Annotated in this window: 117 protein-coding genes, 4 tRNA genes, 1 other RNA gene and 2 pseudogenes (2 of these 124 only partly in view); 55 read left to right on the forward strand and 69 right to left on the reverse strand. The window is 56.3% G+C overall.

Features of this window, described 5'->3' with window-relative positions; translation table 11 throughout:
* From DXY31_RS11975 to DXY31_RS11985, 3 genes are all read right to left on the reverse strand, one after another.
* Window positions 1-985, reverse strand: partial view of an urea ABC transporter substrate-binding protein gene (locus tag DXY31_RS11975; protein WP_114993991.1) — the 5' portion only. The gene continues 266 nt to the left of window position 1, outside the view; 985 of the gene's 1,251 nt are visible here — the first part of the coding sequence; the start codon lies at window positions 983-985; its stop codon lies off the left edge, out of view.
* Complete coding sequence (locus tag DXY31_RS11980; RefSeq protein WP_244279745.1) at window positions 982-2,118, reverse strand: hypothetical protein; 1,137 nt, start codon at window positions 2,116-2,118, stop codon at window positions 982-984. The genes DXY31_RS11975 and DXY31_RS11980 overlap by 4 nt, the downstream gene beginning before the upstream one ends.
* A gap of 83 nt (window positions 2,119-2,201) precedes the next feature.
* Entirely contained in the window at window positions 2,202-2,447 is a 246-nt protein-coding gene (locus DXY31_RS11985) for a NifU family protein (protein ID WP_114993993.1), read from the reverse strand.
* Window positions 2,448-2,537: 90 nt separating this feature from the next.
* Here DXY31_RS11985 and DXY31_RS11990 point away from each other — a divergent pair, with 90 nt between their 5' ends.
* Window positions 2,538-4,019, forward strand: coding sequence for a malate:quinone oxidoreductase (locus DXY31_RS11990; RefSeq protein WP_114993994.1), 1,482 nt, complete (start codon window positions 2,538-2,540; stop codon window positions 4,017-4,019).
* Here DXY31_RS11990 and DXY31_RS11995 read toward each other — a convergent pair.
* From DXY31_RS11995 to DXY31_RS12005, 3 genes are all read right to left on the reverse strand, one after another.
* Window positions 4,008-4,661: a TVP38/TMEM64 family protein gene (locus DXY31_RS11995; protein WP_114993995.1), complete on the reverse strand. Its 654-nt coding sequence runs from the start codon at window positions 4,659-4,661 to the stop codon at window positions 4,008-4,010. The two genes, DXY31_RS11990 and DXY31_RS11995, sit on opposite strands and share 12 nt — an antisense overlap.
* Before the next feature lie 65 nt (window positions 4,662-4,726).
* Window positions 4,727-5,866, reverse strand: coding sequence for a glycerol dehydrogenase (locus DXY31_RS12000; protein WP_114993996.1), 1,140 nt, complete (start codon window positions 5,864-5,866; stop codon window positions 4,727-4,729).
* A gap of 73 nt (window positions 5,867-5,939) precedes the next feature.
* Complete coding sequence (locus DXY31_RS12005) at window positions 5,940-6,269, reverse strand: multidrug efflux SMR transporter (protein WP_114993997.1); 330 nt, start codon at window positions 6,267-6,269, stop codon at window positions 5,940-5,942.
* Window positions 6,270-6,674: 405 nt separating this feature from the next.
* On the opposite strand from DXY31_RS12005, the gene DXY31_RS12010 reads away from it, so the two are divergent.
* Together DXY31_RS12010 and DXY31_RS12015 are read left to right on the forward strand one after the other, a co-directional pair.
* Complete coding sequence (locus DXY31_RS12010) at window positions 6,675-8,882, forward strand: sulfatase-like hydrolase/transferase (protein ID WP_114993998.1); 2,208 nt, start codon at window positions 6,675-6,677, stop codon at window positions 8,880-8,882.
* Window positions 8,879-9,211, forward strand: a complete 333-nt coding sequence (locus DXY31_RS12015; protein ID WP_170953681.1) for a Nif11-like leader peptide family natural product precursor — start codon at window positions 8,879-8,881, stop codon at window positions 9,209-9,211. The genes DXY31_RS12010 and DXY31_RS12015 overlap by 4 nt, the downstream gene beginning before the upstream one ends.
* A 90-nt stretch (window positions 9,212-9,301) precedes the next feature.
* Here the strand turns inward: DXY31_RS12015 and DXY31_RS12020 are convergent, their stop codons facing one another.
* The 6 genes from DXY31_RS12020 to DXY31_RS12045 all read right to left on the reverse strand — a co-directional run bounded on the left by DXY31_RS12020 (window position 9,302) and on the right by DXY31_RS12045 (window position 14,833).
* The gene (locus DXY31_RS12020; RefSeq protein ID WP_244279746.1) at window positions 9,302-10,846 is read right to left on the reverse strand and encodes a vWA domain-containing protein; all 1,545 of its coding nucleotides are present in this window, start codon (window positions 10,844-10,846) and stop codon (window positions 9,302-9,304) included.
* Window positions 10,847-10,927: 81 nt separating this feature from the next.
* On the reverse strand, window positions 10,928-11,536 hold the full coding sequence (locus tag DXY31_RS12025; protein WP_170953682.1) for a type IV pilin protein: 609 nt from the start codon (window positions 11,534-11,536) through the stop codon (window positions 10,928-10,930).
* Complete coding sequence (locus DXY31_RS12030) at window positions 11,533-12,054, reverse strand: prepilin-type N-terminal cleavage/methylation domain-containing protein (protein WP_114994001.1); 522 nt, start codon at window positions 12,052-12,054, stop codon at window positions 11,533-11,535. Before DXY31_RS12030 ends, DXY31_RS12025 begins: the two co-directional genes overlap by 4 nt.
* 2 nt (window positions 12,055-12,056) lie before the next feature.
* The gene (locus DXY31_RS12035; protein ID WP_137024975.1) at window positions 12,057-13,574 is read right to left on the reverse strand and encodes a hypothetical protein; all 1,518 of its coding nucleotides are present in this window, start codon (window positions 13,572-13,574) and stop codon (window positions 12,057-12,059) included.
* Window positions 13,575-13,789: 215 nt separating this feature from the next.
* Complete coding sequence (locus DXY31_RS12040) at window positions 13,790-14,326, reverse strand: type IV pilin protein (protein ID WP_114994003.1); 537 nt, start codon at window positions 14,324-14,326, stop codon at window positions 13,790-13,792.
* A 42-nt stretch (window positions 14,327-14,368) separates the two neighbouring features.
* A complete protein-coding gene (locus DXY31_RS12045; RefSeq protein ID WP_114994004.1) occupies window positions 14,369-14,833 on the reverse strand; it encodes a type IV pilin protein in 465 nt (154 codons plus the stop codon).
* A 657-nt stretch (window positions 14,834-15,490) separates the two neighbouring features.
* Here DXY31_RS12045 and lepA point away from each other — a divergent pair.
* A complete protein-coding gene (lepA, locus tag DXY31_RS12050; protein WP_114994005.1) occupies window positions 15,491-17,305 on the forward strand; it encodes a translation elongation factor 4 in 1,815 nt (604 codons plus the stop codon).
* A 28-nt stretch (window positions 17,306-17,333) separates the two neighbouring features.
* Here the strand turns inward: lepA and DXY31_RS12055 are convergent, their stop codons facing one another.
* The 11 genes from DXY31_RS12055 to DXY31_RS17785 all read right to left on the reverse strand — a co-directional run bounded on the left by DXY31_RS12055 (window position 17,334) and on the right by DXY31_RS17785 (window position 28,514).
* Window positions 17,334-17,816, reverse strand: coding sequence for a type II secretion system protein (locus tag DXY31_RS12055; protein ID WP_170953684.1), 483 nt, complete (start codon window positions 17,814-17,816; stop codon window positions 17,334-17,336).
* 17 nt (window positions 17,817-17,833) lie between these two features.
* Complete coding sequence (locus tag DXY31_RS12060) at window positions 17,834-19,162, reverse strand: type II secretion system protein J (RefSeq protein WP_170953685.1); 1,329 nt, start codon at window positions 19,160-19,162, stop codon at window positions 17,834-17,836.
* A 10-nt stretch (window positions 19,163-19,172) separates the two neighbouring features.
* A complete protein-coding gene (locus tag DXY31_RS12065) occupies window positions 19,173-19,787 on the reverse strand; it encodes a Tfp pilus assembly protein FimT/FimU (protein WP_114994008.1) in 615 nt (204 codons plus the stop codon).
* Between the two features lie 4 nt (window positions 19,788-19,791).
* Complete coding sequence (locus DXY31_RS12070; RefSeq protein ID WP_137024976.1) at window positions 19,792-21,315, reverse strand: hypothetical protein; 1,524 nt, start codon at window positions 21,313-21,315, stop codon at window positions 19,792-19,794.
* 192 nt (window positions 21,316-21,507) lie between these two features.
* Window positions 21,508-21,888 carry a type IV pilin protein gene (locus DXY31_RS17850; RefSeq protein WP_371639402.1) on the reverse strand — a complete coding sequence of 127 codons (381 nt, stop codon included), beginning with the start codon at window positions 21,886-21,888 and terminating at the stop codon, window positions 21,508-21,510.
* A 636-nt stretch (window positions 21,889-22,524) separates the two neighbouring features.
* Complete coding sequence (locus DXY31_RS12080) at window positions 22,525-24,147, reverse strand: VWA domain-containing protein (protein WP_244279747.1); 1,623 nt, start codon at window positions 24,145-24,147, stop codon at window positions 22,525-22,527.
* Window positions 24,148-24,252: 105 nt separating this feature from the next.
* A complete protein-coding gene (locus DXY31_RS12085; RefSeq protein ID WP_114994011.1) occupies window positions 24,253-24,942 on the reverse strand; it encodes a Tfp pilus assembly protein FimT/FimU in 690 nt (229 codons plus the stop codon).
* Window positions 24,929-25,438 (reverse strand): hypothetical protein, encoded by a 510-nt coding sequence (locus DXY31_RS12090; protein ID WP_137024977.1) that lies wholly within the window; start codon window positions 25,436-25,438, stop codon window positions 24,929-24,931. Before DXY31_RS12090 ends, DXY31_RS12085 begins: the two co-directional genes overlap by 14 nt.
* 189 nt (window positions 25,439-25,627) lie before the next feature.
* A complete protein-coding gene (locus DXY31_RS12095; protein ID WP_137024978.1) occupies window positions 25,628-26,857 on the reverse strand; it encodes a hypothetical protein in 1,230 nt (409 codons plus the stop codon).
* Window positions 26,858-27,412: 555 nt separating this feature from the next.
* Complete coding sequence (locus tag DXY31_RS12100) at window positions 27,413-27,901, reverse strand: type IV pilin protein (RefSeq protein ID WP_114994014.1); 489 nt, start codon at window positions 27,899-27,901, stop codon at window positions 27,413-27,415.
* 175 nt (window positions 27,902-28,076) lie between these two features.
* Complete coding sequence (locus DXY31_RS17785; RefSeq protein ID WP_114994015.1) at window positions 28,077-28,514, reverse strand: type II secretion system protein; 438 nt, start codon at window positions 28,512-28,514, stop codon at window positions 28,077-28,079.
* Window positions 28,515-28,646: 132 nt separating this feature from the next.
* Here DXY31_RS17785 and DXY31_RS12110 point away from each other — a divergent pair, with 132 nt between their 5' ends.
* Window positions 28,647-29,933, forward strand: coding sequence for a sensor histidine kinase KdpD (locus DXY31_RS12110; RefSeq protein ID WP_244279748.1), 1,287 nt, complete (start codon window positions 28,647-28,649; stop codon window positions 29,931-29,933).
* Here DXY31_RS12110 and DXY31_RS12115 read toward each other — a convergent pair.
* Window positions 29,908-30,633 carry a response regulator transcription factor gene (locus DXY31_RS12115; protein ID WP_170953688.1) on the reverse strand — a complete coding sequence of 242 codons (726 nt, stop codon included), beginning with the start codon at window positions 30,631-30,633 and terminating at the stop codon, window positions 29,908-29,910. The two genes, DXY31_RS12110 and DXY31_RS12115, sit on opposite strands and share 26 nt — an antisense overlap.
* A gap of 106 nt (window positions 30,634-30,739) precedes the next feature.
* Between DXY31_RS12115 and DXY31_RS12120 the strand changes: the two genes are divergently transcribed.
* The 5 genes from DXY31_RS12120 to DXY31_RS12140 are packed head-to-tail and all read left to right on the forward strand — an operon-like array spanning window position 30,740 to window position 34,269.
* The gene (locus DXY31_RS12120) at window positions 30,740-31,246 is read left to right on the forward strand and encodes a hypothetical protein (protein WP_244279749.1); all 507 of its coding nucleotides are present in this window, start codon (window positions 30,740-30,742) and stop codon (window positions 31,244-31,246) included.
* Complete coding sequence (locus DXY31_RS12125; protein WP_114994016.1) at window positions 31,243-31,656, forward strand: hypothetical protein; 414 nt, start codon at window positions 31,243-31,245, stop codon at window positions 31,654-31,656. The genes DXY31_RS12120 and DXY31_RS12125 overlap by 4 nt, the downstream gene beginning before the upstream one ends.
* Window positions 31,653-32,192 carry a Tfp pilus assembly protein FimT/FimU gene (locus tag DXY31_RS12130; protein WP_114994017.1) on the forward strand — a complete coding sequence of 180 codons (540 nt, stop codon included), beginning with the start codon at window positions 31,653-31,655 and terminating at the stop codon, window positions 32,190-32,192. The genes DXY31_RS12125 and DXY31_RS12130 overlap by 4 nt, the downstream gene beginning before the upstream one ends.
* 1 nt (window position 32,193) lies before the next feature.
* Entirely contained in the window at window positions 32,194-32,796 is a 603-nt protein-coding gene (locus DXY31_RS12135; protein ID WP_114994018.1) for a prepilin-type cleavage/methylation domain-containing protein, read from the forward strand.
* A gap of 48 nt (window positions 32,797-32,844) precedes the next feature.
* Window positions 32,845-34,269 (forward strand): HAMP domain-containing sensor histidine kinase, encoded by a 1,425-nt coding sequence (locus tag DXY31_RS12140; RefSeq protein WP_114994019.1) that lies wholly within the window; start codon window positions 32,845-32,847, stop codon window positions 34,267-34,269.
* On the opposite strand, the gene DXY31_RS12145 is transcribed toward DXY31_RS12140, so the two are convergent.
* Together DXY31_RS12145 and DXY31_RS12150 are read right to left on the reverse strand one after the other, a co-directional pair.
* Window positions 34,220-34,588: a hypothetical protein gene (locus DXY31_RS12145; RefSeq protein WP_114994020.1), complete on the reverse strand. Its 369-nt coding sequence runs from the start codon at window positions 34,586-34,588 to the stop codon at window positions 34,220-34,222. The two genes, DXY31_RS12140 and DXY31_RS12145, sit on opposite strands and share 50 nt — an antisense overlap.
* A complete protein-coding gene (locus DXY31_RS12150; RefSeq protein WP_114994209.1) occupies window positions 34,585-35,997 on the reverse strand; it encodes a HAMP domain-containing sensor histidine kinase in 1,413 nt (470 codons plus the stop codon). Before DXY31_RS12150 ends, DXY31_RS12145 begins: the two co-directional genes overlap by 4 nt.
* A gap of 119 nt (window positions 35,998-36,116) precedes the next feature.
* Here DXY31_RS12150 and DXY31_RS12155 point away from each other — a divergent pair, with 119 nt between their 5' ends.
* Window positions 36,117-36,935, forward strand: coding sequence for an ABC transporter permease (locus DXY31_RS12155; RefSeq protein WP_244279786.1), 819 nt, complete (start codon window positions 36,117-36,119; stop codon window positions 36,933-36,935).
* 19 nt (window positions 36,936-36,954) lie between these two features.
* A complete protein-coding gene (locus DXY31_RS12160; RefSeq protein ID WP_114994022.1) occupies window positions 36,955-37,215 on the forward strand; it encodes a hypothetical protein in 261 nt (86 codons plus the stop codon).
* 40 nt (window positions 37,216-37,255) lie between these two features.
* On the opposite strand, the gene trmH is transcribed toward DXY31_RS12160, so the two are convergent.
* Window positions 37,256-37,945, reverse strand: a complete 690-nt coding sequence (gene trmH, locus DXY31_RS12165) for a tRNA (guanosine(18)-2'-O)-methyltransferase TrmH (RefSeq protein ID WP_114994210.1) — start codon at window positions 37,943-37,945, stop codon at window positions 37,256-37,258.
* A gap of 182 nt (window positions 37,946-38,127) precedes the next feature.
* On the opposite strand from trmH, the gene DXY31_RS12170 reads away from it, so the two are divergent.
* A complete protein-coding gene (locus DXY31_RS12170) occupies window positions 38,128-38,451 on the forward strand; it encodes an AIR synthase (protein WP_114994023.1) in 324 nt (107 codons plus the stop codon).
* Between the two features lie 75 nt (window positions 38,452-38,526).
* Here the strand turns inward: DXY31_RS12170 and DXY31_RS12175 are convergent, their stop codons facing one another.
* Complete coding sequence (locus tag DXY31_RS12175) at window positions 38,527-38,721, reverse strand: hypothetical protein (RefSeq protein ID WP_114994024.1); 195 nt, start codon at window positions 38,719-38,721, stop codon at window positions 38,527-38,529.
* 27 nt (window positions 38,722-38,748) lie between these two features.
* Window positions 38,749-39,330 carry a hypothetical protein gene (locus DXY31_RS12180; RefSeq protein WP_114994025.1) on the reverse strand — a complete coding sequence of 194 codons (582 nt, stop codon included), beginning with the start codon at window positions 39,328-39,330 and terminating at the stop codon, window positions 38,749-38,751.
* 417 nt (window positions 39,331-39,747) lie between these two features.
* Between DXY31_RS12180 and DXY31_RS12185 the strand changes: the two are divergent.
* Window positions 39,748-39,900 (forward strand): annotated as a pseudogene (locus tag DXY31_RS12185) (glycine zipper 2TM domain-containing protein); the annotation flags it as partial.
* 64 nt (window positions 39,901-39,964) lie between these two features.
* Here DXY31_RS12185 and DXY31_RS16495 read toward each other — a convergent pair.
* Window positions 39,965-40,984: a hypothetical protein gene (locus DXY31_RS16495; protein WP_137024979.1), complete on the reverse strand. Its 1,020-nt coding sequence runs from the start codon at window positions 40,982-40,984 to the stop codon at window positions 39,965-39,967.
* Between the two features lie 129 nt (window positions 40,985-41,113).
* On the opposite strand from DXY31_RS16495, the gene DXY31_RS12205 reads away from it, so the two are divergent.
* Window positions 41,114-41,476 (forward strand): MGMT family protein, encoded by a 363-nt coding sequence (locus tag DXY31_RS12205; protein ID WP_114994029.1) that lies wholly within the window; start codon window positions 41,114-41,116, stop codon window positions 41,474-41,476.
* Here the strand turns inward: DXY31_RS12205 and DXY31_RS12210 are convergent.
* Window positions 41,455-42,234: a phycobilisome rod-core linker polypeptide gene (locus tag DXY31_RS12210; protein ID WP_114994030.1), complete on the reverse strand. Its 780-nt coding sequence runs from the start codon at window positions 42,232-42,234 to the stop codon at window positions 41,455-41,457. The genes DXY31_RS12205 and DXY31_RS12210 overlap by 22 nt on opposite strands.
* A 305-nt stretch (window positions 42,235-42,539) precedes the next feature.
* Here DXY31_RS12210 and DXY31_RS12215 point away from each other — a divergent pair, with 305 nt between their 5' ends.
* Window positions 42,540-43,883 carry a 16S rRNA (cytosine(967)-C(5))-methyltransferase gene (locus tag DXY31_RS12215; RefSeq protein ID WP_114994031.1) on the forward strand — a complete coding sequence of 448 codons (1,344 nt, stop codon included), beginning with the start codon at window positions 42,540-42,542 and terminating at the stop codon, window positions 43,881-43,883.
* Here DXY31_RS12215 and DXY31_RS12220 read toward each other — a convergent pair.
* The 3 genes from DXY31_RS12220 to DXY31_RS12230 are packed head-to-tail and all read right to left on the reverse strand — an operon-like array spanning window position 43,861 to window position 47,071.
* Window positions 43,861-45,870 carry a transglycosylase domain-containing protein gene (locus DXY31_RS12220; protein ID WP_114994032.1) on the reverse strand — a complete coding sequence of 670 codons (2,010 nt, stop codon included), beginning with the start codon at window positions 45,868-45,870 and terminating at the stop codon, window positions 43,861-43,863. The two genes, DXY31_RS12215 and DXY31_RS12220, sit on opposite strands and share 23 nt — an antisense overlap.
* On the reverse strand, window positions 45,867-46,820 hold the full coding sequence (chlG, locus tag DXY31_RS12225; protein ID WP_114994033.1) for a chlorophyll synthase ChlG: 954 nt from the start codon (window positions 46,818-46,820) through the stop codon (window positions 45,867-45,869). Before chlG ends, DXY31_RS12220 begins: the two co-directional genes overlap by 4 nt.
* A gap of 11 nt (window positions 46,821-46,831) precedes the next feature.
* Window positions 46,832-47,071, reverse strand: a complete 240-nt coding sequence (locus tag DXY31_RS12230; protein WP_244279788.1) for a DUF2862 domain-containing protein — start codon at window positions 47,069-47,071, stop codon at window positions 46,832-46,834.
* A gap of 86 nt (window positions 47,072-47,157) precedes the next feature.
* Between DXY31_RS12230 and hisF the strand changes: the two genes are divergently transcribed.
* From hisF to DXY31_RS12265, 7 genes are all read left to right on the forward strand, one after another.
* Window positions 47,158-47,937 carry an imidazole glycerol phosphate synthase subunit HisF gene (gene hisF / locus DXY31_RS12235; protein WP_114994035.1) on the forward strand — a complete coding sequence of 260 codons (780 nt, stop codon included), beginning with the start codon at window positions 47,158-47,160 and terminating at the stop codon, window positions 47,935-47,937.
* Window positions 47,938-47,984: 47 nt separating this feature from the next.
* A complete protein-coding gene (locus tag DXY31_RS12240) occupies window positions 47,985-48,242 on the forward strand; it encodes a hypothetical protein (protein WP_244279750.1) in 258 nt (85 codons plus the stop codon).
* Complete coding sequence (gene ubiE / locus DXY31_RS12245; protein WP_114994036.1) at window positions 48,239-48,940, forward strand: bifunctional demethylmenaquinone methyltransferase/2-methoxy-6-polyprenyl-1,4-benzoquinol methylase UbiE; 702 nt, start codon at window positions 48,239-48,241, stop codon at window positions 48,938-48,940. Before DXY31_RS12240 ends, ubiE begins: the two co-directional genes overlap by 4 nt.
* Window positions 48,941-49,024: 84 nt before the next feature.
* Complete coding sequence (locus DXY31_RS12250; protein ID WP_067094159.1) at window positions 49,025-49,372, forward strand: hypothetical protein; 348 nt, start codon at window positions 49,025-49,027, stop codon at window positions 49,370-49,372.
* A 53-nt stretch (window positions 49,373-49,425) separates the two neighbouring features.
* Window positions 49,426-50,319: a glycine--tRNA ligase subunit alpha gene (gene glyQ, locus DXY31_RS12255; protein ID WP_114994212.1), complete on the forward strand. Its 894-nt coding sequence runs from the start codon at window positions 49,426-49,428 to the stop codon at window positions 50,317-50,319.
* 38 nt (window positions 50,320-50,357) lie between these two features.
* Entirely contained in the window at window positions 50,358-52,295 is a 1,938-nt protein-coding gene (locus DXY31_RS12260; RefSeq protein ID WP_114994037.1) for a ComEC/Rec2 family competence protein, read from the forward strand.
* Between the two features lie 39 nt (window positions 52,296-52,334).
* Window positions 52,335-52,421, forward strand: a tRNA-Ser gene (locus DXY31_RS12265).
* Window positions 52,422-52,716: 295 nt separating this feature from the next.
* On the opposite strand, the gene DXY31_RS12270 is transcribed toward DXY31_RS12265, so the two are convergent.
* Entirely contained in the window at window positions 52,717-52,974 is a 258-nt protein-coding gene (locus DXY31_RS12270) for a hypothetical protein (protein ID WP_114994038.1), read from the reverse strand.
* 196 nt (window positions 52,975-53,170) lie between these two features.
* On the opposite strand from DXY31_RS12270, the gene DXY31_RS12275 reads away from it, so the two are divergent.
* Window positions 53,171-53,929 carry a sugar transferase gene (locus DXY31_RS12275; protein WP_244279790.1) on the forward strand — a complete coding sequence of 253 codons (759 nt, stop codon included), beginning with the start codon at window positions 53,171-53,173 and terminating at the stop codon, window positions 53,927-53,929.
* 8 nt (window positions 53,930-53,937) lie between these two features.
* On the opposite strand, the gene cbiB is transcribed toward DXY31_RS12275, so the two are convergent.
* The 8 genes and pseudogenes from cbiB to DXY31_RS12315 all read right to left on the reverse strand — a co-directional run bounded on the left by cbiB (window position 53,938) and on the right by DXY31_RS12315 (window position 61,283).
* A complete protein-coding gene (gene cbiB, locus DXY31_RS12280) occupies window positions 53,938-54,975 on the reverse strand; it encodes an adenosylcobinamide-phosphate synthase CbiB (RefSeq protein ID WP_114994040.1) in 1,038 nt (345 codons plus the stop codon).
* Complete coding sequence (locus DXY31_RS12285; protein ID WP_170953689.1) at window positions 54,972-56,027, reverse strand: hypothetical protein; 1,056 nt, start codon at window positions 56,025-56,027, stop codon at window positions 54,972-54,974. Before DXY31_RS12285 ends, cbiB begins: the two co-directional genes overlap by 4 nt.
* A 153-nt stretch (window positions 56,028-56,180) precedes the next feature.
* Window positions 56,181-56,390 (reverse strand): annotated as a pseudogene (locus DXY31_RS17235) (ketol-acid reductoisomerase); the annotation flags it as partial.
* A 172-nt stretch (window positions 56,391-56,562) separates the two neighbouring features.
* Window positions 56,563-57,597, reverse strand: a complete 1,035-nt coding sequence (locus DXY31_RS12295) for a hypothetical protein (RefSeq protein ID WP_137024980.1) — start codon at window positions 57,595-57,597, stop codon at window positions 56,563-56,565.
* Window positions 57,598-57,718: 121 nt separating this feature from the next.
* Complete coding sequence (gene ilvC / locus DXY31_RS12300) at window positions 57,719-58,714, reverse strand: ketol-acid reductoisomerase (RefSeq protein WP_114994042.1); 996 nt, start codon at window positions 58,712-58,714, stop codon at window positions 57,719-57,721.
* A 56-nt stretch (window positions 58,715-58,770) separates the two neighbouring features.
* Window positions 58,771-59,373: an ATP-dependent Clp protease proteolytic subunit gene (locus DXY31_RS12305; protein ID WP_066906823.1), complete on the reverse strand. Its 603-nt coding sequence runs from the start codon at window positions 59,371-59,373 to the stop codon at window positions 58,771-58,773.
* Between the two features lie 54 nt (window positions 59,374-59,427).
* The gene (locus tag DXY31_RS12310) at window positions 59,428-60,099 is read right to left on the reverse strand and encodes an ATP-dependent Clp protease proteolytic subunit (RefSeq protein WP_067094175.1); all 672 of its coding nucleotides are present in this window, start codon (window positions 60,097-60,099) and stop codon (window positions 59,428-59,430) included.
* Between the two features lie 29 nt (window positions 60,100-60,128).
* Window positions 60,129-61,283, reverse strand: coding sequence for a PIN/TRAM domain-containing protein (locus DXY31_RS12315; RefSeq protein ID WP_114994043.1), 1,155 nt, complete (start codon window positions 61,281-61,283; stop codon window positions 60,129-60,131).
* A 71-nt stretch (window positions 61,284-61,354) separates the two neighbouring features.
* On the opposite strand from DXY31_RS12315, the gene hemW reads away from it, so the two are divergent.
* The gene (gene hemW / locus DXY31_RS12320) at window positions 61,355-62,617 is read left to right on the forward strand and encodes a radical SAM family heme chaperone HemW (protein ID WP_114994044.1); all 1,263 of its coding nucleotides are present in this window, start codon (window positions 61,355-61,357) and stop codon (window positions 62,615-62,617) included.
* On the opposite strand, the gene panB is transcribed toward hemW, so the two are convergent.
* Window positions 62,529-63,347: a 3-methyl-2-oxobutanoate hydroxymethyltransferase gene (panB, locus tag DXY31_RS12325; protein WP_114994045.1), complete on the reverse strand. Its 819-nt coding sequence runs from the start codon at window positions 63,345-63,347 to the stop codon at window positions 62,529-62,531. The two genes, hemW and panB, sit on opposite strands and share 89 nt — an antisense overlap.
* A 44-nt stretch (window positions 63,348-63,391) precedes the next feature.
* On the opposite strand from panB, the gene ffs reads away from it, so the two are divergent.
* Window positions 63,392-63,488, forward strand: an RNA gene (ffs, locus tag DXY31_RS12330) — signal recognition particle sRNA small type.
* 65 nt (window positions 63,489-63,553) lie between these two features.
* On the opposite strand, the gene ftsZ is transcribed toward ffs, so the two are convergent.
* The 5 genes from ftsZ to miaB all read right to left on the reverse strand — a co-directional run bounded on the left by ftsZ (window position 63,554) and on the right by miaB (window position 68,578).
* The gene (gene ftsZ, locus DXY31_RS12335; protein WP_114994046.1) at window positions 63,554-64,714 is read right to left on the reverse strand and encodes a cell division protein FtsZ; all 1,161 of its coding nucleotides are present in this window, start codon (window positions 64,712-64,714) and stop codon (window positions 63,554-63,556) included.
* Between the two features lie 72 nt (window positions 64,715-64,786).
* Window positions 64,787-65,629, reverse strand: a complete 843-nt coding sequence (locus DXY31_RS12340; protein ID WP_114994047.1) for a cell division protein FtsQ/DivIB — start codon at window positions 65,627-65,629, stop codon at window positions 64,787-64,789.
* Window positions 65,629-66,039: a hypothetical protein gene (locus DXY31_RS12345; protein WP_066906837.1), complete on the reverse strand. Its 411-nt coding sequence runs from the start codon at window positions 66,037-66,039 to the stop codon at window positions 65,629-65,631. Before DXY31_RS12345 ends, DXY31_RS12340 begins: the two co-directional genes overlap by 1 nt.
* Window positions 66,040-66,064: 25 nt before the next feature.
* Window positions 66,065-67,126, reverse strand: coding sequence for a D-alanine--D-alanine ligase family protein (locus tag DXY31_RS12350; RefSeq protein ID WP_114994048.1), 1,062 nt, complete (start codon window positions 67,124-67,126; stop codon window positions 66,065-66,067).
* A gap of 39 nt (window positions 67,127-67,165) precedes the next feature.
* The gene (gene miaB, locus DXY31_RS12355) at window positions 67,166-68,578 is read right to left on the reverse strand and encodes a tRNA (N6-isopentenyl adenosine(37)-C2)-methylthiotransferase MiaB (RefSeq protein ID WP_371639444.1); all 1,413 of its coding nucleotides are present in this window, start codon (window positions 68,576-68,578) and stop codon (window positions 67,166-67,168) included.
* Between miaB and DXY31_RS17855 the strand changes: the two genes are divergently transcribed.
* Both DXY31_RS17855 and DXY31_RS17860 read left to right on the forward strand, forming a co-directional pair.
* On the forward strand, window positions 68,577-68,885 hold the full coding sequence (locus DXY31_RS17855; RefSeq protein ID WP_371639448.1) for a hypothetical protein: 309 nt from the start codon (window positions 68,577-68,579) through the stop codon (window positions 68,883-68,885). The two genes, miaB and DXY31_RS17855, sit on opposite strands and share 2 nt — an antisense overlap.
* The gene (locus tag DXY31_RS17860) at window positions 68,825-69,136 is read left to right on the forward strand and encodes a hypothetical protein (RefSeq protein ID WP_371639449.1); all 312 of its coding nucleotides are present in this window, start codon (window positions 68,825-68,827) and stop codon (window positions 69,134-69,136) included. The genes DXY31_RS17855 and DXY31_RS17860 overlap by 61 nt, the downstream gene beginning before the upstream one ends.
* 115 nt (window positions 69,137-69,251) lie before the next feature.
* Here DXY31_RS17860 and DXY31_RS17060 read toward each other — a convergent pair whose 3' ends face one another.
* Complete coding sequence (locus tag DXY31_RS17060) at window positions 69,252-69,398, reverse strand: hypothetical protein (RefSeq protein ID WP_170953690.1); 147 nt, start codon at window positions 69,396-69,398, stop codon at window positions 69,252-69,254.
* Window positions 69,399-70,277: 879 nt separating this feature from the next.
* Complete coding sequence (locus DXY31_RS16500) at window positions 70,278-70,496, reverse strand: hypothetical protein (RefSeq protein WP_137024981.1); 219 nt, start codon at window positions 70,494-70,496, stop codon at window positions 70,278-70,280.
* On the opposite strand from DXY31_RS16500, the gene DXY31_RS17580 reads away from it, so the two are divergent.
* The 3 genes from DXY31_RS17580 to DXY31_RS17725 are packed head-to-tail and all read left to right on the forward strand — an operon-like array spanning window position 70,467 to window position 70,810.
* A complete protein-coding gene (locus DXY31_RS17580) occupies window positions 70,467-70,544 on the forward strand; it encodes a hypothetical protein (protein ID WP_244279794.1) in 78 nt (25 codons plus the stop codon). The two genes, DXY31_RS16500 and DXY31_RS17580, sit on opposite strands and share 30 nt — an antisense overlap.
* Window positions 70,545-70,553: 9 nt before the next feature.
* Window positions 70,554-70,685: a hypothetical protein gene (locus tag DXY31_RS17720; protein WP_256359632.1), complete on the forward strand. Its 132-nt coding sequence runs from the start codon at window positions 70,554-70,556 to the stop codon at window positions 70,683-70,685.
* Window positions 70,682-70,810 (forward strand): DUF1611 domain-containing protein, encoded by a 129-nt coding sequence (locus DXY31_RS17725; protein ID WP_137024982.1) that lies wholly within the window; start codon window positions 70,682-70,684, stop codon window positions 70,808-70,810. The genes DXY31_RS17720 and DXY31_RS17725 overlap by 4 nt, the downstream gene beginning before the upstream one ends.
* 26 nt (window positions 70,811-70,836) lie before the next feature.
* Here DXY31_RS17725 and DXY31_RS12365 read toward each other — a convergent pair.
* Window positions 70,837-70,909, reverse strand: a tRNA-His gene (locus DXY31_RS12365).
* A gap of 44 nt (window positions 70,910-70,953) precedes the next feature.
* Here DXY31_RS12365 and DXY31_RS12370 point away from each other — a divergent pair.
* From DXY31_RS12370 to DXY31_RS12380, 3 genes are read left to right on the forward strand one after another with little or no spacing between them, the layout of a single operon-like run.
* Window positions 70,954-71,382, forward strand: coding sequence for a DUF4359 domain-containing protein (locus DXY31_RS12370; protein ID WP_114994050.1), 429 nt, complete (start codon window positions 70,954-70,956; stop codon window positions 71,380-71,382).
* Window positions 71,379-72,626 (forward strand): amidohydrolase family protein, encoded by a 1,248-nt coding sequence (locus DXY31_RS12375; RefSeq protein WP_114994051.1) that lies wholly within the window; start codon window positions 71,379-71,381, stop codon window positions 72,624-72,626. The genes DXY31_RS12370 and DXY31_RS12375 overlap by 4 nt, the downstream gene beginning before the upstream one ends.
* An 18-nt stretch (window positions 72,627-72,644) precedes the next feature.
* Window positions 72,645-73,976 (forward strand): FAD-binding oxidoreductase, encoded by a 1,332-nt coding sequence (locus tag DXY31_RS12380; RefSeq protein WP_114994052.1) that lies wholly within the window; start codon window positions 72,645-72,647, stop codon window positions 73,974-73,976.
* On the opposite strand, the gene DXY31_RS12385 is transcribed toward DXY31_RS12380, so the two are convergent.
* From DXY31_RS12385 to murA, 5 genes are all read right to left on the reverse strand, one after another.
* Complete coding sequence (locus DXY31_RS12385; RefSeq protein ID WP_244279795.1) at window positions 73,966-74,451, reverse strand: pentapeptide repeat-containing protein; 486 nt, start codon at window positions 74,449-74,451, stop codon at window positions 73,966-73,968. The genes DXY31_RS12380 and DXY31_RS12385 overlap by 11 nt on opposite strands.
* A 65-nt stretch (window positions 74,452-74,516) precedes the next feature.
* Window positions 74,517-75,686, reverse strand: coding sequence for a folylpolyglutamate synthase/dihydrofolate synthase family protein (locus DXY31_RS12390; RefSeq protein ID WP_114994216.1), 1,170 nt, complete (start codon window positions 75,684-75,686; stop codon window positions 74,517-74,519).
* Between the two features lie 69 nt (window positions 75,687-75,755).
* The gene (locus DXY31_RS12395; RefSeq protein ID WP_114994053.1) at window positions 75,756-76,976 is read right to left on the reverse strand and encodes an aspartate aminotransferase family protein; all 1,221 of its coding nucleotides are present in this window, start codon (window positions 76,974-76,976) and stop codon (window positions 75,756-75,758) included.
* Window positions 76,977-77,086: 110 nt separating this feature from the next.
* A tRNA-Leu gene (locus DXY31_RS12400) sits at window positions 77,087-77,168 on the reverse strand.
* Window positions 77,169-77,206: 38 nt separating this feature from the next.
* Window positions 77,207-78,505, reverse strand: coding sequence for a UDP-N-acetylglucosamine 1-carboxyvinyltransferase (gene murA, locus DXY31_RS12405; RefSeq protein WP_114994054.1), 1,299 nt, complete (start codon window positions 78,503-78,505; stop codon window positions 77,207-77,209).
* A gap of 144 nt (window positions 78,506-78,649) precedes the next feature.
* On the opposite strand from murA, the gene DXY31_RS12410 reads away from it, so the two are divergent.
* Window positions 78,650-78,733 (forward strand) — tRNA-Leu (locus DXY31_RS12410).
* Window positions 78,734-79,512: 779 nt separating this feature from the next.
* On the opposite strand, the gene DXY31_RS12415 is transcribed toward DXY31_RS12410, so the two are convergent.
* A complete protein-coding gene (locus DXY31_RS12415; protein WP_114994055.1) occupies window positions 79,513-79,662 on the reverse strand; it encodes a Nif11-like leader peptide family natural product precursor in 150 nt (49 codons plus the stop codon).
* A gap of 135 nt (window positions 79,663-79,797) precedes the next feature.
* Window positions 79,798-80,064, reverse strand: a complete 267-nt coding sequence (locus tag DXY31_RS12420) for a Nif11-like leader peptide family natural product precursor (RefSeq protein ID WP_114994056.1) — start codon at window positions 80,062-80,064, stop codon at window positions 79,798-79,800.
* 1,045 nt (window positions 80,065-81,109) lie between these two features.
* On the opposite strand from DXY31_RS12420, the gene DXY31_RS12430 reads away from it, so the two are divergent.
* From DXY31_RS12430 to trpC, 4 genes are read left to right on the forward strand one after another with little or no spacing between them, the layout of a single operon-like run.
* Window positions 81,110-81,358 (forward strand): hypothetical protein, encoded by a 249-nt coding sequence (locus DXY31_RS12430; protein WP_114994058.1) that lies wholly within the window; start codon window positions 81,110-81,112, stop codon window positions 81,356-81,358.
* 1 nt (window position 81,359) lies between these two features.
* Complete coding sequence (locus DXY31_RS12435) at window positions 81,360-82,235, forward strand: RNA methyltransferase (RefSeq protein ID WP_244279751.1); 876 nt, start codon at window positions 81,360-81,362, stop codon at window positions 82,233-82,235.
* Window positions 82,232-83,680 (forward strand): dihydrolipoyl dehydrogenase, encoded by a 1,449-nt coding sequence (gene lpdA / locus DXY31_RS12440; protein WP_114994059.1) that lies wholly within the window; start codon window positions 82,232-82,234, stop codon window positions 83,678-83,680. The genes DXY31_RS12435 and lpdA overlap by 4 nt, the downstream gene beginning before the upstream one ends.
* Window positions 83,681-83,701: 21 nt before the next feature.
* Window positions 83,702-84,586 (forward strand): indole-3-glycerol phosphate synthase TrpC, encoded by an 885-nt coding sequence (gene trpC, locus DXY31_RS12445; RefSeq protein ID WP_114994060.1) that lies wholly within the window; start codon window positions 83,702-83,704, stop codon window positions 84,584-84,586.
* A gap of 3 nt (window positions 84,587-84,589) precedes the next feature.
* Here the strand turns inward: trpC and sodX are convergent, their stop codons facing one another.
* The 4 genes from sodX to DXY31_RS12465 all read right to left on the reverse strand — a co-directional run bounded on the left by sodX (window position 84,590) and on the right by DXY31_RS12465 (window position 86,478).
* Complete coding sequence (gene sodX, locus DXY31_RS12450) at window positions 84,590-84,931, reverse strand: nickel-type superoxide dismutase maturation protease (protein ID WP_256359636.1); 342 nt, start codon at window positions 84,929-84,931, stop codon at window positions 84,590-84,592.
* Between the two features lie 62 nt (window positions 84,932-84,993).
* Window positions 84,994-85,467 (reverse strand): superoxide dismutase, Ni, encoded by a 474-nt coding sequence (gene sodN / locus DXY31_RS12455; protein WP_114994061.1) that lies wholly within the window; start codon window positions 85,465-85,467, stop codon window positions 84,994-84,996.
* A gap of 43 nt (window positions 85,468-85,510) precedes the next feature.
* The gene (locus DXY31_RS12460) at window positions 85,511-86,113 is read right to left on the reverse strand and encodes an FKBP-type peptidyl-prolyl cis-trans isomerase (RefSeq protein WP_114994219.1); all 603 of its coding nucleotides are present in this window, start codon (window positions 86,111-86,113) and stop codon (window positions 85,511-85,513) included.
* 35 nt (window positions 86,114-86,148) lie between these two features.
* The gene (locus DXY31_RS12465; protein WP_066906872.1) at window positions 86,149-86,478 is read right to left on the reverse strand and encodes a phasin family protein; all 330 of its coding nucleotides are present in this window, start codon (window positions 86,476-86,478) and stop codon (window positions 86,149-86,151) included.
* 54 nt (window positions 86,479-86,532) lie between these two features.
* Here DXY31_RS12465 and DXY31_RS12470 point away from each other — a divergent pair, with 54 nt between their 5' ends.
* Window positions 86,533-88,050, forward strand: a complete 1,518-nt coding sequence (locus tag DXY31_RS12470) for an apolipoprotein N-acyltransferase (RefSeq protein ID WP_114994220.1) — start codon at window positions 86,533-86,535, stop codon at window positions 88,048-88,050.
* Here the strand turns inward: DXY31_RS12470 and mnmA are convergent.
* Window positions 87,974-89,143 carry a tRNA 2-thiouridine(34) synthase MnmA gene (gene mnmA / locus DXY31_RS12475; protein ID WP_114994062.1) on the reverse strand — a complete coding sequence of 390 codons (1,170 nt, stop codon included), beginning with the start codon at window positions 89,141-89,143 and terminating at the stop codon, window positions 87,974-87,976. The genes DXY31_RS12470 and mnmA overlap by 77 nt on opposite strands.
* 40 nt (window positions 89,144-89,183) lie before the next feature.
* On the opposite strand from mnmA, the gene DXY31_RS12480 reads away from it, so the two are divergent.
* The 3 genes from DXY31_RS12480 to DXY31_RS12490 all read left to right on the forward strand — a co-directional run bounded on the left by DXY31_RS12480 (window position 89,184) and on the right by DXY31_RS12490 (window position 92,796).
* Window positions 89,184-90,755 carry an NAD(P)H-hydrate dehydratase gene (locus DXY31_RS12480; protein ID WP_371639415.1) on the forward strand — a complete coding sequence of 524 codons (1,572 nt, stop codon included), beginning with the start codon at window positions 89,184-89,186 and terminating at the stop codon, window positions 90,753-90,755.
* Window positions 90,756-90,909: 154 nt separating this feature from the next.
* Window positions 90,910-91,851, forward strand: coding sequence for an RpoD/SigA family RNA polymerase sigma factor (locus tag DXY31_RS12485; protein WP_114994063.1), 942 nt, complete (start codon window positions 90,910-90,912; stop codon window positions 91,849-91,851).
* Window positions 91,852-91,881: 30 nt separating this feature from the next.
* A complete protein-coding gene (locus tag DXY31_RS12490; protein WP_114994064.1) occupies window positions 91,882-92,796 on the forward strand; it encodes a histone deacetylase in 915 nt (304 codons plus the stop codon).
* Between the two features lie 45 nt (window positions 92,797-92,841).
* Here DXY31_RS12490 and pdhA read toward each other — a convergent pair whose 3' ends face one another.
* On the reverse strand, window positions 92,842-93,945 hold the full coding sequence (gene pdhA, locus DXY31_RS12495; RefSeq protein ID WP_114994065.1) for a pyruvate dehydrogenase (acetyl-transferring) E1 component subunit alpha: 1,104 nt from the start codon (window positions 93,943-93,945) through the stop codon (window positions 92,842-92,844).
* 85 nt (window positions 93,946-94,030) lie between these two features.
* On the opposite strand from pdhA, the gene DXY31_RS12500 reads away from it, so the two are divergent.
* The 7 genes from DXY31_RS12500 to DXY31_RS12530 all read left to right on the forward strand — a co-directional run bounded on the left by DXY31_RS12500 (window position 94,031) and on the right by DXY31_RS12530 (window position 102,906).
* On the forward strand, window positions 94,031-96,133 hold the full coding sequence (locus DXY31_RS12500; protein ID WP_244279754.1) for an ARC6/PARC6 family protein: 2,103 nt from the start codon (window positions 94,031-94,033) through the stop codon (window positions 96,131-96,133).
* An 81-nt stretch (window positions 96,134-96,214) separates the two neighbouring features.
* The gene (ffh, locus tag DXY31_RS12505) at window positions 96,215-97,687 is read left to right on the forward strand and encodes a signal recognition particle protein (RefSeq protein ID WP_114994067.1); all 1,473 of its coding nucleotides are present in this window, start codon (window positions 96,215-96,217) and stop codon (window positions 97,685-97,687) included.
* A 77-nt stretch (window positions 97,688-97,764) separates the two neighbouring features.
* Window positions 97,765-98,157 carry a 30S ribosomal protein S16 gene (rpsP, locus tag DXY31_RS12510; RefSeq protein WP_114994222.1) on the forward strand — a complete coding sequence of 131 codons (393 nt, stop codon included), beginning with the start codon at window positions 97,765-97,767 and terminating at the stop codon, window positions 98,155-98,157.
* Window positions 98,158-98,165: 8 nt separating this feature from the next.
* Window positions 98,166-99,197: a PhoH family protein gene (locus DXY31_RS12515; protein WP_114994068.1), complete on the forward strand. Its 1,032-nt coding sequence runs from the start codon at window positions 98,166-98,168 to the stop codon at window positions 99,195-99,197.
* A 52-nt stretch (window positions 99,198-99,249) separates the two neighbouring features.
* Entirely contained in the window at window positions 99,250-100,005 is a 756-nt protein-coding gene (locus DXY31_RS12520; protein ID WP_114994069.1) for a Bax inhibitor-1 family protein, read from the forward strand.
* 140 nt (window positions 100,006-100,145) lie between these two features.
* Window positions 100,146-101,549, forward strand: a complete 1,404-nt coding sequence (locus DXY31_RS12525; protein ID WP_114994070.1) for a sugar porter family MFS transporter — start codon at window positions 100,146-100,148, stop codon at window positions 101,547-101,549.
* A gap of 4 nt (window positions 101,550-101,553) precedes the next feature.
* Window positions 101,554-102,906: a carbohydrate porin gene (locus DXY31_RS12530; protein ID WP_114994071.1), complete on the forward strand. Its 1,353-nt coding sequence runs from the start codon at window positions 101,554-101,556 to the stop codon at window positions 102,904-102,906.
* A gap of 263 nt (window positions 102,907-103,169) precedes the next feature.
* On the opposite strand, the gene DXY31_RS12535 is transcribed toward DXY31_RS12530, so the two are convergent.
* Window positions 103,170-103,688: a hypothetical protein gene (locus tag DXY31_RS12535; protein ID WP_114994072.1), complete on the reverse strand. Its 519-nt coding sequence runs from the start codon at window positions 103,686-103,688 to the stop codon at window positions 103,170-103,172.
* A 65-nt stretch (window positions 103,689-103,753) separates the two neighbouring features.
* Between DXY31_RS12535 and era the strand changes: the two genes are divergently transcribed.
* Window positions 103,754-104,698 (forward strand): GTPase Era, encoded by a 945-nt coding sequence (gene era, locus DXY31_RS12540; protein ID WP_114994223.1) that lies wholly within the window; start codon window positions 103,754-103,756, stop codon window positions 104,696-104,698.
* A 227-nt stretch (window positions 104,699-104,925) separates the two neighbouring features.
* Here the strand turns inward: era and DXY31_RS12545 are convergent, their stop codons facing one another.
* From DXY31_RS12545 to DXY31_RS17430, 3 genes are all read right to left on the reverse strand, one after another.
* On the reverse strand, window positions 104,926-105,414 hold the full coding sequence (locus DXY31_RS12545; RefSeq protein ID WP_137024983.1) for a Csp1 family four helix bundle copper storage protein: 489 nt from the start codon (window positions 105,412-105,414) through the stop codon (window positions 104,926-104,928).
* Between the two features lie 319 nt (window positions 105,415-105,733).
* Window positions 105,734-106,285 (reverse strand): hypothetical protein, encoded by a 552-nt coding sequence (locus DXY31_RS12550; protein ID WP_137024984.1) that lies wholly within the window; start codon window positions 106,283-106,285, stop codon window positions 105,734-105,736.
* Window positions 106,286-106,567: 282 nt separating this feature from the next.
* Complete coding sequence (locus tag DXY31_RS17430) at window positions 106,568-106,771, reverse strand: hypothetical protein (RefSeq protein WP_137024985.1); 204 nt, start codon at window positions 106,769-106,771, stop codon at window positions 106,568-106,570.
* Window positions 106,772-106,815: 44 nt separating this feature from the next.
* Here DXY31_RS17430 and DXY31_RS12560 point away from each other — a divergent pair, with 44 nt between their 5' ends.
* The 4 genes in view from DXY31_RS12560 to DXY31_RS12575 are tightly spaced (at most 12 nt apart) and all read left to right on the forward strand, a layout consistent with a single transcriptional unit that may run on beyond the window.
* Complete coding sequence (locus tag DXY31_RS12560; protein WP_114994224.1) at window positions 106,816-107,286, forward strand: phycobiliprotein lyase; 471 nt, start codon at window positions 106,816-106,818, stop codon at window positions 107,284-107,286.
* Window positions 107,287-107,289: 3 nt separating this feature from the next.
* Window positions 107,290-108,018, forward strand: coding sequence for a tRNA (guanosine(37)-N1)-methyltransferase TrmD (trmD, locus tag DXY31_RS12565; protein ID WP_114994076.1), 729 nt, complete (start codon window positions 107,290-107,292; stop codon window positions 108,016-108,018).
* 12 nt (window positions 108,019-108,030) lie between these two features.
* The gene (ispF, locus tag DXY31_RS12570) at window positions 108,031-108,516 is read left to right on the forward strand and encodes a 2-C-methyl-D-erythritol 2,4-cyclodiphosphate synthase (RefSeq protein ID WP_066906902.1); all 486 of its coding nucleotides are present in this window, start codon (window positions 108,031-108,033) and stop codon (window positions 108,514-108,516) included.
* Window positions 108,513-108,926, forward strand: partial view of a TIGR03792 family protein gene (locus tag DXY31_RS12575; protein WP_114994077.1) — the 5' portion only. It continues 33 nt past the right edge of the window; 414 of the gene's 447 nt are visible here — the first part of the coding sequence; the start codon lies at window positions 108,513-108,515; its stop codon lies beyond the right edge, outside the window. The genes ispF and DXY31_RS12575 overlap by 4 nt, the downstream gene beginning before the upstream one ends.

A 108,926-nucleotide genomic window follows, 5' to 3' on the forward strand; every position in this document is an offset into this window, starting at 1 on the left:
CCCAGAGATTGACCAGGCTGTAGGCGGCTTCCGCGGGGTCGTTGATCACGCGGTGATAGCCATAGCGACGACGAAAGCGCTGCGCGAATGTTTTGGAGGCGTCTCCAGCTAACGATTGGAAATAGCTCCAGCTGGCGTAAGTCCCGGAGATTTTGTTCGCACCGATCGCCAGGGCTTCTTCCTCCGAGACAGAAAGACTCAACACGGTCACTCCGCGATCCACGGCTTGTGAGCCAATAAGGCCCTCGCGGTAGAGCTGTTCAAAGAAGGCGAGGTTGCTATCGCCGTTCAGGGTGTTGATCACCACAACCGGTCCGCTTGTACTGGCTTGCCGAATGCTTTCAACCAGCGGGTGCACCTCTGCACTGCCGAGTGGGAGGTAGCGCTCAGCAAGCACTGTTCCTCCTTCCCGTTGCACCTGGGCACGCATGATGCGATTGGCGGTGCGCGGATAGATGTAGTCCGAGCCGATCAGCAGGATGCGTTTGCTGCGGTTAGCCAGCATCCAGTTCAAGGCGGGTTCTGACTGCTGATTGGGAACCGAACCGCCATACACCACATAAGGGGAGCACTCCTGGCCTTCGTATTGCACCGGATAAAACAGCAGTGCGTCCCGTGTTTCCAGGGCTGGCAGCATCGCTTTGCGACTGGCCGAGGTCCAGCCTCCGAAGATGGCTACCACTTGCTCGTCACCCAGCAACTGTTCGGTCTGCCTCGCAAAGGTGACCGGATCGGACATGCCGTCTTCCTCGATGGGCTGAATCAAGACGCGCTTGCCTTTCAGCATCAGCCCGCCGCTCGCGTTGATTTCTTCGATCGCCAGTCGTTCGGCTTCGGCCACGGTGTTTTCAGACAACGCCATCGTCCCGCTGCGGGAATGGAGCAGACCCACGCGCACCACATTGACGTCGGTTGTGGAAGCGCCAGTACTGCAACTGCTCACCAGCAGGCTGGCCAGCAGGCTGAACAGCATCTTGTCTTTCATCGACTTCCCCAGCTGATCAACGCGGTCAGCACCAGGGCCAAGGCCGAGATGATCTGAAAGCGCTGGTCAGCTCGGTTGATCTGGCGCATGGTCTTCAGCTTCTGGTCGTCGGCAGCGCTGGTGTAGGCGTTGTAACCCCAGGTGAACAGACCGAAGAGGGCCATGGCGATCAGGTAGCTGGCAGTGAACAGATCATCGAGAAAGGTGGTGTAGGGCAGTTTTGGCAGCGAGGAGTGATATGACTGCTGCAAAAAGATCAGTGTGAGCAGTGCCGTGGATGGGATGGCCAGTCGTACATCAGAGAGTGTTCCCTCAACGGAAGGAGCCATCAACACAATCGAGTTGATGATCATCAGCGGGATGACCCAGTTGACGATTCCAGGCCAGAGATTCGACTGGTAGACCACTTCCAGACGAACTTGGCTCAGGTGCGGTCGATACCAGGTGCCTCGACGGTTGCTTGTGCGTCGGAGATAAGGCGTGAAGCTGGCACTCTCGAGCTGATAGCCGCTGAGGGTGCCCAGCTCACCCACCAGGTTGCCTTCATTCGGTTCGGGTAGCAACCGCAGATCGGCGTATTTCTGCGACGTCCACAGTGGTTTGAGCTCCACGATCACCGGCAGCCGCAAAATATCGAACGGATCACGGCGGAAGTCGACTTCATCGTCGTAAAAGCGGCTCGAGAAGTGAAAAAGCTGCTGGCGCCTTCCACCAGAAAGCTCCCGTGGTGCATCCGTGGAGGGTTCGAAGGTGGAGTCCCACATTTCGATGCGGTTGGCAAGTGCAATCAGGTCGGCAGGTTTGTGGCCATGTTTCTGCAGCAGTGCTTCCACTTCAGGCAGCCACTCCAGCCAGATCTCACCATCAGCTGTGAATGTGCGTGAGTTCAGATTCAGCTCATAGATCTTGTCGAGATGGATTCCGGCGTAGATGAACGGATGCTTGCGCACCAGATCTTCCGAGAGCTGCACCTCTTCCAGGCCTGAGGGACCCTCCATCACCGCCGTAACAGCGTCGCGGTCGAGCACGTTGGGGGGGGCCTGGCCGATCAGCGCGCGTCCGCTCAGCATCAGAACGAAAACGATCGTGAGTGCCGCTGTTAGCACCAACACGATCAGGCGTGGACGTGGCATCCTCGGCATCGACAGCTGCTCGTGCCTGCACTGATGTCTTCAGGATGGCTTTTCGCTCTGAGCCTGTCAGTGGCTGGACTGGATCAGAGAACTTGAACCACTTCACTCACTTCAGGAATGGATTCGCGCATTTTGCGCTCGATTCCCATTTTCAGGGTCATGGTGCTGCTGGGGCAGCTGCCGCAGGCGCCCTGCAAGCGCACTTTGACCACGGGTCCATCGATTTCCACCACTTCCACGTTGCCACCATCGGCCATCAGGAACGGGCGCAGCTCATCGAGCACCTTTTCCACGTTTTCTTGGTTGAGCGGCAGCGTTTCGGTGCTCATGGCCGGATGGGGGTTAATGCTTTCACTCAGGGTAGGCAGGCACGTGTCCGGATGGATTCATACCCTTGAGAAGCAGGAACAGCTCACGCGATGGATCGTTACGACGCCGTGCTGGTGGGTGCGGGAATGATGAGTTCCACCCTGGCTTCGTTGCTGCATGCCCTCGACCCTGAGATGCGCCTTTTGCTGGTTGAGCGTCTCGAGGCGTCGGCTCTGGAGAGCAGTGCAGCGGTCAATAACGCCGGCACTGGTCATGCTGCCAACTGTGAGCTCAACTACACCCCCCAGCAGGCCGATGGGACGGTGTCCACTGAGAAAGCCCTGGCGATCAATGCGGCCTTCGAGCGAAGCCTGGAGTTCTGGGCCTCTCTCACAGAACGGGGAGTTCTAGATCCAGGCAGCTTTCTTCATCAGGTGCCGCATCTCAGTTTTGTCTGGGGACAGGAGGATGTGGCGTTCCTGCAGCAGCGGCATCGTCAGTTGAGCGCCCTACCGGCCTTCGCAGCGATGCACTGGAGCACGGATGCCGAGCAGATCGGCGATTGGATGCCTTTGGTGATGCAAGGGCGTCGGCCTGGTCAACAGATTGCAGCCACCCGTATCGAGCGTGGACTCGATCTCGACTTCGGGGCTCTGACCAGGGCACTGCTGCTGCCGCTGCAGACAGCGGGCGCTCTTCAGGTGGTATATGGCTCGTCAGTTCAGGGACTCAAGCGACCGCTGACGGAGTCGATGACCTGCTGTGACTGGCAGCTTGATTTGCGCGGTCCTTCGGGCCGTCGCAAGGTGCAGGCTCCGTTTGTGTTCCTTGGCGCTGGCGGTGGAGCTCTGCCACTGCTGCAGAGCAGTGGCATCCCGGAGGCAGCCGACTATGCCGGCTTTCCCGTGAGCGGCCAATGGCTAGTGTGCGGCGAGCCAGCTCTGGTGGGGCGTCACCACGCCAAGGTGTATGGCAAGGCGAAGGTGGGTGCGCCGCCGATGTCGGTGCCCCATCTCGATACCCGCTGGATTGACGGCAAGCGATCCCTGCTGTTCGGTCCCTACGCCGGGTTTAGCAGCAAATTTCTCAAGACCGGTTCGCTGTTGGATCTGCCGCTGTCGGTGCGTCCCGCCAACCTGCTGCCGATGCTGCAGGTGGGAGTGAACAACCTGCCTCTGGTGAAGTATCTGATCAATCAGTTGCGCCAGAGCGAAGCTGATCGGATGGAGGCATTGCATGCCTTCCTGCCTGAGGCCAATGCGGATGACTGGAGCCTTTCGGTGGCTGGTCAACGGGTGCAGATCATCAAACGCACGCCTGATGGTGGTCGCCTGCAGATGGGCACGGAAGTGGTCAGTGCAGCAGATGGATCCCTGGCCGCTCTGCTTGGTGCATCTCCTGGGGCCAGCACCTCTGTGCAGATCATGGTGGAGGTGCTGGAGCGTTGCTTTGCTGCAAAGCTGGCCACGCAGGCCTGGCAAGAGCGCCTCAATCAGCTGATTCCCAGCTACGGCCAGGATCTCAACAGCGATGCGGAGCTGTTGACTCGCACCCGAGAGCGTAGTGATGCGCTGCTGGGCCTACGTGTCTGAACCCGCCTGCTTGCGCATGCGCTGCTGGATCACTCCTGCCACAATCGCCAGGGCGAACATGCCGAATACAGCTCCGATCAGCAAGAATTTGCCGCCGCTGAAAATTCCAGCGCCCAGGGCCACGATCGGCCCACTGCTCAGCAGCACACTCACCAATAACGGCAGTACGAACGCCCGCCAGGGGACGCCACCTAGGCCTGCGCCATAGCTCACGAAATCGAACAGTCCGGTCATTAAAAGACCAGTGAGCAGAAACGGATTGCCTTCAAGCTGGTTGCGACTGAAGCGTTCGATGGTGGTCATCGCTTTTTCTCCCACCAGCTGCTGGATCGGTCCGCGTCCGTAGTTGCTGGCCAGCAGGAAGGCGGCCTGGCAAAAGATCAGATCGCAGATCACGATCGTGATGAAGCCCGTCTGGAACCCCAGCAATGCTCCGGCCAGCAGGGAGTAAGCCGTGCTGGGCAGTGCCGGCAGGATGATGCTCACGCCGCGTAGGAACAGGATCCCCAAGGGAGCCCAGACCCCAAGGCGTTCAACTTGCGCTCGGATCGGCTCCAGCCCGTGCACGTTGATGAGATGGAACAGCACGGCCAGCCCGGCAATCACAGCTGCAATCAGCAGGAATCGGCGAAAGCGCAGCACAGGAAGGGAGGTTCAGCGTGTTGATGACCTTCCCATATCGATGTGATCTCCTGTGACGACCGGTATCAGTTGATATAGGCACGCCCTTGTTGATCAGCGGCCCGCATGGCAGCCGCCACCGCTGCGGCGGTGACTTCGAAGGGCTCGTTGTGGCTGCTTTCTCCTGGGATGACCGTCCGTTGCGCAATCTGCTGGATGGCCTCGTCGTCGTCTGGGTTGATCCCGATCTGCTGCAGCGTGGTGGGGAGACCTACAGATCGGCAGTAGCTGAAGATCTCTTGGATCTCCGACTGCGGCTGCCCTTCCATGACTAGTTGGGTGTGTAGTCCGAAGGCGACCTTCTCCCCATGAAGCATCGCGTGGCTTGCGGGGATCTCGCTGATGCCGTTGTGAACGGCATGGGCAAGTGCCAGGCCTCCGCTTTCAAAGCCAAGCCCTGATAGCAGATTATTCGCTTCCACAATCCGCTCGAGAGCGGGGGTGGTGACCTGCGAATCCACCGCTGAGCAGGCGGCAGGGCCATCGGCCATGAGAATGTCGCAGCACAGCTTCGCCAGGGCTGTGGACGTGGTGGTCGGGTAGCCCCCAACCACATTGCAACTGTGGCTTTGCCGGCAGCTTCGGGCTTCAAACCAGGTGGCTAGGGCATCACCGAGGCCAGCGACCAGTTGCCGCTTCGGCGCCCTAGCCACAACCTCCGTGTCAACAAGCAGCAGCAGCGGATGGCGGTTGTAAAAGCGGAAACCCTGCACCCCTCCGCCATTGGTGTAAATCACCGATAGGGCACTGCATGGCGAATCAGTGCTCGCGAGGGTGGGCGTGATCACTACCGGCAGATCCAGCTCATCGGCTACGGCTCTTGCTGTGTCGGAGGTTTTGCCACCACCAGCGCCAACAACGGCGCAGAAGGGCTGCGTTGCCGCCAGGCCGACCAAACGGCTGATCTCCTGGTCGCAGCATTCGCCACCGAAGGCTTCAACCACAGGTGTGATCCCGACAGGGGGGAGGGTTTCCTTCCAGATCGAAGCCAGAGTTCTGCGGGCTGTGCCACCAGCGATGAACAGCACCGGCCCACTCAGGCCAAGGCGTTTCAGCTCTGTGCCTAGTTCCCAAGTAGCACCGGGACCTTGGACGTAGCGTCCCGGTGAGGCGAACACTGCCAGCGGGCGTTCGTGATCCCGACCGAAATCTGTGCGATAGCCCATAGCCCATCAAGGCAATGATCTTTCCCTAGCCAGGCCTTGGGAGTCCGTCAGTGCTTCGGCTGTTGAGGCGCGTTCAACCAGGATGACCGCTGAGGTTCACCGTGATCACTCCGGCTGTGATCAGGGCCATACCCATCAGTTGCCCCTGGGTCGGCACCTGGTGATAGAGGAGCAGGCCAATCATCACGATCGCCACGATGCCGATTCCACTCCAGAGGGCGTAGGTGAGGCCCATGGGGAGCACTTGCACCACCCGTGACATCAACGTCATCGAAATGGCATAAGCCGATAGCACAACCAGGGTGGGAACCGGTCGACTGAAGCCTTGCGAGAGCTTGAGGCAAGAGGTGCCGATCACCTCAGCTGTGATGGCCAGAAGCAGTAACAACCAGGGAGAGCCCATGCCTGTCCGAGTTAGGGACACTTTCTATTCAACGCAATGATGTTTGGCTTTGCCCTTGGGCTTCATCGAGATGTTGTCGATGGAGTCGTGCTTTGAATCAACCAGGCGGATTGTTCTGCGATCAGCCCTGGCTTCGACATCGCGCTTGACTAAGGCTATCTACAAATCCTTGTCTGCAGATCGCCGATCGATATGGAGAAGATTTTAAAGTCGTTGGGCGGATGATGACGACCGAGCATGCGCCGTCTCTGACCTCAAACCCGTGTTGTTTAGTCGATCTGCAACTAACGACTCGAAGTTTTTGCAAAGCCTTTAAATCCTGCAAGAATCGCTGAATAAGAGGTTTCATAGAGGGTTCCTGAGCTGGATAATTCCTCGTCATCAAGTCTTGATCAACTGGGGTTGATGCCCAGTGAGGACGAGCGGCTTGTCGCTGAATTGGCGGGATTCAATCCAGATCAGCTCAGCGACCAACAGCTGTTGCTCTGCAGGGATTATTTGAGTGTTGCTGAGCAGATTGGATTGTCCGGCCTGCAAAGCACTGCTGATTTGAATCAGGTCCGTCAGTTTCTTGCTGATGCTGAGTCGTCAACGGCACGACCACCCAATCTGGTTGTGTTCATCCGAGATCAGGTCAAACCAGAGGACCTTTGGCTTCCTCGCGATTGGGCGAAGGAGAAACTTCCCACTCGTCAGTGGTTGCTGGATAACGGACTTTCATTTGAGAACTCCTTCACCAACACGGCGATGTGCTCTTCTGCACGCGCCACGTTTTTCACGGGTAAGTTCCCAGCTCAACATGAAGTCGACCTGCTTCTCAGCGACATTGAGAATCCAATCCTCGATTCTCAGGTTCAGCTCAATCCTGATCTGCCCACTCTCGGCAATGTGCTGCTGGATCAGGGATACGACGTGTCGTATTTCGGCAAGACCCACCTGAGCAAGACCATCACCCTCGAAGACGGCGAGGTGGTGTATCAGGACATGCAGCCCTATGAGTTCAGTAACTGGCAGGGGCCGGATGCCGGGCAGGATATGGATCCTGCCAACGCAGGTGGTGGTTACGCCGACAACGACTCCCGTTTTGTTGATGAGGCCACCAGCTGGCTGAATCAACGCGTGAAGTCGGGGAATGATCGCCCGTTCGCCATGGTTGTGTCGTTGGTCAACCCCCATGATGTGTTGTCTTACCCAGAGACCTGGGGCAAGGGCGACCCTCAGACGAAGTTCGGCTACAGCCGGGAGATGATCGAAGGCAGCATCGACATCCTGCCGAAGACGGTGAAGGAACCGATCGCATCACCGACGGCGGTTCAGCAAGGGCTTGATTTAGCAGGCAATTACAAACCTCAGATTCAGCGTGAGTGGCTGCTTGCGCAGGCCGGCGCTCAACCGCTGCCGACCGATGAGATGAAGCTCAACTATCTCAACTTCTACGGCAATCTCATGGAGATCGCCGACACTCAGATGGGCAACGTGATCCTGGCGTTGCGCCGTCATGGCATGGTCGACGACACCATGTTTGTGAGCACCAGTGATCACGGCGAGATGGGCATGACCCATGGCGGCATGGTTCAGAAGATGTTCAACGCCTATGAAGAGTCGATTCGGGTTCCGATGATCTGGTCGAATCCCCAATACTTCAAAGGCGGCCAGACCTCCGATGCCCTGGTCTCGCTCGTGGACTTCCTGCCCACAGTGGCTGGGCTCTATGGCTCCAGTGAACAGGAACTGGAGGGTTACGACCTTAGCGGCGTTGACTACTCCCCGATCATTCGCAGAGCGGCGACCGGTTCGCCGCTCTCCATTGATGATCTCGATGTGCAGTCGTCGTTGCTTTACACCTATGACGACATCTATGCAGGCCAAGATCCTGCAAATTCAATCCCAGAGGGAGCTTGGGATCACGGATTACTTCCAGGCCCCAACCGTTTGCAGGCGTTACGCACCAAGGATTACAAATACGTTCGCTACTTTTCAGGTGATGAGCCGTATGACCCGGCCAATTGGCAAGGCGAGTTTTATGACCTCCGGCCCGGAGGCGGTGACTACTACCCCAACATTGATCCCATCACTGGTCAGTTGAATCCGTTCAAGGCTGCTCCTCTTGAATTGCGCAATCTGGATCCCAAGGCGGAGGCTTTGAGAGTGCTCAATGGAGAAGAATCCATAGCGACGAATGAGCAACGGCTTGCCTACATGCAGATGTCGCAGTTGCTGGATGAGCAGATTGATCTTCGGCTCACGCCGCTGGAGCCTTTCCCATCACAGCAACCCACGGTGACCATCTATCGAGGCGGTTCCGCTGGAGAGTCATCCGCCTATGACGATGGCGATCCGATTGTGAGGCTGCTGCCGACCGGGGAAGGGACCAATGCACTTGAAGTGGCCTTCAACACCAGAGCAGGCCAGAGCTACAACATCGTGACGCTGCAAAGCCAGATCGAAGATGGGGAGCTCGTCTTCAGCAGGGACGACGTTCTGGTTTCGAATATCAGTGGTACCAATGGACCCACCTATCAGTACATCACCGGTCTTTCGAGTGGCCTGGAGCTCTCGGATCTGGCTGTGGAATGGATCGGTGGCTTTGTGCCTCTTGGCTTGTGGGGATGAACGGAGCCGAGCAGCTCACTGCCTTTCTTACAAAGGTGCGCTCCGATGCCGAGTTGCAACAGCAACTCGCGGCATTTCATGTGGAGCTTTGGGGAGATGCCCATCTGCCTCTCGATATTGACCTGGATGCTGTGATCGCTCTGGCCTCAGAGATCGGATTTCACTTTGATCGTGCTGATGTGGTGGCCAGTCAGTGTCGGCATCTGGAGCGTTTTGCCTCGTTTGAGATGGAAAACGCTGTTGTGGCACGCCGCTACATGGCCAGGATCCAGTTGCAGGTTGATCGAGGGGGGAAGCCTGAGGAGCCGATTCATTACTACAAGCCTTAAGCAACTTCACCCCCTTCCCACTGATTTTTAAGGTGGGTCAAAAACAAGCGGTATTGAAATGTTTGGTTCGAGTCTTGAGGAGGCTTTGTGTCAGTTTTGTGTCGAGCTCAGCACATATTTTTTGTCAATGTGTAGGTAGTCACCGGTTGTTTTTCCTGCAAGGGATTGCATCCAGTTGGATTGCAAGCCCAGTGCAATTGTGTTCACTTTGAGTGCTATCTCCCTGTTGTTGTTCAGACCTGCATAGTGACCAGAGGTTGATGCATGATCATCTGTCGTCCATCGCCCGCGATTGCGGTCGTAATTGGGTTCGCCATCGGAGAGGAAGTAAAGCGTGTCGGTGTTGCTATCGGCGAAGGCTTCATTCAGACCCTCCCAGGGATCGGTTCCACCCCAGCGGTAGGGGTAACCGTCATCCAAGGTGTTAACAAAGGCAATCGCTGAATCGCGCGTTCCTTCAGCTCCGATGTTGACGAGTGATTTGGCTGAGTTTTGCCAAATGCGGTGGTTTTGATAACCAGGTGAGCTGAAAGAGCGCAGGCTGATCTGTGTGTCGTTGGGAAGCTCTTGGAGCAGTGAAATCAACTCGTGCTGGAGCGACTCCATGCGCGTGAGTGCACAACTTCTCCGGCTCCAGAAGTAATTACTACCACTCCAGAAGATCTTCCAGTTCCCGAACCCACTTCCCCACAAGATGCATGCACTCATCGACCCAGAGCCATCCACAAGAAAACGCATGCGCTTGCTGCTGACATTTCGGAAGAAGAGACCATCCAGCACTTCGCCGTCTTCCGGCCCTTTGTCAAGGCGCTTATCGGCACGGGAGTAGGCAACGAAATAGAACGGGTGTGTTGTGATCTCTTTGTTGACGGCTTCAATTTTGAGGAAGCTAGTTTGAATGTTGTCTTTGTCTGTGGTCGGGTCGATGAAACGGATCAGCTTTCTGTTTTCGTCTGTTATCAGGCGAATGGCTGGTTCTCGTGAAGACCGCTCAGGGGTCTTGTCTTCGTTAAAGACGAAATCAGTGTTGGCTGCCAGCTCACTGAGGGGGGTTGTTTCCTTGCGGGGATCAATGATGCACTCGGGCTGATCTGAATCGCATCGAATCACACCAATATCATCAATCACCATGGCGAGCGATTGTTGCTCAGTTTCGTTGTATCGGCCATCGAGTTGCATTGAGGCCCCACAACGCTTTAACGCATAACCCTTGCCAGCGCTGCTGAGCGATAAGCCGTAATACACAGGATTGTTCAGTTCAGCCATCTTGACGCCAAACACTGGATTGAATACCTGTCCTGTTTGTTGTGCCAATGATTGGCATTGGCTGAGGGAGGCTTGATAGTCGTCGTGATTGAGATCTGTATGAGCAAGTTGATCGTTTGGCTTTTGTTTGGTTTTGATCAACAGGTGTAAACCCCGCTCGATTTCTGAACGCATCATGCGTTTTCCGCTGATGGTGTTTTGTTGTAAACCTGCCTTGAGATCCATCTTGTCGATCAGGCTTCCAGTGCTTCGTAGGGCCAATGTTGATGCCCCGATCAGTGCAACTCCTGCACTGGCCGCAATTAATGTTTCCGGAATACCAAAGCCACGCTGCTCACGGGAGGCCATGCGTTGTTTGATTTGGGTCATGGACTTGATGGTTAGGGGATTCATTGATAAAAAGGCGGCTGATCGGTGAGTGTTAGGGAGTGAATTGGCTTCTCATTGATTTCATCGGCGTCGACATCGCGTGTCCTCCCATGTTCCGCTGTGCAGGTGACCGGAAGTTGAGAACTTGATGCAGCGAATCGGAAGAGGTCGTTGTGGATCTTGGTCCCAGCTGGTTGAGCGAACTAGCATGACCAAAGCATTCCCATCCGTGCTTGTGCCCGGAGGAGAGAGGGAGTATGTCGATTGGGAAACTTTGATCTCTACATTTTTTGAAATTGCTGTTTGTTCCAAGTCGATTAAACGATACGGAGGATTCCATTCGCATTGCTTCGTATCGCAGCATTGAAGCCTTTGAGCACGATCTTCTTTTGATAGATGGCCAAGTTCAACAATATTTTCAACTGAACCAAAGTCGCCGTTGATATTGTCAGTGCCAACATAATTGGCTGCAAATTTTATTTCGCAGCTTGTCCCTTCTGTAGACTGGCGAGCTCGCAAGCTGAATAATCCGGATTCGATTTTTTGTGTGTATTGATCCAGTTGATTCAGTGCCAGTTGACGTCGATATTGAGGGATTGCCCATGATGCAGCCAACGTCACGATCACTGCTGCGATGAGCACTTCCAGAAGGCTGAATCCTTGTGTCGGTGGGAATTGATTCTTCTTCATTCTTCTAAAATGCATCGCGTTTGGAAATTTGGATTGAGTTCGATTGTTCTTCGTTCGTTCTCGATCGAATACTCTGGTGCTGAAAATTGATAGCTGATAACGGTGATGCCTGGATGTTCTCCGACGGTGATTGATCGTTCGATCAGGTTGTTCTTGCTCACCCCTGATATCTCTGGTTCAGGAACAGCGATTGACCCACCTTTTTTTGATAGCTGCTGTTTAAGGTAAGCAGCTGGATTGAGGCAGGCTGCTCTTTGGTCTTGGCTGGGCATGGATTCCAGAGTGAGCTTTGAATCAGCCTGTTGAATTAATTGAATATTGTTGTGTATGGCGGCTTCGATTTTGTCTCGTTCGATGCGATGTCTGCCACTGGTGATCGATTGGATTGAGATCCGCGCTGTTCCAACCATCACAATCAGCATAATCACTCCAGCGATCAGCACCTCCACCATCGTGAAACCATCACGGGCACTGACAGGGAGTCGAGATAACTGTTGCATCAGCGAGTTCTTGGCCATGATCAGAACCGCTGGAATTGATCAAGGCCCGTTCCTCTGATTCCACGGGTGATTCGGCGCCCATATCCCGAGAACCCCTTTTTGGCCCAGTCCCAAACAGTGGATGCCTGCTTCACCAGCGATGCGGATCCGGCTCCATTCGTTTGTGCATTTAGGCTGAGACGATGACCATTGGAGCAGTAGCTGTGGCTCCAGATCACTCCCTGAAGCTGTGCATCTTCTTGCAATGCCACGGTTCCTTGTCGCATCAGAATCCATGCTGCTGGGAGACTGCTGCCGGCCAGATTGATTCTGTTGTTTTGATCTGCACATTGCGCAGGATCTTGGGGTGCGTCCGTCATGATCACCAGTCGTTCAGGTTGCTGATTGCAGGTGTTGGAGTTGGTGTTGACCCCGCAGATCAGTGCCCGCCGCCCCAGAGTGATGGAAGCATTCTCGCTGTTGGTGCCACTGAACTGTCCTTGCTGAGGTCCAAGCAGATGAAGAACCACAGGCCTCGTGCTGTTTTCAATCAGTAGTCGTGAACGACTGAGATTGATTCGATCAAAGTAGACATGACAATCACCGCTCTTTCCTGTACAGATGTCTTTTTCTCGCAATCGAATTGTTGCGGTTGTCTGCCATTGGCCGTTTACACGACGCCAGCGTCGTCTGCTGTCAATGTTGACGGGTGTGCTGTAGGCCCCCGACTGACTTTTACGCTGGCAAAGTACACGCCACCAGCAGCGTCCAGAAGGATTGTACTGATCATCATCAACTCTCCAGACACGAGTGGTGGATGGCTCTCCCGGGTAGTTATCTTTTGATCCGTTTATTTTGAAAAGGCCGGCAGCGGGTTGCTTTTGATTCATCACCGGCCAGACACGAGATGCCAAATTTGCGGTGTAGCTATCGATGCCTTTCATCTGTTTGACAATTGCTGATTGATTGCATTGGCTCGCAATTGCTCTAGCTTTGTCCTCTGATATATGCCAGAGAATTTGCCCAGGGCTGTCCAGCTCAATTGGGCCCAGTTCCATATGATGGGCAGCCAAAATGGCCCAATCATTTGATCGGTTCACATCAACCCAGGATTGAATATAGAGCGATCGTTCCAGGCGACTCCGTGCGAGATAGGAACCAGGAGGTGCATCTTTGCGACGCACAATCCCTTCGATGATGAATTTCGCTTCACCATTGTCTGTGCTTCCTGATGTGCCCGGACTGCTATATCCTCTCAGTCGATAAAACGTTTCTATTTTGGAAATTCCATCCTCACGCAGTGATGGATCATCTGCGCCTTCGAGTGCAACTTCCGTTGTTGGCCAGGATTCACCGGATTGACCCTGACCCTGTTTGGGTAGACCGATGGATGTATCCAGGCAGACTTCTGAAAAGTGGGGTGATTGATTGCTATTCAAGCGCTCCCAGTGGAATCCGTTATTGGCTTCGTTGAGGTTTTCGCGGTTATCAAGCGTGAACAGAAATCCTCTGTTTTGATCTGGATTTGGATTGTTGAGTTCGCCAAGAATACGATTCAATCCATTGTTAGCGGCTGCTTCAGCCAGTTGCTGATAGCTTTCTTTGGCGCTTAGTCGGCGTGACATTAACTGCCTGGCTAGCAGACTGCTGACTCCTGCCGTAATGATCACCCCCAGCATTAATGTTGAGATTAAGGCGAGTCCGTCTTCGCAGCTTCTTCTCTCGATCCTTGATCGATCATGGTGCCTTGTTCTGATGCTGGGCAATGATCGTGTCATTGATCATTCCTCATGCATCGCAAGTTGTCGATGGAGGCAACTGCGTTGTGGGTTCCTTTTCTTAAATCGCTAGATCCATTGCGTAGATCAAGACAGGCCACAACGTTGTAGGTCCCGGCATCTGGATTCTTCGAACGTGCTTCTAGGGTGTAGAGCTGATCATTTTCTTTGATGTTCGCCTCATAGCAATTTGTCTCGTCGTTGGACTCGCTTTTTGCTTTTTTGCCGCAGCTAGCGCTCGCCAGGGTGATCCATTCAAAATCTTCTTGGCTTGCGGGCCCACTTGGGGTCATTAGCGGGGTGATTTTGTTGAGATCTGCCCAGCTTTCAGGGAGTAAGCCCATCTCATCAACAAATGCCGCAATTGTGACCTGCAGTTGCGACAAGCTTGCGGCCGTTTCGTTCTGGCGTGTTTTCTGAACTTGAGAAAAATACTGGGGCAAAGCCACGGCTCCTAAGATTCCAATAATCGAGACAGTTGCCAGCAACTCAACCATTGAAAAGCCATTTAAGTTTTTATTCTTGAGTGACATCACTAGTCAGGTTGGGAAGAACTGATGGCCATTGTTCTCGGCTTAAATGCCTGAAACGATCGGCTTTTTGACCGTTCCGTCGGTAAGATCTGCAGCCATTTTGACTACGACCCCATCTGTCTTGTTATGGCCAGACTTGCCTTTGGCGATCACAACAAAAGTGTCCTTTGTTCCGTCGCATTCGTATGTGAAGTTTGTGTTAGCAGTGTTAATTAATCCTGCGTAGTCTTTGCAGTTTGAGTGATCAGTGCCACTTGAAATTGTGCCATTCTCCAGGTAGTAAATGCTGGCTTGCTTGACAATTGCTGATGCTTGCTGTGTTCCTTCAGTGGCCGCTGCTTTTTTGGTTTGATTCATGAATTGGGGCAGCGCAACGACGCTGAGAATCCCGGCAATCATCACCACCGTCAGAAGTTCAGTCAGGGTGAAGCCATCGTTGATGACGGATTTGGACCTGCTTGAGCGTGCAGCCAGTGTGCGGAGGAGCTGAACTTGGATCGTTGTCATGGCTCTCGGGATGTGAGTGGAATGCCTTGCTGGTGATGGTTGGCGGTTTGCAGCTACGACAACCAATCGTTGACATGTCTCCTGCCAAGCCTTGATGCGTTATCACAAATTTTAATTTCTGCAGACTATTTGGCTGAAAACTGAATGAGATCTTCTTAAGAGCTTTGTGACCAGATGTGACTGAGTCTTCTGTTTCAAGCAAATCTTGAGGTTTCGCCGCTTAGCCAAGGTGTTGGTTCGAGAGCTATGTAATTCAGCTCTGGCAATCGGATTTCTGCCATCCTCCAAATGGAGGGTTTTGAGACTGCTTTGTTTCTGAAGCTGGTTTTTGGGCTCAGCCCCTGCTCTCTGCAGCATCACCAAGAAGCTTCATGGCTGTGGTTAGTCGGTGCGATGCGACACTGCTTCGATTCACCAATGTGCTCCAGTTGTTGATGAGATGCCGTCTTGGACGGCTTAGCTGATGCTCAGCTGTTGACCACCGTTTGATCGTCTGGCCAGTGAGTGTATGGATGAGTTAGTGGCGCTGCTTGTGAATTGAAGACCGCTGACCAGGCGCCAGCTTCAAATCGCCATTGAGAGGCTCTTGGGGCTGATGGCTGCTCCCTAGGATTAAAAAACGCATTGATCAGCCCTAGACGGGAGACCGCCAACCGCATGACCGACGCCCCCGTCTCACGGATCCGCAATTTCTGCATCATTGCCCATATCGACCACGGCAAGTCGACGCTGGCTGACCGTTTGCTGCAGGACACGGGCACGGTGGCCAACCGGGACATGCAGGAGCAGTTCCTGGACAACATGGATCTCGAGCGTGAGCGTGGCATCACGATCAAGCTTCAGGCGGCGCGCATGAACTACACCGCCGCTGATGGTGAGACCTATACCCTCAACCTGATCGATACTCCAGGCCATGTGGACTTCTCCTATGAGGTGAGCCGCAGCCTGCAGGCCTGTGAGGGAGCTCTGCTGGTGGTGGATGCCAGCCAGGGCGTGGAAGCCCAGACGCTGGCCAACGTGTATCTGGCCCTGGAAAACGATCTGGAGATCATTCCGGTGCTGAACAAGATCGATCTGCCGGGGGCGGATCCGGATCGCATCAAGGAAGAGATTGAAGCGATCATCGGCCTGGATTGCAGCAATGCGATCCCCTGTTCAGCCAAGACCGGCCTTGGTGTGCCTGAGATTCTTCAGGAAGTGGTGGATAAGGTTCCGCCGCCTGCTGATGCGGTGGCTGAGCCCACCAAGGCGCTGATCTTTGACTCCTATTACGACCCCTATCGGGGGGTGATTGTGTATTTCCGGGTGATGAGCGGCCGGATCAATTGCAAGGACAAGGTCTTGCTGATGGAAAGCAAGAAGATCTATGAGCTCGATGAAGTGGGCGTGATGGCCCCTGACCAGCGCAAGGTTGATGAGCTGCATGCCGGTGAAGTTGGCTATCTGGCTGCATCGATCAAGGCTGTGGCCGATGCCCGTGTGGGTGACACCATTACCTTGCTCAATGCTCCGGCTGATGAGCCGCTTCCCGGTTACACCGAGGCCAAGCCGATGGTGTTCTGTGGCCTGTTCCCTACGGAAGCGGATCAGTATCCCGATCTACGCGAAGCGCTCGATAAGTTGCAGCTCTCTGATGCTGCACTCAAGTTTGAGCCTGAAACCAGCAGCGCCATGGGTTTCGGTTTCCGCTGCGGCTTCCTTGGTTTGCTGCACATGGAAATTGTGCAGGAACGCCTGGAGCGCGAATACGACCTTGATCTGATCGTTACTGCACCGTCGGTGATCTATCAGGTGAACATGATTGATGGCAGTGAAGAGATGGTGGATAACCCCGCCACACTGCCCGACCCGCAGAAGCGCGAATCCATCGAAGAGCCCTACGTGCGCATGGAGATCTATGCGCCCAACGACTACAACGGTGCGTTGATGGGCCTCTGCCAGGAGCGCCGAGGTGAGTACATCGATATGAAGTACATCACCACCGACCGGGTAACGCTGATCTATGAACTACCGCTGGCCGAAGTGGTGACCGACTTCTTCGATCAGATGAAGACGCGCACCCAGGGCTATGCCTCGATGGAATATCACCTGATCGGTTATCGCAAAAACGAACTGGTGCGACTGGATGTGTTGATCAATGGTGAACGGGCTGATCCACTCACCACGATCGTGCACCGTGATAAGGCTTACAACGTGGGTAAAGGTTTGGTGGAAAAGCTCAAGGAGCTGATTCCCCGTCAGCAGTTCAAGATTCCCCTGCAGGCCTCGATCGGTAGTCGCATCATTGCTTCCACCAGCATCAGTGCCATGCGCAAAGACGTGCTGGCCAAGTGCTACGGCGGTGACATCTCACGCAAAAAGAAACTGCTGAAGAAACAGGCCAAAGGTAAGAAGCGGATGAAAGCCATGGGCAAGGTGGATGTGCCCCAGGAGGCGTTTATGGCGGTTTTGAAGCTGAATCAGGCCAATTAAATTCAATGAACGCAGCGTGCGGCATGGGTCATGAGCACCAGTTCATTGCCTGAGGAATAATTGAAGCGCTTGAGCTAACAGTCTTGTTGTCAACAGTGCTGGTGTAGTTGATGTTCAGTTTTTTCTCATTGATACTGACATTGCGCATGATCTGAATAGTATCTTGGGTGCTGTCGAGTGCACCACTTTTAACTGGAAAATCGTCCAACGGATTAGCTTTTGAACAATGAGATGTGCTGTAGCGAGATGGCTCGTAAAGGTTGTTGACTCCCCCTAAGCATTCACCCTGTGTACATTTCCAAGAGAGTGCTTGTTCACGGATCCGAGCCAGATCTGCTCGAATACCATCTTGAATCTGGTTTAATTTTCCAGTTTTTTCAGAAAGACGTACGCTATCCAATCGTGATTGGAGCACGCTCATCAGCACGATGATTAAGATTGAAAAAGCAACTAAAATTTCTACCAGAGTGAATCCTGAATCTGTCAGGGGCTTTCGTTGCTGTTTCGACATGAGATGCAATGTCATCACTACAGGTTGCGGTTGCTTGCTTTGAAGACCAACTGCTCCACATTGTTGAGAATCAGTTCACCACCCCTACTTGTGGTGACTGTGCAACTAGAGCTGTTGCAGGCTGTACTGAGGATATAAGTTGATTGGTAATCCTTAAGATAAACACGATCAAAACCTCCGCCGCCGTAAATCTTGACGGTACTGGTTTCTTGATCGACATCAGACCAGGGAAGGAAGCTGTCGTACCCACCTTCTGGATCTTCTGAGTAGTTGTTGTCCCTCAGGGCGGGACATACTCCAGCAGGTGTGCAATCACCGATAAGTGTGTCATCGCCGCCACGTCCGATTAACCCATCATGTATTGGACCTCCATAGAGCTCGTCAGCTGCTGGGGTGCCAAGAAGAATGTTTCTGCTCTGGCCCCCGAACAATTGAACTCCTGTGGAGGATTGTCGATCTGGTGTTGGGTTTCCATCCATCACATAGTTTGCTGTAACTCCTTCCATACCATCTCCAATTTTTAAGGAGCGGTTGGTGCAAATGGTCTGCGTGATGTATTTGGGCCCTGTGATCTCGGGTGTAATGTAAAAACGAGGGTCTGAAAATAGAAGAGTCTTGGCATTGCCGCCACAATCATTATCCTTTGATACACAAATTGACTTGCAGACCGACTGATCGCTGGGTGGATGCGGGACGCGTTCAATTCGTGCTGACGCACCGCTGCTGATTGTTTGAGTATTGCTTGTGATTGTTTGATTGCTATTTTGAATCCCCGCCATCGCTAATTCAAATTCCACAGCCTTGCTGGCATTCGTGTTTTGCTGGATGCTTAGGCCACCGTTTTGCGATAGGTCCAGATTGTCTAAAACTATAGTTTCCTGATAACTGCCTTGTAAGTAAACTTCATTGCGAGTGCCAGCGATCCTCATCTTTGGGCCGCACCTGATTAATACTCCGCTATCGGAGTTGCCAACCCACTGATCTTTATTGGACAACATGTTTTTCTTTCGGACTCCATAGAGAACTTTTGGCAATGTATGTCGTAGTTGTAGTCGCAGCTTGATCTGCGCATCAGGTTGCTGTAAGAGTGGACATTGATTGGGAACGCTGGTGGCTGATAAATTATTTCCTTCAACGGACTCACTGTTGGAGATTTCGGATTGTAGTAGAGCACTTGTTTGCTTCCAGGCTTCATGTTGACGCCGCCTAAATTCAAATCGAGCATCCCCTTGGGATATTCTAATTAAAATATTCCAAGTCACCGTTGAAACCAATGCCGCAATTGCAGAAGCAATTAATAATTCTATGAGAGTGAAACCATTGCTTTGCTTGGCTTTGGAATTCATGCTTAGTAGCCTAGTAAGCTGTGTCATATCTGCATTCCGAGCTGGAATCTTGGGATTTGCCGTCGCGAATCATTCCAATTGGTGAAACAATTCGAATGCATCTTGCCTCATTGGTATCACTGTGAGCTAGCTTAATTTCCAGCATTCCGTTTGAATTCTGGGTTTGATTATCGGCACATTCGCCAATGAATTCTTCACTAAACCCCCTGAATGAGAAGCAAATGCCGGCATCGGTTTCTGGTTGGCCTGAGAGATTCGTTGTTAAGGTCAGGCTCTGATTGTCTGCACCAAAATTGGTATTGAGATCAAATACAGTTTCACTGGTTTGTGTTGTATCTACTGAGCAGGGGTCTGTGCCTCGGCTTGAACTGATTGTGCTGACAAGGCGTTTGTTGTCCTGGTCGATTAAAACTTGGCATGAGAGATTATGAGTCATCGCGTAACGGCGCTGCCCGCTGATCCAATTTTCGAGATCTCTCGTTGTTGCTAATAATCGGTTTTTTGTCCAAGAGGAGGATAGGTTGACCAGAGCGATAGAACTCAGGATTCCAAAAATCGTTAGGGTAATCAAAAGCTCCGCCAAGCTGAAACCGGTCTGATTCTGGGTAATAACTAATCTCTTCATTATTTTACTCAATTAGCCTGACTTCGTAACTGCCTAATCCTGAGTATTCATCGGGTCTCGTCATGCTCGAGCAGACATTGTAGATGCTGCAAATTTTCAAGCCTGCCTCGGCGGGAACATTCAGACGCGCATAGTCTCCTGTTGCATTCCATTGCTTTGCGATCGCTGACCCAGTGATCTGCAGAGGCTGAGCTTGCGTACCACCACTGAGATTAATATTAAAGCAGGGCATGTGCAGAAAGGCATAAATCGTGCCTTCTCCTGAAATGTTCATGGATTTGCCATTGCATCCGTATGCTTTCCACGCAGTTGTTGAAACACCACCATACATCGCAAATTGGTCGAATTTTCCACTCGCATTGATGATGGAATTGCCGGATAAATTAACCTGAAGTCCTTCAATATAAAATCTTATATCCCCAGTTCCGGGCTGTATCTTAATCGCTGAGTTGCCAGATAAATTAATATTGTCAATTCGGCAATGAGTTATATTTCTTCCGTTATTGTTAGTGGTAATACACCCTCTGATAGGGTGTTGCCCGCCTACGGTCCCATGCGTAAACACTGGATTGTTGCCTGGGCCGATGTTAATTGGTGTGGGGTCACCCCAACTAGAAATATTCCACTGAGGGGCAGTTGGTAGTGCCATGCTGCCACTGGAGCGCTTTCCATCGATAATTCCACTTCCCACATCGCTACATTGATTTGAGTTGCGGATGATTTGTCCTGAGCCAGACCATTCTGTGCATTTCTTTTTTGGTGGTTGGCCACAAGTTGAACAGTGTACGTCGGCTTTATCACCAATCACATCACCCAGCTGCAGCTGCACTCTGTCTGTTGCCAGACCAAAATTCCAAATGCCTGTATAAGGCGGATAAGAACACCATTTAGGGATAATTGTAATTTCCTGCTCGACAACAGCTGATGCTGAGATTTGCGAAGGGTCATTTGGTTTTTGAAAACGCTGCCCTTGAACCTGAATTGTGGCGTAGCCCCCTTGGCTAGGGTCACTGAAAAATTTATAACGTTGTAAACGATAAGCCCCCTTCCCTGTTTGAATATTCTGGTTTAGGGAACTCAGTATTGTCGAGGGATCTGTCTCTCTCCCTACACAGGCAGAACTAGGTCCCCCAGTTACTGAGACTGTTTGAGTGTTCCACTCTGAACAGTTATTGTTTTCTAAATCGCAATCTTCAACCAGCAAGTAGGGGTAGTCGTTATTGAGTTTGTTGAGAATAATGGCGACACCTGCTTCTGCTATTTCTACGGCTTCTTCCCGGTGTTTTTGTTGACCCCAACGAATCATGCCACTAAAACTTCTTGCAGAGATCATTGCTGCACCCACAACAAGAATCATCCCGGTAATAATCACCAATGGCAATACATAGCCATTTTGATAATCTTTTTGATTCTTCGTATTTGAATTGGAAGCTAATTTCTTCATGGCTTGGGACGATCCTCGGTTGCGGATTCGGGCTTTTCCTTTGCCTTTACTTCTTAAGCCCAAATTTGTCTGAGCTTCCGCCATGTGCATCGTGATGGTTTGAGCTACGTCGATCTTTAATCTCGAAATTCTTCCGACCCCACAAGGAGTTAGCAATCGCTGAGTATCTACGAGCGCGACTGCTACTTCTTAGTCTGGAAATCATCTAGTTGTTTGTGTGGCATGAATCAAAGGCGGCCTTGGGTGACCGCCTTCAACCATCCGATGGCTAGTTAATTATGTGCAAGTTGGTGCTGTAGGAGCTGTGCCAGTATTTGTTGTGGCCTGACCTTTTTTGCCTGTTTTGTAATTCACACAGAAAGCACCGTTATATTCACCTGACAGATCTCCTTTCCCTTCAGCTGTCAATGAATAAACATTGCCACTAAGGCCTCCAGAAGTGAATTTACATAAATCTGAGTTCGTATTTTCTTCTGTAACTAGAGCCGTGAGGGTGGCAGTGCCTGTTGCCGTGCTGTCCAAAGCATCCGCAGCAACCAATCCCATTATGGTTCCACCTTTTGAGGTGCATTCGGTTCCTTTCGCCTTGGATGTTTGATTGAGGAAATTGGGAAGTGCAACAGCCGACAAGATGCCAACGATCACGATCACGATCATCAGCTCCACCAGGGTGAAACCCTTTTCAAGAGCGTTAAGGCCTTTCTTGCGGTTGAGCGTGGCCAGCTGAAGCCGGCTGTTGAGAGTGGTCATGGCTGGTCTGAAGGTAAACGTTTGTATCGCACGGATGGCGCTTACCTACTAACCATCTCTGTTTCAGCTGCTTTTGGTTGAAAGAAAGGCTTAAGTTTTTAGATCGCTATGAGCAGGGCTTTCAAGGCCTGTTTTGAGCTTGCGTGTGCAAGCACTGCAATTATGTTTTACAGCTGCCTTCCTGCCTTTGCTTTGATGCTTTTTGGTGTTTGATCACCACCAGTTTTGAGTGCTGGTTGCAATTCATGGTTTGGATTGATGTGATAGTCCTTCAATGCTGTTGAAGGGACAGCTCTTTTGGCTTGTGCTGTTAAGAGGCATAACCTAGGCCAGTGATCCGACGATTATCAGAAGCTGATTCCGTGTCAGGTGCTTAGCGTCGTTCCCAAGTCCCTATTGCCTCATGTCATTTGCTTCTCTGTATCCATGCCTTGAATAGGCTTGATATTCATTGTCAGGTATGTATTTCATTTTTGCATTGACATCAGAACACCTTGATCGTTCGAATTGCGTGAAATCTCTATGTCGTATAGTGCGTATTGTCTAAATATCATCGACTTTGATGTACTCGCCTGAGGTTTTGCTTGAGAGTAATTGCATCCATTCGGAGTTAAGGCCAACACTCGTTGAGTTGATTTTGATCGAGCGGTTGCCATTGGTCACCCGTGAAGCATTAAGGCCGGCGTAGTAATCGGCAACTATTTCGTAATCACTGCTAGTCCAATAGCCTGAGTTCTGGTCATAATTGGGTTTGCCGTCAGAGAGGAAGTAAACGGTGTCGGTAACGCCGTCTCCAAAAGCTTGATCAAGACTTTCCCATGGCATGGTGCCACCCCATGAGCCGGGATTGCCGCTGCTGAGGCTGAGAACAAAATCAATTGCAGATTGGCGTGTCTCTGAATCAGGTGGTCCAAGTTCCACAAGGTTGTTTTCACTTGGTGCCCACGTTTTGTTGTTCCGCTTCCCTTCTGTGCTGAATGCAGCAAGGCCCATTTTGGTGGCGTCAGGCAAGTTTTGAATGATGTCAATCATCTCGTGTTGTAATGCCTCCATCCTGGTGAAACTGCAGATTTCGCTGGTTTTGAACCAACCCCTGTTAGGGTCATAAAAGCGTCTCCGCGAATTGCCATATTCGCCGCTCCAGGCCACACAGGCACTCATTGAGCCTGATCCATCCAGGATGAAGCGAACATTGCGGCTGGTAATGTTTTGGAAAAAAGCACCACCGCTATATCCATCGCCTTGATTGCCGTTGGTGTCGTTAAACCCATAGCGCACTCTCTTGTCGGCTCTTGCAAAAGCTGCAAAGTGAAGGTCTTGTTTGGTGCTGGATTTAACATCTGAAGTCTTTTCTAAATAACTTGCCGAAATTTGATAAGGGTCCTCTGTGTTGGAATCGTCCAGGGTGTACGGGTCAATAAACTTAACAAGCTTGGTGTTGATGTCAGTTTGGACTCGAACGGCTGGCTGCTGAAATGTTCTTGCTGGTGTTTTGCCCTGTGTGAAGCTGAACTCTGATTGTTCGAGAACATCGGCTAGCGGTTGCCCAGCTGGACAGCCTTCGTTTTCTGCCAAGTCGTCAACTCTGCAAGGGATTGTTCCAATATCATCAATAACCCGACTGATAAACATCGGTGATTCAAAGGTCTCCTCAGAACTGGTGGCCTCACTGGAGGCTGATTTGCTTCCCTGATAGGTTCCATCCATATTCAGTGAAGCGCCGCATCTCAAAATCGAATAGCCGCGTTGGTTACTACTCAGGCTGACGCCATAGATCACAGGCTCTTCAAGTTCGACCATATTGATGCCAAATATCGGCTGAAACCCTTGGCTGCCTGCATTGGTCTTGCAGAGCCTGACCACATCTGCATGATTGCTCATCAGATCCATCCCTGGATCGTCTCCTTCAGCGGCATCAGTTCGCGTAACCAAGAGATTCATGCTGCGCTCAACCTCTGAGCGCATTAACCGAAGGCCATTGGTCGTATTTTGGCGCAGCGTTGCTTTCCCTTGTCCTTCAGAGATCAGTGTTTGTGTTGAGCGTAAGGCCATGGAGGAAGCACCCATAATCAGTGTTCCTGAGACAACGCCTACCATCAATTCCGGGATAGTGAACCCCTTTGATTTCTTGTGTGAACGCTTGTTTTTTGGTGATATTAAAAGCATGTTCTTTTTACCAGCTTTTTGATCTTCCCTTCAATCTGTCACCATGTTGGGGCTCATGAATTTGTTGTCGCTGAATTTGTTCTGAGAGATCGCTGATAGTCAAGCTTATGTTGCTTGGCAACGACCATTGCTCGTACTTGTACTGCTTGTGTCGTTGACCCAGGTGCCACGCTCAATAGCGCCAGTTCCATCAATCTGTACACAGCGAATGCTGAGTCTCTCTTGATCAGGGATGCAGTTTGTGGGATCAGCTTTGGATAGAGCCTTTTGATGGCAGATCAAAAAGGTTAACGTTCCAGCGTTTGCAGTTGTTCCAGGTGGGGTAAAGCCAAAGTTTCTTGTGCTGACTGCAACTCTGACATGTTGCGATTCTGGCGCAGATTCTTTTTGCACCAGCCTTAAGTTGTCGAGAGGCCTTCCCGTGATCTCACTGATCTTGTTGCCGGCGTGTCCCTCTATACAGCCCTGGTCGTCGATTAACTGGCTGATTTCGGAGTCGCAACACTTAAAATCTGTTGTGTTTTTATCTTGGCTAAATTCAGTGATGGTCTCTGGTGTTCTAAAGCTGTCTGCAGCAGGAAAAACCATGGAACAGCTTGTTTTGCGTGAACCCAGTTTTGCCCGTAAGCCATAAATGCCTGATTCAAGTTGTGAAGCATAACGGTCTACGTCAACTTGCCAACGGTTTCGAGCAACGATCGGAACTGTGACTGCTGTTGCAGTGCTTAGAATCGCGAGAGCAACAATCATTTCAACGAGGCTAAATCCTTGGTGTTTGCTGTTATTGCAGGTCATAGCATTGTGATGAAAAATTTGGATTGAGTTCCGTGATGCGTTTTTCCAAGCCGATGGATGTTTCAGGCGCTTCGAAGCTGTGGGTGATCACTAACAGATATGGATTGTCGAAATTCCATTCGAGTTCTACGGCTGGATGCTCAACGACTCCCGCGACTTCAGGCTTTTGCAGATGATCTTTTAAGAAGGTGCTTGGAGAGGTGCAAGCAGACTCCATTGAGCTATTGAGCCCCGCAGTGCTCGTAATCGCTTCCTGTGTCAGATATGAATCCTGCATTTGCAGGAGTTGAATGTGATCATTAATTGCAGCTTCAATGCTATTTCTCGACGACTGATTTTGGCTGGCGGCCATGCCTGCAACGCTTAGACGGCCGACAGCTGTCATCACGGCTGCGATCACAAGACCAGCGACGAGAGTCTCGATCACCGTGAATCCAGCCGCTGAAGAATCTCTTTTGAGAGACCTGCATGTTTTTAAGGTTGATGGCTGCTTCATGGTGTCTGAATGAGCCTTCTCTGAATCATTCGACAGGGTGTGTGCCGAAAAGTAACCGCTGCTTGAAAACCCCCTTCTCTATTTTCGTCTGTCGAGACGCTTCACGGATGACAGTTGATTTAAGCGATCAAGTGAGTTTGGTGTGGTGCATCTGAGCTTTTTATGAGAATATTTTTCTTGTTATTTTGTTTACCAGCGTTCAAAGACGTCAAGACTGGTGCCACGAATCGCGCGGGTGACCATGCGCCCATAGCCTGGATAATTAAAACGCTCTGTCCAGCCCCAGTGATTGTTGGCGCTCTGAACCACTGAAATCCCATTCTGCTCTGTTTTTAAATTAAAGCTTGGTGGATTGCTTTCATTGGCTAACGCGTCCTCATCCTTGACGACGCAGATGCTGCTAGCCCAAACCAGCCCTGTGAGTGTGGCGTTATTCGGTCGTACGATTCCTGTTGGTAAGTAGAGCAATGCATACGGTAAGGTTTCTCCTGTGAAGACCACTGATTGTCTAGTGCGGTAGCAGGCATCTGTTGCGGGTGCTTCTCCGCTTGCCGCCATAATCACGAGTTGTTCTGGCTTGGTGCTGCAATCATTGCCTGTGGCAGCACACAGCTCTGCTGATCCAGATAAGTGAATGGCTTGAGTTAGATTTAGGTTGTTGGGATAGCTCACGGGTTGATCCAGATGCAGAACGATTGCGCCCGACTCTGATGGTTCAAAATGCAACTTTGTACTACTCAGCCTGACGTGATCAAGATGGACATGGCAGTCAAAGTTGTTCGAATTATTGCATAGAATGTTTTTGGTTAATTTTATCTTTCCGCCGGTCTGGGCCAGATTAATTCCTTCTTCTGAAAGCGTTCGAAAGTCGCTTGCATTCGTTTGATCTGCATCACGAACGCAGATCACTTCACCGCATGGGAGTGGTGGATACAGGATCGCTTCGCCGGTTAATGGATCGATGTCGTTGAGATCATCGCCATCGCGATCGCCTGGGGCTGGCGGGCTGTCGTCAAAACTCCAGATTCGAATCGTGTCACCATCGGAATCTGATGTTGTATCGTTGATGCGATCTTTTTCAAATAGATTCGCAGGCGGAAGACCGCTGATGCCACGCTTGGTTTCATCAATATTGATTGGCCAAATCTGATTGTCGCTGTCTGGTCCGCCGAGGTCTGCGTTAGTGGCTCCGACATCTTCAAGAAGTGAGCTAAAACAACTCGCTGAGTATTGACCAGCAGAATAATTATCAGGTGATTTGGTTAAGTAAAAGACATACCCAGGTCCGTCAATGTTGGTGTTGTTGAGTCGTAGGTTATGTCCACTGATAACGGCCCAGTCCCCAGCCCCTGCTACCCGCGAATTGACGTAGAGCGCACGTTTAAGCAAAGCTCGTGACAGGAGTGTGTCTCCACGCATGACAATGCCTTCGACGTAGAAACTGCCTTCACCATTCCCGCCTGTTGCTGTGGTGTTGTAGCTGCGTAGCCGGTATCCAGCTTCGATGTCCCCATCAACACCATCGGCTCGGATGTTGCTTGTGTTGATTGGAATGATGTCCGGTTCTCCACCTGTGCCTCGGGGGTAGGCATTGATGAATCTCTCCACTGGGGTGCAGAGTTCAACCAGTTGAGTGCTTGGTGATGTCTCTGTGGCTGGGGCATTCGGGTTCGCCCAACCCCATTGCTGTGTGTCGTTGCGAAGCGTGAGTAGGAAGCCTGTGTAGTTATCGCGATCATCTTTGTTCAGGTCACTGATGATGCGATTGAGGCCGTTCAATGCTGCAGATTCGGCTAACTGGTTGTAACTCTCTGCTGCTCCTAGCTTTCTGGCCATCATCTGGCGAATCATGAGACCGCTTGTCCCGGCGAGTAACACGGTTCCCATCAATAAGGCCATCACCATGGCCATTCCTTGCTCTTGAATGGGTGGTGGTGATGAATGTCGGATTTTAATAATTAGGCTTTTCATGATCTAGGTGCAAACGACATCTACTGCATTCGTTTCCCCATCTCCGGTGTTTAATGCGCTTGCCCCTGTACTGATGTTTAAACAGGATTTAATGTCTCTGTTCGGGCAGCCGTCGATTCGAGTTCCATTGATGTTGTAAACAGCATCTGTTGGGCCATTTATCGAAATATTGTAAATCCCACTTGGAAGGGTGATTTGATTATTGGAAAAATCGCCGCTGGCTACACCGTTGTTGGTCATTATCGCGCTGATGCTGACCAAATCGTCCCAGTTGGATGCAAAGCTTCCGGTCTCGTCGGTGTAGCCTGAGATGATGGATTGAAGTGAAGTGATTGTTGTTATCGCTTCATTGGTCTCTGCTCTGCAAAGCTGCTGTATCTGAGATGGAATCGCGATGGAAGCAAGTATTCCGATGGTGGCTACGGCGACCATCATTTCCGTTAGTGAAAAACCTGAAGCTGCGAAATTTGCGCTGTTTCGTGTGTGATTCATTGATTTTTTTGGCCTTCTATGGTGACTGGGGAGATGTTTTAAGCCTCTGAAATCTTGCTTTGATGACTTCTTGTTCCGCCTAAAAGTTTTGAATCTTTTAGGCGGAAGTTTGTTTTGCTCGTTGTTCTTTCTGGTTTATTGCTTTTGGCCGCTGCCGTTGCTAGAGCTTTTGTTGCTATACGGGTTGGTTATTATTATTGTTGTTGCCGCCAGTAGGCACGGATGGTGTTATTAGGCTTGCAACTCCTTCTGTTGATACTTCCGCTACAGCTGCGCTCGCTCTTCCGTCATCATCTGTAGCTGTGAATGTGGATGCTGTCCCGACTGCATTGCAGGTTCCCGTAACGTTCCCTACTGGTGTAACGGTGCCTTCGTCTCCAGTGATTGATGCGGCTAGGCATGCTTTCGCTGTAGACATCGCCTCGGAATCGAGTGTTGAAGCAACAGCTCTTTTTTGATTATTCAGCAGTGCTGGTAGGGCAACAGATGAAAGGATGCCGAGAATGACCACGACAATCAGAAGTTCAACAAGGGTAAATCCCTTCTGTAGTGCATTTTTCGTCTTTTTACGATTCAGCATCGCCAGTTGGAGCCGGCTGTTGAGAGTAGTCATGGCTGGATCAGTGTTTGTAAAAGGTTTTGGCACGTTTCGTGCTCACGAATTCAGCATCTCTCGTTTGTTTGGCCTGCAGAGGAAAGAACAGCTAGAGCTCTCTAAGAACGTTCTTAGGGTTGTTCTGAGCTTTTGAACCATCAGCCTCTGCCCTCGCTGCGCACCTGGCTGCAGTCCACTGCGGTGCTCACGGTTGTGGCCGGCTACTCCGTGTTGCTGGTGCTCAACGGCGCTTTGTCTGATCTGCAGCGTCGCCAGCATCATGAGCAGCTGGTGCAGTCGTTGGCGCGGCAGGCTGCAGTGGCGCAGTTGGATCCAGTGCCCTTGCGTAACTTCGGGCTGGAGGCATCGTTGCTGGCGGAGGGTTCAGCTCAGAAGCCCAGGCTTCAGCGGGATGTTTCTGGCCAGCAATGGCTTGTCAGCCGCCAACTCATGCAGTTGCCCAGTGGTGAACAACGCTGGCTGCAGCTTCGCCAGAACGTAACCAGTTCCCTTGAGCAACAGCGCTTGGCGCAGTCGATTTTGCTTTCGGCCGCAGGATTGTCGATCCTGTTCACAGCCCTGTTGCTCAGGCCTGTGATTCGGCGTGGGTTGTTGGTGCCACTGGATGATTTCGATCAGCAGCTGCAGACCCTGGAAGCCGACAATCTCGGCGAGCACCTCTTGGATCCCCAGCTGCAGCCTCAGGAATTGCGTGCCATCGCTGTCGCCTTCAACAACCTGCAGCAACGCCTTGCCGCCGCCTGGCGTCGAGAGCGCGCGTTTGTGGATGGGGTAGCCCATGAACTGCGGACTCCGATCACCGTGATCTCTGGCCACAGTCAGCGGCTTCAGCGCGAAGCGCTCCCGGCCTCTGCTCAGCGTTCCGCCGATTTGATCAATGCGGAAGCAGCGCGAATTGCTGATCTGCTACGGGTGTTGCGCGATCTAGCTCTGATCGACTCCGGTCGTCTCCAGCTTGATTACCAATCACTCGATCCTGATGATCAGTTGCTGTTGGCTTACGAGTCGCTTTCCGCCGATTCCAACGGTCGGCTTCAGTTGCCTCAACCCGCTGGCGAACTAAGGCCAGCTCTATGGGCTGATTCAGCGCGGGTGCAGCAGTGTTTGCAAGCACTGATTCGTAATGCTCTTCTCTACAGCTCGGGGATTGTGCGATTGCAAACAGAGCAGAGCTGTGATGGCTTGATCTTGCACGTAATCGACCAGGGTGATGGCATCGCAGAAGTCGATCGTTCCGTTCTGCTTCAGCGCTTCAAGCGCGGCGTTAATTCTGCTGGCACCCGGGGGATGGGTATTGGTTTGGCCCTGGTGCACGAGTTGATGCAGGTCATGCAGGGTGAGTTGCTGATCAACGATGCTGAAGGTGGTGGTGCTGATGTTCAGCTGCGTTTCAGGCTTGCGGCAGCCGGGCAATAAAGCCCACGCCGCGCACGGTGTGCAGCAGCTGCGGTTCACCTTTGGCTTCCACTTTTTTGCGCAAATAGCCCATGTACACATCCAGTGAGTTGGGATCGCCCACAAAGGGTTTGCCCCATACGCCTTCCAGGATCTGTTGCCGCGTCTGCACTTCGTTGTTGTACTTCACCAGGTAGGCGAGCAGATCGAATTCACGCTGAGAGAGAGCCAATTCACGATCCCCTCGTGTGACCCGATGTTCGATCAGGTCAATCTGTAGATCTTCAAGGCTGAGGCTGTCTTTGGCGCGTTCAGAACTCGCGAACTGGCCCCGGCGCAAGCGGGCGCGCACTCGGGCGTGCAATTCCTTCAGCTCGAAGGGTTTGGTGAGGTAATCGTCGACGCCAAGATCCAGGGCCTGCACCCGGTCATCCAGATCGTCGTGAGCGGTGAGCATCAGCACGGGCGTAGTGTCGCCACTGCTGCGCAGTCGCAGGCAGATCTCCGTGCCATCGAAATCCGGCAGGGTCCAGTCGAGCACCACCAGATCAAAGCTCTCCTGCCTCAGCTTCAGCAGGGCATCGCCACCGCAACTGGCGCTGCTGCAGTCCAGCCCCTGCTGGCTGAACTCGTCCTGCAGAAACTGCAGCAGTTCCGGATCGTCATCAACAACCAGCACCCTGCTGACGCTGCTGCCGACATCCACTGCGGAACTGGCCATGCCTGTTGCACCTCTTTTCAATATCTGCATCATTTCTTTAGTGGTAGCAATCCGCATCACCCATCTGGGGGAACTCTTTGCGCAGCCGTGAAGCACTGCTGTGTTGTTGCTGGGATCTCGCCAGTCGATCTTTGCCACGCCGAAGCCGCGAGCTTCGGGGTTTGTTCTCCCTCTGGCACTGACTGCTTCCGCGGTGTTGTTACTAAGCAGCGCCTCCATTCATACGCTCAGCCTGCAGGGTCGCCTGCGTTTGCAGGCTGCAATCGAGCGTGATCAGTCGGCCGATCAGCTGCGTTCAGCGGCCCAGGCTTTCACGACCATGGCCAGTGGCGCGCAGGCCTGTCTGCTGCAATGGCCTTCTGTTGACTGGGGCTTGCTTCAGAACAGCTGCTCCGGCTCTGAGCCCATTTCCTTGCAGGAAGGCAGCGTTGCTGATCAGACCTGGAGGTTGCTGTCTTGGCAACCCGCCGCCGGCTCGGGGGATTTGCGTTTGGCCTTGGCCGATGGTCGTCGTGCCAGCTTCAGGCTTGAGCTTGCTGCCGATGGGGCTCAGATCCTGGGTATCGGCGCTGTGCAGCTGATCGGTCGTGATCGATCGGAGCCCTTCTCATGAGCCTGCCGGAGGTGCTGATCTCATTCATTCTTTTGGCCAGCAGCAGCAGTGCGGCCCTTGGGGTGTGGAGCCAGGCGACAGCGACCTGGCAGCAGAGCCGCACGCTGCAGCACACCGCTGATCAGCTGGAGCTGATGCAGCTGGCCAGCCATCGCTGGCTGAGGCTGCACGGCGCTGAGCGCAATCTGCTGATCCCTGGTTTGGATCCATGCCTGCTGGATGCCAGTGCTGTGGCTGTTGCGCTGGATCAAGCTGTGCCGTTGCCACAGGGCATGACTCGCCAATGGGTTGTGGATGCTGATCAGCTCGGCATCTGGCAGGAGCTGTCTGCGCTGAACGTCGATGGTGAGGTGCAGTTGCAGCGCCGCCAGTTGGTTAGCCCCGCAGCCTATGGGCTCTGCCGCTCATGAATCGTGTCAACGCAGGGTTCAGCCTCGTGGAGCTGATCGTCACGGTTGCACTTCTGGGGATCATCGCCTCATTGGTCGTGCCCGATGCTGCTTCTGATCGTGATCGGCTGCAGCTGGATGCGGCGGCTCGGCGCTTGCAGCTGGGCCTGGAACGGGCCCGCCTGGCGGCGAGACGTGCGCAGCAGGCCTGTGGCATCAGCCTTGCTCGTGATTCCTGGGAGCAGCCTGAGCAACAGCAGTTGCCGGCTGCTTTGGCTCCCTGCTCAAAGGTTGGCCTGGCCTTGCAGGAGGCCTTTGAGCAGGGGCCGATTCTGGTGCACACCAACCTGCCGGAGCTGATTCGCGTGTCGGCCAACGGTTTGCTGCTCGATGGCGGCACCACCGTGCTCAGCCATGAGCGGCTGGATCAGAGTCGCTGCCTGGTGGTGAGTTTGCCGTTGGGTGTGAGCAGGGTTGGCACCTATCAGGGAGACCTTCCCGCACTCGGAGAGGCTCCCCGCAGCACGCTTTGCAAACCCAGGGTTCAGGAGGGTTGAGATGAAACGAGCGCGATGCAAACCAGAAGGCTCTTGGGGGTTCACGCTGGTGGAGCTGCTGCTGGCTCTGAGCCTGGGCACCCTTCTATTTGGGCTGCTGCTGCGCTTGATCGGCGCCGATCTTCAGCTGGGTAGGGCAATGGCCGTGCGTTTGAGTGAAAGCTCGCGACAACGCCGCAGTCTGGAGCTGATCCGCGAGGAACTGGGACGGGCCCATGGCTGGATGGTCGATCCACCGCTCTCCAAGCGTTGGCCTTGCCGCATGAGTGGTCGCCGTCCGGTGCTGGCCATTGCAACTCTCGCCGACGATGCTCAGGCACGCGGCGAAAGCGCGATCGTGTATTCGGTGGGTTCTGCTCCAGCTGCGATCTGGCGCGGGCAGGTGTTGATGCGCTGTGGCCCGGCCTACGGCCTCGATGGCGTGCCTAACCTCCGGGGTGCTTTCCAGAATCGGGTGCTGCTGGATGCGCTTCCCCACGACATCGGCTCAGGGTTCACGGCACGTCCGCACCCGCAATGGCCTGTGCTGGAGTTGGAGATCGAACAGCAGTTGCCGTCTCGTTCTGGGGATCCGCAAGTCCTGCGCAGCCGGCTGGCCGCCTGATGGCTTGAGACCGCTGCCGCTCTCTGTTGCTGCTGCAGAGAGGCCACTGTGAGCGCCAGGGTTGAACCAACGTCGATCCGGCGACGGTTGGAGCGCACCGCTTTGCTAGCGGTGTTACTGGGCTATGGCTTGTTGGTGCTGGCGACTGCTCAACTGTTTCAGCAGCAGCGCAACCAGCGACAGCTGACCACGATGCAGCGGGCCGAACGCTTGCTGCTCGGCAATGTTGCCGTTGCTGAGCAACCTCAGCAGCTGCAACGCTTGTTCGGCATGTTCTCCAGTTCCGGTCTGGCGTTGTGGGGGCACTTCGCCAATCAGACGTCTGTGGAGGCTGCATTGATGGATCCCTCTGCGGATCTGCGCCAACGGGCTGAGCAGCTGGCTCAAAACCAATCCAGGCCTCAGCTGTTCCGCAACCGCAGCAGCAGTTACATGATCACCGGCAGGGTCTTGGAGATGAACGGCAACCCCTTGCACTTGTATCTGCTGGAGGATGTCTCGGCCGAGGTGGCGTTTCAGCATCAACTCAATGCACTGTTGCTGCTTGCTGCTGTTCTGGCAGCGCTGGTGTCTGTTCTGCTCAATCGCCGTGGTATTCACCGTGCCTTGCAGCCTTTAACGCGCCTTGGCGACACGTTGGAGACGTTTCGCTCCAATCCTCTACAGCATCAACCGCTCGCGCCCGACCAGCTACCACTGGAGTTGAAGCCTCTGGCGGTTGCTGTCAACGATCTGGGCGAGCGTCTTGCGAAGGCCTTGGACCATCAGCAACAGTTCGCCAGCAGCGTGAGCCATGAGCTGCGCAATCCCATCACCATCATTGGCGGCTACAACCGCAGGCTGATGCGCCGCGCCGACAACCTCACTGACGATCAGCGACGACAGCTGCTGATTGTGGAGGAAGAAATCCGCCGGTTGGGACAACTGGTCACCGATCTGGTAACGATCACCCGCGCTGAGATCAGCGCTCAGAACCTGGATTGTCAGCCTCTTTGCATTGCCGATCTGGTTCAGCAGGCCATTGCGCTGCTCGATCCACAGGCACAGCTGCGGATTGTGGTGATCCCTGCTGATGCAGTTGATCCCCAGTTGATCGAGGTCTTCGCTGATCGTGATGCAGTGCTGCAGTGTCTTGTCCATCTGCTCAACAACGCCTGTCAATACAGTCCGCCCGTTTCTCCGGTCGAGATTGGCTACGTCTGCCAAGCCGAGAGGGTGTTCCTGCAGATTCGTGACCACGGCCCGGGCGTCCCCGCGGAAGAACGGCAGTTGGTGTTCGAGCGTTTCCGGCGTGGCCGTAACAGTGATGGGAGTCCCGGCAGTGGTATCGGGCTGGCCGTGGTGCAGACGCTGGTCGACCCCATGGCCGGCAGCGTGTCGATCGAGGATGCCGAAGGCGGTGGTGCCGTTGTTGTGCTGGGCCTCAGGAGGTACTCGTCTCCTGCTCCGGAAGTTCATCCTCCGCTTCATTGAGCAGGTAGAAGGCCAGCACGGCCATGCAGGCGATGGCCAGAAACAGGTGATCCACCCAGCCGTACTGCACGCCCATGCCCATGGCGGTGATTTTGCTGTTCACCACCACCAGCACCACGGCAAAGCTCGCCAGCAGCAGGGCGGGTAGCCGTTGAATCTGCCGGCGTTGACGCCACAGGCTGAACAGGGGAGGCAGCAACACCAGCGTCGAGACACCATGCAGAACACGCATGCTCAGATCGCTGTGTAGATGCGGTGTGATCGACGCCCAGAGATTGGCCGGCACCAGCAGCGAAACCAGGATCAGGTAGGGAATCAAGGGGCTGGCCTCAATTGAATGCGAAAGCAGCTGCCCATGCCGGGTTCGCTTCTCACCTTGATGCTGCCACCCATCGCCTCCAGCAGCAGTTTCACCACGGAGAGTCCAACCCCGCTGCCGCTCTGTCCCGTGGTGTTGGCGCCACGGTGAAAGCGATCGAACACGTAGGCCTGGTCCTGCAAGGGAATGCCGATGCCTCGATCTTCCACCTCAAGCGTCAGGTTGTTGATGTCGGATCGCAAGCGCAGCTGGATGGGCTGCTCAGGCGGTGAGTACTTGTGGGCGTTTTCGATCAAGTTGAGCAGCACCTGACGCAGCCTGGCGGCATCGCCGAGCGCCATGCTGGAGCTGCCTTCAGCAGGCAGCTCCAGGGTCAGTTCACGGCCCAGGGCCGTTCCTTGGGCGCGCACCACTTCATCGAGCAGAGGTCGTAGATCCACGGGCTCCTGTTTGACCTGCAAACGCCCGGAATCACTACGTGAAAGGTCGAGCAGGTCATTGAGCAGTTGCTGCATGCCGATCGTCTCTTCCTCAGCGTCGTGAAGGCGCTGAACCAGTTGTGCCTCCAGCTGAGGTGCCTTACGGATCACGCGTTTGAGAGATCCGGACACCAGGGTCAGTGGTGCTTGCAATTCATGGCTCACGGCGCTCACGAACTGACGCTGTTGGCTCCAGGACTGGGCCAGTCGCTCGGTGAGGGCGTTGTAGGTGCGGGTGAGCTGGCTGAGTTCCTGTGGTCCCCTGGGCACCGGTAAAGCGGCTGTTTGCAGGCCTTCAGCCGTGAGCTCGGCGCTACGGCTGCTGAGCTCTTGCAATGGTTTGGTGATTCGCTTCACCAACAGGCTCACCAACAGCAACGAGCCACTGAGGGAGCTGCCCCAGATCAGGATCATCCAGGCCAGAAATTCGCTCTGAGCAGGGCCCAGGCCGGAGATTTCCGTGCTGCTCCAGAGCAGATCACCAGAGCGCAGACGGCGGTCCAGCAGGGTGAGGTATTCCCGCTCCTGCAGCACGATCAGATTCGACTCGCCTTGCTCTCGCAGTGGATTGGCCGTTGCGGCGGCTTTCAGCAGAGCCGCTGGGATGGGCCGGTGGTCTCGTCTGGGGGTGATCAGCTGCCCGTCCGGCTGTTCCAGCCACAGATTGGTGCGCAGGCTGGAGTGATTCTGAAGTTCCTGCACGATCAGCGTTTCGCCCTGATCGCCTTGGCTCTCCAGCCGAAAAGCCAGTGCTGCCGATGCGGTCAGCAGCTCAGCTTCTCCCACGCGCAGTCGGCTGCGTTCGCTCAGCAACAGCCCCGTGCTGGTGGCACCGGTGAAGCCGAGCAGCACGGCGGCGTAGGTGGCGAGCTGCAGCTGGCCGAGCATGGTGCCCGTCAGGCGGGAGCGCCAGTTGCGGGAACGGTTCATGCTCCAATCCTGCTCTTGGTCGGACAGTCGGGCAAGAATGCGCTTGATCAGCACAGCACTCCTCTGTGAGTTTTGCCGCCTCACCCCTGGGCATCGCCCGCCCCAGCCTTTCGGCTCGCATGGCCCGCTGGGGCCTGGTGATCGTGGCGATCTATGGCCTGGTGGCCCTGATCACCCCGGTGCTGTTGGCCGCTGGCGTGCTGCCAGATCCCAATGCCGGCCTAGAGAATCCCATCTATGCACCTCCCTCGCTAGCGCACTGGTGCGGCACCGATCGGCTCGGACGTGATGTTTGTGTGCGCACCTTGCAGGGCAGCGGTGTGGCCCTGCAGGTGGTGCTCCTGGCCGTGACCTTCGCGCTGGTGATCGGTGTGCCCCTAGGCATGGTGAGTGGCTATCTGGGGGGAGGCGTGGATCGCGTGCTGGTGCTGCTGATGGACACGCTTTATACGCTGCCGGTGTTGTTGCTGTCGGTGGTGTTGGCCTTCTTGCTGGGGCGGGGTGTTCCCAATGCGGCCGCAGCATTGTGCGTGGTGTACATCCCCCAGTACTTCAGGGTGGTGCGCAACCAGACGGCCCAGGTGAAAGCTGAGCTGTTCGTGGAGGCAGCGCGCACGCTCGGTGCCGGACCGGTCTGGATCCTGCGCCGATATCTGTTGCGCAACGTGATCACCTCGGTGCCCGTGCTGCTCACGCTTAATGCTGCCGATGCGGTGCTGGTGTTGGGTGGCCTTGGCTTCCTTGGCTTAGGTCTTCCGGAAACGGTGCCGGAATGGGGCAGTGATCTCAATCTTGCGCTCGCGGCTGTGCCGACTGGTGTGTGGTGGACCGCCCTTTATCCAGGCTTGGCGATGTTTGTGTTGGTGCTGGGGCTGTCGTTTCTGGGTGAGGGTCTCGAAGCCTGGGTGAGCAGCACGGGGCGGGACGCGGCAAAATAACAACAGAACCGATCAGACCATGCCGTTCTGGGCCACGCTCGCTCTGCTGACGCTGATGATCACGTTGTGGGTGTCTGGCCGCAGCAATCCAGATGATGTGATTGGTCTGCTGGAGCAGATGCTGGCGATTGCGCTGGGGCTCGTGGTCCTGTTCATCGGCCGCAGTTTGCCGCTAGAGCTTCTTGCTTTGGTGTTTGCCCTGCGATTGCCGGCAGCCCGCCGAAACCATCCGGTGATGGAGCGCAGGCAAGGCAGCAAGGATGTGTTGATGCCGTTCTGAACTTGCCAGTAGAGCCCTGGCTCATGCATGGCTGCTGAGTTCAGCAATGCAGCTTGGCTGTACGAGGCAGCTGCTCGAGAATCTCACCCTCTTTTGAGAGGGCTGGATAGCTGCGGCCCTGCTCACGGCACCAGCCCGCCACGTCCGGATAGCACCACTCAAACAGCAGGTCGGTGTATCGCTCTGCGGGAATTCCTTCACCTTCAAGTGGGGCGAGCCCAGCAGCCTGACGCTGCCTGAGGGCCTCAAACAGCAGTGTGGCCGTGGCCACCGACACATTCAAAGACTGCACCATGCCACGCATCGGGATGAAGACCGCCTGATCCATTAACGCGGTGGCTTCTGCGGTCAGTCCCCATTTCTCGGCACCGAGAACGAAGGCACTGGGGCCTGTGAAGTCGCATTCGCGGTAGTCGCGCGCGTTCACGCCCAGGTTGGTGCCATACAGCCGGAATCCTTGATTTTTAAGGTGGCGTACGGCGCTGCTGATGTCGGCATGGTCATGCAGCGGCACCCAGCGCTGACTGCCCTGGGCGGTGCTGTTAAAGGTGCGGGGCCGTCCGCTGAAACTCACGGCATGGGCTTCTAGAACCCCCACGGCATCACAGCTGCGCAGGATGGCCGAGAGGTTATGGGGCTTTTCCACGTGCTCCACCAGCACGGTGAGATCCGTCATCCGGCAGTTCAGAACCTGCTTCAGACGCTGAAATCTGCGGGGAAGGATCGGCATCGCTGAGATCGCTGCAGGCGTGAAGGCTTGCTGGCAGCCATAGGGCATGGATCAGATTTGCATGCAAGCTGCAACCGGAATCCTGCTGAGAGCTCAATGCATTTGCTACGTATGCTCCTGTCATGACCATGGGCTGAAGCTGACTTCAGCTGGTAGCTCTGATTGAAGCGAGGGATCTGAGGATGGGCACGATCTTGACGTCCAATGCGGCTTTGGAGCTCATGCGTCAATCCGCTGTTGCAGGCATACCAGGTGAAATGCATGCCGAAGTGGTGTCCGGAGGTTGCTCTGATTACGCGATTGTGTTCAAAGCAGGCCGCAACTCAGGTGAGCCAATCTCCAGGGAATCTGGAGTAACTCTCTACTCCAAGGCTGAGCAGGTTCGGCTGTTTTCTGGACTTGTGATCGACTATCAGGAGTCTTTATCCGGCGGCGGATTTTTTCTTTCTGGAAAGTCGATTGATGTGTCGTCCTGTGGAAATTGTTTCTCTTTCAGGGCTGATTAAAATCTTTACTGTTGGTTGAACTCTCATTTTTAAAGTTAAGCTTTAAGCAGCTATCGTTGGCCAATTTTTGCGTGGTTATCCGCAGCAACTGCTCTGCTGCAGTGGTGTCACGGTGACGCCACTCACGACCTGAGGGTCCATTAAAACACGCACTTTGATGCCACCGTCTGGATCGTCGGAAAGTTCAATGCCAAGGCCTAGCAGCTCTTTGCCAGCGTCGTTTTTGTAGTTGATCAACTCGACTCTTTGGATATTTCCTTGCTCAGACATTGTTGAAGTTTGTGTTGTTATCCATCATTATGGCTGTTTGATGTTGAAAGGATCTCGATTGCTGAGATCAGTGCTTTTTTCATCAGCACCACCAATGGCACGGCAAAGGTTGTGGGCTGAGGAGGTGTAGCGCTCACAGAAGCTGTCAACCATGGCTTTTTGGCCTGATCGTGACGCATTGATCTGAATCTGTTGCCAAACAGCTTTGTCGTTCAGGTACAGCTCCAGATGCTGATCTGCTTCCAAGTCGTTGCCAAGGGGGGGTAGTCGCTCGCCCAGAACGACGCGACGCACCAGATTCCAGTCCTGTGGAATGCCATCGACATTCACAACCTTCAAAGCTTTCAGTCTGCAGGGCTCGTTGGTGCGTCCGCTCTGTTCAGCGCCATGGCGTGTCGATCGCAGCCAAAGCTCGCTCTCCTGGTTGCCAACCTGCAGGTAGCGCAGGTCAGCCGCTTTGAGGCCATAGGTGGCCATCAACTGGAAGGCGAACCCATAGCGGCGCCCCATCGTTGTGTTCGGCAAGGCTGCGAGCACCTCAAGGATTTCTGAATCCTGCAGGGCATAGGTGATGGGTTGGGGTGGGTTGCTATTGGGTTGGTTGCTCATGTTGTCCTCCCCTTCGCTCGTTCACGCTGATGTTTTGTGCGTGATGGCTGTTTGTAGCAGGTGACTGATTCCAGTCATATCTGGATGCAGGGTCGCCGATGTTCAGTCACCTCTTCAGAGGTGTGCCTCAACACGATGGCGTTGACCATCAATGAAGACATCATGCATAAGCCTGCTCCGATGCGTTTGTCTGCCCTGCTGACGCTTACTGCCCTGCTGCCCATCACGGCAACTCCGTTGCTGGCACACGAGTATCGCGGTGATGATGGTCGTTACTACGACAGTCGTTACTACGACGGCCGCGACGACTACGGCCGTCGCGCTTACGACAGCGGGCGTGACTACGACGACAGCCGTGAGTATCTGTATCGACCAGATGGAGTGGCTCAGCGGACTGCATGGGATGAACCAGGCTCAGATACCAACAGTTGCGTTGAAGGCAGCGTGATCGGTGGTCTGCTCGGGGCCGGTCTCGGTGCAGCGCTGTCCCGTGGCAACGGCCGCTGGATCGGTGTTCCTGTCGGTGGTGCCGCTGGTGCTCTGATTGGTTGCCAGGTCGACGGGGGCTGATCTTCTTTGGGTCGAAGAGGAATTTTGTAACTCTTCTCACTGGATCATTGATGAATCATCAACCTCACCATTCGCAGTTGTCGCCGCTGTTACAGGGATAGATGCGATAGCCCTCGCCAATCAATTCCGGCGTGTCGCTGTTATTAATCATCCATTTATCCAGTCGCAATGCATAGACTCCATTGCCTTCATCAAAGAGACCCGCGTAGTAAATCTCGATAAAAGGGGGCCAGCAGTCGTCTTTGCAGCCCGGCTCGTTGTCGGCATAACATTTCCACCCACTCGTAACTCCAAAAGTATCCATCGTTGGCGAGGTGAAATTAGTGTTAGGCATGCTTGAATCTGCCTCGCAAACCCATGGGTAAAGGGCGAAGTTGAAAGTCATAAGAACGCCTTTCACGTTGTCATATGGATTGACTTGGTGGATGTCTTGAATTTTTTGACAGACACTCGAATTCCATTTGCGTTGGTTTTGTTTTGGTCCTGCTCCGCAAACAGAACCGTTGATAACTGTATTGCCATCGCTGTACCATCCTGCCCAATATCTTTGAACCCCAAAAGTTGTCCCAGAATTGGGATGCGTGAATGTGCAGTGATTACGCCCGTGGGGGCTGCTTGGGCCGCTGTTTTCACATTCGGGAGATGTCGGTGGCCCGTCGAAGCGTTCGATGTATTTGATATCACCTAAACAGTCGGGTTGAATTCCAGCTCCATCGCAATTATGAAAAACCCAGTAATCCTTGCGCCCTTCTTTTGGAAAGCTAGCCCATGTTCTGGCTCCCATGTTGTATTTAGCTCCATTAACAATATCGTAGGGATCGTTGTTGTCGCTTTTGCAGACTGGCGATAAACCTTTGTCCCAGTTGAATTGATAGGGGCGATAATAAAAAGGGGTACAACTGATGTCTGAAGCACCTTCTCCTCCACCGCCGCAAAAGGTGTCTAGTTTTTTGATCGTTCCTCCTTCGTTTGCCCAGCACCATCCTTGGCCCAAGCCGCTAATCATCACTGGCTTGTCAGGTTGGTGTTGAAAACTCAACCGCTGCGGAATTGATTCGAGCGAAATAGGGGCAACTGCGGTCAAGCCTGATGACAATCCGGCGAGAAGATTGATTAACACGTTGCTTGAGTGAAATATCGCAATTGTGGCCAGCTAAGCCATTTTTAAGGGGTTTTAAGGATATTTAGTAATATCCAAGATCTCAACAGTGTGATGAAAGGCACCGATTTTGATCAACGTGTCTACGCCATGGTTGGGCAGATTCCGCATGGATATCTCTCGACCTATGGCCAGGTTGCGGACCGGATTGGTGCCTATGGCTGTGCGCGACAAGTGGGTTGGGCTCTACGTCGTTTGAGCCTGCCGACTCTCATTCCTTGGCAGCGTGTGGTCAATGCCCAGGGTCGTATCTCCATGAGCCTCAGTCGCGAGGGAACCGACTGGATGCAGCGGGACCTTTTGATCGCCGAGGGAATTCCTGTGGATCTAGAAGGCCGTTTGCCCCTCAAAAGGTTCCTGTGGTCACCTGATGAAAGGCAAATTTCCCAGATGAATCAGTTGCTCAGGGCGCTGTAGGCCACCGTGACCACTAGACGTGTGACTTCGATGACGCCAGCGATGACGAACACCGTTGCCAGCCGAGTGGCCCAGCGGGGAGGCTGATTCCCCCTCCAGCTGCTGGAGGCCCGCATCCACTGGGCTGCGGCGGAGGCAGGAAAAGCGATCGTGCTGGCGCGTCCTGAAGCCAGTTGATTGCCCAGCCTGGAGCCTGTTCCGATCGCTTTGTCGCTGTAGGCGTACCCCAGAGACACCGCGGCAGTTCTGTTGAAGGCCGACTGAGCTGATCCAGGCTGGGATTGCCAGGAGCGCACGAATGGAACGCCATGCTCTCCGAAGGCTTGGCTGTATTCCTCTGAGTCAATCAGAGAATCCACGAGCGCATCGTGCCCTTGTGAAGCCTGAACCTGAATGCATTCGGACACTTCACTTTGATCGTGAGGCGGTCTGCCCAGGAGATGTTTGAAATCCAGTTCGATGGTTCGCTGTGGAGAGCAGGAGTCGTAAAAATTTTTCCGATAGAAGTCCGACTTGGCCAGACCGCGGATGAACTCCTGCACGGTGATGCGTCCATCACGCAATTCAGCTTCAAGTGAGATTGAGCGATCGCACTCCATGACATGTCCATTGCCATAGACATGCTTGTAGGCCTCTTGAATCGCTGTGTCGACATCGGCTGCTTCGGCAGAGCCTGCGAAGCCGGAACGCAGTTTTATGGGCTGCTTTGTTGCACGTTCACCGCCGAATTGTGTCGCGACAGAGGTGGACGAAAGCATGGCAATTTTTGGACTTGACCTTGGTATCAAAGAGAGTCTTGAGCTGAACTAAGATTGAATTGAGTGATTCTTATTTTTTCGCAAATAAACAAGATATTTATTCAGGTTAATCAGAGTTTTTGGTTAACTTGGATTTCATCCCTTAGTGATTTTGCGGATTTCTGATATAAGCGCTGATTTTTAATTTGTGGTTTTGGTGTTGTTGTCTTGGCGCCCTGTCAGGTCATGCCCTGTCCGGCTGCTGGCGTTTCAGTGAAGGTGCTGGCTTGCTGTTGGCAGATGATTGAAGCCAGCGAAGCCCCTCTATGGCTCAACCTGCTGAATCCTCTTCCCGAGATGCTCTGCTCTCTCGCCGTGTCGCTTGGGATGTTCTTGAAGCGGTTGCTGCGGGGGCTTACGCGGATGTGGCTTTGGAGAGGGCTCTGCGCCGCCGGTCTCTGGCTCCTGTCGATCGCGGATTTGTCACGGAGCTGTCCTATGGGGCCATTCGCTGGCGTCAGTGGCTGGATGGCTGGCTGGATCGCTTGGGCAAAGTTCCAGCCCGTAAGCAACCTCCGCGTTTGCGCTGGCTCCTGCATATCGGCCTCTACCAGTTGCTGCGTATGGAACGCGTTCCTGCCTCGGCCGCAGTGAATACCACGGTGGAATTGGCCAAGCAGGGCAAGCTGGCGCGTTTGGCTCCGGTGGTGAATGGATTGTTGCGTTCTGCCTTGCGAGCTCGTGAGGCCGGTGAAGGGTTAGCTCTGCCCGAGGAGCCAGCGGCTGCTCTGGCCCAGGAGCATTCGCTGCCGCTATGGATCAGCCGTGGGTTGTTTCAGTGGTGTGGTTCGGAGCAGGCTGAGCGCGTTGCTAGGGCTTTCAATCAGGTGCCGACCCTTGATCTGCGCGTGAATCGCTTGCGTTCAACGCCTGATCTGGCCGCAGCACTGTTCGCCGAACGCCACATTGCAACAGCTCCGATCGCAGGCTGCCCGGATGGGCTTCAAGTGCTGGAACCGTTCGGTGATCTGCGCCAGTGGCCCGGTTTCAGCGAAGGATATTGGTGTGTCCAGGATCGTGCGGCCCAGTGGGTGGCTCCGCTGCTGGACCCATGCCCTGGTCAGCGAGTGTTAGACGCCTGTGCTGCCCCAGGAGGTAAAGCCACCCATCTGGCGGAGCTGATGGGTGATAGGGGAGAGATATGGGCAGTCGATCGTTCACCCGGTCGCTTGCAGCGGGTCGCCGCCAATGCCGCGCGACTGGGCTGCTGCAGCATCCATGCCCTGGCGTCTGATGCATCGCAGCTCGGGCAGGAGCGACCTGAGTGGAGGGGCCGATTTGACCGGATTCTTGTCGATGCACCCTGTTCGGGCCTGGGAACCTTGGCGCGTCATCCCGATGCTCGCTGGAGAATCACGGAGGAGTCGGTGGCTGAATTGCTGAAACTGCAGATCGACCTTCTCGATGGCCTCCGCTCTCTACTGGCCCCAGGCGGACGCCTGGTTTACGCGACCTGCACGATCCATCCTTCAGAAAACACTGAACAGATCCATGGCTGGCTGCAGGCCAATCCTGATCTCGTGCTCAATTCAGAGCAGCAACGCTGGCCTGATCCCAGTGGGGGGGATGGCTTTTATGCCGCAGTGATCACTGCACCGGCAGCGGCCTGAAGTTCTCATCAACCGGTGGACCGTCGTTTGGAGCGACATAGCGCCTGGGAGGTGCGGCTGGCGCGACTGGTGTCGGTTGTTCTCCGCTGCTGAAGGGTTGATCACCATTGCCACCGGATGCTGCGTCTCCAGATGGGGTGTTGCCCTTCTTCTTAGGCCCTTTGAATGGGCGGTTGAGCACCGGTTTAGGAGGAAAGTTTTGGACGTTGTAGCTGCCTTTGACCTGAGTCATGAATTGCTTCCAGGCCCAGGCCGCCTCGCCACTGCTGCTTTTGGTTTCAGCATTGTTGTCGTAGCCGAACCAGACCGCGGTGGTGAGCTGGGGGATTGAGCCGATGAACCATAGGTCCCTGGCTCCTTCCGAGGTACCGGTTTTGCCCGCTACAGGGCGATCGTCGAGTCGGGCTGCGGCACCCGTTCCGCCTGTCACCACCCTTTGCAGCATCCAGTTCATGGCATCGGCTACTTCGCTGTCGAGGGCTCGACTTCCCTTGTCACCATCGATACGCCGACTCCAGAGAACATTGCCTTCAGGACCGCGGATCTCTTCGAAGGCCATCGGCTTCACGTACACCCCACGATTGGCCACTGCGGCATAGGCCGCAGTCATGTCGAGCACGGTCTGCTCATAGGCACCGATCGCCATCGGGTAATACTTGCCAAGAGGGCGCTCGTTGCCGATGCCCAGCTTGTTCGCTGTGCTGATGATCGCGTCGAAGCCGACCTTGTCCTGCAGCTGCACGGCCACTGTGTTCAGCGAATTTTTGAGGGCGTCAGCGAGGGAAATATTGCCGAAGTATTTGTTCTTGAAATTCTTGGGGCAGTATCCAGACCAGCAGCGCGGAGCATCCACAAAGATGTCTTCGGGCTTCACGCCGGAACTGATGGCGGCGGCATAGGGAAACAGCTTGAAGGTGGATCCCGGCGAGCGCAGGCCCTGGGTTGCTCTGTTGAATTGACTGCTACTGAAGTTTTTGCCTCCCACCATGACCCGCACCAGGCCCGTGCCTGGTTCCATTGACACGATCACCCCTTCAGTGTTGAACGGGGCAAACTTCCGGACCACTTGCTGGGCTTTCTTCTGCCAATCGAGGTTGAGGCTGGTGCGGATCTTCAGGCCTCCCAGCTCGATCTGCTCGGGGGTTATCAGCTGCGGCAACTGCTGAGCAACCCAACTGGTGAAGTAAGGCGCTGAGCTGTTGAAATATTTGGGAATGGCTGGTTTGAGATCGAGTGGGCTGCTGCGTGCCTGCTCGGCTTCACTCGCAGTGATAAAGCCAGCCTGGCGCATCCGATTCAGCACAATGCTTCTCCGCTCCAGGGCCAGTTCCGGATTCACCAGGGGTGAATACACCGATGGAGCCGGAGGCAGTCCTGCAATCAGTGCGGCTTCCTGAAGATTGAGTTGATCCGGTGTCTTGGAGTAATACACCCAGGCGGCATCAGACAGCCCATAGGCGCTGGCCCCGAGATACACATAGTTCAGGTATTGCTCAAGAATCTGCTCTTTGCTGAGCTGGCGTTCGAGTTTGTAGGCCAGTGCAGCTTCCTTGAGCTTGCGCGTGATCGTGCGGTCCTGGCTGAGGAACACCGTTCGAGCCAGCTGCTGGGTGATCGTGCTGGCGCCTTCCCGAACGGCCCCCTGGCGCACGTTGCGCACCAGTGCCCGGCCGATTCCCCAGATATCAACGCCGTTGTGCTCATAAAAGCGCCGGTCTTCCGCTGCGATGAATGCCTGCTTCACGAGCAGAGGCATCTCACCTGGTTGGATCTTCTCGCGGGTTGCAGGCCCAAGTTTCTGGATCACCGCCCCATTGCTGGCCAGCAGGGTGATCGTGCCGGGTCTGTTGAAACGGCTGATGCCGCGTGCATCGGGGAGTGTGGCATCGAATGCCTTCACCACAGCAGATTGGGCCAGAGCCACACCACTGCCGATCACGAGGGCTGAACCGCCGATCAGGAACCAATGACGACGGGTGCGAATCACATGACTTGGGTCAGAGGGCTGTGACCAATCGCTAAAGCGGTGACCAGCATTCCAAGCACCAGAAAGGGTTGTGCGCTTGCCTGGTACTTCACGTCGTAGGCCACGGGATCACGCAGCAGCCAGATGTCCTGGAAGGTGATCTGAGGCACGATCAGAAGCACGAGAAGAACGGCAGCGAAATGCTGCCCGATTGCGATCAGCACCGCAACCATCAGCAGCTGAAAAACATCGATCATTCCAGCGCTGATCCAACTTGCGGGGCCGATTCCGAATGCGACCGGAAGTGACTGAAGCCCGAGGGCACGATCACCTTCAACACTCTTGAAGTCGTTGACGACGGCGATCCCAAGCCCAGCGAGGCTGTAGGCCAGGGTGAGCAGGGCGGTCGCCCAGGTGAGCTGACCGAAGAGTGCCTGACCTGCCCACCAGGGAAGGGCGATATAACTTGCGCCGAGGGCGTAGTTCCCCAGCCAGCCGTTCTGTTTGAGCTTGAGGGGAGGCGCCGAGTAGATGTAGCTAACCAAAGACCCGCCAACTGCCAGCAAGAACAGAACAGGGATTTCATGGTGAGCCCATTGGTCGAGCCCCCAGGCCACTGCTAGTCCGCTGAGCAGCAAGACCCAGATCTGCAGCCTCACCTGTCCGAGGGTGATCGCGCCGGAGGGGATCGGCCGGTAAGGCTCGTTGATCGCGTCGATTTCGCGGTCGTAGTAGTCGTTGATGGTCTGGGTGTAACCCGCCAGAAGTGGGCCACTCATCACCATGCAGATGATGGCGGCTAAGACGTGGTCAAACCGCCATTCGTAGCTCCCGCTTGCTGCTGCACCGCAGACAACACCCCAGATCAAGGGGATCCAGGTGACCGGTTTCATCAGCTGCAGACGCAGCTTCCAGATGTTGGTGGTGCCACTGGCACCTTTCATGCCGAGCAGCTGACGGGCGTCACTCACGAAATAAGGCCTCAGGCTGCGACGATCTCGTCTTCAAAGAACCAGGAGCTGGATCCATCACTCAGCTCGACCACCACTCCAATACCTTTGCCGTCGACCGTGCGGAATTCAGTCACGGTGCCGAATGCATCACTTTTCAACAGGTCAACCATGTCCTGAGGAATGCGATCACGAACCCGGGTTACGCGAACTTTGCTTCCGACCTCAATGGACTCGAGTTTCGGGGTTGGAAGAGGTTCTGAGCCGGTTATTCGTTTGATCAGATTGAGAACATTTCCCAGCATGACCTGCAAGGCTTGGAAAGACGTTGCACCTTAACAGCCGTGTATCGAATGCCATGGTCGCCCTGCGCTTGATTCCCTGTCTTGATGTCGCCAAGGGGCGCGTGGTGAAGGGTGTGAATTTCGTGGGACTTCGCGATGCGGGAGATCCTGTTGAGTTGGCCTGCCGTTACAGCCAGGCCGGTGCGGATGAACTCGTGTTTTTGGATATCGCGGCGAGTCATGAGGGCCGAGCCACGTTGGTGGAAATGGTCCGTAGAACATCGGATCAGGTCACCATCCCCTTCACGGTTGGTGGTGGCATCGCCTCGGTGGAGGGCATCACCGAGCTACTGCGGGCCGGTGCTGACAAGGTCAGCCTCAACTCCTCAGCGGTGCGAAGGCCGGAGCTGGTTCAGGAGGGAGCGGACCGCTTCGGATGCCAGTGCATCGTGGTCGCCATCGATGCTCGCCGCAGGGATGCAGGCGGATGGGATGTCTATGTCAAGGGTGGTCGAGAGAACACCGGTCTGGACGTGATTCGTTGGGCACGGCGGGTCGCAGAACTCGGAGCCGGCGAAATCCTGCTCACTTCCATGGATGGGGATGGCACCCAAGCGGGGTATGACCTAGAGCTCACACGGGCTGTTGCACAGGCTGTGCCTGTGCCTGTGATCGCTTCCGGAGGCGCCGGTTGTCTTGACCACATCGCTGCGGCTCTCGACAACGGTCCAAGTGGAGGCCAGGCATCTGCTGCACTGCTGGCATCCCTGCTGCATGACGGAATCCTCACCGTTGAGGCGATTAAGGCAGATTTGCTTAGCAGGAGCCTGATGATCCGGCCCTTAGAGGCTTGACGTCTCTTAATATGTAAAGAACTGTTCCGTACGGTTGTATCCCCTTAGTGCATCTCCTTCTTTCCACAATTGAGGCACTGAAGGTTTCTTCTGGTCAGCCATTAATACCTTCGGGCTGGGTGCTGCCTCTTGGCATCTTGCTGGTTGTGGTGGTGGTAGTCCTTGTGGGCTGGGCACTTCAGTTGATGCAATCCGCTATCGACCAGGGAGAGTTTTCGCTCATGCTGGCTGGCTGCATGGTGTGTTCAGCCGCAGTCGGACTTGCGACGGTGATGGTCATGACGCTCAGTGGCCTGCCGCTTTGAAACCCGGCGATGCTGAAGCTGTTGAACAATTGTTTAACGATGCTGCGCCCAGCTACGACAGGCTGAATGACTGGTTGAGTCTCGGGCTTCATCGTCAATGGAAGCGACAGATGGTGCTGCAGCTGTCACCGCAGCCAGGTGAGCAATGGCTGGATCTGTGTTGCGGAACGGGTGATCTGGCCCTCGCTCTCGCGCGCCGTTTGAGACCTGGTGGGAGCGTGGTTGGTGTGGATGCGGCGGCTGAACCTCTGGTGATCGCGGCCCAGCGATCGGCACGGGAACCCTGGCTGCCGGTGCACTGGCAGCAGGGCGATGCTTTGAATCTGGAGCTGCCGGATGCCAGCGCTGATGGGGCCTTGATGGCCTATGGATTGCGAAATCTGGCTGATCCAGCGGCTGGCCTCAGGGAGCTGCGCCGGGTGTTGCGTGAGGGAGGCCGTGCCGGTCTGCTGGATTTCAATCGACTGCCGTCTGGCACTGCTGCGGCTGTGTTCCAACGGACGTACCTGCGCAGGGTGGTGGTTCCTGTTGCGTCTCGGGCTGGCCTTGCTGAGCACTACGCCTATCTCGAAGAAAGCCTCAAGTGTTTTCCCGATGGACCCGCACAGCAGCAGCTCGCTCTTGATGCCGGTTTCCGCGGAGCCTCTCATCGCCCCCTGGCCGCAGGCCTAATGGGTCTTCTTACGGTTTGGACCTGAACGGTTACCCCCAGGGGCGCCTCGCTTGCGACAGGTGAGATCGATGAACTATGAAGGAATGATTAAGAAGCGGGGGAGAAACGCATGGCCTTTCCGTTGCCGTCTCTGCTGTCCTCCATTGAGGATTTGTTGGATGAAGTCCAGTGGCTGGACGGGATGATCCTGGTCACCGACTCACAGAAGGCCACCTTCGTTTCGTTCTCTCAAGTGGATCCGGTTCTGCGCCGCCTGCGCTCTCGCCCTAGGGGTGCTGAGGTGGCCGAAAAGCTCTGCATGTCTCTGCTGGAGACCCACGGCAAAGGCGCCAGTAAACCTGTGCTGGTGTTTCAGGGTGATGGCAGTTTCTGGCTGGGCACCATGGGCCCGGGGCGCAGTCATCCCCATCGTCATCATGCGATCGCCCATCTGCGCCGCTGTCTTTCCTTGAGCTGAGCTTCCCAGGCGGCTCTGACGCGAGAATGCATCGGATTGGCTCCAGCGCACGGATGCATTTTCAGGACATCATCAGCACTCTCAACCGTTTCTGGTCGGAGCAGGGTTGTCTGCTGCTGCAGCCCTACGACACGGAAAAGGGCGCAGGAACCATGAGTCCGCACACCGTGCTGAGGGCCATTGGTCCTGAGCCGTGGGCGGTGGCTTATCCCGAGCCTTGTCGTCGCCCCACTGATGGTCGCTATGGCGACAATCCCAATCGGGCTCAGCATTATTTCCAGTACCAGGTGCTGATCAAGCCTTCACCGGATGGCATCCAGGAGACCTATCTCGCTTCGCTGGAAGCCATGGGGATCCGTGCTGCTGATCACGATATCCGCTTCGTGGAAGACAACTGGGAGTCACCGACCCTCGGAGCCTGGGGTGTGGGCTGGGAGGTGTGGCTGGATGGCATGGAGGTGACCCAGTTCACCTATTTCCAGCAGTGCGGCGGCATCGACTGCAAGCCGGTGTCGATTGAGATCACCTATGGGCTTGAGCGTTTGGCGATGTATTTGCAGGACGTGGAAAGCATCTGGGATTTGAGCTGGAATGCCGAGCGCAGTTACGGCGATATTTGGCTTCCGTTTGAAAAAGGACAGTGCCAGTTCAATTTCGAGGCCTCCAACCCTGAGCGCCTCAAGCAGTTGTTTGCCATCTATGAAGCTGAAGCAGCCGATCTGATCGACAACAAGCTGCCGGCGCCGGCCCTGGACTTTGTGCTCAAGTGCAGCCACACCTTCAACTTGCTCGAAGCCCGTGGGGTGATCTCGGTGACGGAGCGCACAGCCACCATCGGTCGCATCCGCAACTTGGCCCGCAAGGTGGCCGAGGCCTGGCTGGCTGAGCGGGAAGCGCTGGGATTTCCATTACTGGAGCAGCCCGCTGCCGCTGCCACCGCTGTCTGATCGCGGGGGAACCCTCGCAGCAACTCCGATCGTGCTGAATGAAACCGGTCTTCAGCGCCGGGTTGTTGCTGCTTTCTGCCTGCATCGGGGCGGCCTATGTGCGCTCCTGGATGCACTGGTTAACCCTGGTGGTGCTTCTGGTCTGTGGACTGGTGGCCTGGGGGCGAGCCTGTCGCAGACCGAGCAAGGCGATTGGGGTTCTCGCTTTGATGCTCTGTCTGGTCAGTGTTCGCTGCGGAACTGGGGCCATGATCCAGCCGCAGCCAGGCGATCCCAGCCTGTTCATTCCTGCTGATGGCAAGCCTCTTGCGGTGCGCCTTGTAGGCCGGATTCATGCTGACGGTGCAGTGAACAACGGTCGCTGCCGCTCTTTGCTGGAGGTCAGCAGCCTCAATGACCACATCAGTCGAGGTCGTACCGAGCTGACCCTCGAACCTTGTACGACTCCATTGCTGACAGGTTCCTGGATTGAGCTGAAAGGTGAGATGCGCCGCCCTCAAGCTGGCTCGCACCCACTGTTGGACCGAGTTGATGAGCGATTGGCGCTGCAGCGAACTTGGAGTCGTCTCCGCACCGATGCCATCCAGGTGTTGCGGCAGGACCGGACCCCCCTGGCCAATGCACGCCGCACGATTGCTCAGCGTTTGATCGCTGTGGCCGGTGAGCAGCAGGGTGGTTTGCTTGCTGCACTGGTGCTCGGAGGTGCTCAGGTTTCCTTGCCGCAAAGCCTGCGCGAAAGCTTTCGGGTGGCGGGGCTGTCGCATGCCCTTGCAGCTTCGGGATTTCATCTTTCCGTGCTGCTGGGCAGCACACTGGCTTGCACCAGTGCCTGGCCTGGGATGCTGCGGCTGGCTGCTGGCAGTGCTGCGATGGCCGTGTTTCTTGCCCTTGCAGGAGCGCAGCCATCCGTGGTGCGCGCGGTGTTGATGGGTGCGGCGGCACTGCTGATCCGTGAGAGCGGACACCGCAGTCGCCCCCTGGGTGTGCTCCTGCTCACTCTGCTGCTGATGCTGCTGGTCCATCCGGCCTGGACACGTTCTATCGGTTTTCAGCTCAGTGCAGCGGCAACGGCTGGCCTGGTGATTTCGGCTGAGCCCATCGAGCAGTGGATCGTGCAGCACCTGCCTTGTCCATTGCACCGCTTGGCTCCAGCGCTCTCGATTCCCCTTGCTGCCTTGTTCTGGACCCTGCCACTGCAATTGCTTCATTTCGGCGCAGCACCGCTTTATGCCGTGCTCAGTAACCTGCTGGCAGCGCCATTGCTGGGGCCCCTCACCCTTGCTGCCATGGCTCTGGCTCTGATGGTTCTGCTGCTGCCGTCAGCGCTGAGCGCTGCACTGCTGCCCTGGTTGATCTGGCCAGTGCAGAAGCTGAGCTGGCTGCTGATCAACCTGGTGCACTGGATCAGTTGGTGGCCATGGGCTCAGTTGCTCACAGGACCGGTGCATCCTTTGCTGGTGCTGACGTTTTCGTTGGGCTTGCTGCTTTGGCTGTTGCCCGCTTCACAGGGCTTGCGTTGCCTGTCGGTGCCGTTGCTTCTTTTGGTGGTGGGTCTGCAGGTTCGCGTTCAGTTTCGAGATGACTTGATTCGTGTGGAGCAGTGGGGGCGCCAGTGGTTGTTGTTGCGCCACCGAGGACGGGCGGCCATGTTGAGCAGCCATGGCGATGAGCTCAGTTGCCGAATCGCGATGCGACTGAGTCATGGGCTCGGTCATCAGCAGCTGGACTGGGTTGCGGTTCTCGATCCGGTCGGTGTAGATCAGCAACCGTGTTGGAACGCCTTGGCGCGCACACTGCAGGCAGAACAGAGAGGACGGTTGCCCCTGTCAGCAGGACAGCGTTTGCAGAGTGATGGACTGAGTGTTGGTATCCCTAAGCGCCGTGGTCGCCTTCTGGATATTCGCTTCGGTAGCCGAGTTCAACGACTGCGCCGCAGCGACCTTCAGCCCCAATCGGGCTCAGTGCCCAGGGTGTGAGAAGGCTGCCTACTAAAGTGGGCTTGCGCTTGAGCGCTTGGAGAGGTGGCAGAGCCCGGTTGAATGCGCACGACTCGAAATCGTGTAGGGGTAACACCCTCGTGGGTTCGAATCCCACCCTCTCCGTTTCTAACTATTCCCGAAATGGGATTTGTTGGCCAGTTCAATCAAGGTTCTGTTTGGTACTGGGTTGGTGGTTTCGATCATGCAGTTTAAAATTTTTCTGAAACTGATCATGACCATCCCAGACTTGGCCTCTTGACTATTTTAAATAAGAACCCCCTTTGGGCTGGCAGCAAACAGCTCCTGGGATGCCCGGTTTGAGCCACTGATTTGAAGCCATTGTTCGACTTGGTGCTGAGAGGTCAATCAACAGTGGATCCTGGAGAAGAGGGTGATGCTTCAGCCAGCGAGATTCGATTTAAGAGTGAAAGAGCAGTACGAGGCCATCGCTGACCTGATGAAATTCTCGTTCCTCTCGGCTCAGGTCGAGGCCGACTTCCAGCCCTTCGGTCACGGCCTGGTCAAAGGGTGGGGTGCTGGGGGGGGCATCCCCCTGCCAAAGCGCTGCGATTCCCACGGCTGTGGCATGCCAGTGGAAGTGGGTGGTTTCTCCAATGGAGGCTTCCTTGAGAGCCTCTTCGAGGAGGCCGTTGAGAGCAGTGCTTGTGGATGCCATTCCACAAGCTTCGGGACAGCGGCGGGGGACGGCAATCGCCTGAGAGACTTCTTGATCAATCAGTCGCGTCGTGAGACACGTCTGGATGGCTCGGGAGGTGGTTGGGCTGGCTCTGTGCCGTTGCGGTTACTGGCCCTTTGCTGCTGACGAACGCACAGCCTTGAGGTTGATTGGTCTGAGACGAGAGGGACAACGATTGGTTACTGCTCCCCGTCGTCCCGTCCTTTCCGCATCTCCCTCCAAGCTCCGCCGTCGCGCTTCACGACGTCATCTTGAGTTGGTTGCTGCGCCGCCTTCGAGCCTCTCTGCCCTCACTTTGGTTCGCCGGCAGAGTCGACTCGGGCGTTCGCTGAAGCGCAGTGGTGATGTTGTGTTCTCAGCCGCAGTGCTTGGGCTGGGTTCCCCACTGTTTCTGCTCTTGGCCGTTCTGGTGAAGCTCAGTTCACCCGGTCCAGTGTTTTATATGCAGAAACGGGTTGGGCGTAGCTATCGACAGTTTGGCTGCATCAAATTCCGCACGATGCGGCCTGATGCGGATTCTGTTCTGGCTCAGGTGTTGGAGCGCTCACCTGAGATGCGCGCTGAGTTTGATCGGGATTTCAAGCTGCGCAACGATCCCCGAATTACACCGATCGGCAGGTTTCTGCGTCGCTCGAGCCTCGATGAGCTTCCTCAGTTTCTCAATGTTCTGCGTGGCGAGATGAGCTTGGTTGGTCCACGACCGATCGTTCGCAAAGAGATCAGCCGTTACGGCGACTACATGGACGAAGTTCTGGCGGTCCGGCCCGGTCTCACAGGCCTCTGGCAGGTGAGCGGCAGAAACAACCTCAGCTATCCCAAGCGAGTCAGGCTCGATCTGGCGTATGCCCGCGGTCGAACCTTTCTGCTGGATCTGGCCATCATCCTGCGCACCTTCGGCGTGTTGCTGTTGCCGATGGATCGTGGTGCTTACTGAGTCTCCTGTTAAGCGGCCCAGCTAAAGCCGGCAGCGATCATGAGCCACAGCAGTTCAAGACGCTTGGTAAGCCCCATGATCCGTTTCACGCTCAAAATATCGGCTATTGGAAATTCAGCTCCCAGCAGCGGTTTCTCGACCCAGCGATTGCCGTAGCGGTTTCTTCCACCAAGCTGTACTCCAGCGCAATGGGCATAGATCGCTTCTGAGCGTCCTGCGTTGGGAGAGTCATCGTGCCGGCCTTCCGATTCGGCAGAGCTGACCAGTGCTGACCACTGCAGCCAGGACCTGCTGACCAGGGGCAGGGACAGCATCACGATCCGGCAAGGCAGCCAGGTCATGAGGTCATCGAGTCGGGCGCCAGCGGTGCCAAGCCAGCGCAACCGCCCTTTGCGGTAACCCAACATGGAATCCAGGGTGCTGGCTGCCTTGAAGATCCAGGCCAGAGCCAGTGGTCCTGGACCTGCTGTGAATCCCGACATCCACAGTCCCGCTCCGACCAGCATCCAGAACAGCGGAGCAAAAAGGCCGTCCACGGCATTCTCGCTGGCCGTTTCCGCGGCAGCGCGCAGGATGTCGTTCCTGTTGAGCGAGGTGGTGTCGCGTCCCACAATCCAGCTGAGACGTCGCCTGGCCTCCAAGGGCTCCACGCCGTCGTCGGCAGGCAGTGCCACAAGGACGCTGTGCACACTCTCTTCCAGGCTTTTGCTTGCCAGCGAACTGGCCAGGGCAATAACCCACAGCACCCTGGCGGCCAAATTGATCCAGTCATGGCTGCCACCCCAGCGGCCAAGGACCAGTTGGTCCAGCAGCCAACCGCATAGTCCGCTTGTCAGAACAAGCGTGAACGTGATGATTAGACCGGCGATCGACAGCCTGATCGGGCTGTCCTGAGCCCAGGTCTCGGCACGCAGGCGCATCCGTTGGATTCCCCATCCCATCACAATCACGGGATGGAGCCAGGTGGCTGGATCACCAATGCAACGATCCAGCAGTGCTGCAAGAAGAATTCCTGCCGTGGCAAGCGTTGAGGCTTGCAGGGTCATGCCTGTGCTGGGGCTGTTCGGGGTTGCGTGATGGCCAGGGCAATGAAACCTGCCGAGACCAGTGGCAAGGCGGCCGACAGGCTCAGCACCTGGCAGATCAATCCCAGGCCGATGCTGCCGACCAGACCTCCAACGGCTCCGGAGCGCACCAGCACCTGCCAGCGCAAGGGTTCATCCCCAAGAGGCGTGAGCCGCTCAACCAGTGCGGCATCGCTTGCAGCTGCCAGGGCTCCGATCGGAACGAACAACAGCACGGCCAACCAGGCGGGCACCGTTGCCTGGCTCAGCAGCAACAGGGCGCAGATCAGCAGATAGGGCACCGAGCGGTGCACTCGGGGGGTCCACCGACCGAGGGCTCTGCCCAGCCCGTAGGAGGCCAGCACCATGCCGAAGTCGAAGCACCTCCCGCCATCGACATCACGAACCCATAAAGCCAGCAGAGCGAACAAGGCACCCATCACCAGCCCCTGCAGTGCACAGGATCGGTCCCAGGGCGGAGTGTTGGATGCATTGGACGCTTCCTGCGCAGCGATCGGGCGCGTCGCAGGGCGTGAGGCAACGATGGCGAGAGGCAGCAGTAGGACCAGTGCAGGCAGAAACTGAAGCAGCGCCGGAAACAGCAATGCGGCCAACAGATTGCCGACCAGGGCTCCGATTTCCTGGCCGCTGCGCAAGCGCTTCATCGTGCTGCCTGCCTCAACGATCAGATGTCGCTGCAACGGCAGGATGGAGACTTCCTGGCCAATCCCGAACAGCAACACCGCTGAGAAGCTGCCCAGCAGCAGCAGTGTCTGCTGGTCCCCCATCGGCTTCAGGGCCAGACTGACGCTCAACAGAAGCAGCACGCCTAAAATCTGGAGCCCATAGCCGCGTGGCGTTCGCTTCAGCTGCAGCAGAAAGGGGAGTGCACCCAGTGCCGGCAGCATGGTGTTCAGCAACGGAGCTGAGGTGATTCCGCTCACCATCCATGCTGTTGCTGCCAATGAAAGATTGACTCCTGCCTGGGAAGAACCCTGCAGCAGCATCGGAGGTGCAGGCAATCGGACGCTCATCGTCGACTTGCTGGAGAGATCACTCTTCAAACACCTTGCCTTGTTGTGCGGCCTGACGCACTGACAGGTCAAGCAACGGAGTTAGGGCAACGACGGCCCCTTCGCACCATGGGAGGTGGCAGATCATGCGCAACCTCACATGGTGCGGTTGATTCAGGACGCTTTTAGCCAGCTGAACATCGAGCGCAGGCCCTTGCCAACTTCCTCGATCTTGTGCTCTCCGTCGCGTTTGCGGATCTTGTTCATCTCGGGCTTGCCGGCTTCGCACTCAGCAACGAAGTTCTTGGCGAAGGTTCCGTCCTGGATGTCCGCCAGGATGCGCTTCATCTCCGCTTTGGTGTCGTCGGTGATCAGCCCACCGCCAAGCCGCAGCGCCCAAGGCCGTTCACCGGCGATGGCTTCCACCCCCAATCGAAGCTGCTGAATCACGGCTCCCATCACTTGCACCGGATGTAGACACCAGCGCGGATCACCGATCAGTCGGTCAAGACAGCACGCAGCGATGACTAAACCAATCGAAGGCAACACGGTTGGATCAATTGGTGCTGAGAGAGATAGTGGGTCGACGCCAACGCCAGGTAACAAGGGCAGCAAAGCTAAAGAGCAGCGACACCAGCAACATGGCTGAAGTAACGCCAATGGCCTGTCCAATCCCTCCCATGATCAGGCTGCTAATGGCTGAAGCAATTGCTAGAGAGCGAAATAAGATATCCCGTCGGAATGAAAGTTCACCATGCTGTTTGAGGTGATCTATTAATTCGAATTCAATGCTTGTAATCGAAGCGCCCAAAGGGATAAAGATGAAGACATCAACCCAGAGAGGTGTCTGTGGTAAAAATGCAATAAAGATCAGCACAGCACATAAAAAATAGTGAGTGACTCCAGACAGCTTTGGGAGAGCTTTGTTTGTGAATATCCTGCCCAGCATAAAAGCGCCAAAGACAATGGAAAAGTCCAGCGCCGATCCTCTTTTGATGCTGATGACCCAAAGTGGTAACAAACCAAAAAGAGCGCCGATGCAAAGGCCTTGTAAAAGGCACCAATGATCGATGGGAGGAGCTGATTGGGTGGCGTTAGTGTTTTCTAAGGATTGATTGGTTGGCGCTTGAGGATAATATTTGCTTAGCCAAAATGGTGCAAGTGCTAGTAAGACTGCAGGCGGAAATAGCTTAAAAAGGGGATAGACAATTCCTCCAATAATGGTGCCCATCAGGCTTCCAGCGTCTGAGGTTTTTTGTAGTGATTTATTGGTAATAGCTGCTTCTTTCAGGACAATCCCTGTGATCGGTAATAGGCAGATAAGGCTGCCATAGGAGGCGAGCTGTGCAACCCCAAGCGTCGAGACAATGACGAGCCAGTTGGGAAGTAGATCAAAGTACAGGAAAACAACAATGAGTTCCAGCAGTATCGTTGCCAAAAAAAAGGCATTCATCCCTTTGAGGGATCTTTTAAGAGGTAAAAAAGCAGGAAGATTCTGGGCTCCGATCAAGAGACTGTTAATCAATGGAGATGACGACGTCTCAGCCAGCAGCCAGGCTGAAGTGATCACCACCACGTTGATCGAAGCCATCCAGCTGGCCCAGCTCAACACTTTTTGAGAGCTCGCCAAGGAGGTTCCAACACCAATGCCATAAGCTTGCTCAATGCTGATGGCATTGTCAGTTGCTGCGTTAGCCCATTGGCTTCGCTGATCAGGATGCCTTCAGCCAGCTGAACATCGAGCGCAGCCCCTTGCCGACCTCCTCGATCTTGTGGTCACCGTCGCGTTTGCGGATTTTGTTCATCTCGGGTTTGCCGGCTTCGCACTCAGCCACGAAATTCTTGGCGAAGGTGCCGTCTTGGATGTCCGAGAGGATGCGCTTCATCTCCGCTTTGGTCTCATCGGTGATCAGGCGGGGACCACTCACGTAATCGCCATACTCCGCGGTGTTGGAGATCGAGTCGCGCATGGCCGACAAACCACCTTTCACCATCAGATCCACGATCAGCTTCACTTCGTGCAGGCACTCGAAGTAGGCCAGTTCAGGCTGGTAACCCGCTTCGACAAGGGTCTCGAAGCCAGCTTTCACCAGTTCTGATAGCCCGCCACAGAGCACAGCCTGTTCGCCAAACAGATCGGTTTCGGTTTCTTCCTTGAAGTTGGTCTCCAAGATTCCGGCACGGGTGCCGCCGATTCCCTTGGCGTAGGCCATGGCCAGGCCACGGGCGTTCCCGGAGGCATCTTTTTCAATGGCGAAAAGGGCTGGAACCCCTTGGCCGTTCTGATACTCCCAACGCACGGTGTGACCGGGGCCCTTGGGGGCGATCATCACCACATCCACATCAGCAGGCGGTTGGATCAGGCCGAAACGGATGTTGAAACCATGGGCAAAGCTGAGCACCTTGCCAGCGCTTAGATGTTGGGCGATTTCCTTGTCGTAGACCTCTTTCTGGAACTCATCGGGCAGCAGCACCATGATCCAGTCCGCTTTGGCGGCAGCGTCAGAAACGCTCAGCACCTCCAGACCGTCGGCCTTGGCTTTGTCTGCGGAGCGGCTTCCTTCGTAAAGCCCCACCACCACGTTCACACCGCTGTCCTTGAGGTTCAGGGCGTGGGCATGGCCCTGGGAGCCGTAGCCGATGATCGCGACTGTCTTGCCGCTGAGCAGCGAGAGATCGGCATCGGAGTCGTAGAAAAGCTGAGCCATCCGGACGATGAACGTGGAGCTTGGTAACGACCGAGCTTACGCAAGTGCCTGACCGATCAGGCCTCGTTGGGGTGGGCGATCACCCGGTCAATGAGCCCATAGTCCTTGGCCTCCTCGCTGCTGAGGAAGTAATCGCGATCGGTGTCTTTCTCGATTTTCTCGAAGCTCTGGCCGCTCATCTCAGCCATGGAACGGTTGAGCATTTCCTTCATGCGCAGGATCTCGCGCGCCTCAATTTCGATGTCGCTGGCCTGTCTCTGGGCAGTTCCGCCTAGCGGTTGGTGAATCATGATCCGGCTGTGGGGGAGGGCCAATCGTTTGCCCTTGGTGCCCGCTGCCAGAAGGAAAGCGCCCATTGATGCCGCCAGACCCACGCAGATGGTGACCACGTCGCTCTTGACGTATTGCATGGTGTCGTAAATCGCCAACCCTGCAGTTACAGATCCACCAGGGGAGTTGATGTAGAGATAAATCGGCTTGCTGCTGTCTTCGGAGTCGAGATAGAGCATCTGGGCAACCAGACTGTTGGCCACCGCGTCGTTGACCTCAGAGCCGAGGAACAGGATTCGCTCCACTCCCAGTCGGGTGTAAATGTCTACCCAACGCTCCATCTGGCTGCCAGGGAGGCGGTAGGGGACGCTAGGGGTACCGATCGGCATGTGTCCTTGTGGGTTGAAGGAAAAAGGGGTGAAATGTGAGAGAAGTGGGCTGAATCAGCCGGCCGGGACTGGAGCTGGAAGCTCTTTGCGACTGGAGAGCACCCGGTCAATCAGTCCATAGTCCTTGGCCTGATCCGGGGTGAGATAACTCATGCGATCGGAATCCTTCGAGAGTTCCTCCACGCTGCGGCCCGTGTTCGTCGAAAGGATTTCGAGCATGGCCCGCTTGTTGTGCAGCACTTCCTTGGCACGGATCTGAATGTCCGTGGCCTGGCCCTGTGCTCCGCTGCGGGGCTGATGCAGCACGATCGAGGCGTGGGGCAGGGCTGCGCGGTGACCCTTGGTTCCGGCAGACAGAATGACGGCTGCCGTGCCCATCGCCTGGCCGATGCAGATGGTGTGGACGGGCGGCTTCACGTAGCGGAGCGTGTCGCAGATGGCGAAAGCTTCCGTTTCGAATCCAATGGCATCGCCTGTGTACCAGCTGGTGCCTGTTGAGTTGATGTAGAAGTAGATCGGCTTGTCGGGGTTATCGAACTCCAGAAAAAGCAGTTGGGCAATGATCAGTTCAGTCACATCCAGCCCCACCTGACGTTTGGTGTCGTCATCGGAGAAAAGGGGTAGACCCAAATAGACAATGCGCTCCTTGAGCAGCAGTGAAGGCAGATCAGGAGGGGGTGTCCGCATCACCGACGAATCGCCGTAATAAGGAGCTGATGTAGTCATCCGCGTCGGGCCGCCGTGGTCTGTGGACCCTAGCGGGACTCAGGGGTTGGACGCTCGTTGCGACGGTTCTTACGGGGTGGTTTTGCGCCTGGGCTGCTCTTGCCGGTGGCGGTTGTTTCGCCTTCTTGATCGAGCCGACCGAACACCATCCGCCCGCTTGGGTTTTGTAAGGCTCCGGTGATCACCACGGCCCGCCGCTCACCGATGGCTGCTCGGGCGTTTTCAATCACCACCATCGTGCCGTCATCCAGGTATGCCACCCCCTGGTGCTCTTCCTTGCCTTCGCGGACGATCTTCAGGTTGAGCTCATCCCCCGGCTGCACTTCAGGGCGCAGGGCGATCACCAGTTCGCTCAGGTTCATCACCTTGAGTTCCTTCAACCGGGCCACCTGAGCCAGGTTGAAGTCGGCTGTCACCAGGGTGCCGCCGGTGTCTTCCGTGAGCTGCAACAGACGATCATCCGTGCCGGCCCCGTCGTAGCGGGTCGTATTGATCACCAGACGTTTGTTGTAGGTCTCACGCAGGGCATTGAGCAGCTTCAGGCCACGTCGCCCTTTACCGCGTTTCTCGAGGTTGTTGGAATCAGCGAGCTGCTGCATCTCGTTGATCACTGTCTGGGCCACGATCACCTTCCCCTCCAGCAGTCCGCAGCCAATCATTCCCTGGATACGCCCGTCGATGATCACGCTGGTGTCGAGGATCTTGGCTGTGGCGGGTGTAAGCACTCCATCCGCCACGAGTAGAGCTTCCGTGGAGGTTGGGTTGAACAGCCTCAGCAGCGTTCGTCCATGCACCTCAGCGAGGTTGTAACCCAGCACTCCGAAGAACACATTGCTCAGAATCGCTGCCAGAGGCTTCACCAAAGAGCTGGCGCCAGCCAGAGGCAGCAACAGAATCGGAGCCAACAACAGGTTGGCCACCAGCAGGCCGAGGATCAGTCCAACCGCCCGGCTGACCAGAAGATCGGTGGGCATCGTGCGCACCTGATTCATCAGTCGCTGCCGCAGCCGTCGAAAGACAAGGCCTGCCACAAGTCCGATCACAGCCCCAACGGCGCTCAAGCCCAAACGCACTTCCTGGGCGTTGGTGTCATCTAATAGTTCCTGTGGAAGCAGATGCACACCCATCCAGCCGGTCGCCGTTCCGGAGATCAGGAACAGGATGATGATGAGCGCTTCGACCATGAGGTTGGGTTCTCACTGCCCAGTCCAGTTGCAGGCAGCATGCACCATTCTCACTCTCCTGGCTCGGGCTGATGACCGCACCCGCGCCCCGTAGCGCTTACGTCCATATTCCTTTCTGCCATCGGCGCTGCTTCTACTGCGATTTCGCGGTGGTGCCGCTCGGGGACAAGGCGGATGCCGAGGGAGGGCCAGGGAGTCGCTCGATCGAGACCTATCTAGGGCAACTGCTCCATGAAATCGAGCTTTCTCCATCGGGTCCGCCCTTGGCCACCGTGTACATCGGAGGAGGCACCCCCTCGCTGCTGACCCCTGAACAGATCGGGCGTGTCCTCAACGCACTGCGAACGCGTTTCGGCTTGCAGAGCGGATCTGAAATCACTCTGGAAATGGATCCCGCCAGCTTTGAGCAGATGGATCTCGAAGCCCTGCTGCGATCCGGTGTGAACAGGGTCAGTCTCGGTGGTCAGAGTTTCGACGACCAAGTTCTGGAATCCCTCGGTCGCCGTCATCGCCGCTCGGATCTGCTGGAAGCATGTGAATGGCTTCACAGAGCTGTTGAGAAGGGCGCTCTGCGCAGCTGGAGCCTTGACCTGATCCGCAACCTCCCCGATCAGAGCGATGACGCCTGGGGAATTCAGCTGGAGCGAGCTGTTGCGATAGCTGCTCCCCATCTCTCCATTTATGACCTCAGCGTTGAACCCGGCACGGTGTTCTCGAAGCTGGAGCAACGCGGTGAGCTGCAATTGCCCGATGAGGATGGCGCTGCCGATCGGATCGCAGCGACCAGCAATCGGCTTGCTAAGGCTGGCTACTGCCGCTACGAAATCTCCAATTTCGCCAGGCCAGGTCATGCGTCGCGCCATAACCGGGTGTACTGGAGCGGTGCCGGTTGGTGGGCGTTTGGTCTGGGAGCAACCAGTGCCCCATGGGGTGAGCGCTTTGCCAGACCGCGCACCCGTGAGACCTATGGACAATGGGTCGATCAGCAGCAGAGGGACGGTGCGCATTCGTCTTTGCTGCAGGCGCTTGCCCTGCCGATGAGCTTGGAGGATCGTCTGCTCGTGGGGCTAAGGCGACATGAAGGTGTTGACTTGCTGGAGCAAGCCCTGAGTTGCGGCTGGTCCCTGGAAGCTTGCAGCCGTTGGCTGCCTCCATTGGAGGATCGCTGGGCAGATTTTCTTTCAACCAATCTGATGCGCCGAAGCGGCGCACGCTGGCAGCTCACCGATCCTCTAGGGATGGCCGTCAGCAATGCGGTTCTGGTGGAGTTGGTGGAGTGGTGGGAGGAGCTGATGGCTGACGCTGATCTTCCAGCCAGTTGCTCAAGGCCTTGACCGCCAGCCCCCGACCATCCATTCGGGCCTGGCTGAAGGGGGGTTGTGATCGGGTGAGTCCGAGCAGATCGGCGGTCACGCTCACCTGCCCATCGCAGTCGTCCCCGGCTCCGATGCCGATCACCGGGATGCTCAAACGCCGCCTTACCTGCCCTGCGAGTTCGGCGGGGACATGCTCGAGCACCATGGCGAAGCATCCCGCTGATTCCAGTTCCGAAGCTTGCTGCAGCAGGCGTTCCTGGCTGCGTGGATCCTTGGCCTGACGGCGGTATCCAAGGCTGTGGACCGCCTGAGGCAACAGTCCCAAATGCCCCATCACAGGGATCCCCGTGCGAACCAGGCGTTCAATGACCGCCAACACCTCGGGTTCGGCACCTTCAAGCTTCACCCCAGCCGCATCGGATTGTTTGATCAGGGTTCCTGCTGCCGCTACAGCACGATCCAACCCGCACTGGTAGCTGAGGAAGGGAAGATCCGTGATCACCAGCGGTTGTTTGGCCAGCGGTTGGCTCAAGCCTCGGCAGACCGCCTGAGTATGCAACAGCATTTGCTCCAGTGTGACCGGAAGGGTTGTGCTGTGGCCAAGGCTGACCATGGCCAGTGAATCCCCTACCAGCACCACATCAGCGCCGGCATCCTCCACGAGGGAGGCACTCAGAGCATCCCAGGCGGTGAGCATGGTGATTGGTTGGCCGGTCTGCTTGAACCGGATCAGGTCAGAGGCACGCAACCGCGTTCTCGGATCAGCGGACTTCCATTGCTAACATTGCAAGTGACTCGGACCTATGCGGTTCAGACGCCCAAACTTGGTCAGAACCGGAAGGCAGCAGCCACACGGGATGCTCTGGACAGGCGTGGACTCCGGGTCACCACATTTTTATCTGTATTTGAGTTCGTCAAATTCAGAGGGTTGATCTGAAGTGATGACTGCTGAATTCAGCTGTCCTTCCCGCCATCCTGGCGTTGCTGACGCTGTCTGAGGAATTCGGGGATGCGCGCACCGGCATCCTGAGATTCGGCAGAGCTGAAGGCCGATGTTGCTGCGCGCGGAACGCTTCTCTCGGTGCGATAGGGCTGACCGTTCTCAAAGCCTGTCGCAATCACTGTCACGTGAATCTCTCCTTCAAGACGTTCGTCAACGACAGCTCCAACAATGATGTTGGCCTCGGGATCCACCACGTCGTAAATCACTTCTGAGGCACTGGTCATGTCCTCAAGGGTCATGTCACGGCCGCCGCTGATGTTGATCACACAACCCTTGGCACCATCGATGCGGGCGGCCTCAAGCAAGGGACTGTTGATCGCGGTCTGGGCGGCTTCGATCGCACGGGAACGGCCCGATCCGATGCCGATACCGAGCAGAGCGGTGCCTGCTTCTGTCATCACTGAGCGCACATCAGCGAAGTCAACATTCACCAGGCCTGGACAAGTAATGATGTCGGTGATGCCCTTCACACCCATGCGCAGCACATCATCAGCACTGCGGAAGGCTTCCTGAAGAGGCGCACTACCAATGGCATCGCGTAGACGGTCGTTGGGAATCACGATCAGCGTGTCCACATGTTCAGCCAGCCGGGCGATGCCCTCATCGGCCTGTCGCATGCGACGACGTCCTTCAAAGCCGAAGGGCTTGGTCACAATCCCAACGGTGAGGGCGCCACTTTCTTTTGCGACTTCAGCGACCACAGGTGCTGCACCAGTTCCAGTGCCTCCGCCCATACCAGCCGCAATGAAGACAAGATCAGCACCCTGAAGTGCCTGCTGCAGGTCAGCGCGGGATTCTTCAGCTGCTTTCTGACCGATGCTGGGGTTGCCACCTGCCCCGAGGCCACGCGTCAGGGTTTGGCCAAGCTGAACGCGATGTTCTGATGACGATTGCAGCAACGCCTGTGCATCAGTGTTGAGAACTCTGTAAGCGACGCCTTCAAGGTCGCTTTGAATCATGCGGTTCACCGCATTGCTGCCACCGCCACCAACGCCGATGACTTCAATTCGCGCCGATTGAGAGGGAAGAATTCCTGCTGAATCAGGAGAAGGGGACATCTGACCGCTCACCATCTCCATCGTCGACGTCGAACCATTGAGGTGCGTGTGCATTATGTCCCTGCGAGCGACGATCGCCGAATTCAAATAACACTCGTTGTGGTTTCAGCACTGAGCAACCGCGGGTCAGGGTTCGCTCGTTTTCTGCTTGGGATCTGGTTTTAACTGCAACTCGGGTTTGGAGGGGTCGGAAAGATCGATGCCGCTGCTGTCTTTGCCTCGCAGGGTTTCAGGAAGACTGCTGGATAGCAGGGCGATCGTGCTGAGCTGCTGATCCAACAGACGTTCATTGGAACCCAGCCTCACAAGCCCAAGTGTTTTTAAGCGCAGGCTGAGATCGCCATCCGGGGCGATATGAATCACATTTAACGGACTGCCTAACTGATCCCGCCGCGCCAGCACTGTTGCAATCATCGAGCGCCGGCTGGGAATCCATCCCTCCACACGCACCGCACTATCTGGGGCTTCACCCTGGCGAGCAACGGTGAGCGGCATCCAATGCCCTTCAAGATCAACCATGCCCTGTTCCTTGCCTCGGGCCCCCATCCGGCTTGCAGCCGCGATAGGTCGGCGATCCTTCAGCTCGATATCCAGACCGGGAGGAACGAGGCGGCGCTGCACCGACACGGACTGCACCGGCAGTTCGGCCAGCAATCGGCGCTCGAGACGAGCTGGTTCAAGGGTGATAAGGGGGCGTGGGAAACGCAGCCCGGCAGCTTTAACCACGGCCTCACTGCCAAGTCGGTCACTGCCTCGGACCGTGAGCTGCTGCTGCGAGCGCAGGCTCCAGCCGGTACTGAGCAGCACCCAGATCAGTCCGCTTGAGACTGCGCCGAACAGCAAGATGCGCCAGCTCTGAATCAACTGCTCTCGCCGTCGCTCCTGGCGCAGCCTGCGCCTGCGCTCGACGCCTGGAGGCAGGGGAACGCTGCTGTTGCTGTCCTTTTGCTTAACTTTCGAACGTGCCATCACAGATCGCAACGAGCCTTGGCCATCAATTGATTCATCCAGCGTCGAGCCCGTTCAGCATCTGAGAACGGCACATCCATCTGGCGGCCTTCGCCGATCAACCTCAGGCGGCAGCGACCCTGGGATTCATGGGCCAGTGGTGCATCACCCGAGGAGAGTGACATCAACTCCACCAGCTCGAGTGTCTTGATCACAAAGCGCCCTTCATCTTTGAAGCTGCCGGCATGGAAACTGCTCCAGCACAGTTCGCCGTTCTTCAGTCGTGCAGCCCCGCAGCCGTCGAGTTTGGCCAGCTCGGATGATTCGCTCCAGACCCGGAACAAATTCTGGCGTCGCCGCTCCAGCCAGCCCAGGGCCGCCAACAACACGAACACCAGCAGCAGGGGGAACCAGAGCAAACCGTGCATCATCGCGGCAGCAGCAGAGGCAGAAGGCTCATTCTTGCGCTGTGGCCACCAGCTCCGCCACCAGCTGTGGCAAAGGAATACCGGAGGCCTCCCACAGGGTGGGATACATGCTCTGTGAGGTGAAGCCCGGCAGCGTGTTGATTTCATTCATCCAGATCTGGCCATCTGCGTCGTCGTAGAAGACATCCACGCGTGCCTGGCCATAGGCGTGAACGGCTCGGCAGGCATCAACGGCCATGGCCTGAATTCTCTGGCTGACCTCATCGGGTAGGGGCGCAGGGATCAGCGTTTGACTGAGACCTTCGGTGTATTTGGTCTCGTAGTCGTACCAGTCCGCATCGAACCGCACTTCACCCACCACGGAAGCCCTCAGATGCTCACGCCCCAGCACTGCACACTCCAGTTCCCTTGCCTTGACGCCCTTTTCCACCACGAGGCGCGGATCGAGTTCCGCTGCCAGCTCTAGGCCTGCCAGCAGCTCATCGCGATTGCGTACTTTGCTGATGCCCACGGATGAGCCGAGGTTGGCGGGCTTTACGAAACAGGGGTAGCCGAGCTCTTTCTCCAACTTGGCGAGCACACACTCCAATTGCTGCGGATGTTTGAGGTCAGCTGCGTTGACTCCGACGTAGGGCACCTGGTTGATGCCCGCGGCGGAGAAGGCTGCTTTCATGGCCAGCTTGTCCATGCCCACGGCCGATCCGAGCACGCCTGAACCCACGAAGGGTTGTTGCATCAGCGTGAACAGACCTTGCACCGTGCCGTCTTCTCCGTTGGGTCCGTGCAAAACCGGATACCAGACATCGATTTGATCGGGATCCACCGGCAACTGGCGCAGTCCACGCGCTGGCAGTGGCTGAGGCAGTTGGTCATTGGTCAGTGCTGATCTTCTCTCCAGCACGCTTTTTGCGATGGTGTCCGGCCACCAGCGCCCTCCATGGTCGATATAGAGAGGCGTCACCTGGAACCTCCCCTGATGGCTGGCGTCCGCTAAGGCCTTGATCACCGTTAAGGCCGACCGGATTGAGACGTCGTGTTCACCGGATGCACCTCCGAACACCACGCCAACGCGGATCAGGGAAGTCGGCATGGGAGGACAAGCTGCACAACGGTCTGCGCCGCAAACGTATCAGCCGTGCACAGGGGTGCCACTGAGAGAGAAGGAGCGTACCGCGCTGATGCGGACCTGAACGAGATCGCCGGGTTGATAGCGGCGTCCGTCAGAGCTCTCCGCACTGAAAAACGTCAGGCGGTTGGTGCGCGTGCGTCCCATCAGCTGCGTGGGGTCTTTGGGATTGATGCCCTCAGCCAGCACCTCTTCAACCTGGCCGGCATAGCGGTCATTGCGCTTTTTGGCGCAGCGCTCGACCAGGGCGTTGACTTCCCGAAGGCGTGCCACCTTTACGTCCTCGGGTAGCTGATTGTCCCAATTTGCAGCTGGGGTATTGGGCCGTGGTGAATAGGCGGCCGTATTCACCAGGTCAAAGCAGATCTCCTCGATCAATTGCAGGGTGCGTCTGAACTGGGTGTCGGTTTCGCCAGGGAAAGCAACAATCACATCGGCGCTAAGTGAGGCCTCAGGCATGCGCTCACGGATGTGGTCGATGATTTTGCGGTAGCGCTCGATCGTGTACCCGCGGGCCATGGCCTGCAGTACGTCGTTGTCTCCGCTTTGGAAAGGAATGTGGAAGTGCTCGCAGAGCTTGGGTAGATCAGCGCAAGCATCAATCAGACGCCGAGTGAAATAGCGGGGATGGCTCGTGGCGAAACGGATCCGTTCGATTCCCTCCACGTCATGGACGTGATAGAGCAAGTCGGTCAGTGTGTTCTTGCGACGCCCTTCTGCAGTGATGCCAGGCAGATCGCGTCCATAGGCGTCGATGTTCTGCCCTAGCAGAGTGATTTCCCGGTAACCCTGCGCTGCCAGTCCTTCCATTTCCAGTTTGATTGCATCCGGCAGGCGCGACTGCTCCTTGCCGCGAACGGATGGAACTACGCAATACGTGCAGCGTTCGTTGCAGCCGTAGATCACGTTGACCCAGCCGCAGATGCTGCTGTCGCGGCGAGCCGTGGTGATGTCTTCAAGAATGTGGTGCTCTTCAGTCGCCACCACTTGCTGACCGCTATCAACTTGCTGCAACAGGGTTTCCAGCCGATTGGCGTGCTGCGGGCCCATCACCAGATCCAGTTCGGGAACGCGCCTCAGTAGTGATTCACCTTCCTGCTGGGCAACGCAGCCTGCAACCACGAGTTTGAGATGGGGGTTGATGCGTTTCCGACGTGCCTGGCGCCCGAGGTAGCTGTAAACCTTCTGTTCAGCGTTGTCGCGGATCGTGCAGGTGTTGTAGAGCACCAGATCGGCGTTGAGCTCGGCCGTGGCTTCCCGGTACCCCATCGACTCCAAGATTCCGGCCATTCTCTCGGAATCAGCCTTGTTCATCTGGCAGCCGAAGGTGGTGATCCAGTAGCTGCCTCGCTCCAGGCCTGGCACTTGAGCTGTTGAGGGAGAGGCGGTAACGGTCAAGGCGGAGGGCCGTCCGATGGACCGCCGACGAGGGAACCTTCCTTCAGTGTGGTTCACAAACGTCCCCTGTCACCTTGAGGGTCGCTGCGCAGGTTGCATGGGCTGGTTGCTGCGTTGGTTTCCGCTCACCAAGCCGGTTCCATTGGCCATCAGCCGAGGCACCACGTCGGTTGTGGAACGGCTTGAACTGTGCCTTGACCATGACGGAATCACCGGTCGGGGTGAATCCGGTGGTGTCTGGACACCGGTCACCGCTCTGATGGATTGCAGGGCATCGAGGCTGAACTCCAGGGTGTGCTGCCCGCCCTCAACAGGTGGCTTCTGACGTTTGAAGTGGTTCTGCTGGAGCAGGCTGCGGCTGCAAGCCTTGATCTCCAGGAGGATCGACTGCGTATCGCCCCCCAGGTGGATGGGCTCAATCTCAAACTGCTCAAAACCATTGGCCTAAGGGATGCCTTGTTGATGGCCAGAGTTGCCGGGCGATTGAACCTTGATTTGATGGTGGGGTGTTATTTCAGACAGCTCTCTCCCCATCGGAGCTGCAGCTCAACGGGTGTCGTTGATCCGCTGGCCTGATCTCAACAGTCATCTCAATTTTGTTGACGACACTTATCTCGGACTTGCGCTGGATCAGGACAGACTGTCCTTGTCATTTGCAGCTGGTCTAGGAATCAGCAGCACATCAACGTTTTCAAGCTGATTGGCTGGCCTCTTGTTCGGCCAGTTCACGCAGATAACGACGTCTTTGAGGGGACTCGTAGCCAGTGATTTGATAGGCCTTGGCAGGTTTGCCAGACCTTCTCCACTCCCGATGGGGAGCACTTTCTCTTCGATTCATTTGAGTTCAACTTATCGGATCTCGCGCAGTGGACCCTTCAGGGCTCTTCGGCGTTTGGTAATTATTGCACGGCTTTCAAGTTTTTGCATGAAAGTCTGTTTTGCGCTGAGTGACGGACAGTCGATTTGGTCTGAGGTTGTGTGACCTTCTGTGGATCAAGTATGGGCTTAAAAAAACCTGTTCTCCACCATTGCTCTACATGCACAGGCCATGCATGGTGTCCTCTGCAGAGTTAAGTAGTGAAGCTGAATTCGTGCTTTGCCGATGGCCACTGATGATCTGTGGCATCGTCGCCTCTTGTCTCGGGCTTTTTTTAGCCGAGGTTGGATTGTTGGAATCTAAGGTTGATCGCCAGAATGTAATCGTGTGCTTTGTTGGGCGGTTCGCAACCTGCTGAAGCAGTGTGATTCTGGCTTCGGAGAGGCTATTCAAAAGCCAGCCAAATGGAGCAGGGTCTCTAGTGTGGCCAGGCCCAGAAGAAATGTGGCGCCGAGAAAACTTGCTTCTTTCAGTCCTTTGGACATGAGCAGTGCCCCCAGAAAATCGCAGCCTTCTGAACAGAAGATTAATCAGCAGTGCAGCTCGAGATTGTTTAAAACACAAAAATATTTTTTGCCTGTCGATGACAATCAAGTTTCTACAGTGTTCTGTGTCATTGGAGCCCAAAGGCCTGCTTTTGAGGCTGTCAGCTACACAAAAAATCGTGACTTTTCATTGAGTTGATGATTTTTTGTTGCGTGTTTGCGTTGCGTTTTCGATGTGTGGTGCATTCGATCAGTCAACGAAGCCTTGCTGTGATTCACGCATGCAGGTTGGTGGGCATTGCTAGATCCATGCTCACTGGTGTGGGCCCCATCGATTGAGTCTTGAATCCATCACTCAGTGCCCTTCAGGCTTTGCTGCCATGCCACTGGTGCTGATGCAGAACGGAGGTCTGAGGTTTCTCACTGGTAAAACTGGGCTGGCGATGTAGCGCCATCGGCCTCGTCCGATTGTGGCCGTGATTGATCCTGACCTGCAGGCCAGCGGCTGGACCTTGTCATGGGGATTGCCAGGCCAGTGCCAGTGATGCGCAATCTGGACGAGGCGCTTGCCCATGGACTAGCTGTTGCTGTGGTCGCTCTGGCTCCCTTAGGAGGTGGATAGCCCGATGCCATGAGGACCGATCGATTCGCGGCACGCAATGCCGGCTCGTCCATCGCCATTGGTTTGCACACCTATCTGAACGATGACCAGGAGCTGCAACCAGCGTTGCAACGCGATCTGGATCTGGGACCTGCGCGGTGAGCCGACTGGACGATCAGCAGGCATCGGCAGCCGTCAAACAGTTCGCTGCACACCTTGGAATTCTGTGCAGGGATCCCATCCGCCATGGAGCGGGTGATCTGCTTCAGGCTTTGATCACTTCTTAAAACGCAGCCTGCTCAAAAGGTGAAAGGGCGAGCGAGGGGATTCGAACCCCCGAATAGCGGCGCCACAAGCCGCTGCCTTAACCACTTGGCGACGCCCGCCGCGTCAGTAAGAATCTATCAATTCGCCCTGCAGTCACACCCGCATGTCTTCGCCTCGTTGGCCCTGGCCTTCAGCAACGGCGAGTGCAGCTTTGCTGGTGGTGGTAGGAAGTAGCGCTGCATTGTTCGTCACCAATCCCACCAGGGAGGACTACCGGGTCTTTGCCGGCGAAACACTGGCAAAGCTGGCCACCAAGGAGATCTGTGAGCGTCAGACCTTGCCGATGGTGCTGCAGCTCTGGATCAGTGACTGTCCTCGCTTGATCGCTGATCAGGAGCAGGCGCTGGCGTTGCTTGCTGACCAGTTCACCCGTCGCTGGAACCTTGGTCTGGCCAGCGTTTATACAACGACTGTCGGTGGCCAGAACCTGTTGCCTGCCCTGCGGTTGCCGCGCTATTCAGTGACCAGCCTGGGACTTGCAGGCCAGTTTTTGGTGCTCAATGCCCATTCGGATGCCGGCAAGCTCGAATGAGCACAGCAGCTGTTTCGTTGTCATCCGGTGAGCTCAAAGCACGTTGTCCTCGTTCTTTGCTCGATCTTGGTGCCGAGCCGATGCCAACCGCTGGGGTTGATGGATTGATTCCCGTGCTGCTCACCTGGTCAGGCAGCAGGATCCTGTCGGTGAGGGCAACGTCTGAGGCCACCGGTCTGGTGTTGCCCCGACTGGTGGAACCCCATGCCCATCTGGACAAGGCGTTTTCCTGGACTGAGCACCCCAATCTTCAGGGCACCTATGAGCAGGCCCTAGCGGCCAACTTCAGGGAGCATGAGACTCGCACGGCGGCGAAGGTTGAGCAACGTGGAGAGCGCTGTTTGCAACTGGCTTGGCAACACGGTCTGCGAGCCGTGCGCAGTCATATCGACAGCCTCGGACCTGGCTCGAACTTCAGCTGGGAGGTGCTCTCCGATCTGCGCAATCACTGGCATGAACGCATTGAGCTGCAGCTCGTGGCTTTGGTGCCGATTGAGCACTGGTCCACGTCCGAGGGGGAGCACTTGGCTGCTGCGGTAGCCAAGGTGGATGGACTGATTGGCGGTGTTCTGGCACCTCCCTGTAGAGGTCGGGCCACGCGCCGTGCTCTGCGTCGTCTGCTGGAGCTTGCGGATCGACACGGCTGCCCGGTGGATCTGCATATTGACGAAGCAGCCTCCCAGCCTGCAGAGGGCGTGCGCCAGCTATTGCGTGTGCTTGAGAGTATGACTGTTTCGGTGCCTGTTACCTGCAGTCATGCCAGCAGCCTGTCGCTGCTGTCAGCCGGTGCATTGCAGCGGCTGGCAGCCCGTATGGCGCGACAGAACCTGCAGGTGGTGGCACTGCCGCTCACCAATGGCTGGTTGCTCGGTCGTCACGACAACGAAACCCCGGTCTGCAGACCGCTGGCGCCGATCCGTCAGCTGCAACGCGCAGGGATTCCTGTGGCTGTCGGTGGTGACAACGTTCAGGACCCCTGGTATCCAGGCGGTCAGCTTGATCCCCTGGCACTGATGGCCATGAGTCTGCCGCTGGCTCAGCTCGCCCCCTGGGATGAACATGGTCTGAAGCCCTTCGGAACTGATGCGACGGGGCTGATGGGTTTGGAGTGGGACGGACGGTTGCGCGCGGGTGCACCAGCGGATCTGATTCATCTGCCCGCTGGGGGCTGGCCTGAGTTGCTGTCGATGGCATCCCGACGTCGGGTTCTTGCCGGTGGAGATTGGGTGCAGGATTGGGCGTAACGCCCTCAAGACCGACCAATGCTTCCTGATGCCCTGCGAACTGAGTTGGCGGCAGTCCCCGGCCTCAGGTTGTTGACCCAGCCGGAGGAGCTGGATCGGTTGTCCCGTGATGCGTATGACTACTCGCCTGTGCTTCAGAAGCGTTTGGCCGATTGCAGAGCGGAGCTTGTGGTCAGGCCGGACACTGTTGAGGCGGTTGTGTGTGTGGCGGCAGCGTGCCGGCGCCACGCGGTTCCTTTGACCCTACGCGGATCAGGCACTGGCAATTACGGCCAGTCCGTGCCTCTGGAATCTGGGGTGGTGATGGTGATGACCCAGCTGCGGGCGGTGCGTTCCATCGATCAGGCCAGCGGCGTAGCCGTGGTTGAGTGCGGGTGTCTTCTGAAGGATCTCAACAGAGAGCTGGCTGGTTTTGGCCGGCAGTTGCGTCTAATGCCGAGCACCTGGCGCAGCGCCACGATCGGTGGCTTCATCGCCGGAGGTTCCGGTGGCATCGGCTCCGTGCGCTGGGGATTTCTTCGGGATCCGGGGCACCTGCTCGGACTGGAAGTGGTGACCATGGAGCAGGAGCCAAGGGTCCTACAGCTCGAAGCTTGTGATGCCGAGGCGTTGAATCATGCCTACGGCACCAATGGCATCATCACGGCATTGAGGCTGGCCACTGCACTGCGTGTTGATTGGCAGGAAGTGGTCGTGGATTGTCCGGACTGGACAACGGCAGTGGAGCTGGCAAGGCGTTGCAGTTCAGCGGCCATCGACCTTCATCTCTGCACCGTTCTGGAGGCAGCTGTGGTCGAGTTGCTGCCGAAGTGGGATCTGCCTCAGCACCGCGCTGATCGCCTGTTGCTGCTCGTGGCACCCGATGCGGTGAGCACGGTTCAGCGGCTGGCGGCCGCTGTAGGTGCTGACCTAACCCATCTGGGGGCGGAGGCCGACCGCCAAGGCAACGGTCTCCGAGAGCTGAGCTGGAATCACACCACCCTGCATCTGCGTCAGCGTGACCCTGACTGGACCTACCTGCAGATGCTGCTGCCGCAACCGGAGATCAACTGTCTGGAGACTCTGAAGCAGGCCTGGGGTGATGACTTGCTTTGGCATCTGGAGGCTGTTCGACAGCAGGGAGCTCAGCGCATTGCAGCGCTTCCTCTGGTGCGCTGGCGCGGCGTTGAAGCACTGGAGCAGTTGATGCAGCAATGCAGGGATCTCGGCGCTCTGATCTTCAATCCACATGTGCTCACCGTGGAGGGTGGTGGCCTCGGTGTGGTGGATGGTGATCAGGTGGCCACCAAGCACCGTTATGACCCTGCCGGTTTGCTGAACCCAGGAAAACTTGGAGGCTTCAGCAGTTGAGGCTGTCGCGCGTTGAGACACCCGTGGTGGTGTTCACGCCCTCAGCTTCTTGGCAGAGCCGGCGCTGATCATCTCGGTCCAGCAGAGCATCACTGAAGTCAGCGCCATCGATCTGGGCTCCGGCAAAGCTGCTGCCGGCAGCGATGACGCCGATCAGCAGAGCATCGCGCAAATCCGTACGCGTGAAATCTGCCCGGTCCATCAGCGCATCGCTGAGATCGGCTCCATGAAAATCAGCTTCGGCAAAAGCCCCCTGGGTGAAGATTGCCCCATGCAGATTGGCTCCGCTGAAATCAGCGCCACGCCCAACTGCGCCAGCGAAGGAGGTGTTGGTGAGTTGCTGGTCGTGAAAGTCACCGTCGCTCTGGTTGGTGAGCGTGTAATCCACCCGATCTTGAAACAGCGCTCTGTCTTGAAGGCCTACGCCAGCGGAGGTATCAAGTGCCAGAACAGTGACCGGCGTCAGCCAGGTCATCACCAGGGTGAGTGCGGCGAGCAGCTTCAGCAGCGATCTCATGGTTGCAGTGAGTGGCTTGTCGTTCACTCTGCCTCCAATAAGCCGTTTTCCATCAGGTAGCCGATCAGATAGAGAGATCCCGCGATCACTGGCGCCGAGTCAGGCCAGCCCTGATCCAGCAGTTGAGCGAGTGCGTGGGAAGCAGTCTGCGCTGATCTCAGTTGATGGGCCTGCAGCGGCAGCGATTGCTGTAGTTGTTCCAAGCTCCAGCTGCGATGACCGGGCACCGGCACAATCCAGGCCTCATCTTGCGGACTGAGCAGCTGTTGCAGCATCTCCGCTCCCTGCTTCTGTGCCTGGATCGCCAGGACCCAGACCTGCCGCGTGCCAGCGGATGTCCAGAAGCAGCGTTCTCGTGCCAGCTCAATGGCGGCAGGTGGATTATGGGCTCCGTCCACCCGCAGCCTTAAGCCCCTCCAGCGCATCCACTGCAAGCGACCGGGCCAGTGAGCTATGGCAAAGCCTGCACGGATGGCTTGGCTTGCGATCACTTCACTGCGTGAGCTCATCCATTCCAGGGCGGCGGCAGCCACAGCCCCATTGCGTTTCTGCCAGGTGCCTGAAAGGCCCAAGGTCCAGCTGTCATCCAATGCATCGACCCACTGCAGGGTGCCTTTCATCTCACTCACCCGTTGTTCGAGTACGGCAGACACCTCAGCCTCCTGGGTGGCACTGATCACATGTGCACCCACACCGATGGCCGCGGCTTTCTCAGTCGCGATGGCCTGAAGGTTGGGGCCCAGGTGCTCGCGATGGTCCATGCCGATCGACGCCACAGCAATTAAAGGCCTCCAGCTGTGGGCTGTGGTGGCATCCAGCCGGCCTCCCAGTCCGGCTTCGAGCACTAGCCAGTCGGGTTTCTGCTCTTCAAAGTGAATCATGGCAGTGCAGATCAGCTGCTCGAACGGTGTTAGGCGGCATTGTTCTGTCAGTGGTTGCAACTGCTCGAGCGTGTGTCGCAAGGCTGCGATGGAAATCACCTGGTCGTTGACGCGGATGCGTTCACACCAGCTCACCAAATGGGGCGACGTGGTCAGGCCTGAGCGCAGACCGGCTGCCATCAATCCATGGTGGATCAGGCAGGCGATGGACCCCTTGCCGTTGGTGCCCACGACCTGAACCGCTGGAATCGACTGAGCAGGCTGATGCAGCTGTTCCAGAGCAATGGTCATCCTGTCCAGCGACAAGTCCATGCCGCGTACGTCAAAGCGTGGCAGCAGATCACTCAAATCATGGGGAGTATGGCCCTCCTGCTGATTCACTCAGCTCACACGGTTCAGGGCTCGTTCCAGTCGCGTGAGCAGGGCCTGGATTTCTCGCGCATTAATCACCAGAGCAGGCACCATACGCACCACCTGAGCACCGGCGGGTACCACAAGCAGCTGTTCCTCAAGAGCTGCTTTCACCACGTCTATCGCAGTGATCCCGCAGTCCTGCTTAAGAACTAGGCCCTGAAGCAGCCCCCATCCACGTGACCCCTCCAAATAATCAGGGAAATGGTCTACGAGCCTGTTGAGGCCTGCACGCAGCTGGGCGCCTCGATCGCGCACATTGCGCAGCAGATTGCGCTTTTCGATTTCGCTCGCCACTGTCAGACAGGCCTGACAAGCGAAAGGGTTGCCGCCGAAGGTGCTTGCGTGGTCGCCAGGTTCGAAGACGTCCGCGTTGTGTCGCACCATCAGTGCACCGACGGCGTGTCCGCCGCCTAGGCCTTTGGCCAGGGTGAGGGCATCGGGACGAACCCCGAGCTGCTCATAACCCCAGAGCGTGCCGGTGCGGCCCATCCCCACTTGCACTTCATCGAAGATCAGCAGGATGTTGCGTTGATCGCAGTGCTCGCGGATGGCCTGCATCACGCCGGGATCACTGGGATTCACGCCTCCTTCGCCCTGAAGAGGCTCGATCAGTACTGCGGCCACGCGTGGACCGTTCTGTTCCAGTCGCTCGAGGAGTTGTTCGAAATCCGCGAGATCGTTGTACTGGAAGAATTCGAAACCTTCCACCATGGGCTCAAATCCCTGGTGGTATCTGGGTTGGCCAGTTGCGCTCACCGCTGCCAGCGTGCGCCCATGGAAGCTCGCCGAAGCAGTCATGATCACGGGGCGCTGTATCCCTCGCCGCAGATGACCGTGTTTTCGGGCAAGTTTGATCGCAGCTTCGTTGGCTTCAGCCCCCGAATTGCAGAAGAACACACTGTCTGCGCAGCTGTTGTTCACCAGCCACATCGCTAGCGCTTCTTGTTCTGGAATTCGATAGAGATTGGATACATGCTGAAGCTTGCGCAGCTGCCCGGTGAGAGCCTTGCGCATCGCTCTGTTGCTGTGCCCCAGGGTGCAGGTGGCGATACCGGCAACGGCATCCAGATAGCGACGGCTTCTGTCATCCCAGACCCAACAACCTTTGCCGCGTTGGAGGGAGAGCGCGAAGCGGTTGTATGTGCCCATCACCGCGTTGGACGAGGGCACTTGCTTTGGCTCCACCATGGATCGTTCAGTGCTGTTCCCCGGGGGAACAAAGACAAACCCATTGTCTCGCAATGTCCTGCAGCTTTGGGAGTGATTAGCTCAATCCTGTTGGAGACCTTGAAGATGAATAGGAGCGGTCGGACTTGAACCGACAAACCCGAAGGCGGCGCATTTTGAGTGCGCTGCGTCTACCAATTCCGCCACGCTCCCGCTTTTCAACTTTAGGTGATGCAATTCGGAGGAGTGTCTCAGGGACAGTGACGTTCCAGCTTCGCCCCGCTAGCCGTGAGTTTCGCTTCAATTCCGGCATAGCCCCGGTCGAGATGGTTAAGGCCGCTCACTTGCGTTCTGCCCTGAGCCACCAGGCCTGCAAGCACCATGGCTGCAGAGGCGCGCAAGTCGGTTCCATTCACAGGGGCTCCACTGAGAGACGGAACACCTTCAACCACAGCTGCGTTGCCCTGAACACGGATGGCCGCACCCATACGCTGCAGCTCTGCTACGTGTTGCATGCGGTTTTCATAGATCTTTTCAGTGATCACGCTGGTGCCTTGAGCTGTTGCCAGCAGGGCCATGAAAGGTGCCTGCAGATCGGTGGGGAAGCCCGGAAAAGGCTGGGTGGTGATATCGATGCCCTTGATGGTGCCTGGCGTGATGATGATGCCATCACCATCAATTTCGAGAGTGCAGCCACAATCGCGCAGTTTCTGGAGCACGGAACTGAGGTGATCGGGAACCACCGGGGCCACACGCAGGGTTGAGCGAGTGATTGCGGCAGCCAGCAGGAACGTTCCCGCTTCGATCCTGTCGGGAATCACCGTGTAGTCACAACCGTGCAGTCGCTCCACACCCTCAATCGTGATGGATGGTCCGCCGGCTCCGCTGATGCGAGCCCCCATGGCATTCAGCAGGTTGGCCAGGTCTTGAACCTCAGGCTCTTGCGCTGCGTTTTCGATCACACTGGTGCCTTCCGCCAGGCTTGCTGCCATCAGAATTGTTTCAGTGGCGCCGACGCTCGGGCAGTCGAGCACGATTGAGGCCCCTTTTAGACGTTTTCGTTCACCTGGAACCGTGGCAGAGACCACGCCATGTTCAACAGTCACCACAGCGCCGAGAGCCTTCAGGCCGCGGATGTGCTCAACCACTGGGCGGGCACCGATGCGACATCCGCCAGGCAGAGGAACTTTGGCGTGGCCCATGCGGGCGAGGATGGAACCAATCGCGAAGAAGCTGGCTCGGAGCCCATTCACAAGTTCGTATGGAGGCTCTGCGCTGGTGAGATCGGAAGCCTGAAGGTGGATGGTTTCACTGCTGCGCCGAACCTTCACACCCATTGAGACCAGAATGCTCTCCATTCCATCGATATCGGTCAGCGGAGGCACGTTTCTGAGGGAGAGCGTGTCTTCCGTCAGAAGGGCAGCCGTCATCAACACCAGAGCGGAATTCTTGGCACCGCTTACACGAAGCTCTCCGTGCAATTTGTTCCCGCCTTGGATCTCAAGATGTGGCTTGAGAATGTCGTGAGACGCGGGCGCCGCGGCTGTCATCCCTGTTATTTCCTGCCGAATGCTTATCTTGACGGCTATGTCTGAGACCGTCTAGACGGCCGGCCCCCAAACTGTCTTGTTGATCGACTGAACAGCCGGGTGCCGATGTCGTATGTTTCTCGGGTCGCATAGCGACACACGCCAGCGGATGTGGCGGAATTGGTAGACGCGCTAGTTTCAGGTACTAGTGGCAGCAATGTCGTGGGAGTTCAAGTCTCCCCATCCGCATCAAATCAGTTGATACAACTGGGTTCTTCGATAAGCTGAGCTTGTCGATGCACAGTGTGTGGCTGTTGACAATTGCAGGATAATGTGCATTGCTATTTATCACCCTTAATCAGACTTCGTATCGTTAGTGATATCGACGGCTAGTCGTATCAGTGAGGCAAACTAACGAACAGTCTTGTGACAGTGGAGAAGAGTTAAAAGTTCATCAATCGTTGGCGTTGATTGAGTCTTGTCTGAGTCTTGTATCAGTCGCCACCGGTGGTGAGAATTGCCTGAGCGGGATCAAGTCGTGTGGCTCTCCAAAGCCACACAGATACACGCGTGAAATAGAGGAGTGAGTATAAATGCTTAGTGCATAAATTATTCTGAGCCAGGCTGCGGCTGGTAAGTATTTATGCTTACTGTCCAGTGCCAAGCCCTGTCAGTAGCACTGGTTGTCATGACTAGTGAGCACCTATCCCCTTTGCTCAGCCCCAGCAGCCAGCCAGACCGCGTAGGGGGGCAACCAGGCGCTGCGTTATTGAGACATGGCCTGAGACATTTTTGTCATTTTTTATCGGGTTTAATATTGGCAACTACCCAATAATCGTGCCAGGTACTGAAGGCTGATTTGTGGGATTATTGGCGAGATTGAAAAAATAAAAAGCCCCTCTCAGTGCAGAGGCTTTGAGGGCAAAAGATTTCTATCGCTAGGGGCCTACGCAGCCGCCAGGTACTTGAGACGCCGCGCTTCCTATGCACTCCCCGCCAGCCATGCCTTCTAGTTCCTCTTCACTGAGTTAAGTCACCTTATCAGCGGTGAATTCGTGGCCATGCTCTTTAGCGATAGTCACGACATCTTCGGGTGACTTCACCGCTTTAAGTTTATCCTGAATGGACTGGTCGTCCTTAGCTTTGGCGAGGAATGCCTTGAGTTGCTCTAAGGTCATGGGTATCAGGTCTGTTTAGCAGTCATAGCAACGGTCTGCTGCAATGTCTTTGGCAAATAATTGACTGTTAAAATCGTGCCAGGTACCTAAGGCAATTTGCGGAATTTTCCAGAATGGACTTTCTGCTATCGTTAATTACAGCTTGCATTCAAAGCAAAGACTTTCCTCATTGGTCTCGTTGCAGTTTCCAAATATAGAATTTCCATGTACTCCTCCAGCAATATTTTCAAGCTGTCTTTCTGAAACTTCTACTTTTTTGATGTCATCAGCGCTTATTGCGTGGCCGTGTTCTTTAGCGATGCCCACGACGTCTTCAGGTGACTTAGCTGCTTTTAGCTTGGCTTGAAGATTGGAATCACCTTTCACTTTTTCCAGGAACGCTTTAAGTTGCTCTTCTGACATTAGGAATGATTCAGGTGTCACATTCTAGCCAAGATTCAGAGACTTGTCGTATTCAAGTTCCACGTACAGTTCAGCATATAAATATAGACCTTATATGAGTCACCTATTGATAAGTCAATAATCAGCATTGGATCCTTTGATAATTGGAGCGTTAACGACAATTAGAGAAGGATCCTGGGGCGTTAGGTATATCAGTATGGTAGGCCTTGAGATCCCAGTAAAAATAACCCCAGAGGCCCCTTGTAGACGATTTAAAGGGCCTATTTGAGAGTTTTCAACGTAGGTTGGTGGGCTCTGTACATCCTGTAAAACGGGATGATTTATTACTCCGACTAACCAGAAGCTTCAGTGCTTCAAATTCAGGGATTCTCTCACCGATCAGGACCTTCTCTCGATCACGAATAGGGAAATAAGGGATGTTATTGGCATACGCATTAAGACCACCTTCCCGTGGTCCACAAATATGGGAATACATTTAAATTAGACATTAGAATTATTAGTTACCCGTTTAGATGTTCTGACACTTCATGAATCGAACTTATGATGCATTTGAATCGTGATTTTTACATGCTAAATAAGCCGATAAGCTCGATGCCTGAATAGGTAATTGACTTGAGTTTCTTGGCTGTTAGGTGCTGAAGTTTTTGGAGCAGTGGATGCGTGAATGGTGGTTGTGAAGCTGAATGCTTCGCCTTCAGTGACTTGGCTTTTTTGGGGGTGTTGCCCCCTTGACTCCTTCAAGCTCACAGCCATTCTGCTGAACCCCGCTGCATAGCTTTGGTGCAGACCCCCAAGAGGTTCTGGTGAACTTCTGGTAATTGGCCCAGATCCCACACGGAGCCCAGGTTCAATTCATCCGCAAGCCGGTAACTCCAAGGTTTCGGGGCGCTGGATCTCTGGCCCGGGTCACAGGCTAGGCGCCACTGGAAGCCTTCCTTGTGTTGCATTGATGCCGCTGCTCACTGCGCTTAGCCCCCCAACGCGGCAATAGTTCAACCCTCTCCATCCGAACTATCTTGTGCTCATAAGGCTTCAACCACTGCCCATGATTGTTCTGAAGATCTCCAACTCATCAGAGGTTGTGGCGTCCAAGGTAGGAAAGTTTTTGGAAGCCCTCACTCCCGATAAGGTTGATCAGGCTGCTGTTGAAGACCAGGTCATCAAGAAGTTGGTGGAGAATCTTTCTGCCGAGGGCATCAAAGGAGAAATTGCGTCCGTTAACGGTGTCGATATCGCCGGAAGCGAGCTCAGCCTTCACGATGGTTTGAAAGTGCGGAAGCACACCAGCTTCTGAGGTGAATCAGGTTCCGGGATTCGGCGTCGGTCTGATTACCAGTCGCCGCAATCCGCTTGTGCGGCGTCTTCGCTCCCTGTCGACGTCCTCAGGGCGTCAGCAGGATGGCCATCTTTTACTTGAAGGAACACATCAGCTGCAGGAGCTGCTGTCTCTGACAAGAAGGTTGACAACGCCCGTCAAGGTGATCGCGACGCCTGCCTGGCTGGATTCCCATTCGGATCTGATCGATCGGTTGGGTGATCACATCGATCTGCAGCCGATGGCCGATGAAGCCCTCAGGGCAGCGCTCTCCACGGTCAACCCAGACGGAGTGGCCTGCCTCTGGCCGATCGACCAGCTGCCGGCGTCTACTGAAGCTCCATCGTTTGTGTTGGCGCTGGATCGTGTACAGGATCCCGGGAATGTGGGCACCTTGCTGCGCACGGCACTGGCAGCCGATGTGGAGGAGGTCTGGCTTGCCGCCGGCGCCGATCCTCTGGCTCCGAAAGTGGTGCGTTCAGCCGTTGGAGCAGTGCTGAGACTGCCGCTCAGACGTTTGGGACCAACGGATGTGCCTGGAGTGGAACAGTTGGCCTGCACGCTTTGTGCAGCCCGAGATCGTGGCCTTCAGGTGGTGGCGGCTCTGGTGCCTGACTCAGTGGTCGGGGTGCCGGTGATTCCTTACTGGCAGCTGGACTGGTGCCGTCCCACCGTGTTGGTGCTCGGCAATGAGGCAGCAGGTTTGCATCCATCACTGCAAGCCTGCTGCAGCCATGGGGTCACCCTTCCCCACAGCACTAAGGTTGAGTCTCTGAATGTCGCCTCAGCAGCTGTTCCTCTCCTCTTGGAACGCCGACGGGCGACAATGACGGCCTCCATGCAGCTGTCCGGGTGAGCGACGCCAGTTTCGACTTCGATGTAATCGTGATCGGTGCCGGTTATGGCGGTTTCGATGCGGCCAAACATGCCGCCGATCACGGACTGAAGGTGGCGATCATCGAGTCGCGCGATATGGGTGGCACCTGCGTCAATCGCGGTTGTGTTCCCTCCAAAGCCCTTTTGGCCGCAGCAGGCAGGGTGCGAGAGCTGGCCGATGCGCAGCATCTCTCCAGCTTCGGCATCCATGCGGCACCCGTTCGCTTTGAGCGCCAGAAGATTGCTGATCATGCCAATGATTTGGTAGCCACGATCCGCAGCAACCTCACCAAGACGCTGGAGAGGGCTGGGGTCACGATCATTCGTGGCCAGGGACGCTTGGATGCTCCACAGAGGGTTGGAGTTCGTGAAATCAGCGGTGTCGACAGGATTCTCTCGGCTCGTGATGTCATCCTGGCAACAGGTTCCGATCCATTCGTCCCGCCCGGTATCGAGACGGATGGACGCAGCGTGTTCACCAGTGATGAGGCCGTGAACTTGGAATGGCTGCCGCGCTGGATTGCCATCATTGGCAGTGGTTACATCGGCCTGGAGTTCGCCGACGTCTACACCGCGCTCGGATGCGAGGTGACCATGATCGAGGCTCTGGATCGGGTGATGCCCACCTTCGATCCAGACATTGCCAAACTTGCTGCGCGCAAGCTGATTGATGGGCGCGACATCGATGCCCGTTCAGGCGTGCTGGCCAAGTCGATTAAGCCCGGTTCCCCCGCTTTGATCGAACTGGTTGACATGCAGACCCGTGAACCCGTTGAGACTTTGGAGGTCGATGCGGTGTTGGTGGCCACGGGCAGGGTGCCTAGCAGCAAAGGACTCAATCTTGAGGCACTGGGCATTGAAACCAACCGGGGATTTGTGCCCATCGACGATGGCATGCATGTTCTGGCCACTGGTCAGCAAGTACCCCATCTCTGGGCCGTTGGGGATGTGACCGGCAAGCTGATGCTGGCCCACACCGCTGCTGCTCAGGGCACGGTGGCTGTTGACAACATCCTTGGCCACGCCCGTGAGATCGACTACCGCAGTATTCCTGCAGCCACGTTCACGCACCCCGAAATCAGCTCAGTGGGGCTTAGCGAAGCCGATGCCAAGCAGCAGTCTGCTGATCAGGGCTTTGAGCTTGGGGTGGTGCGCAGCTACTTCAAGGCCAATTCCAAGGCTCTGGCGGAACTGGAAAGTGACGGACTGATGAAATTGCTCTTCAACAAGGTCACAGGTGAGGTGCTTGGTGCCCATATTTATGGATTGCACGCTGCCGACCTGATTCAGGAGGTTTCTAATGCGGTGGCCCGTCGTCAGAGTGTGCGCCAGCTGGCCACTGAAGTGCATACCCATCCCACCCTCAGCGAAGTGGTTGAAGTGGCCTACAAGCAGGCTGCAGCTTCCCTCATCGCCGCTGCCTGATTACCTCCCACCACTGCCGTTATGGAGTTTCGTCGTCGTCCACCCAACCCCAAGATTCAGGTGGCCCATCTCGAATATGCGATTCCTCACGAGGAGAGTGAGCCACGCAACATCCTGGAGAAGATCGTTTGGGAGAAAGACCGGGAAATTGAAACAGCTCGTCAGCGCATGCCGCTGGCCAAGCTGAAAGCACGCGTCGCTCAACTTCCCAAGTCAAGAGATTTTCTGGCAACGTTGCGATCGGCTCCGGTCTTACCAGCTGTGATTGCTGAGGTCAAAAAGGCCAGTCCCAGCAAAGGTGTGATTCGAGAGGATTTCGATCCCGTTGCGATCGCACGCTCCTACGTGGCCGGTGGTGCCAGCTGCCTGTCCGTGTTGACGGATAAGGCGTTTTTTCAGGGTGGTTTTGATGTGCTGGTTGCCGTGCGCGAAGCAGTGGATGTGCCGCTGCTCTGTAAAGACTTCATCCTCAGCCCCCATCAGCTTTATCAGGCGCGTGCTGCTGGCGCTGATGCAGCTCTGTTGATCGCCGGCATCCTCTCGAATCAGGATCTGTCCTACTTGAAGAAAGTGGCTGCGGCGATCGGACTCACGGTGCTGGTGGAAGTGCACGACTCGCAAGAATTACAGCGTGTTCTCGCTCTTGGTGGTTTCCCATTGATTGGTATCAATAACAGGGATCTCACCAGTTTTGAGACCGATCTCTCCACCACTGAGCAATTGGCCCAACAGTTTGAAGACGACTTGAAGGCCCAAGGCGTGTTGCTGGTGAGCGAGTCGGGTTTGTTCGTGCGAGCAGATCTCGATCGTGTGCAAGACGCAGGTGCTTCAGCGGTGTTGGTGGGTGAAGCCCTGATGCGTCAGCAGAACGTTGAACAGGGCCTTCGCAGCTTGATCTCAGGCTGAGATTCAGTTGTTGTCGATCTGCCGAGCTGTTGATGGAATCACAGCTGTTACAACCCCGATGACCCGGTTCAATGGAACTTGTCCGAAGTGGCGGCTGTCTGTGCTTCCGTCTTGGTTGTCGCCCCTGAGCTCCAGCCAGGTTTCTGTGGACTGCCAGACGCGCTTTGTGATTACCAGATTGAGATCGCTTGGGTGAAAACACACCACAACAGTGCCCGGTGAGGGCGGCTGGGCTGTTTTAGGCAGAGTCTTCACCAGCAGCCGTTGCTTGGGTTGAAGAGCGGGGAGCATGGAGTCACCTTCCACTTGGAACAGTCTTCGTCTGCCTAAAAAAAACAGCAGCATGTCTTTAAGACCTGCTGCTGGAACTGGAGCGTTCACTGTGACTCACCCAGACTCTGGGGCACTCAGGATGCGGTGACCCAGGCGTCGTTGCGGCCCTTCGACTGCCAGAACATGCCATGGATTTTTTCAACGGCAGCCATCAGCTCTTCTGCCTTGCCCTGATCGATGTTGACCTTGCAGGCGCTGCAGAGTTTGGCTGCTTTCCAGAAGGTGTCGTGCAGATCGGGGAAGGTGGCGAGGTGATCGGGCTTGAAGTAATCCGTCCAGAGGATCATCAGTTCTTTCTTGGCCTTGGTGGCTTCCTCTTCCTTGATCGCGACGTAACGCGAAAACGTGTTGTTGTAGGTCGCCAGAGCTGCAGCGTCGCCTGCTGCAGGAGCCTCGATGGCCTTGAGCTTTTTGGTCATCGAGAGGACAGCCTCTGCAGCTACGCGAGCTGAAGCTGGGTCATAGACCCCACAAGGACCGTCACAGTGGGCTTGTGCTGCTTCAGCAGGTAGTGCGCGAACGATGGCTGTGAGTGCCGAGCGGAACACGTGGGTTGAGGGTCAACTGCCGTCCGCTCAGCCTAACTGGCGCTCAAGACTTGATGTCGAGCAGCTCCACTTCGAAAATCAGCGTTGCGTTGGGTGGAATGACGCCGCCGGCTCCGCGGGTGCCGTAGCCGAGCTCAGGTGGGATCACCAGCCTGCGCTTGCCGCCCACCTTCATGCCCTGGACGCCTTCATCCCATCCTTTAATGACTTGCCCGCGTCCGAGCGGGAAGCTGAAGGGCTTGCCGCGGTCATAGCTGGCGTCGAACTGTTCGCCGTTTTCCAGCGTTCCTCGGTAATGGACCACAACGGTCTGCCCGGCGACGGCTTCAGGCCCGGTGCCGACCTCAAGGTCGGTGATGCGCAAACCGTTGGCGAGGATCTGAGATTTATCGGCGCTCATGGCGCCTCCCAGTGCCGACGCGTCGGCTTGGTTGGTGTCGGGTGCCATAGCGAAAAGGGTTGGATTGGTCTCATCGGGATCCAGTTCCATCGGACTGGATGCGCTGCTCAGACCAGCGGTCTGAACGATGGCGGGTTGCGCTGCCGGAGCTGCGGCGATCACGGTGGATGGAGCCACGATCTGACTGACGAGAGCCACGATCAGGCATCCCACGCAGACGGCAGAACTGATCAGAATGTCGCGCACTGGAGATCTGTTCGTTCCTGCTAATTCTGGCAGGCTCACTCCTGACGATCACGTTGGCGCAGCTGTTGCTCGAGTCGGTCGATCCGGCCCCGCAGTTCATCCAGCTCCTTCTGGCTGGCGAGACCCAGATCCTGAAGCAAGTTGTCACGGTTGCGTTCGAGGTTGCGCCCCATCTGCTGCTCAAGCTCGGGTGTTTCCCCGCGCAGAGCCTTCAGGACGTCGTCCACGAGTGCGGAGGCATGAGTTGCATCCAGGCGTCCACTGCTGACCCATTCCTGGGTCACGTAGCGAAGACGGTCAGCCACCAGGGTGGTGGTTCCGAGACCACGGAGCAGCAGTTGCTGAAGGGGGTTGGCGGTCTCCATCGAGAATCGCAGTTCAGTCCGAATTCAGGATGACGGCATCCAATGGTGCTGACCATGGGCAATGACCGATCCCTGCGATTGCTCAGGGGGTTGAGCGGAGGCGTTCTGGCAGGACTAGGCCTCTGTCTTTCAGGTCCCTGGTGGATGGTTCCAGCCTTGGCGTTGTTGTGGTCTGTGGTCCGATCTCCTCTGGCGGCGGCACTGTGGGCCGCGGTGGCCATAGCCATCAGCCATCGCTGGTTGATTGCCCTTCACCCCCTGACCTGGCTCGGGGTACCAGCACCACTGAGTCTCCCCCTTGCTCTGATGGTCTGGTTGGCCTGCGTCCTCTCCGCAGCCCTGCTTGTGGCGGGATGGAGTCTGTTGGCGCGCTGGCTGCCCGGTCGTAGCCGCTTAGCGCAGGCCGTGGTTCTGTCTCTGGTCTGGGGCTTGAGCGAGACACTTCTCGCCAGGGGGCCACTCTTCTGGATTGGTGTTGGCGGGAGCGCTCTCCCCGCTGACCACTGGCTTGCAGGTCTAGCCAGTTGGTTCGGTGCCGGAGGTCTGGCAGCTGTTCAGCTCCTGCTGGGTTGGTGGCTCTGGCAATTGTGGAGTGCAGTCCGCCTTGAAGGTGAGCAGCGCTGGCGGCTGCTTCGCTGGGGTGTCCTTGCCCTTGTGCTCGCCCATGGTTTGGGTGCCGTGGCCTTGAAGGGAGTCGCTCAGGGCTCGGAAAACGACGAAGCTGCATTGCCGATGGCCCTTTGGCAAACGGCGATCCCCACCCGTGAGAAGTTCAGCGTTCGTCGGCAGACCGAGCTGCCTCGCAGATTGCGTCAGGCCCTGGACAGCGCCGAACGAGGCGGGGCCCAACTGCTGATTGCTCCTGAGGGCACGCTCCCAGTGAATTTTGGTATTGAACACGGCGAGGGGATTCCCCTGATCAGTGGAGGCTTTCGTTTCGTGGCGGGCCAGCAGCGCAGCTCACTACTGCTGATGGCATCTCAGACGCCAGGAACGTTCAACAGCATCGACAAGCACCGTCTGGTGCCGCTTGGGGAATGGGCTCCGTCTTGGCCTGGACTGGCCGGATTGTCGGCGGTCGGAGGCCTGCAGTCAGGTGAGCCCTCCAGGCTCTGGCGCTGGGGTGGTCCTCCTGCGGCGGTGGCCATCTGTTACGAGATCAGCAATGGAACAGCCCTGGCCGAGGCCGTGGCGGATGGTGCGCAATGGATCCTGGCAGCAGCCAATCTCGACCCCTATCCGCTGCTGCTACAGAGTCAGTTCCTGGCCTTGGCACAACTGCGCAGCCTGGAGACTGCCAGGCCACTCGTCTCGGTTGCTAACACGGGCCCCACGGCTCTGATTGCCGACATGGGGGTGGTTCAGTCAGAGCTTCCAGCCATGCTCCCTGGGCTGCTGTCGGTGCGACTGGAACCGGTGCAGGGCATGACGCTGTATGCGCTTTGGCGTGAGTGGCCCCTCTGGCTGATGCTTTTGGTGGCTGCCGGTGTTCTGCTTAGAACGAGTTCTGGATCAGGCCCCCTCCCAGCACGGACTCGCCTTCGTAGAACACCGCCGCCTGGCCGGGGGTGATTGAGAACTGAGGCTCGTCGAACCTCAGTCGGCAGCGATGGGGACGTTGCCCAGCAATATCGGCATCACTGGCCTCGATGCAGGTGAGATCGGCCATCACCGGGCCGCTGCGGTAACGAACTTGCACCTCCACTCTGCGGCTGAAACCTGCATCCGGTGGTGCGATCGAGACCCAGTTGATGGCTCCTACCTCACAACAAGCGCGACCTGCCTCGGCCCTGGGTGCCACCACCACGCGATTCATCGCCGCATCAAGGCGCACGACATGCAGAGGTTCGCTCCATGCCACACCCAGTCCCTTGCGCTGGCCAATGGTGAAGTGCTCGATCCCATCGTGATGGCCCACAATTGTGCTGTCCTGAAGCACGATCTCTCCCTGTCGCGGCGGCAGATAGGCATCGAGGAACGCTCGCATGGAGCCGTGATGGTCGGCCAGGCAGAGGTCCTGACTCTCTGGTTTCTTCGCAGTGCGCAGTCCATGGCGGCTCGCTTCCAGTCGGGTATCGGGTTTGGTGAGTTCGCCCAGCGGAAAGACCACGCGGGAAAGCACATCCTGGTTGAGGTCGTACAGGAAATAGCTCTGGTCTTTGCGGGTGTCCAGACCCCTTAAAAGCTTCCAGCGTCCTGTGGTTTCATCCAGGCGTATCCGGGCGTAATGACCTGTGGCAACGCGTTCGAGCCCCCGTTCTTGCCGTGCCCACTCGAGCATCGGTCCGAATTTCACCGACCTGTTGCAGCGCGAACAGGGCAGGGGCGTGATCCCAGCTTGGTAGCCCTCGATCAAGCCCTCCACAATTTCGCGTGCGAAGTTGTCGCGCGAATCAACGATGTGATGGGGGACGCCCAGTTGCTCGCAGATTCCTGCCGCATCCACCAGTCCTTCGGCGCAGCAGGCGCCTTTGCCGCTCATCAGCCAGAGCGTTAGCCCTTCAATTTCCCAGCCTGCCTCCACCAGCAATGCAGCGGTGAGGGAGCTGTCAACTCCTCCGGACAGCCCTACCGCCACGCGGTGCTCACCAGGCCAGGCGTGCAGGCGCTCCAGGGCCTGGGCACCGGCTGACGTGGCGGCAATGCTGGGCGTCGTTGCCGACATGGCTGGGCGGGCATGAACAGGATTCTCTTTCCATAGTGAGGTGCCATGGGTCTCGGCAGTGATCTGGCCACCCGCTGATGCAGACCATCTTCTTGTCTCCGCCGATCAGATGCTCGCTCTGGAGAGGGAGTGGCTGGCCAGTGGCCTTGCGGTAGCGGCTTTGATGGAAACGGTGGGCCAGCGCATGGCTGACTGGTTTCTGGCACGTCCGGAGTTATTGGCTTCCGGCGTTTTGGTGCTGGTTGGACCAGGTCACAACGGTGGCGACGGACTGGTGGTTGGTCGCAAGCTGCTGGAAGCGAATGTGGATGTAAGGGTCTGGGCGCCTCTTGCTTTGCGTCAGCCCCTCACGCTGGAGCATTGGCGCCACCTGCACTGGCTTGGCGCCGCTTCCTTGCAGTCTTGTCCTGATCCAGCTCAACAGGGTCTTTGGATCGAGGCGCTGTTTGGTCTGGGTCAGAAGCGTCCATTGCCTGCAGATCTTGCTGATCTGCTGCAACGCAGACAACATCATTGCCCGGGGCGTTTGGTGAGTCTGGATCTTCCCGCTGGTCTGGATTCCGATACCGGCTGCCCGATGGAGGGTGGTGCCGCGATTGCTTCGGACACTCTTTGCGTGGGATTGATCAAGCGCGGACTCGTGCAGGACGCTGCTTTGGCGCATGTGGGCCGCCTGCACCGCATTGACCTGGCTGTGCCCATGCAGCTCACGCAGTCGCTCCCACCACCGGCGAAGCTGCTTCTACGGACTGATGATCTTGCTGAACTGCCGCGTCCTCCGGAGTTGCCGGTGGCGACGAAATATCAGAGGGGGCGTCTGTTGTTGATCGCTGGCAGCGAGCGCTATCGGGGTGCAGCCCACCTAGCACTGCGTGGGGCCCTGGCCAGTGGTGCTGGCAGTGTCGAGGCCTGTCTCCCTGATTGCGTGGCGGAACATCTCTGGCAGCAGGCTCCTGAGGTGGTTCTAAGGGCGCGTCTCTCGTCGGACCACCGTGGGGCATTGGCGTGGGGAGGGGCCTGGGATGAGTGTGATCTGGCTCGTTTAGATGCCGTCCTGCTTGGGCCGGGTCTGGGAATGGTGCAGGGATGTTGGCACCAGTGGGCGGATCCCCTGCTTGGTTTCACCGGCTTGCTTGTGCTTGATGCCGATGGGCTTAATCAACTAGCTGCCGCTGATGGCGGCTGGCGCTGGTTGTTGAAACGATCTGGACCGACGTGGATCACGCCTCACAGCAGTGAATTTGAGCGCTTGTTCCCCGACTGCCTGCAGGCCTCTCCGCTGGACAAGGCCGCGGCAGCGGCAAATTGCTCAGGTGCGGTTGTGTTGCTGAAGGGTGCTCACACCGTGATTGCTTCCCCTGGCGGAGACGTGAGGCAACTAACAGGCACTGATCCAGAGGTGGCTCGCACAGGCCTGGGTGATCTTCTGGCTGGTCACGCCGCTGGTTGGGGATCCCGCTGTCTAGCGGCCAAGGGCTATCTCAGTTTCGAAGACCTTGCCGCATCTGCCTTGTTACACGCCGTTGCGGCTCAACAATGCGATCGAGGCAGTGGTGCAATCGCAATTTCAGATCAATTAGCGAGTCTCACGCGTTTCAAGTTGCGATCTTGACTTGATGTGCTGATGAGTTTGGCATATCTACATTTTTTACAAGATTCACCGGGTTTTGTGTCGTTTTCAACGCATGAATCTGAAGGGTTGCTGAAAACACATCGCTGATCGTGAAATTCATAGGACAGTCGCATCACGACACAGATTCATCCCCATGGTCTCATCGGCAGCAGGGGTTTCAGAAACCCAAAAACGACGAAGTAGTGATCCGATCAGTTGGTACCTCGCCACGATCGGCCGGATTCCTCTGCTTACTCCAGCTGAGGAGATTGAGTTGGGGAACCAGGTGCAGCAACTCATGCAACTCACTGAGGATGGAACGATTCCACCTGACAGTGAGTCATTCTCAAGCAAGCAGAAGCGGATGATTCGCGTTGGCCTGCGTGCCAAGCAGCGAATGATGAAAGCCAATCTGCGCTTGGTTGTGAGTGTCGCCAAAAAATATCAAGGGAAAGGTCTTGAACTGCTTGATCTGATTCAAGAGGGTTCGCTTGGGCTGGAGCGTGCTGTTGAAAAATTTGATCCCACCCGTGGCTACAAATTCTCGACCTACGCCTTTTGGTGGATTCGCCAGAGCATGACGCGCGCCATTGCTTGTCAATCGCGCACCATCCGTTTGCCTGTTCATCTCAGCGAGCGCCTCACAACGATTCGCAAAGTGAGTTTGGATCTCGCCCACAAGCTCGGTGCGATGCCCAGTCGACTCGAGATCGCTGAGGCGATGGACATGCCTGTTCAAGAACTTGATTCGCTGTTGAGGCAGGCACTGACCACCAGCAGCTTGGATGCACCTGTGAATGGCGAGGAAGGTCGTAGCTTCCTTGGCGACCTGATTGCTGACTCTTCACTGGGCGAGCCGCTCGACAAGGTGGAGCAACGCATTCATCACGAACAGCTCGGGCGCTGGATGAGCCATCTCAGTGATCAGGAACAGCACGTTCTCACCCTGCGTTTCGGTCTGAATGGCAATGAGCGACACACATTGGCCGAAATTGGTCGTTTGCTTGAGGTCTCGCGTGAGCGTGTCCGTCAGGTGGAGCTCAAGGCATTGCGCAAACTGCGTAACCTGACACGTCGCGTTGCACCCAGCTTCTGATTTGTCAGAGGTCAGTGGTCCTTTGAATCGTTGAAACCACCACTCGTTTATCACGAGGTTTACAGCGCTCCGCTCCCCAGTAGTCATCGTTTCCCGATGGCGAAGTTTCGCCAGCTCGACAGATGTCTCAGAGACACGGGGCTGGCCAATGACGTTCAGATGCATCGACCACTTCCAGTTCCTCGTCGGCTACTGGAATTGGTGCATGACCGCGCCTATCACGAAGCATTTGCCAGGGACAGGCTGGATCGCCAGGCACAAAGGCGAATTGGACTTCCTGTTACGACCCCTTTGGTGCAGCGTACCTTTCTTGCCGTTGGAGGTTCGCTTCTCACAGCTCAACTGGCTTTGAAGCATGGTCTGGCCTGCCACCTCGCCGGTGGAACGCACCATGCCTTTCCTCGTTACGGCAGTGGGTTCTGTATCTTCAATGACCTGGCGATCTGTGCTCGCGTGCTGCTGGAGCAGCAGGGCCTTAGCCAGATCATGGTGGTGGATCTTGATGTCCACCAGGGCGATGCCACTGCGCTGATCTTCCAGGACGACCCCCGCGTATTCACCTTTTCAGCGCATGCTCTGTCCAATTTTCCTGCGCGTAAGCAGAACAGTGATCTCGACCTGCCGATCAGCGATGGGGTGGAGGATCAGGAGTACCTCGCCTTGATTGGCGAGCATCTGCCCGATCTGCTGGACCGGTTGAATCCGCAGATCGTTCTTTACAACGCCGGTGTTGATCCTCATCGCGATGATCGTCTGGGACGACTGGCCTTAACGGATGTCGGCCTGTTGCAAAGGGATCACCTGGTGCTGGATGCCTGTCTGCGCCGCAATATTCCAGTGGCCACAGTGATTGGCGGTGGTTACGACGCCATGACGCCATTGGTCAAGCGGCATGCACTGGTGTTCAGGGCCGCAGCTGATCAGGCCCGTTTGCATGGTCTGTGATCAGTTTGAGATGGGTTGATCAGGCTCTGGCTTTGAGGCCGGGCGTCAGTCTTCGGCCCAGATGTAGCGGGTGAGTTCAGAGCCATCCGGTTCGGGTGCGCTGAGGGCGAAGTCGACACAGTCCTGCACGATGCCATCGATGTCCTTTTCGATCGCTCGCAGGTCTTCGCTGCTGGTTAAACCGGAGCCGACTAGATCGCGTTCAAGCGCTTTGAGTGGATCGCGTTTGGCCCAGAACTGTTTTTCCTCTTCGGCGCGCAGTTCATCGGGGTCAGCCAGCGAATGGCCTCGGAAGCGGTAGGTCAGGCACTCCAACACCGTGGGACCTTCTCCAGCCCGGGCACGTTCAACGGCTCGCTGAGCTGCAGCCCGAACGGCCAGCACGTCCATACCATCGACCTCTTCTCCGGCCATGCCGAAAGCACCGGCCTTGCGCCAGATCTCCGGATCGCTGGTGGCACGGTCGTGGGCCATGCCGATCGCCCATTTGTTGTTCTCCACCACAAAAATGATCGGCAGCTTCCAGAGCTGCGCCATGTTCAGGCACTCGAAGAATTGGCCGTTGTTGCAAGTGCCGTCTCCGAAAAATGCTGCAGTGACGGAATTGCTGCTGGGGTCACCCAGGGCATCCCGCTTGTAGCGGCTGGTGAATGCTGCTCCGAGGGCCACCGGGATGCCTTCCCCGATGAAGGCAAAACCGCCAAGCAGATGGTGCTCTTTGGAAAACAGGTGCATCGAGCCTCCCCGCCCTTTGCTGCAACCTGTTTCCTTGCCGAACAGTTCGCTCATCACCTCACGGGCTGGAACCCCAGCACTGAGGGCATGAACGTGATCGCGGTAGGTGCTGCAGAACCAGTCGTGTTGTCGCTTCATAGCGCCGATCACACCGGTGCTCACAGCTTCCTGGCCGTTGTAAAGGTGCACGAAGCCAAACATTTTGCCGCGGTAGTACATCTCCGCGCATTTGTCCTCAAAGCGGCGTCCCAGGGTCATGTCGCGATACAGCGCCAGGCCGGTCTCCCTGTCAACGGTGGCCCTTTGGGCTGTCACCAGGGTCGAAAGCCGTTCCGCATGGGCACCGAGCAGGGACTGGCCGTCGGAGGCGGTGGCGCTGCGTGACTCTGTGCCGATTGCGATGTCCTGACCCATGGCACCACCTATTTGACCACCAACTTTAAGGGTCCATGGCGGATCGATGGGCAAAATCCCAGACACTGCCTACAGTCTGCAGCCAATGGCTGCAATGCTGGTGGACCTTCCCATCGACCATTTCCGTCTGCTGGGGGTTAGTCCAACGGCTGAACCTGAGGCAGTGTTGCGCACACTTCAGTTGCGCTTGGATCGTTGTCCCGATCAAGGTTTCACCCACGAGGCACTGAATCAAAGGGCTGAACTGCTTCGCCTGTCAGCCGATCTGCTTACGGATCCTGAGCGCCGTGGCCAGTACGAAGCAACACTGCTGGAACTCGGTCAGGATCATCCAGGCGACGCCACTGGCCTGGAACTGTCCTCCAATCTGGAGGTCGCCGGCCTGATGCTCCTTTGGGAAGCCCATGCACCCCATGAGGCCTTTCAGTTGGCTCGTCAGGCCTTGCAACCGCCTCAGGCTCCTGCTTTGGGTAGTAGCAGGGAGTCGGATTTGGCCTTGTTGGCCGCTCTGGCAGCCCGCGACGCTGCAGTTCAGGACCAAGAGCAGCGCCGCTATGAATCGGCAGCCAATCTGCTGCAGGAGGGGATGCAGCTGCTTCAGCGAATGGGCAAGCTTCCCGAGCAGAGGCAGGTGTTGGAACACGATCTCTTCAGGCTTTGTCCCTTCCGAATTCTTGATCTGCTGAGTCGTGATCTTGCTGAGCAATCGGCGCGACATGAAGGCTTGATGATGCTGGAGGCTTTCATCAGCGATCGGGGCGGTCTCGAAGGGAGTGCCCTTGAGGGGCTGGAGACCGCTGAACTGCCCGCAGGTATGGATCAGGGCGCCTTTGAGTTGTTTTTTCAGCAGATTCGTCGCTTCCTGACCGTGCAGGAGCAAGTGGATCTGTTTAGACGCCTGCAGGAGGCGGGCTCAGCAGATGCGTCGTTCCTCGTTGTCATGGCTCTTGCGGCTGCGGGTTTTTCCCAGCGCAAACCTGAACGGGTTCAGGACGCCCGCACCCGTTTGGAAGAACTCACGCTTGACGGTCTTGACACCCAACCTCTTCTGGGATGTCTTGATCTTCTTCTCGGCGATGTGGATCGGGCCGAGCGTCATTTTGCAAGCAGTCCTGATCCTGCCCTCAAGACTTGGCTCTCAGCGCATCCTGGCGACGCCTTGGCAGCGCTCTGCGACTACTGCCGCACTTGGCTGGGACGCGATGTGCTGCCCGGTTATAGAGATGTCGATGCCGAAGCCATCGATCTGGAGGCCTGGTTTGCTGATCGGGATGTGCAGGCTTACGTCGAGCGGTTGGAGCGTCAGGAGCAGCCTCGAGATTGGTCACTCGAAAACTTGTCTCCGTTAACAGTGGATCCAGACGGAACGCTGCCGCTGCCTCTGCTTGATTCCGATTCTCCAGTGGATGACAAGGCTCATCAAGAGGATGGGGCCGTGGCAGGTTTCGCATGGCCCTCTCTGCCTCGTCCATCTCTTCAGTCCATGCCGCAGCTGCAATGGCCGAAGCTGCCTCAACCCAGTCGTTCGACCTGGATCGGAACCGGGGTGTTTCTTGCTGTGGTTCTGGTGATCGGGGTCTTTAGTGTCATCGGTCTTCGCCGTGAAGCTGAGCAGCCCCAGCTGGCTGATGAAACATCAATGGATGCACCTGTTGATCAGCCGGCTTCAGATGCGCAGCAGCAGAGCTCTGATCAGGATGCCGCTGATGCTTCCACTGAGAATGGTGTGCCAGATCTCACGGAAGCGCCTGAGCCCGAGCCTGCTTCCGCCGCCGTGGCTGAATCTGATCCGGTGCTTCGTTCTGAGCGTCCCTCCGATGCCCAGCTGGAGGCCCTGCTTCAGGCCTGGCTGGATCGCAAAGCCTCTGTTTTGCGTGGTGATGGCTCAGCGGATGAACGTCTTCAACCCATTGCCAGATCCAGGCTGATCAATCAGGTGCGCCAGCAGCGATCTGCTGATCAGTCAGCAGGACTGACCCAAAAGATTGATGCCTCAATCGATTTTATGAGGGTCATCAGCCGTACGCCCCAGCGCATCGAGCTACGTGCCGATGTGGACTACAGCGATCAAACGCTCAACGCAGCTGGAACTGTGGTGAACAGCACAGCGCCGAAATCACTCAAGGTGACTTACATCCTTGGCCGAGATGAGGATGGCTGGCGCCTGCAGGCCTATGCACCGGTCTGATCGACCGATCAGCTTTGAGCAGATTGCACCTCCACCCCCTGCCACTTTTACGATCAGAGAACTGAAACCGATGTCCGGCCGATGTTCGATGAGCTGTCAGCCCGCTTTGAAGACGCGGTCAAGGGGCTGAGAGGCCAGGACCAGATCAGCGAAACCAATGTCGAGGGCGCGCTTAAGGATGTGCGCCGCGCTCTGCTGGAGGCGGATGTGAGTCTGCCGGTTGTTAAAGATTTTGTCGCGGAGGTGCGTGAAAAGGCCGTTGGCGCCGAGGTGGTGCGCGGGGTCAGTCCAGATCAGAAGTTCATTCAGGTGGTGCATGACCAGCTGGTGGAGGTCATGGGCGGTGACAACGCCCCTCTTGCTAAGGCCGAGGCGGCTCCAACGGTGGTGCTGATGGCCGGCCTCCAGGGTGCGGGTAAGACCACGGCAACAGCGAAGCTCGGACTCCACCTCAAGGATCAGGGCAGACGGGCGCTAATGGTGGGTGCCGATGTGTACCGACCTGCTGCCATCGAGCAGCTGAAGACGCTTGGTGCACAGATCGGTGTCGAGGTATTCAGTCTCGGTGATGACGCCAAACCGGAAGACATCGCAGCGGCAGGTCTTGAAAAAGCCAGGCAGGAAGGCTTCGACACGCTTCTGGTCGATACAGCTGGTCGTCTTCAGATCGACACCGACATGATGGACGAGATGGTGCGGATCCGCACCGCCGTGCAGCCGGATGAAGTGCTGCTGGTGGTGGATTCAATGATCGGTCAGGAAGCGGCCGATCTCACCAGGGCCTTCCACGACCAGGTGGGGATCACCGGAGCCGTGCTGACCAAGCTCGATGGTGATTCACGAGGTGGTGCCGCTCTGTCGATCCGCAAGGTGAGCGGCCAACCGATCAAATTCATCGGTACGGGGGAGAAGGTGGAGGCCCTGCAGCCTTTTCACCCCGAGCGGATGGCGAGCCGCATCCTCGGGATGGGCGATGTGCTCACCCTTGTTGAGAAAGCCCAGAAGGAGGTGGAACTCGCCGATGTCGAGCAGATGCAGAAGAAGCTGCAGGAAGCCACCTTTGACTTCTCGGATTTTGTGAAGCAAATGCGGCTGATCAAGCGCATGGGATCGCTGGGTGGATTGATGAAGATGATCCCTGGCATGAACAAGATCGACGACGGCATGCTCAAGCAGGGGGAGCAGCAGCTGAAGAAGATCGAAGCCATGATCGGCTCGATGACCCAGCGGGAGCGGGAGAACCCCGACCTGCTGGCTAGCGAGCCCTCCCGTCGTCGTCGCATCGCCCGAGGCAGCGGCCACCAGCCCGCCGATGTCGACAAGGTGTTGGCTGACTTTCAGAAGATGCGCGGTTTTATGCAGCAGATGTCTCAGGGCCAGATGCCTGGCATGGGAGGCATTCCTGGTATGGGAGGCATGCCAGGTATGGGTGGAATGCCTGGCATGGGTGGCGGCATGCCTGGAATGCCAGGTGGAATGCCGGCCGGCCGCGGCGGTGGACCCCCGCGGCGTCAGCGACCGTTCAAGAAGAAGAAGGGCTTTGGCGACCTCTGACGGGCGGCAGGTTAAGTTGGTTGTTTGGCGCTTCTGTCAGATGCGCCGAACTGTCCCAACCCACAGCCAGCGCCACGATGATCAAGCTCCGCCTGAAGCGGTTCGGTAAGAAGCGGGAAGCAAGCTTCCGCCTCGTGGCCTGCAACAGCACTTCACGCCGTGATGGTCGTCCTTTACAGGAGCTGGGTTATTACAACCCCCGCACTAAAGAGACCCGTCTGGATGCTGAGGCACTGCGCGAGCGTTTGAGCCAGGGCGCTCAGCCTACGGATGTCGTCCGCACCCTGCTTGAAAAGGGTGGGTTGATCGAGAAGAAAGTCCGTCCTGCAGAAGTGGTCGGCAAGGCCAAGCAGGCTCTCAAACGTGAAGCTGATGCCAAACAGGCCGCCAAGGATGCGGCTGAGGCCAAGGCCGCTGCAGCTGAAGCTGAGCAACCAGCTGGAGATGACGCAGCCAGCGCTGAAGGCTGATAGACACGATGTCCGAGGCAACCTCGCCTGGTCGCTTCGTCTTTGATCTGCCGCATACAGAGGCTGCGCTCGCTCTGGCGGGTGGTCCTACTTCACAGACACTGCGTCAACTCGAGGCTCTGACGGGGACCACTCTGGTTTTGCGTGGACTGCAACTGGAGATCAGCGGTCGCCCCAATCAGCTGGAACGCACTGCTGCTGTTATTGAGCTCCTGCGCAAGTTCTGGGAAGAGGGTGAAACCATTTCGCCGGTAGATCTTCAGTCAGCCCTGCAGGCGCTCGATACCGGCCGCAACCATGAGCACGAAGCCATGGGCCAGCAGGTTCTGGCACGCAATCAGCGTGGCAGTCTGTTGCGCCCGCGAACGCTACGTCAGAAGGCGTACGTGGAGTCGATGGAGCGTCACGATCTCACTTTTGCGCTCGGTCCTGCAGGCACAGGCAAAACGTTTTTGGCAACAGTTTTGGCTGTGCGCATGCTGACCGAGCGCAAGGTGGAGCGTTTGGTGCTGACCAGGCCTGCTGTGGAAGCGGGCGAGCGATTGGGTTTTTTGCCTGGTGATCTTCAGCAGAAAGTGGATCCCTATCTGCGTCCGCTCTACGACGCCCTGCACATGCTGCTTGGACAGGAGAAAACAGCAGCATTGTTGGAGAAGGGTGTGATCGAGGTGGCACCACTGGCCTACATGCGTGGCCGAACCCTGGCGGAATCGTTTGTGATCCTTGATGAGGCTCAGAACACCACTCCGGCACAGATGCGGATGGTGCTGACCCGTTTGGGAGAGCGTTCCCGCATGGTGGTGACTGGAGACATCACCCAGGTGGATCTACCGCCAGGCCAGCTCAGCGGTTTGGTGGAAGCTTCGGAAGTGCTGGATGGGGTCGAAGGTGTGGCTGTCTGCCGCTTGACATCGGCTGATGTGGTCCGTCATCCGCTGGTGCAGCGTGTGGTGGATGCCTATGCACGACGTGACAAGAGCCATCCCCGTCGGGATGCAAGGCCGATTCGGCGGTCGATGGGGAGATCCGCACCGGGCTGAAAGCCACAACCTTGTTGCAGCTGCCAAGATATGTTCAGTGATCTGGGGCAACATGCCAGCCAGCAGCAATTTCCAAAACGCCATCCGCGAGGCGCAATCCAGCGCACTGGTAGGCCCCAATGTGGTCAACAAAGCACTCCCTTATGTGGGTGGTGGCATGGTTTTGACTGCTCTTGGGGTTCTCGGTGGTCTCTCGATGCAGCCCATGCCTGCCCTTGGTCAGGCAGGCAGTCCTCTGTTTTTCCCTTTATTCATTGTTGCCTTTATCGGAGAGATTGTTCTCTTCTTTATGGCAAGTAGCGCCGCAAATAATGCCAACAACGCCAAAGCACTTCCGTTGCTCTCCGCATTCAGTTTGCTCACTGGCTTCACGCTCAGTGGAATTGTTGGCCTTGCTTATCAAGTCGCGGGTATGGGTTCCATTGCCACGGCTGTGATCGCGACAGGCCTGACCTTTGTGATTGCTTCAGTTGTTGGCAAGAACATGAGCGACAGCGTCGGACAGGCGCTCTCCGGGGTGGTTGGTCTTGGTTTAGTCGGTTTGCTCATTGCCATGGTGGTGCAAATCATCGGCGGATTATTTGCTCCCGAAATGTTCCAGCAAGGCACTTTCGAGCTGATGATTGCCGGCTTTGGAACCGTTCTTTTTGTGGGGATGGCTTTCGTCGATTTCTACACGATGCCTCGCACCTACCGAGATGATCAGTACTTGGCAGGTGCACTTGGGATGTATCTCACCTACATCAATCTGTTTATGTTTCTTCTGCGTCTGATCATTGCTCTTCAAGGCGGCGGCCGCCGCGACTGAGTCGGGGCAGATTGTTTTAGTGCAAATCAACCCCGGCAAGGCCCGGGGTTTTTTGATGTCCGAGATCTCAGGGTGTGACATTGATCGGACAACTCCAGAATCTTTCGCTGAATTGAGGTCACTGCTGCTGTCCTTTAGGCATGCAACCTCGCACTGCTGAAGATCAACAGCGGATTTTCACGATCCTGAGTATTTCCATCACCGCTGCACTGGGTGGTTTCCTCTTCGGGTATGACACGGCCGTGATCAATGGTGCGGTGAGTGCCATTGAGGCCACATTTAAGACCTCGGCATCTTCGCTGGGACTGACTGTGTCTTCGGCCCTACTGGGGTCCGCAGCTGGTGCCTTGGGGGCCGGATGGCTGGCAGACCGTTTTGGGCGTCGACCCAGCATGTTGCTTGCCGCCGTGCTGTTCATCCTGAGTGCCGCCGGGTCGGCTCTGGCGCCAAGGCTGGTCGACCTGGTGATCTGGCGTGTATTGGGGGGTGTGGCTGTGGGCTTTGCCAGTGTGCTCGCCCCGGCCTATATCGCTGAGATTTCTCCAGCGGCGATGCGGGGACGCACAGGATCTCTCCAGCAGCTGGCAATTGTGCTCGGCATCTTTATCTCACTGCTGTTCAACTATCTGATCGTGCTGGTCACATCCGACCAGGAGCCCACGTCGCTTGTGGGCCCGATGGCGGCCTGGCGCTGGATGTTGATGGCAGAGGTTGTTCCTGCTCTCTTGTATGGCTTTTTGGTATTGCGGATTCCTGAAAGTCCTCGTTATTTGGTGCAGATCGGCGATCTGGATCAAGCAAGAGCCGTGATTCGTCGCACGATTGGTGAACCCACCACAGAGGTGATTGATCGCATCCAGTCCAGTCAAGGCCAGGGCGGTGGCGGTTCGATCAGGGATCTTTTCAGTCGTCGATCCGGACTGCTACCGATCGTGTGGACCGGCGTTCTGCTGGCGATCTTCCAGCAGTTGGTCGGCATCAATGTGATCTTCTACTACTCCAGCGAGCTTTGGCAGTCGGTGGGTTTCAGTACCACCGAAAGTCTCAGCGTCACCGTGATCACCGCTGTGACCAATGTGGTGACTACGTTTCTGGCCATTGCCACCATTGACCGCCTCGGTCGACGTCCGCTGCTGCTTCTGGGTTCAGTGGTGATCACGATCAGCTTGGGGCTGATGAGCTGGACGTTCTCCGGAGCCCCTCTTGTGGATGGAATGCCTCAGCTGACGGGAGTCCCATCTCTGGTTGCACTGGTTTCAGCCAATGTGTTTGTATTTGCCTTCGGATTCTCCTGGGGACCTGTGATGTGGGTCCTGCTGGGTGAGATGTTCAACAACCGCATCAGAGCGATAGCGCTGGGGTTATCGGCCACGGTGAACTGGCTTGCGAACTTCCTGATCTCCACCACTTTCCCGATACTGTTGAAATCTTCGGGTCCAGCCCTCGCCTATGGGCTCTACGCCACAGCCGGTGCCATCTCATTCTTCTTCGTGCTGTTTCTGGTGAAGGAGACGCGTGGCAAGGAACTGGAGGAAATGGCCTGAATTGATGAAACGCCGAAATCCTCTGCAGCGTTTGCTCGGGTTGGCACTGTTGATCAGTTGTTTCAGTCCGACAGAATGCGCCCGTTCGGATGAACTTCCCACTGTTCAGGATTCTGTTCCGCTTTTGCAGCTAAGGCCTGAGCCAATTCTTCAAAACTGGCTGGATGTTCCCGACTGGTTGTCGCTCTCTTTTGGCTATGTGAATGAAATCAATGGCAATCCCTGGGGTGGCCTTGAGCAGACGGCAACTTATACCCACAATCTTTCACTGAACATGACTGCTTCCAGCGGTCTTGCTCGTTCAGTCGAAGACTGGCAGGAGTGGGACCACTGGAGTTTGACGGCAAATTTGTCTCAGCGATCGGGAACAAGTCTTTCTGAATCCATTCCCAACGCTCAGGCGGTGCAGCAGATTTTTGGCTATGGCCAGACCTTTCGGCTCGCTGGACTCTGGGTGGAGCGTCATCAGACCGAAACAGGTCTGCTGAAGATCAAAGCTGGAAAAGTGGCAACGTTTGATGACTTTGCGTCATCGCCCCTGTTCTGCTTTTACTCCAACAATGGTTTCTGTGGGCAGATCTGGGGAATTCCTAACTCGCTTCCCGTGGCCGCCTACCCGGCGAATCAATACGGTGCAGTAGCGCATCTAGGAACGACCGACTCAACAACACTGCGCTACGGGATTTATCAGATCAACCCCGATGGATTTGAACCTGAATATCACGGTGCTGACTTTCAGCTGAATGCATCACGAGATGGCGTGGCTCAGTTTCTGCAGATTGATTGGCCATTTTCGAGGACTCTCGCCCTTCCTGTGAAGCAACTCGATGATGGACGTGTTGTTCGAGTGCCTGAAGATGAGAAAGACTTAGACTTCATTTCGGGTCTTCCAGCACCTGGTGTGCAGTTGGGCGGTTGGCTTGGCCGTTGGGACTTTCCGCAACTGGTGGATCCAGAGCAATCGTCTGCTCGAAACGATGGTGTGTATGGACTCGTGTCACTCCCGTTAACCCTGGGAGATCTGGCGCTGGATGGTCGCCTGTGGGCTACAGCCTCCTACGGCTTTAATCCCGACGTTCAGACGATTCCTGTTTTTGTTGCAGCTGGTTGGGTGGGTAAGGGCGTGCTGCGTCGCCGACCCCATGACGCATTGGTGTTGGGGGTCACCCATGCGAGCTGGAGTTCTCAGGCTCCCAGCGGACAGGATTGGGAATCGATCCTTGAACTGGGCTATCAAATCGCCCTTGGGGACAACGCAAGTATCCAACCCAATCTTCAGTTCATTCTCAATCCGGATGGAACTGGTGAGGTTCCTGATTCCATTGCCATCGGTGTGCAGATGACCGTGTTGTTCTGATCGATGTCCAATAAAAAACCCCGGATCAAATCCGAGGCATCGACATCGGTTGATCCCCATCACCCGGCCGATGGCGTTAACAGTAATCAGTGTGCGACGAAAGTTGTCTCAACTTCAGAATGCCCTAATAGTGTTGCAAGCAGTATCTTCATGGTTCGTCACACCAGATCTGGGGCATGGTTCTTGCGGATGGTCTGGCTGAGGTTTTGGATCCTGGTGCTAAGGCCTGGGGCTGCTCAGTTCGGGCTTCTTGGTGACTGAGCTCACTCAGCAACGGCCTGCACTGCATCGCCGATCGCTCGTCTCTGATGATCGTCGTAACCCCAGCGCTCGAGAAAGGCCAGATCCTCTCCGCGACAATGGTTCGCGGCTTCCAGCAGCACCTCAAGACGCGCTTTGACACGCTGAGAATCAAGCTGACGCAGGAGCTCTAAGCAGCGTTGATTCACGCGCTCTGATCCTGCAGCCTGCTCATTGTCGTTGTTATTGCGGTGATGCAAAGCCATGGCCGCGCTCATGGCGAGATTGCGGGCCGTGAGATCCACCACGCCGTCGCCCGCTTCGCGCAGTGTGATCAACAGGGCATCCGGAAGCCTGTCCATCAGGGCACTGTCGCCCGCAAGACTTACGACGAAGAAGCCTCTGGCGCCATCACGGCTGGCCACGAGTGCTCCGACGCGGTCGGCCATGACTTCATCGCTGATTTCCTCTTGGTCCCATTGCTTCATCCAGCCGGCGGCGATCTCCATGGCTTCCTGGAAGCTCGGCTCTCGCTGGGTCATGAACAGCAACTGATTGGCCTCACAAGCCTATGGGCAGGGTGCGGCCTTCAGGCGATGCTGAAGGCATGGATGCAGCTTCATCGTCGCTCTCTGACGGCTACCGCTCGGGTTTTGTCGCCTTGATCGGACGTCCCAATGTGGGTAAGTCAACGCTCGTGAATCAATTGGTGGGCGACAAGGTGGCGATCACTTCACCGGTGGCCCAGACCACACGCAACCGCCTCAGAGCGATTCTTACCACGCCTAGTGCCCAGTTGATTCTTGTCGATACTCCAGGCATTCATAAGCCGCATCACCTACTAGGGGAGCGTCTGGTTCAGAGCGCACGCTCTGCGATTGGCGAAGTGGATCAGGTGTTGCTGCTGCTGGAGGGCTGTGAACCGCCTGGTCGCGGTGACGCATTCATCGTCAACCTCCTGCGTCAGCAACGCTTACCGGTGCAGGTGGTACTCAATAAATGGGACCGGGTCCCGGGTGATCGCAAGCCCGAGGCTGATGCGGCCTATCGCGAACTGCTGGTGGAGACGGATTGGCCGCTGCACCATTGCTCAGCCTTGAACGGTGCCGGCTGCCTTGAGCTCGTGGACGCTGTGAGTGCTCTGATGCCTGAAGGCCCCCAGCTGTACCCACCCGAGATGGTGAGTGATCAGCCCGAAAAGCTGTTGATGGCTGAGTTAATCCGCGAGCAGGTGCTAATGCATACCCGCGAAGAAGTCCCCCACAGTGTGGCGGTGAGCATCGATCGGGTGGAAGACATGCCGGCTAGGGGAAAAGGCAAAGCTCGCACCGCCGTTTTGGCCACCGTGCTGGTGGAGCGCAAGAGCCAGAAGGGCATCCTGATCGGCAAGGGCGGCGCCATGCTCAAGACCATCGGCCAGGGCGCTCGCCTGCAGATGCAGAACCTGATCGACGGTCCTGTGTATCTGGAGCTGTTTGTGAAGGTGGTGCCGGACTGGCGCAGCAAGCCACAACGCCTTAATGAGCTTGGCTACAGCGGTGATGCTTTCTGATGCTTGTCAGGGGAAACGGAAATCTGTAGAACTTGTCGAAGTTTTCTTGACAGACAAATATCCCACGTCTTTCCTGGCCATGGTGTTGATCGAAGATCGGTCTAAACTCTGCCGATGTTGTTCTCAGCACCCTGAGTATGACAAGCTATGATGTTATTTATGGTCAGAGATTGAATGGCTTGTTGGTTATTCAGTTCGGCAGGAATGAATTGGATGTGCTCAAAGGGCTAGGTAATCGCTCTGCAGCTTTTAATGCATGCTAAGCATGATAGATAACACTCTTGACATGATGGGTGGTGATCAATGTGTGGCTTGCAAGCAGCAGCACATTCCGTGCAGCTTTTGATAGAGAGCTTGGCAATCCCTGTGGTTAAAGGCGACTCTTGTGCGGAAAGGCTAAGCAGGGCCTCGCAGATCGGCAGCATTTGTCTTGTGGCGACAGCGCATTCAAAAAATGTCTCCTCACCTTTTGCCAGCAGCTCCACCATTTTGGTTAAACAGATTTCGGCCGAGGCCACGCAATTTTTGGCGGTTATGATGCAATTGGCATAGGGGTTTGGCGCGGAAGTGTTGCCGGAAGAGGCAACAACAGGAGCATTCTTTTGGGTGGAAGCTGAACCATTTTTTATTTGGTGAGTGAGTGCACTTGCTGCAGAAGGTGCAGCGGCTCCTACAGCGGTTAATCCGAGTGCGCTGATCATCTCTCTTCGATTCATGGTTGAATTGATATTGACTTGTACGAAGGATTCTAGGTCCTGATTTGGGATCTGTTTTTGCAAATTATTTGTTTTAATAATTGAAGCAAGGCGTTGGAATGTTTCAAATCGAAGTTGCTTTTCGTGCGGGTGTTTTGTGGGATTTGATCTTTGTTTTCAGCCAATGCTTGGACGAGTGGATGTTGGCTGACGGCCAATCTGAGCTCCTTATTGGCTTGCTAAATCTTTGTTGGGTTAGATTTGGCAGGCTCGTGAAGGAGATGCAGGATTGCGGCTCATCCTTTACACTCGATAGCAGATTTGAGATCTTGGTTCTCTTTCAGCGAAGCTCTAAAAGTTGCACTGAGTTTTCGGAGCCAATGTTTTTGGCAAGGTGTCCGTAATCATGGTATGAGGAATACTCCGAAATCAACCCCTCGTTATCGTAGGAAACCTTGAATATGCTGGTTAGATCAAGCGTATTGTTGGACGCGGAAGTACCCCGAAAGTTGCCTGAGTTGAGAATATTTTGTTCGACAACAATCACAACTGATCCGTCTTCAAGAGCAGTGGCAACAATTGGTGTTACTGCATTTCGACGGAAGCCGCTATTCCACTGCCCGATTCGTTTGATCAACTGAGGCTGGTTGAATTGCTGTCCAGTTGCGGATGTATAGCTCAAATTAGGCGAGGTGTAAGTCTCCACGGCCTTGGCTGGATCTTGGAAGGCCATCTCCCGATAAGCGTTGAAACGTTTCACTCGTGGGTCTTCCAGGGAGAGGCACGGCCCCTTGCTAGACGACGAAAAAGCCTTGCGTGGAGTGGATGCAACAACACCAAGTCCCAGGGAGCCTGCAAGAAGCGTGAAGGCCCGCCGTCCAAAGAGACTCATCGAATTACTCCTGAAAATTCCAGAATCCTTATGTTGTTCATGCCATGGCATGCAGGGTTTGTTGCGCAATTTTTCTTGATCTGTGAAGGTCTTTGTTCACTGCGTCTGTCATCGGTGACGCCGCAAAATTTGATACTTAGTGGTCGTTTTCTGTCCTGGTTCTGTTGTCGATGCAAAGTTGGAGTTAATAGACCATTTGTTCGTCCAATGCTCTCTGAGCCAATCTCAATCAGCTGTTCTCTCGGCATCTTGTTGCACTGATCCAACACGCCAGCTCGACGATTAGATCGTGAGTTTGATGGCGAGGGCAATGCTCATGCCTTTCACGATGGCTCTAAAAGAATGATTCAGCTGGTTGCCCTGACTGTTTCTTGGTAGCTCTGCTACAGCAGGAAGCAATGCCGAGCGACGATCGGCAGCTGGTTTTGACGTCAGCCGTATCTGACTCTGCTGCAACAGCCTGGCCAAAACGCATGGGAGGAGCATGAGCGATCCTCTGGTTCAGATCGTTGCCCTGCGAAGATGGTCTGATGGATGAGACCGCTTTTCCTCCAGCTGATCTGAAGGCGTTCCTCACACTGTGTGTTGGCTGCTGGATGAGTCTGCGCAGCCGCTTTGACCTCAGTGGCTCCGAAGAAGATGACTGGCATACCAGCGACCGTGGCGAGGTAACTGTGACCCTGAGTGATCAGTCTGTTGATTCGGTCTTGTCGGTGCAGTCTGCGGATGGAGCCGCAAGCGAACTTCGCTTTGCTAGCGATGGGGGTCTTGTGGTGTTGGCTGGGGGGGAAGAGCGCAGTGGCCGCTGGCAGCTGCGAGCAGATGCCAGCCTTGAGCTGGAACTCAAAGATGGTGTCTCGGCTGCGACCGTGTTGGAACGCATCTGGTTCATTAAGCCCAATCTGCGCCTGCGCAGCACGACGGCTATCGCGACAGATGGGACCCCTCTTCAGGCGCGCTTCTGCTCCGAGATCCGGCGCGTGTCATCTCCTCAGCCCTGAGCCATGTCGGCCTATCGCCTGGATGTGATCAGCCTGGCGCCTCAGGCATTTGCGCCGCTCGAGCAACTTGGGGTGATCGGCAGAGCCTTTGCTGCTGGAGGGGCAGAGCTGCATCTTCATAACCCCCGCGATTACGCCACCGATCGCTACCGCAAGGTTGACGATGAGCCCTATGGCGGTGGTGCGGGCATGGTGCTCAAGCCTGAGCCGGTGTTCGCTGCCTTCGAGTCGATTCCGTTCAGCCCTCGGCGCCGGGTGCTACTGATGACGCCTCAGGGCCAGCCTTTGACCCAGCCCGATCTGCAGCGCTGGGCTGACAACTATGACCAGCTGGTGCTGCTCTGCGGTCACTACGAAGGCTTCGATGAACGCATTCGCTCACTGGCCGATGAGGAAGTGTCGCTTGGAGATTTCGTGCTTACCGGCGGGGAGCTGCCGGCCATGACGATCATCAACGGCGTGGTGCGGTTGTTACCCGGCACGGTGGGAACGCCGGCCTCGCTGCTTGAGGAAAGCCATAGCGACCTCTTGCTGGAACACCCGCATTACACGCGTCCTGCCGATTTTCGGGGGATGAGGGTGCCAGACGTGCTGCGCAGTGGGGACCATGGAGCCATTGCCAAATGGCGTCAGCAGCAACGTGAACAGCGCACCGCTGATCGACGCCCTGACCTGCTGGATCGCTGGAACCGGCGCTCTAACGCCGAGAATGACAACGTCGGCACGAACTGACCGCCAGTAAGCATGAACCTCCGCATCGGCAATGGTTACGACACGCACCGGTTGGTGGAGGGGCGCCCTTTGATCCTGGGTGGTCAGCTTCTGGAGCATCCCGAAGGCCTAGGTCTCGATGGCCATAGCGATGCCGATGTGCTGGTCCATGCGGTGATGGACGCACTGCTTGGAGCGCTTTCGCTCGGTGATATCGGCAAGTATTTCCCCCCCACGGATCCCCGTTGGAAGGGGGCGGATAGCTTGGTTCTGCTGGAGCAGGTCGTGGCGCTCGTGAAAGAACGCGGTTGGCAGGTTGTCAATGTGGATTCTGTGGTGATTGCTGAACGTCCCAAGCTCAAGCCACATATCGAGGCCATGCGTGGGGCGATCGCGCTACGCATGGGGCTGGACCCCGATCAGGTGGGTGTGAAGGCGACTACGAACGAGCGGCTTGGACCCGAAGGACGGGAGGAGGGAATGTCATGCCATGCAGTCGCTCTGCTCACCAGGCCATGACCCTGAAGCACTTGCGGAGAGATCTCCTTACCCTGATCTCCCCTGTTGTGGTTGTCCTGATCCTGATTTCCGGCCATCCCGATGTCAGTCTGGCCTGTTTTTCAGACCCGGACGGCGGCCACGACGTCGCAGTGGTCGAGCATCTGCGCATTCAGGTTCCCAGTCAGAAACGCAAGGCCTGGATAGACGCGGAACATGGCAGTTGGCAGCCCTGGCTTGCCAGGCAAGAAGGATTCGTCGGCCGTGATCTGCTCTGGGATCCTGAAACCGAAGAAGGCACCATCCTGGTTGGATGGAGCAGCCGTAAAGCCTGGAAGGCGATCCCCCAGCTCGAGGTGGAGGCAGTCCAGGAGCGTTTCGAGCAGATTGCTCGCCAGTCCACTGGACAGAAAGAGGGCAATCCATTTCCA

Source organism: Synechococcus sp. UW179A (assembly GCF_900473965.1).
In the GTDB taxonomy this organism is placed as follows: domain Bacteria; phylum Cyanobacteriota; class Cyanobacteriia; order PCC-6307; family Cyanobiaceae; genus Synechococcus_C.

Excerpts from the sequence above, each read along its gene's own strand:
- DXY31_RS12430 (WP_114994058.1), top strand. The coding sequence starts at position 81,110 with ATGATTGTTCTGAAGATCTCCAACTCATCAGAGGTTGTGGCGTCCAAG.
- DXY31_RS12070 (WP_137024976.1), bottom strand. The coding sequence starts at position 21,315 with ATGGCGGAAGCTCAGACAAATTTGGGCTTAAGAAGTAAAGGCAAAGGA.
- DXY31_RS12485 (WP_114994063.1), top strand. The coding sequence starts at position 90,910 with ATGGTCTCATCGGCAGCAGGGGTTTCAGAAACCCAAAAACGACGAAGT.
- DXY31_RS12415 (WP_114994055.1), bottom strand. The coding sequence starts at position 79,662 with ATGACCTTAGAGCAACTCAAGGCATTCCTCGCCAAAGCTAAGGACGAC.
- lepA (WP_114994005.1), top strand. The coding sequence starts at position 15,491 with ATGACCGACGCCCCCGTCTCACGGATCCGCAATTTCTGCATCATTGCC.
- murA (WP_114994054.1), bottom strand. The coding sequence starts at position 78,505 with ATGACAGCCGCGGCGCCCGCGTCTCACGACATTCTCAAGCCACATCTT.
- DXY31_RS11980 (WP_244279745.1), bottom strand. The coding sequence starts at position 2,118 with ATGCCACGTCCACGCCTGATCGTGTTGGTGCTAACAGCGGCACTCACG.
- DXY31_RS12080 (WP_244279747.1), bottom strand. The coding sequence starts at position 24,147 with ATGCTTTTAATATCACCAAAAAACAAGCGTTCACACAAGAAATCAAAG.
- trpC (WP_114994060.1), top strand. The coding sequence starts at position 83,702 with ATGGAGTTTCGTCGTCGTCCACCCAACCCCAAGATTCAGGTGGCCCAT.
- DXY31_RS12285 (WP_170953689.1), bottom strand. The coding sequence starts at position 56,027 with ATGAGCGTCCGATTGCCTGCACCTCCGATGCTGCTGCAGGGTTCTTCC.
- DXY31_RS12525 (WP_114994070.1), top strand. The coding sequence starts at position 100,146 with ATGCAACCTCGCACTGCTGAAGATCAACAGCGGATTTTCACGATCCTG.
- DXY31_RS12205 (WP_114994029.1), top strand. The coding sequence starts at position 41,114 with ATGAAAGGCACCGATTTTGATCAACGTGTCTACGCCATGGTTGGGCAG.
- DXY31_RS12550 (WP_137024984.1), bottom strand. The coding sequence starts at position 106,285 with ATGAGTCTCTTTGGACGGCGGGCCTTCACGCTTCTTGCAGGCTCCCTG.
- DXY31_RS12135 (WP_114994018.1), top strand. The coding sequence starts at position 32,194 with ATGAAACGAGCGCGATGCAAACCAGAAGGCTCTTGGGGGTTCACGCTG.
- DXY31_RS12530 (WP_114994071.1), top strand. The coding sequence starts at position 101,554 with ATGAAACGCCGAAATCCTCTGCAGCGTTTGCTCGGGTTGGCACTGTTG.
- DXY31_RS17720 (WP_256359632.1), top strand. The coding sequence starts at position 70,554 with ATGAGGACCGATCGATTCGCGGCACGCAATGCCGGCTCGTCCATCGCC.
- DXY31_RS12040 (WP_114994003.1), bottom strand. The coding sequence starts at position 14,326 with ATGTCACTCAAGAATAAAAACTTAAATGGCTTTTCAATGGTTGAGTTG.
- DXY31_RS17580 (WP_244279794.1), top strand. The coding sequence starts at position 70,467 with ATGCGCAATCTGGACGAGGCGCTTGCCCATGGACTAGCTGTTGCTGTG.
- ispF (WP_066906902.1), top strand. The coding sequence starts at position 108,031 with ATGAACCTCCGCATCGGCAATGGTTACGACACGCACCGGTTGGTGGAG.
- DXY31_RS12115 (WP_170953688.1), bottom strand. The coding sequence starts at position 30,633 with ATGGCCAGTTCCGCAGTGGATGTCGGCAGCAGCGTCAGCAGGGTGCTG.
- DXY31_RS12020 (WP_244279746.1), bottom strand. The coding sequence starts at position 10,846 with ATGACCCAAATCAAACAACGCATGGCCTCCCGTGAGCAGCGTGGCTTT.
- DXY31_RS12175 (WP_114994024.1), bottom strand. The coding sequence starts at position 38,721 with ATGTCTGAGCAAGGAAATATCCAAAGAGTCGAGTTGATCAACTACAAA.
- DXY31_RS12125 (WP_114994016.1), top strand. The coding sequence starts at position 31,243 with ATGAGCCTGCCGGAGGTGCTGATCTCATTCATTCTTTTGGCCAGCAGC.
- DXY31_RS12170 (WP_114994023.1), top strand. The coding sequence starts at position 38,128 with ATGGGCACGATCTTGACGTCCAATGCGGCTTTGGAGCTCATGCGTCAA.
- DXY31_RS12015 (WP_170953681.1), top strand. The coding sequence starts at position 8,879 with ATGAACGGAGCCGAGCAGCTCACTGCCTTTCTTACAAAGGTGCGCTCC.
- DXY31_RS12385 (WP_244279795.1), bottom strand. The coding sequence starts at position 74,451 with ATGACCTGGCTGACGCCGGTCACTGTTCTGGCACTTGATACCTCCGCT.
- trmD (WP_114994076.1), top strand. The coding sequence starts at position 107,290 with ATGTCGGCCTATCGCCTGGATGTGATCAGCCTGGCGCCTCAGGCATTT.
- DXY31_RS12470 (WP_114994220.1), top strand. The coding sequence starts at position 86,533 with ATGGGCAATGACCGATCCCTGCGATTGCTCAGGGGGTTGAGCGGAGGC.
- DXY31_RS12155 (WP_244279786.1), top strand. The coding sequence starts at position 36,117 with ATGGCCCGCTGGGGCCTGGTGATCGTGGCGATCTATGGCCTGGTGGCC.
- DXY31_RS12515 (WP_114994068.1), top strand. The coding sequence starts at position 98,166 with ATGTCCGAGGCAACCTCGCCTGGTCGCTTCGTCTTTGATCTGCCGCAT.
- DXY31_RS17060 (WP_170953690.1), bottom strand. The coding sequence starts at position 69,398 with ATGAATCGAAGAGAAAGTGCTCCCCATCGGGAGTGGAGAAGGTCTGGC.
- era (WP_114994223.1), top strand. The coding sequence starts at position 103,754 with ATGGATGCAGCTTCATCGTCGCTCTCTGACGGCTACCGCTCGGGTTTT.
- DXY31_RS12090 (WP_137024977.1), bottom strand. The coding sequence starts at position 25,438 with ATGAAGCAGCCATCAACCTTAAAAACATGCAGGTCTCTCAAAAGAGAT.
- DXY31_RS12025 (WP_170953682.1), bottom strand. The coding sequence starts at position 11,536 with ATGAAGAAGAATCAATTCCCACCGACACAAGGATTCAGCCTTCTGGAA.
- DXY31_RS16500 (WP_137024981.1), bottom strand. The coding sequence starts at position 70,496 with ATGGGCAAGCGCCTCGTCCAGATTGCGCATCACTGGCACTGGCCTGGC.
- ftsZ (WP_114994046.1), bottom strand. The coding sequence starts at position 64,714 with ATGCACACGCACCTCAATGGTTCGACGTCGACGATGGAGATGGTGAGC.
- DXY31_RS12085 (WP_114994011.1), bottom strand. The coding sequence starts at position 24,942 with ATGACCTGCAATAACAGCAAACACCAAGGATTTAGCCTCGTTGAAATG.
- DXY31_RS12500 (WP_244279754.1), top strand. The coding sequence starts at position 94,031 with ATGGCTGCAATGCTGGTGGACCTTCCCATCGACCATTTCCGTCTGCTG.
- DXY31_RS17430 (WP_137024985.1), bottom strand. The coding sequence starts at position 106,771 with ATGCTCCTCCCATGCGTTTTGGCCAGGCTGTTGCAGCAGAGTCAGATA.
- DXY31_RS12065 (WP_114994008.1), bottom strand. The coding sequence starts at position 19,787 with ATGAAGAGATTAGTTATTACCCAGAATCAGACCGGTTTCAGCTTGGCG.
- DXY31_RS12005 (WP_114993997.1), bottom strand. The coding sequence starts at position 6,269 with ATGGGCTCTCCCTGGTTGTTACTGCTTCTGGCCATCACAGCTGAGGTG.
- DXY31_RS17850 (WP_371639402.1), bottom strand. The coding sequence starts at position 21,888 with ATGATCGTGATCGTGATCGTTGGCATCTTGTCGGCTGTTGCACTTCCC.
- DXY31_RS12305 (WP_066906823.1), bottom strand. The coding sequence starts at position 59,373 with ATGCCGATCGGTACCCCTAGCGTCCCCTACCGCCTCCCTGGCAGCCAG.
- DXY31_RS12215 (WP_114994031.1), top strand. The coding sequence starts at position 42,540 with ATGGCTCAACCTGCTGAATCCTCTTCCCGAGATGCTCTGCTCTCTCGC.
- DXY31_RS12100 (WP_114994014.1), bottom strand. The coding sequence starts at position 27,901 with ATGAATCACACACGAAACAGCGCAAATTTCGCAGCTTCAGGTTTTTCA.
- rpsP (WP_114994222.1), top strand. The coding sequence starts at position 97,765 with ATGATCAAGCTCCGCCTGAAGCGGTTCGGTAAGAAGCGGGAAGCAAGC.
- DXY31_RS12390 (WP_114994216.1), bottom strand. The coding sequence starts at position 75,686 with ATGGACTTGTCGCTGGACAGGATGACCATTGCTCTGGAACAGCTGCAT.
- ilvC (WP_114994042.1), bottom strand. The coding sequence starts at position 58,714 with ATGGCTCAGCTTTTCTACGACTCCGATGCCGATCTCTCGCTGCTCAGC.
- DXY31_RS12520 (WP_114994069.1), top strand. The coding sequence starts at position 99,250 with ATGCCAGCCAGCAGCAATTTCCAAAACGCCATCCGCGAGGCGCAATCC.
- DXY31_RS12010 (WP_114993998.1), top strand. The coding sequence starts at position 6,675 with ATGCCCAGTGAGGACGAGCGGCTTGTCGCTGAATTGGCGGGATTCAAT.
- DXY31_RS17855 (WP_371639448.1), top strand. The coding sequence starts at position 68,577 with ATGGACCGCCGACGAGGGAACCTTCCTTCAGTGTGGTTCACAAACGTC.
- DXY31_RS12370 (WP_114994050.1), top strand. The coding sequence starts at position 70,954 with ATGTCTTCGCCTCGTTGGCCCTGGCCTTCAGCAACGGCGAGTGCAGCT.
- DXY31_RS12465 (WP_066906872.1), bottom strand. The coding sequence starts at position 86,478 with ATGGAGACCGCCAACCCCCTTCAGCAACTGCTGCTCCGTGGTCTCGGA.
- DXY31_RS11985 (WP_114993993.1), bottom strand. The coding sequence starts at position 2,447 with ATGAGCACCGAAACGCTGCCGCTCAACCAAGAAAACGTGGAAAAGGTG.
- DXY31_RS12270 (WP_114994038.1), bottom strand. The coding sequence starts at position 52,974 with ATGGCATCCACAAGCACTGCTCTCAACGGCCTCCTCGAAGAGGCTCTC.
- DXY31_RS12130 (WP_114994017.1), top strand. The coding sequence starts at position 31,653 with ATGAATCGTGTCAACGCAGGGTTCAGCCTCGTGGAGCTGATCGTCACG.
- trmH (WP_114994210.1), bottom strand. The coding sequence starts at position 37,945 with ATGCCGATCCTTCCCCGCAGATTTCAGCGTCTGAAGCAGGTTCTGAAC.
- DXY31_RS12420 (WP_114994056.1), bottom strand. The coding sequence starts at position 80,064 with ATGTCAGAAGAGCAACTTAAAGCGTTCCTGGAAAAAGTGAAAGGTGAT.
- DXY31_RS12350 (WP_114994048.1), bottom strand. The coding sequence starts at position 67,126 with ATGCCGACTTCCCTGATCCGCGTTGGCGTGGTGTTCGGAGGTGCATCC.
- DXY31_RS12545 (WP_137024983.1), bottom strand. The coding sequence starts at position 105,414 with ATGAATCGAAGAGAGATGATCAGCGCACTCGGATTAACCGCTGTAGGA.
- DXY31_RS12160 (WP_114994022.1), top strand. The coding sequence starts at position 36,955 with ATGCCGTTCTGGGCCACGCTCGCTCTGCTGACGCTGATGATCACGTTG.
- hisF (WP_114994035.1), top strand. The coding sequence starts at position 47,158 with ATGGTCGCCCTGCGCTTGATTCCCTGTCTTGATGTCGCCAAGGGGCGC.
- DXY31_RS12030 (WP_114994001.1), bottom strand. The coding sequence starts at position 12,054 with ATGGCCAAGAACTCGCTGATGCAACAGTTATCTCGACTCCCTGTCAGT.
- DXY31_RS12250 (WP_067094159.1), top strand. The coding sequence starts at position 49,025 with ATGGCCTTTCCGTTGCCGTCTCTGCTGTCCTCCATTGAGGATTTGTTG.
- cbiB (WP_114994040.1), bottom strand. The coding sequence starts at position 54,975 with ATGACCCTGCAAGCCTCAACGCTTGCCACGGCAGGAATTCTTCTTGCA.
- DXY31_RS12260 (WP_114994037.1), top strand. The coding sequence starts at position 50,358 with ATGAAACCGGTCTTCAGCGCCGGGTTGTTGCTGCTTTCTGCCTGCATC.
- ffh (WP_114994067.1), top strand. The coding sequence starts at position 96,215 with ATGTTCGATGAGCTGTCAGCCCGCTTTGAAGACGCGGTCAAGGGGCTG.
- glyQ (WP_114994212.1), top strand. The coding sequence starts at position 49,426 with ATGCATTTTCAGGACATCATCAGCACTCTCAACCGTTTCTGGTCGGAG.
- DXY31_RS12315 (WP_114994043.1), bottom strand. The coding sequence starts at position 61,283 with ATGGTCGAAGCGCTCATCATCATCCTGTTCCTGATCTCCGGAACGGCG.
- DXY31_RS12380 (WP_114994052.1), top strand. The coding sequence starts at position 72,645 with ATGCTTCCTGATGCCCTGCGAACTGAGTTGGCGGCAGTCCCCGGCCTC.
- DXY31_RS12535 (WP_114994072.1), bottom strand. The coding sequence starts at position 103,688 with ATGACCCAGCGAGAGCCGAGCTTCCAGGAAGCCATGGAGATCGCCGCC.
- DXY31_RS12295 (WP_137024980.1), bottom strand. The coding sequence starts at position 57,597 with ATGGCTTCGATCAACGTGGTGGTGATCACTTCAGCCTGGCTGCTGGCT.
- DXY31_RS12150 (WP_114994209.1), bottom strand. The coding sequence starts at position 35,997 with ATGAACCGTTCCCGCAACTGGCGCTCCCGCCTGACGGGCACCATGCTC.
- DXY31_RS12375 (WP_114994051.1), top strand. The coding sequence starts at position 71,379 with ATGAGCACAGCAGCTGTTTCGTTGTCATCCGGTGAGCTCAAAGCACGT.
- DXY31_RS12095 (WP_137024978.1), bottom strand. The coding sequence starts at position 26,857 with ATGCGTGGAGACACACTCCTGTCACGAGCTTTGCTTAAACGTGCGCTC.
- DXY31_RS12210 (WP_114994030.1), bottom strand. The coding sequence starts at position 42,234 with ATGCTTTCGTCCACCTCTGTCGCGACACAATTCGGCGGTGAACGTGCA.
- pdhA (WP_114994065.1), bottom strand. The coding sequence starts at position 93,945 with ATGGGTCAGGACATCGCAATCGGCACAGAGTCACGCAGCGCCACCGCC.
- DXY31_RS12045 (WP_114994004.1), bottom strand. The coding sequence starts at position 14,833 with ATGACAACGATCCAAGTTCAGCTCCTCCGCACACTGGCTGCACGCTCA.
- DXY31_RS17785 (WP_114994015.1), bottom strand. The coding sequence starts at position 28,514 with ATGACTACTCTCAACAGCCGGCTCCAACTGGCGATGCTGAATCGTAAA.
- DXY31_RS12395 (WP_114994053.1), bottom strand. The coding sequence starts at position 76,976 with ATGGTGGAGCCAAAGCAAGTGCCCTCGTCCAACGCGGTGATGGGCACA.
- DXY31_RS12340 (WP_114994047.1), bottom strand. The coding sequence starts at position 65,629 with ATGGCACGTTCGAAAGTTAAGCAAAAGGACAGCAACAGCAGCGTTCCC.
- mnmA (WP_114994062.1), bottom strand. The coding sequence starts at position 89,143 with ATGTCGGCAACGACGCCCAGCATTGCCGCCACGTCAGCCGGTGCCCAG.
- DXY31_RS12560 (WP_114994224.1), top strand. The coding sequence starts at position 106,816 with ATGGATGAGACCGCTTTTCCTCCAGCTGATCTGAAGGCGTTCCTCACA.
- DXY31_RS12000 (WP_114993996.1), bottom strand. The coding sequence starts at position 5,866 with ATGGGCTATCGCACAGATTTCGGTCGGGATCACGAACGCCCGCTGGCA.
- DXY31_RS12180 (WP_114994025.1), bottom strand. The coding sequence starts at position 39,330 with ATGAGCAACCAACCCAATAGCAACCCACCCCAACCCATCACCTATGCC.
- sodX (WP_256359636.1), bottom strand. The coding sequence starts at position 84,931 with ATGCTGCTGTTTTTTTTAGGCAGACGAAGACTGTTCCAAGTGGAAGGT.
- DXY31_RS12055 (WP_170953684.1), bottom strand. The coding sequence starts at position 17,816 with ATGTCGAAACAGCAACGAAAGCCCCTGACAGATTCAGGATTCACTCTG.
- DXY31_RS11990 (WP_114993994.1), top strand. The coding sequence starts at position 2,538 with ATGGATCGTTACGACGCCGTGCTGGTGGGTGCGGGAATGATGAGTTCC.
- DXY31_RS12310 (WP_067094175.1), bottom strand. The coding sequence starts at position 60,099 with ATGACTACATCAGCTCCTTATTACGGCGATTCGTCGGTGATGCGGACA.
- hemW (WP_114994044.1), top strand. The coding sequence starts at position 61,355 with ATGACCGCACCCGCGCCCCGTAGCGCTTACGTCCATATTCCTTTCTGC.
- DXY31_RS12345 (WP_066906837.1), bottom strand. The coding sequence starts at position 66,039 with ATGATGCACGGTTTGCTCTGGTTCCCCCTGCTGCTGGTGTTCGTGTTG.
- DXY31_RS12060 (WP_170953685.1), bottom strand. The coding sequence starts at position 19,162 with ATGAATTCCAAAGCCAAGCAAAGCAATGGTTTCACTCTCATAGAATTA.